Origin of the sequence: Sphingomonas sp. SFZ2018-12 (genome assembly GCF_022496715.1) — a bacterium.
Classification (GTDB): domain Bacteria; phylum Pseudomonadota; class Alphaproteobacteria; order Sphingomonadales; family Sphingomonadaceae; genus Sphingomonas.
This window is the reverse complement of record NZ_WTFM01000002.1, coordinates 675,522-787,313: the sequence shown is the minus strand read 5'-3', so window position 1 is coordinate 787,313 and position 111,792 is coordinate 675,522. Positions and strand designations below refer to the sequence as shown.

General features: G+C 67.4%; 112 protein-coding genes and 1 tRNA gene (1 of these 113 cut by a window edge). 51 read left to right on the top strand and 62 right to left on the bottom strand.

Annotated features, from left to right (window positions below):
- The 4 genes from GO308_RS12820 to GO308_RS12805 all read right to left on the bottom strand — a co-directional run.
- Nucleotides 1–1,819: the 5' portion of a DNA methyltransferase gene (locus tag GO308_RS12820; protein ID WP_240885695.1), read on the bottom strand. 815 nt of this gene lie to the left of the window's left edge; the window shows 1,819 of its 2,634 coding nt (coding positions 1–1,819); it begins with the start codon at nt 1,817–1,819; the stop codon falls past the left edge of the window.
- A gap of 1 nt (nt 1,820) precedes the next feature.
- Entirely contained in the window at nt 1,821–2,612 is a 792-nt protein-coding gene (locus tag GO308_RS12815) for a hypothetical protein (RefSeq protein WP_240885694.1), read from the bottom strand.
- 69 nt (nt 2,613–2,681) lie between these two features.
- The gene (locus tag GO308_RS12810; protein ID WP_240885693.1) at nt 2,682–3,107 is read right to left on the bottom strand and encodes a hypothetical protein; all 426 of its coding nucleotides are present in this window, start codon (nt 3,105–3,107) and stop codon (nt 2,682–2,684) included.
- Between the two features lie 51 nt (nt 3,108–3,158).
- Nucleotides 3,159–3,383, bottom strand: coding sequence for a YdaS family helix-turn-helix protein (locus tag GO308_RS12805; protein ID WP_240885692.1), 225 nt, complete (start codon nt 3,381–3,383; stop codon nt 3,159–3,161).
- Between the two features lie 85 nt (nt 3,384–3,468).
- Here GO308_RS12805 and GO308_RS12800 point away from each other — a divergent pair, with 85 nt between their 5' ends.
- The 13 genes from GO308_RS12800 (at nt 3,469) to GO308_RS12740 (ending at nt 8,922) form a co-directional block, all read left to right on the top strand.
- Complete coding sequence (locus tag GO308_RS12800) at nt 3,469–4,131, top strand: S24 family peptidase (RefSeq protein ID WP_240885691.1); 663 nt, start codon at nt 3,469–3,471, stop codon at nt 4,129–4,131.
- Nucleotides 4,110–4,454, top strand: a complete 345-nt coding sequence (locus GO308_RS12795; protein WP_240885690.1) for a hypothetical protein — start codon at nt 4,110–4,112, stop codon at nt 4,452–4,454. Before GO308_RS12800 ends, GO308_RS12795 begins: the two co-directional genes overlap by 22 nt.
- A 120-nt stretch (nt 4,455–4,574) precedes the next feature.
- Nucleotides 4,575–5,015 carry a hypothetical protein gene (locus GO308_RS12790; protein WP_240885689.1) on the top strand — a complete coding sequence of 147 codons (441 nt, stop codon included), beginning with the start codon at nt 4,575–4,577 and terminating at the stop codon, nt 5,013–5,015.
- A complete protein-coding gene (locus GO308_RS12785; protein WP_240885688.1) occupies nt 5,012–5,215 on the top strand; it encodes a hypothetical protein in 204 nt (67 codons plus the stop codon). The genes GO308_RS12790 and GO308_RS12785 overlap by 4 nt, the downstream gene beginning before the upstream one ends.
- Entirely contained in the window at nt 5,212–5,370 is a 159-nt protein-coding gene (locus tag GO308_RS12780) for a hypothetical protein (protein WP_240885686.1), read from the top strand. Before GO308_RS12785 ends, GO308_RS12780 begins: the two co-directional genes overlap by 4 nt.
- Nucleotides 5,367–5,681 (top strand): hypothetical protein, encoded by a 315-nt coding sequence (locus GO308_RS12775; RefSeq protein WP_240885685.1) that lies wholly within the window; start codon nt 5,367–5,369, stop codon nt 5,679–5,681. Before GO308_RS12780 ends, GO308_RS12775 begins: the two co-directional genes overlap by 4 nt.
- Nucleotides 5,682–5,686: 5 nt before the next feature.
- Entirely contained in the window at nt 5,687–5,944 is a 258-nt protein-coding gene (locus GO308_RS12770; RefSeq protein ID WP_240885683.1) for a hypothetical protein, read from the top strand.
- Nucleotides 5,941–6,171, top strand: coding sequence for an AlpA family transcriptional regulator (locus GO308_RS12765; protein WP_240885682.1), 231 nt, complete (start codon nt 5,941–5,943; stop codon nt 6,169–6,171). Before GO308_RS12770 ends, GO308_RS12765 begins: the two co-directional genes overlap by 4 nt.
- Nucleotides 6,164–6,502 carry a hypothetical protein gene (locus GO308_RS12760; protein WP_240885680.1) on the top strand — a complete coding sequence of 113 codons (339 nt, stop codon included), beginning with the start codon at nt 6,164–6,166 and terminating at the stop codon, nt 6,500–6,502. The genes GO308_RS12765 and GO308_RS12760 overlap by 8 nt, the downstream gene beginning before the upstream one ends.
- Nucleotides 6,503–6,528: 26 nt before the next feature.
- Complete coding sequence (locus tag GO308_RS12755; protein ID WP_240885679.1) at nt 6,529–6,948, top strand: hypothetical protein; 420 nt, start codon at nt 6,529–6,531, stop codon at nt 6,946–6,948.
- Entirely contained in the window at nt 6,945–7,508 is a 564-nt protein-coding gene (locus tag GO308_RS12750) for a J domain-containing protein (protein ID WP_240885678.1), read from the top strand. Before GO308_RS12755 ends, GO308_RS12750 begins: the two co-directional genes overlap by 4 nt.
- Before the next feature lie 134 nt (nt 7,509–7,642).
- The gene (locus GO308_RS12745) at nt 7,643–8,662 is read left to right on the top strand and encodes a phage Gp37/Gp68 family protein (RefSeq protein WP_240885677.1); all 1,020 of its coding nucleotides are present in this window, start codon (nt 7,643–7,645) and stop codon (nt 8,660–8,662) included.
- A complete protein-coding gene (locus GO308_RS12740) occupies nt 8,659–8,922 on the top strand; it encodes a hypothetical protein (RefSeq protein WP_240885676.1) in 264 nt (87 codons plus the stop codon). Before GO308_RS12745 ends, GO308_RS12740 begins: the two co-directional genes overlap by 4 nt.
- 153 nt (nt 8,923–9,075) lie before the next feature.
- Here GO308_RS12740 and GO308_RS12735 read toward each other — a convergent pair whose 3' ends face one another.
- On the bottom strand, nt 9,076–10,383 hold the full coding sequence (locus GO308_RS12735; protein ID WP_240885675.1) for an integrase arm-type DNA-binding domain-containing protein: 1,308 nt from the start codon (nt 10,381–10,383) through the stop codon (nt 9,076–9,078).
- Between the two features lie 146 nt (nt 10,384–10,529).
- Nucleotides 10,530–10,622 (bottom strand) — tRNA-Ser (locus GO308_RS12730).
- Between the two features lie 201 nt (nt 10,623–10,823).
- Here GO308_RS12730 and GO308_RS12725 point away from each other — a divergent pair.
- Nucleotides 10,824–11,579, top strand: coding sequence for a DUF1134 domain-containing protein (locus GO308_RS12725; protein ID WP_066477098.1), 756 nt, complete (start codon nt 10,824–10,826; stop codon nt 11,577–11,579).
- Nucleotides 11,580–11,628: 49 nt separating this feature from the next.
- On the opposite strand, the gene mnmA is transcribed toward GO308_RS12725, so the two are convergent.
- Nucleotides 11,629–12,756, bottom strand: coding sequence for a tRNA 2-thiouridine(34) synthase MnmA (gene mnmA / locus GO308_RS12720; protein ID WP_240885674.1), 1,128 nt, complete (start codon nt 12,754–12,756; stop codon nt 11,629–11,631).
- Nucleotides 12,757–12,925: 169 nt separating this feature from the next.
- Here mnmA and GO308_RS12715 point away from each other — a divergent pair, with 169 nt between their 5' ends.
- From GO308_RS12715 to GO308_RS12705, 3 genes are all read left to right on the top strand, one after another.
- On the top strand, nt 12,926–13,111 hold the full coding sequence (locus GO308_RS12715; protein ID WP_066476942.1) for a hypothetical protein: 186 nt from the start codon (nt 12,926–12,928) through the stop codon (nt 13,109–13,111).
- Nucleotides 13,112–13,216: 105 nt separating this feature from the next.
- On the top strand, nt 13,217–13,516 hold the full coding sequence (locus GO308_RS12710; RefSeq protein WP_066476941.1) for a DUF1153 domain-containing protein: 300 nt from the start codon (nt 13,217–13,219) through the stop codon (nt 13,514–13,516).
- A 141-nt stretch (nt 13,517–13,657) separates the two neighbouring features.
- Nucleotides 13,658–13,909, top strand: a complete 252-nt coding sequence (locus tag GO308_RS12705; RefSeq protein WP_066477096.1) for a GlsB/YeaQ/YmgE family stress response membrane protein — start codon at nt 13,658–13,660, stop codon at nt 13,907–13,909.
- Nucleotides 13,910–13,996: 87 nt separating this feature from the next.
- On the opposite strand, the gene GO308_RS12700 is transcribed toward GO308_RS12705, so the two are convergent.
- On the bottom strand, nt 13,997–15,214 hold the full coding sequence (locus GO308_RS12700) for an argininosuccinate synthase (RefSeq protein ID WP_066476939.1): 1,218 nt from the start codon (nt 15,212–15,214) through the stop codon (nt 13,997–13,999).
- 141 nt (nt 15,215–15,355) lie between these two features.
- Here GO308_RS12700 and GO308_RS12695 point away from each other — a divergent pair, with 141 nt between their 5' ends.
- The gene (locus GO308_RS12695) at nt 15,356–15,793 is read left to right on the top strand and encodes a DUF1801 domain-containing protein (RefSeq protein ID WP_240885673.1); all 438 of its coding nucleotides are present in this window, start codon (nt 15,356–15,358) and stop codon (nt 15,791–15,793) included.
- Here GO308_RS12695 and GO308_RS12690 read toward each other — a convergent pair.
- Both GO308_RS12690 and GO308_RS12685 read right to left on the bottom strand, forming a co-directional pair.
- Nucleotides 15,786–16,901: a glycosidase gene (locus tag GO308_RS12690; protein ID WP_240885672.1), complete on the bottom strand. Its 1,116-nt coding sequence runs from the start codon at nt 16,899–16,901 to the stop codon at nt 15,786–15,788. The two genes, GO308_RS12695 and GO308_RS12690, sit on opposite strands and share 8 nt — an antisense overlap.
- A complete protein-coding gene (locus GO308_RS12685) occupies nt 16,902–17,192 on the bottom strand; it encodes a chorismate mutase (protein ID WP_066476933.1) in 291 nt (96 codons plus the stop codon).
- Between the two features lie 107 nt (nt 17,193–17,299).
- On the opposite strand from GO308_RS12685, the gene GO308_RS12680 reads away from it, so the two are divergent.
- Together GO308_RS12680 and GO308_RS12675 are read left to right on the top strand one after the other, a co-directional pair.
- Nucleotides 17,300–18,313: a polyprenyl synthetase family protein gene (locus tag GO308_RS12680; protein WP_066476930.1), complete on the top strand. Its 1,014-nt coding sequence runs from the start codon at nt 17,300–17,302 to the stop codon at nt 18,311–18,313.
- Between the two features lie 29 nt (nt 18,314–18,342).
- On the top strand, nt 18,343–19,125 hold the full coding sequence (locus GO308_RS12675) for an SDR family oxidoreductase (protein WP_066476927.1): 783 nt from the start codon (nt 18,343–18,345) through the stop codon (nt 19,123–19,125).
- 20 nt (nt 19,126–19,145) lie between these two features.
- Here GO308_RS12675 and GO308_RS12670 read toward each other — a convergent pair whose 3' ends face one another.
- The 5 genes from GO308_RS12670 to GO308_RS12650 all read right to left on the bottom strand — a co-directional run bounded on the left by GO308_RS12670 (nt 19,146) and on the right by GO308_RS12650 (nt 28,325).
- Entirely contained in the window at nt 19,146–22,718 is a 3,573-nt protein-coding gene (locus tag GO308_RS12670; protein ID WP_240885824.1) for an error-prone DNA polymerase, read from the bottom strand.
- Between the two features lie 167 nt (nt 22,719–22,885).
- Complete coding sequence (locus GO308_RS12665; protein ID WP_240885671.1) at nt 22,886–24,793, bottom strand: DNA polymerase Y family protein; 1,908 nt, start codon at nt 24,791–24,793, stop codon at nt 22,886–22,888.
- On the bottom strand, nt 24,708–25,457 hold the full coding sequence (locus GO308_RS12660; protein ID WP_066480840.1) for a protein ImuA: 750 nt from the start codon (nt 25,455–25,457) through the stop codon (nt 24,708–24,710). The genes GO308_RS12665 and GO308_RS12660 overlap by 86 nt, the downstream gene beginning before the upstream one ends.
- A 53-nt stretch (nt 25,458–25,510) precedes the next feature.
- Nucleotides 25,511–26,059 (bottom strand): GNAT family N-acetyltransferase, encoded by a 549-nt coding sequence (locus GO308_RS12655; RefSeq protein ID WP_240885669.1) that lies wholly within the window; start codon nt 26,057–26,059, stop codon nt 25,511–25,513.
- Between the two features lie 19 nt (nt 26,060–26,078).
- Nucleotides 26,079–28,325 carry a TonB-dependent receptor gene (locus GO308_RS12650; RefSeq protein ID WP_240885667.1) on the bottom strand — a complete coding sequence of 749 codons (2,247 nt, stop codon included), beginning with the start codon at nt 28,323–28,325 and terminating at the stop codon, nt 26,079–26,081.
- Nucleotides 28,326–28,694: 369 nt separating this feature from the next.
- Here GO308_RS12650 and GO308_RS12645 point away from each other — a divergent pair, with 369 nt between their 5' ends.
- The 4 genes from GO308_RS12645 to GO308_RS12630 all read left to right on the top strand — a co-directional run bounded on the left by GO308_RS12645 (nt 28,695) and on the right by GO308_RS12630 (nt 33,292).
- Entirely contained in the window at nt 28,695–29,984 is a 1,290-nt protein-coding gene (locus tag GO308_RS12645; protein ID WP_066545545.1) for a 3-methyl-2-oxobutanoate dehydrogenase (2-methylpropanoyl-transferring) subunit alpha, read from the top strand.
- A gap of 153 nt (nt 29,985–30,137) precedes the next feature.
- Nucleotides 30,138–31,142, top strand: a complete 1,005-nt coding sequence (locus GO308_RS12640) for an alpha-ketoacid dehydrogenase subunit beta (protein ID WP_066480868.1) — start codon at nt 30,138–30,140, stop codon at nt 31,140–31,142.
- A gap of 2 nt (nt 31,143–31,144) precedes the next feature.
- The gene (locus GO308_RS12635; RefSeq protein WP_240885664.1) at nt 31,145–32,437 is read left to right on the top strand and encodes a dihydrolipoamide acetyltransferase family protein; all 1,293 of its coding nucleotides are present in this window, start codon (nt 31,145–31,147) and stop codon (nt 32,435–32,437) included.
- A 33-nt stretch (nt 32,438–32,470) separates the two neighbouring features.
- The gene (locus GO308_RS12630) at nt 32,471–33,292 is read left to right on the top strand and encodes a protein phosphatase 2C domain-containing protein (RefSeq protein ID WP_066545549.1); all 822 of its coding nucleotides are present in this window, start codon (nt 32,471–32,473) and stop codon (nt 33,290–33,292) included.
- Nucleotides 33,293–33,305: 13 nt separating this feature from the next.
- Here the strand turns inward: GO308_RS12630 and fghA are convergent, their stop codons facing one another.
- From fghA to GO308_RS18640, 5 genes are all read right to left on the bottom strand, one after another.
- Nucleotides 33,306–34,148: an S-formylglutathione hydrolase gene (fghA, locus tag GO308_RS12625; RefSeq protein WP_240885662.1), complete on the bottom strand. Its 843-nt coding sequence runs from the start codon at nt 34,146–34,148 to the stop codon at nt 33,306–33,308.
- On the bottom strand, nt 34,145–35,008 hold the full coding sequence (purU, locus tag GO308_RS12620; RefSeq protein WP_066480832.1) for a formyltetrahydrofolate deformylase: 864 nt from the start codon (nt 35,006–35,008) through the stop codon (nt 34,145–34,147). Before purU ends, fghA begins: the two co-directional genes overlap by 4 nt.
- Nucleotides 35,005–35,385, bottom strand: a complete 381-nt coding sequence (locus GO308_RS12615) for a VOC family protein (RefSeq protein WP_066480831.1) — start codon at nt 35,383–35,385, stop codon at nt 35,005–35,007. Before GO308_RS12615 ends, purU begins: the two co-directional genes overlap by 4 nt.
- A gap of 55 nt (nt 35,386–35,440) precedes the next feature.
- Nucleotides 35,441–36,553 carry an S-(hydroxymethyl)glutathione dehydrogenase/class III alcohol dehydrogenase gene (locus GO308_RS12610; RefSeq protein WP_066480829.1) on the bottom strand — a complete coding sequence of 371 codons (1,113 nt, stop codon included), beginning with the start codon at nt 36,551–36,553 and terminating at the stop codon, nt 35,441–35,443.
- A gap of 143 nt (nt 36,554–36,696) precedes the next feature.
- Nucleotides 36,697–38,064, bottom strand: a complete 1,368-nt coding sequence (locus tag GO308_RS18640; RefSeq protein ID WP_276616527.1) for a CoA transferase — start codon at nt 38,062–38,064, stop codon at nt 36,697–36,699.
- 76 nt (nt 38,065–38,140) lie between these two features.
- On the opposite strand from GO308_RS18640, the gene GO308_RS12600 reads away from it, so the two are divergent.
- Nucleotides 38,141–39,265, top strand: a complete 1,125-nt coding sequence (locus tag GO308_RS12600) for a citrate synthase (protein ID WP_240885659.1) — start codon at nt 38,141–38,143, stop codon at nt 39,263–39,265.
- A 24-nt stretch (nt 39,266–39,289) separates the two neighbouring features.
- Here the strand turns inward: GO308_RS12600 and GO308_RS12595 are convergent, their stop codons facing one another.
- The 9 genes from GO308_RS12595 to pyrE form a co-directional block, all read right to left on the bottom strand.
- Complete coding sequence (locus tag GO308_RS12595; RefSeq protein WP_240885658.1) at nt 39,290–40,915, bottom strand: alkaline phosphatase D family protein; 1,626 nt, start codon at nt 40,913–40,915, stop codon at nt 39,290–39,292.
- Between the two features lie 26 nt (nt 40,916–40,941).
- Nucleotides 40,942–42,126, bottom strand: a complete 1,185-nt coding sequence (locus GO308_RS12590) for a glycosyltransferase (RefSeq protein WP_066545580.1) — start codon at nt 42,124–42,126, stop codon at nt 40,942–40,944.
- An 11-nt stretch (nt 42,127–42,137) separates the two neighbouring features.
- Nucleotides 42,138–42,677, bottom strand: a complete 540-nt coding sequence (locus GO308_RS12585; protein WP_240885656.1) for a DUF2141 domain-containing protein — start codon at nt 42,675–42,677, stop codon at nt 42,138–42,140.
- Nucleotides 42,677–43,600: a hypothetical protein gene (locus GO308_RS12580; protein WP_240885655.1), complete on the bottom strand. Its 924-nt coding sequence runs from the start codon at nt 43,598–43,600 to the stop codon at nt 42,677–42,679. Before GO308_RS12580 ends, GO308_RS12585 begins: the two co-directional genes overlap by 1 nt.
- Nucleotides 43,601–43,619: 19 nt before the next feature.
- Nucleotides 43,620–44,249, bottom strand: coding sequence for a maleylacetoacetate isomerase (maiA, locus tag GO308_RS12575; protein WP_066480825.1), 630 nt, complete (start codon nt 44,247–44,249; stop codon nt 43,620–43,622).
- Nucleotides 44,250–44,397: 148 nt separating this feature from the next.
- The gene (lepB, locus tag GO308_RS12570) at nt 44,398–45,279 is read right to left on the bottom strand and encodes a signal peptidase I (protein WP_240885654.1); all 882 of its coding nucleotides are present in this window, start codon (nt 45,277–45,279) and stop codon (nt 44,398–44,400) included.
- Nucleotides 45,280–45,696, bottom strand: a complete 417-nt coding sequence (gene acpS / locus GO308_RS12565; RefSeq protein WP_066480823.1) for a holo-ACP synthase — start codon at nt 45,694–45,696, stop codon at nt 45,280–45,282.
- Nucleotides 45,697–45,802: 106 nt separating this feature from the next.
- The gene (locus GO308_RS12560) at nt 45,803–46,534 is read right to left on the bottom strand and encodes a pyridoxine 5'-phosphate synthase (protein WP_066480822.1); all 732 of its coding nucleotides are present in this window, start codon (nt 46,532–46,534) and stop codon (nt 45,803–45,805) included.
- The gene (gene pyrE / locus GO308_RS12555; protein ID WP_066545585.1) at nt 46,531–47,115 is read right to left on the bottom strand and encodes an orotate phosphoribosyltransferase; all 585 of its coding nucleotides are present in this window, start codon (nt 47,113–47,115) and stop codon (nt 46,531–46,533) included. The genes GO308_RS12560 and pyrE overlap by 4 nt, the downstream gene beginning before the upstream one ends.
- Before the next feature lie 198 nt (nt 47,116–47,313).
- On the opposite strand from pyrE, the gene coxB reads away from it, so the two are divergent.
- The 4 genes from coxB to GO308_RS12535 all read left to right on the top strand — a co-directional run bounded on the left by coxB (nt 47,314) and on the right by GO308_RS12535 (nt 52,243).
- Nucleotides 47,314–48,453, top strand: coding sequence for a cytochrome c oxidase subunit II (coxB, locus tag GO308_RS12550; RefSeq protein WP_240885653.1), 1,140 nt, complete (start codon nt 47,314–47,316; stop codon nt 48,451–48,453).
- 2 nt (nt 48,454–48,455) lie between these two features.
- Nucleotides 48,456–50,099 carry a cytochrome c oxidase subunit I gene (gene ctaD / locus GO308_RS12545; RefSeq protein WP_066480820.1) on the top strand — a complete coding sequence of 548 codons (1,644 nt, stop codon included), beginning with the start codon at nt 48,456–48,458 and terminating at the stop codon, nt 50,097–50,099.
- A gap of 189 nt (nt 50,100–50,288) precedes the next feature.
- Nucleotides 50,289–51,314, top strand: a complete 1,026-nt coding sequence (locus GO308_RS12540; protein ID WP_240885652.1) for a hypothetical protein — start codon at nt 50,289–50,291, stop codon at nt 51,312–51,314.
- A gap of 92 nt (nt 51,315–51,406) precedes the next feature.
- Entirely contained in the window at nt 51,407–52,243 is an 837-nt protein-coding gene (locus tag GO308_RS12535) for a TIGR00266 family protein (protein ID WP_066480859.1), read from the top strand.
- Nucleotides 52,244–52,339: 96 nt separating this feature from the next.
- Here the strand turns inward: GO308_RS12535 and GO308_RS12530 are convergent, their stop codons facing one another.
- Both GO308_RS12530 and GO308_RS12525 read right to left on the bottom strand, forming a co-directional pair.
- A complete protein-coding gene (locus tag GO308_RS12530; RefSeq protein ID WP_240885651.1) occupies nt 52,340–53,008 on the bottom strand; it encodes a L,D-transpeptidase family protein in 669 nt (222 codons plus the stop codon).
- Between the two features lie 269 nt (nt 53,009–53,277).
- The gene (locus GO308_RS12525) at nt 53,278–54,033 is read right to left on the bottom strand and encodes a molybdopterin-binding protein (protein WP_066684790.1); all 756 of its coding nucleotides are present in this window, start codon (nt 54,031–54,033) and stop codon (nt 53,278–53,280) included.
- A 65-nt stretch (nt 54,034–54,098) separates the two neighbouring features.
- Between GO308_RS12525 and map the strand changes: the two genes are divergently transcribed.
- The 4 genes from map to GO308_RS12505 are packed head-to-tail and all read left to right on the top strand — an operon-like array spanning nt 54,099 to nt 57,921.
- Entirely contained in the window at nt 54,099–54,926 is an 828-nt protein-coding gene (gene map, locus GO308_RS12520; protein WP_240885650.1) for a type I methionyl aminopeptidase, read from the top strand.
- 24 nt (nt 54,927–54,950) lie between these two features.
- Nucleotides 54,951–56,057, top strand: coding sequence for an 8-amino-7-oxononanoate synthase (locus GO308_RS12515; RefSeq protein ID WP_066549339.1), 1,107 nt, complete (start codon nt 54,951–54,953; stop codon nt 56,055–56,057).
- A complete protein-coding gene (gene bioD / locus GO308_RS12510; protein WP_240885649.1) occupies nt 56,054–56,671 on the top strand; it encodes a dethiobiotin synthase in 618 nt (205 codons plus the stop codon). The genes GO308_RS12515 and bioD overlap by 4 nt, the downstream gene beginning before the upstream one ends.
- Complete coding sequence (locus GO308_RS12505; protein ID WP_240885648.1) at nt 56,668–57,921, top strand: adenosylmethionine--8-amino-7-oxononanoate transaminase; 1,254 nt, start codon at nt 56,668–56,670, stop codon at nt 57,919–57,921. Before bioD ends, GO308_RS12505 begins: the two co-directional genes overlap by 4 nt.
- On the opposite strand, the gene GO308_RS12500 is transcribed toward GO308_RS12505, so the two are convergent.
- Both GO308_RS12500 and GO308_RS12495 read right to left on the bottom strand, forming a co-directional pair.
- A complete protein-coding gene (locus tag GO308_RS12500; protein WP_066480807.1) occupies nt 57,871–59,028 on the bottom strand; it encodes an HD-GYP domain-containing protein in 1,158 nt (385 codons plus the stop codon). The two genes, GO308_RS12505 and GO308_RS12500, sit on opposite strands and share 51 nt — an antisense overlap.
- 56 nt (nt 59,029–59,084) lie before the next feature.
- Complete coding sequence (locus tag GO308_RS12495; protein ID WP_066670059.1) at nt 59,085–60,056, bottom strand: AraC family transcriptional regulator; 972 nt, start codon at nt 60,054–60,056, stop codon at nt 59,085–59,087.
- Between the two features lie 261 nt (nt 60,057–60,317).
- Here GO308_RS12495 and GO308_RS12490 point away from each other — a divergent pair, with 261 nt between their 5' ends.
- Nucleotides 60,318–63,755 (top strand): TonB-dependent receptor, encoded by a 3,438-nt coding sequence (locus tag GO308_RS12490; RefSeq protein ID WP_240885647.1) that lies wholly within the window; start codon nt 60,318–60,320, stop codon nt 63,753–63,755.
- 168 nt (nt 63,756–63,923) lie between these two features.
- Here the strand turns inward: GO308_RS12490 and glmS are convergent, their stop codons facing one another.
- The 8 genes from glmS to GO308_RS12450 all read right to left on the bottom strand — a co-directional run bounded on the left by glmS (nt 63,924) and on the right by GO308_RS12450 (nt 70,520).
- Nucleotides 63,924–65,759, bottom strand: a complete 1,836-nt coding sequence (gene glmS, locus GO308_RS12485) for a glutamine--fructose-6-phosphate transaminase (isomerizing) (protein WP_240885646.1) — start codon at nt 65,757–65,759, stop codon at nt 63,924–63,926.
- A 15-nt stretch (nt 65,760–65,774) separates the two neighbouring features.
- Nucleotides 65,775–66,143: a PIN domain-containing protein gene (locus tag GO308_RS12480; protein ID WP_066480803.1), complete on the bottom strand. Its 369-nt coding sequence runs from the start codon at nt 66,141–66,143 to the stop codon at nt 65,775–65,777.
- A complete protein-coding gene (locus GO308_RS12475; protein WP_240885645.1) occupies nt 66,140–66,514 on the bottom strand; it encodes a ribbon-helix-helix protein, CopG family in 375 nt (124 codons plus the stop codon). Before GO308_RS12475 ends, GO308_RS12480 begins: the two co-directional genes overlap by 4 nt.
- A gap of 31 nt (nt 66,515–66,545) precedes the next feature.
- On the bottom strand, nt 66,546–67,895 hold the full coding sequence (gene glmU / locus GO308_RS12470; RefSeq protein ID WP_066670050.1) for a bifunctional UDP-N-acetylglucosamine diphosphorylase/glucosamine-1-phosphate N-acetyltransferase GlmU: 1,350 nt from the start codon (nt 67,893–67,895) through the stop codon (nt 66,546–66,548).
- Nucleotides 67,896–67,968: 73 nt separating this feature from the next.
- Nucleotides 67,969–68,976, bottom strand: a complete 1,008-nt coding sequence (locus GO308_RS12465) for a nucleotidyltransferase family protein (RefSeq protein ID WP_240885644.1) — start codon at nt 68,974–68,976, stop codon at nt 67,969–67,971.
- Nucleotides 68,973–69,836: an HprK-related kinase A gene (locus GO308_RS12460; RefSeq protein ID WP_240885643.1), complete on the bottom strand. Its 864-nt coding sequence runs from the start codon at nt 69,834–69,836 to the stop codon at nt 68,973–68,975. Before GO308_RS12460 ends, GO308_RS12465 begins: the two co-directional genes overlap by 4 nt.
- Before the next feature lie 10 nt (nt 69,837–69,846).
- Nucleotides 69,847–70,122: an HPr-rel-A system PqqD family peptide chaperone gene (locus GO308_RS12455; protein ID WP_240885642.1), complete on the bottom strand. Its 276-nt coding sequence runs from the start codon at nt 70,120–70,122 to the stop codon at nt 69,847–69,849.
- Between the two features lie 5 nt (nt 70,123–70,127).
- Entirely contained in the window at nt 70,128–70,520 is a 393-nt protein-coding gene (locus GO308_RS12450) for a hypothetical protein (RefSeq protein WP_066480795.1), read from the bottom strand.
- 91 nt (nt 70,521–70,611) lie between these two features.
- On the opposite strand from GO308_RS12450, the gene GO308_RS12445 reads away from it, so the two are divergent.
- From GO308_RS12445 to GO308_RS12400, 10 genes are all read left to right on the top strand, one after another.
- Complete coding sequence (locus GO308_RS12445) at nt 70,612–71,847, top strand: ATP-binding protein (RefSeq protein WP_240885641.1); 1,236 nt, start codon at nt 70,612–70,614, stop codon at nt 71,845–71,847.
- 54 nt (nt 71,848–71,901) lie between these two features.
- Nucleotides 71,902–72,936, top strand: coding sequence for a substrate-binding domain-containing protein (locus GO308_RS12440; RefSeq protein ID WP_066480793.1), 1,035 nt, complete (start codon nt 71,902–71,904; stop codon nt 72,934–72,936).
- Between the two features lie 76 nt (nt 72,937–73,012).
- Nucleotides 73,013–74,389, top strand: coding sequence for a phosphate ABC transporter permease subunit PstC (gene pstC / locus GO308_RS12435; RefSeq protein WP_066480792.1), 1,377 nt, complete (start codon nt 73,013–73,015; stop codon nt 74,387–74,389).
- Nucleotides 74,382–75,680, top strand: a complete 1,299-nt coding sequence (gene pstA, locus GO308_RS12430) for a phosphate ABC transporter permease PstA (protein WP_066480790.1) — start codon at nt 74,382–74,384, stop codon at nt 75,678–75,680. The genes pstC and pstA overlap by 8 nt, the downstream gene beginning before the upstream one ends.
- Entirely contained in the window at nt 75,680–76,486 is an 807-nt protein-coding gene (gene pstB, locus GO308_RS12425; protein WP_066480789.1) for a phosphate ABC transporter ATP-binding protein PstB, read from the top strand. The genes pstA and pstB overlap by 1 nt, the downstream gene beginning before the upstream one ends.
- Nucleotides 76,487–76,502: 16 nt before the next feature.
- The gene (gene phoU / locus GO308_RS12420; RefSeq protein WP_231727524.1) at nt 76,503–77,192 is read left to right on the top strand and encodes a phosphate signaling complex protein PhoU; all 690 of its coding nucleotides are present in this window, start codon (nt 76,503–76,505) and stop codon (nt 77,190–77,192) included.
- A gap of 28 nt (nt 77,193–77,220) precedes the next feature.
- Nucleotides 77,221–77,913, top strand: coding sequence for a phosphate regulon transcriptional regulator PhoB (gene phoB, locus GO308_RS12415; RefSeq protein ID WP_066480785.1), 693 nt, complete (start codon nt 77,221–77,223; stop codon nt 77,911–77,913).
- A gap of 244 nt (nt 77,914–78,157) precedes the next feature.
- On the top strand, nt 78,158–78,559 hold the full coding sequence (locus tag GO308_RS12410) for a hypothetical protein (RefSeq protein WP_066549817.1): 402 nt from the start codon (nt 78,158–78,160) through the stop codon (nt 78,557–78,559).
- Nucleotides 78,560–78,690: 131 nt separating this feature from the next.
- Nucleotides 78,691–79,590, top strand: coding sequence for an SDR family NAD(P)-dependent oxidoreductase (locus tag GO308_RS12405; protein WP_240885640.1), 900 nt, complete (start codon nt 78,691–78,693; stop codon nt 79,588–79,590).
- Between the two features lie 214 nt (nt 79,591–79,804).
- Nucleotides 79,805–80,836 (top strand): hypothetical protein, encoded by a 1,032-nt coding sequence (locus GO308_RS12400; protein ID WP_066549828.1) that lies wholly within the window; start codon nt 79,805–79,807, stop codon nt 80,834–80,836.
- Between the two features lie 48 nt (nt 80,837–80,884).
- Here the strand turns inward: GO308_RS12400 and GO308_RS12395 are convergent, their stop codons facing one another.
- Nucleotides 80,885–81,226 (bottom strand): DUF2794 domain-containing protein, encoded by a 342-nt coding sequence (locus GO308_RS12395; RefSeq protein ID WP_066480777.1) that lies wholly within the window; start codon nt 81,224–81,226, stop codon nt 80,885–80,887.
- Complete coding sequence (epsC, locus tag GO308_RS12390) at nt 81,226–81,912, bottom strand: serine O-acetyltransferase EpsC (RefSeq protein WP_066549831.1); 687 nt, start codon at nt 81,910–81,912, stop codon at nt 81,226–81,228. Before epsC ends, GO308_RS12395 begins: the two co-directional genes overlap by 1 nt.
- Before the next feature lie 159 nt (nt 81,913–82,071).
- Here epsC and GO308_RS12385 point away from each other — a divergent pair, with 159 nt between their 5' ends.
- Complete coding sequence (locus GO308_RS12385; protein ID WP_231726136.1) at nt 82,072–82,824, top strand: sulfite exporter TauE/SafE family protein; 753 nt, start codon at nt 82,072–82,074, stop codon at nt 82,822–82,824.
- 13 nt (nt 82,825–82,837) lie between these two features.
- Here GO308_RS12385 and GO308_RS12380 read toward each other — a convergent pair whose 3' ends face one another.
- Entirely contained in the window at nt 82,838–83,359 is a 522-nt protein-coding gene (locus GO308_RS12380) for a carboxymuconolactone decarboxylase family protein (protein ID WP_066480773.1), read from the bottom strand.
- A 158-nt stretch (nt 83,360–83,517) separates the two neighbouring features.
- Nucleotides 83,518–84,063 (bottom strand): peroxiredoxin, encoded by a 546-nt coding sequence (locus GO308_RS12375; RefSeq protein WP_066480858.1) that lies wholly within the window; start codon nt 84,061–84,063, stop codon nt 83,518–83,520.
- Between the two features lie 156 nt (nt 84,064–84,219).
- Between GO308_RS12375 and GO308_RS12370 the strand changes: the two genes are divergently transcribed.
- Nucleotides 84,220–85,122 carry a hydrogen peroxide-inducible genes activator gene (locus GO308_RS12370; protein ID WP_066480770.1) on the top strand — a complete coding sequence of 301 codons (903 nt, stop codon included), beginning with the start codon at nt 84,220–84,222 and terminating at the stop codon, nt 85,120–85,122.
- A gap of 108 nt (nt 85,123–85,230) precedes the next feature.
- Nucleotides 85,231–85,878 carry a fasciclin domain-containing protein gene (locus GO308_RS12365; protein ID WP_240885639.1) on the top strand — a complete coding sequence of 216 codons (648 nt, stop codon included), beginning with the start codon at nt 85,231–85,233 and terminating at the stop codon, nt 85,876–85,878.
- 48 nt (nt 85,879–85,926) lie between these two features.
- On the opposite strand, the gene GO308_RS12360 is transcribed toward GO308_RS12365, so the two are convergent.
- Genes GO308_RS12360 through pgsA form a run of 3 tightly spaced genes read right to left on the bottom strand, consistent with a single transcriptional unit; the run spans nt 85,927 to nt 87,179 of the window.
- On the bottom strand, nt 85,927–86,370 hold the full coding sequence (locus GO308_RS12360) for a molybdenum cofactor biosynthesis protein MoaE (protein ID WP_240885638.1): 444 nt from the start codon (nt 86,368–86,370) through the stop codon (nt 85,927–85,929).
- A complete protein-coding gene (gene moaD / locus GO308_RS12355) occupies nt 86,367–86,624 on the bottom strand; it encodes a molybdopterin converting factor subunit 1 (protein ID WP_240885637.1) in 258 nt (85 codons plus the stop codon). The genes GO308_RS12360 and moaD overlap by 4 nt, the downstream gene beginning before the upstream one ends.
- Complete coding sequence (gene pgsA / locus GO308_RS12350; protein WP_066549839.1) at nt 86,625–87,179, bottom strand: CDP-diacylglycerol--glycerol-3-phosphate 3-phosphatidyltransferase; 555 nt, start codon at nt 87,177–87,179, stop codon at nt 86,625–86,627. It abuts the gene before it with no gap.
- Between the two features lie 110 nt (nt 87,180–87,289).
- On the opposite strand from pgsA, the gene GO308_RS12345 reads away from it, so the two are divergent.
- Nucleotides 87,290–88,582, top strand: coding sequence for an MFS transporter (locus tag GO308_RS12345; RefSeq protein WP_240885636.1), 1,293 nt, complete (start codon nt 87,290–87,292; stop codon nt 88,580–88,582).
- 15 nt (nt 88,583–88,597) lie between these two features.
- On the opposite strand, the gene GO308_RS12340 is transcribed toward GO308_RS12345, so the two are convergent.
- The gene (locus GO308_RS12340) at nt 88,598–88,780 is read right to left on the bottom strand and encodes a hypothetical protein (RefSeq protein ID WP_066480764.1); all 183 of its coding nucleotides are present in this window, start codon (nt 88,778–88,780) and stop codon (nt 88,598–88,600) included.
- A gap of 144 nt (nt 88,781–88,924) precedes the next feature.
- On the opposite strand from GO308_RS12340, the gene GO308_RS12335 reads away from it, so the two are divergent.
- The gene (locus GO308_RS12335) at nt 88,925–90,439 is read left to right on the top strand and encodes a tryptophan halogenase family protein (RefSeq protein ID WP_240885635.1); all 1,515 of its coding nucleotides are present in this window, start codon (nt 88,925–88,927) and stop codon (nt 90,437–90,439) included.
- A 2-nt stretch (nt 90,440–90,441) separates the two neighbouring features.
- On the top strand, nt 90,442–91,134 hold the full coding sequence (locus GO308_RS12330; protein ID WP_240885634.1) for a DUF6445 family protein: 693 nt from the start codon (nt 90,442–90,444) through the stop codon (nt 91,132–91,134).
- Between the two features lie 3 nt (nt 91,135–91,137).
- Here GO308_RS12330 and GO308_RS12325 read toward each other — a convergent pair whose 3' ends face one another.
- The 9 genes from GO308_RS12325 to GO308_RS12285 all read right to left on the bottom strand — a co-directional run bounded on the left by GO308_RS12325 (nt 91,138) and on the right by GO308_RS12285 (nt 105,550).
- Nucleotides 91,138–93,177: a hypothetical protein gene (locus GO308_RS12325; protein ID WP_240885633.1), complete on the bottom strand. Its 2,040-nt coding sequence runs from the start codon at nt 93,175–93,177 to the stop codon at nt 91,138–91,140.
- A gap of 58 nt (nt 93,178–93,235) precedes the next feature.
- Nucleotides 93,236–95,788, bottom strand: coding sequence for a TonB-dependent receptor (locus GO308_RS12320; RefSeq protein WP_240885632.1), 2,553 nt, complete (start codon nt 95,786–95,788; stop codon nt 93,236–93,238).
- A 146-nt stretch (nt 95,789–95,934) separates the two neighbouring features.
- On the bottom strand, nt 95,935–96,513 hold the full coding sequence (locus GO308_RS12315; RefSeq protein ID WP_240885631.1) for an ABC-type transport auxiliary lipoprotein family protein: 579 nt from the start codon (nt 96,511–96,513) through the stop codon (nt 95,935–95,937).
- Nucleotides 96,510–97,487 (bottom strand): MlaD family protein, encoded by a 978-nt coding sequence (locus tag GO308_RS12310; RefSeq protein WP_066480754.1) that lies wholly within the window; start codon nt 97,485–97,487, stop codon nt 96,510–96,512. The genes GO308_RS12315 and GO308_RS12310 overlap by 4 nt, the downstream gene beginning before the upstream one ends.
- A gap of 7 nt (nt 97,488–97,494) precedes the next feature.
- Nucleotides 97,495–98,292 carry an ABC transporter ATP-binding protein gene (locus GO308_RS12305; RefSeq protein WP_066480753.1) on the bottom strand — a complete coding sequence of 266 codons (798 nt, stop codon included), beginning with the start codon at nt 98,290–98,292 and terminating at the stop codon, nt 97,495–97,497.
- Nucleotides 98,289–99,395, bottom strand: coding sequence for an ABC transporter permease (locus GO308_RS12300; protein WP_066480752.1), 1,107 nt, complete (start codon nt 99,393–99,395; stop codon nt 98,289–98,291). The genes GO308_RS12305 and GO308_RS12300 overlap by 4 nt, the downstream gene beginning before the upstream one ends.
- Before the next feature lie 84 nt (nt 99,396–99,479).
- Nucleotides 99,480–100,691: a DUF445 domain-containing protein gene (locus GO308_RS12295; RefSeq protein WP_066549852.1), complete on the bottom strand. Its 1,212-nt coding sequence runs from the start codon at nt 100,689–100,691 to the stop codon at nt 99,480–99,482.
- 432 nt (nt 100,692–101,123) lie between these two features.
- Nucleotides 101,124–104,336 (bottom strand): efflux RND transporter permease subunit, encoded by a 3,213-nt coding sequence (locus tag GO308_RS12290; protein ID WP_240885630.1) that lies wholly within the window; start codon nt 104,334–104,336, stop codon nt 101,124–101,126.
- Nucleotides 104,333–105,550 (bottom strand): efflux RND transporter periplasmic adaptor subunit, encoded by a 1,218-nt coding sequence (locus GO308_RS12285; RefSeq protein WP_240885629.1) that lies wholly within the window; start codon nt 105,548–105,550, stop codon nt 104,333–104,335. Before GO308_RS12285 ends, GO308_RS12290 begins: the two co-directional genes overlap by 4 nt.
- Nucleotides 105,551–105,781: 231 nt before the next feature.
- Between GO308_RS12285 and GO308_RS12280 the strand changes: the two genes are divergently transcribed.
- On the top strand, nt 105,782–106,048 hold the full coding sequence (locus GO308_RS12280) for a GlsB/YeaQ/YmgE family stress response membrane protein (protein ID WP_240885628.1): 267 nt from the start codon (nt 105,782–105,784) through the stop codon (nt 106,046–106,048).
- A 51-nt stretch (nt 106,049–106,099) separates the two neighbouring features.
- Here GO308_RS12280 and GO308_RS12275 read toward each other — a convergent pair whose 3' ends face one another.
- The 4 genes from GO308_RS12275 to GO308_RS12260 all read right to left on the bottom strand — a co-directional run bounded on the left by GO308_RS12275 (nt 106,100) and on the right by GO308_RS12260 (nt 111,743).
- A complete protein-coding gene (locus tag GO308_RS12275; protein WP_240885627.1) occupies nt 106,100–108,499 on the bottom strand; it encodes a hypothetical protein in 2,400 nt (799 codons plus the stop codon).
- A 537-nt stretch (nt 108,500–109,036) separates the two neighbouring features.
- A complete protein-coding gene (gene ssb, locus GO308_RS12270) occupies nt 109,037–109,588 on the bottom strand; it encodes a single-stranded DNA-binding protein (protein ID WP_240885626.1) in 552 nt (183 codons plus the stop codon).
- Nucleotides 109,589–109,598: 10 nt separating this feature from the next.
- Entirely contained in the window at nt 109,599–111,461 is a 1,863-nt protein-coding gene (locus GO308_RS12265) for a ferrous iron transporter B (protein WP_240885625.1), read from the bottom strand.
- A gap of 9 nt (nt 111,462–111,470) precedes the next feature.
- Nucleotides 111,471–111,743, bottom strand: coding sequence for a FeoA family protein (locus GO308_RS12260; protein ID WP_066480737.1), 273 nt, complete (start codon nt 111,741–111,743; stop codon nt 111,471–111,473).
- Nucleotides 111,744–111,792 lie beyond the last annotated feature (49 nt).

The following is a 111,792-nucleotide window of genomic DNA, read 5'->3' as shown; positions in this document are numbered from 1 at the left end:
CCAGGTAATGGAAGATGCACTTGGCGTGGAACGGGTTGACCGTCGGCACGCCTTCGCCGGTGACCGAGCCGAACAGGATCCTGTCCTTTACGTGCACCGCAGCGATCCGGCCGGGCGCCAGCACCCGAAACAGGTTCGGGGTCAGGTGATCCATCTGCGCGAAGAAATGCGCGTCGTCGTCGGTATGCCCGAAATCGTTATAGCTCGGCGTGTATTCGTAATGGTTGGAAAAGGGGATCGAGGTGACGATCAGGTCAACGCTCGCCTCGTCCATCAACGCCGCCTCGGCGACGCAATCATTGTGGGCGAGAGTCCAGCCGTCACCCTGCACCAGCCGCCGCTCGCACCCGATCGACCGCTTCAGCCCGGCCAGCGCGACTTCGTGCTGCAAGCCATAGCGGCGGATGATGTCCGACATGCGTTCTGCCAGCTCGTCGTGGCGCGCCCACTTGTGCTGCAGGTCACGGACGACCTCGGTCTCGGTTTCGGCATGGATGATGTCGATCTCGACCGGGTGCGGCTGCTGGAACCGCTGGAGGCGGTGGATTGCCTGGATGAAGTCGTTGAACTTGAACCCGATGCCGACGAACACCGCGCGATGGCAATGCCGCTGCAGGTTGGTTCCGGAGCCGAGCATCACCGGCTTGGCGGCGAGCAGCCGCGTCATGCCCTCGGCAAAGCGCGCGATGATGCCTTCGCGCTGATCCAGGTCCTGCGCGCCATAGACGCTCTCGACGCCGGGGAACGTCGCCTCGATCGCGCGGCGCTCATCCTCCAGATCGTGCCAGAGAACGAAATGATCGGCGGGCGCGTCGGCGACAATTTCTGCCGCCTTCTGCACCCGGCCGCACATCGTCTCGCGCTTCTCGCGCGCGGCCTCAGTAATCCCCATCGCCGCATCGCGGATCAGCCTGCCCTGCCCGTTGCTCTCCACGCCAGCCGCGCCGATATCGGCATGGACGGCGTGCCAACGCACCGTGATCGGCGGCAGGTCATAGCCCTCGTCGCTGAACCCCAGGTCGCTCGGGCGCTGCAGGAACACCGCCCAGCTGTTCAGCCAAAGCCAGAACTCCTCTTCCTTGTGCGGATAGAGGGTCAGGTCGTTCGCTTTCTCGCTATTCCGCTGGAAGAACCGCGTCAGCGCCTGCCCGGTATCCATGACGCCCAGGAAGCCGGCATAGTGGATCAGTTCCTTGTAGCGGTTGGGCGACGGCGTGGCGGTGGCGACGAACCGATAGGGCACCGATTCGAACAGCGGCAGGAACGTCTGATAGGTCTTCGATCCATAACTGCGCAGGACGCTGGCTTCGTCCAGGCTGACGACATTGAAGCGGCTCACGTCGATCTTGCCGTCGCGCACGCTTTCGTAATTGGTCAGGTGTAGGCCGGCCACGTCGCCGATCGCGTCGATCTCCGCATCCGACTTGACGAAATGCAGCTTGATCCCCAGCAGGTCGGCATCGCGCATGAACTCGCGGCGCACGCCCAGCGGCGCGACGATCAGGCCCATGTTCGGGCGGAAAAAGTCGGTCGGGCTATCGAGCGTCGCCTCGATCTTGTCGAGCGTGATGTCGACGATCAGCAGCTGCTGGATCGACTTGCCCAGCCCGAACGCCTCGAACAGCGCGCGCCGGCCGCCCTCGACCGCCCACTGGACGATGTGACGCTGATGATCCTTCAACGGCCGGCCGTCGCGCAGGTGCGTCGGTACGTCGTCGAGCGAGCACGGGAAACCCGCGCGCTGCGCGCTCGGGATCTTCGCTTCCAGGAAGGCGCGATAGCTGTCGGCGCCGGCGGCCGTGAAGGGTACGGTCGCCATCTCAATGCCTCAGGAATTCGACGACGCGCTGCATCGACGTGCAGATCGCGCAGGTGGCACAGCAGTCGGTGGCGTCGGTCTGCGCGGGGCAGATCACATGGGCGCTGTCCTCCGGTCCCTCGATCACCAGCGCACCGAACCCGCCCGCGTCCGAGCCGCTGAACCGGATGCGACACCGGTCGGGACGCTCCAGGTTCAGGTCGATGACCGCCAGCCCGATCGCGGTCTCCGGGTCGCGCGCGGTGTAGCCGAACACGCGAAGCGCCGGCAGTTCGGCGAACGCGCGATGCCACAGATCGACATAGGGCTCGGAATAGAAGTCGCCGAGGATGTGGAGCCGCACGACAAAGCCGCGCGGGTGGCGGGCGTTCATGGTGACGAGCTCGTCCCACAGCTTGCGCTCGAACGCCGCACCGGCGATGTGGCGGCGCGCGAACGGCATGTTGTTGCCGTAGCATGACGCCCACTGGTCGCAGCTGCGCGGGCACGTTGCGCGCTCTTCCAGCGTCAGGGTATAGATCGGCATGCCCTTCCACGCGCCGCGCGTGAACCGCTTGCCGATCTTGCGCTGATTGACGCCGCTGATCAGCAGCCGGGGCGACCGGCCGGCGGGAACGACCGTAGACGGGAACAGCGTGCGCCCTTCCGCCACGGCCGGATGCGCGGGATGCAGCACGACACCCCGACCGCGGCCGCTGATTTTCGGAATGCGGTGCTGCGATCCGCCCGACGGGATCGACCGCGGCTTGTAGATGCGCTTCGAACGCACGTTTTCGTCCGCTGAACTCGCCATCGCGAGCCCAGCGCCTTCGCTTCCAACCATGTTACCTCACTTGCCCGGGGCTGCCGGGCGCTCAGTCCCTCAACCCGCTTCGCCGATCTCGGACAGCACAGCCGCCAGATGGCGGGCACGCCGCTTCAATCGCGCATCTTCGATATGATCGATCTTCCCATCGCGGCGTGCCTCGCACACCTCCCCGACCAGGCCCGCCGAATCGGCGGCAATGGCATCCCAGTTCGTTTCGATCGCCTCGAACGGCACCAGCCGGAACCCGCCCGGCTCGCTCATCATGTTGATCGCTTCCGCCGGCAGGAACCGGCGCAGCGCCAGCACCGCGTGGAACGGCATCGCCGCCCCACCCGCCCAGCTTTTCAGCGTGCTCTCCGGGATGCCCGACGCCACCGACAATGCGGCGCGCGTGGTGAACAACCCCGGCCCGACGAACATCGCGAACATCGCCACCTGGCGATCCGCGACATCCTGCGCGATGCGGCTATCAGCGGACATGATGACGCGCTCCCTCGTGCGTATGACGATCGGCATGGATGCGAAACGACCTCATGCTGCTGCCTCGACGCCCGCGGGGTATATGTCCGGCCGGAGCTCGCTGCGCGAAATGCCGGTCGCCGCCTCGACGCGCAGAACATACTCGGCAGGCAGAATGCCCCTGCCCTTGTTCAGCCAACCCCAAACCGTCGGTTGCCGGACGCCGCAGATACGCGCCAATTCCGACTGGTTGCCGTCCAGCGCGGCTAGCGCCCGCTTCAGTGCGTTGTTCTCCATGACCCGATGCATATAGTGCAGGCTATATATGGTCAATAGCCAAACCTGTGTGGCGATTGATAGGCCAGCCTTTAGGTTGCCGGCCATGCATATCGGAGAACGAATCGAGGAGCGGCTCGAAACGCTTGGCATGTCGCAGGCCGAACTGGCGCGTCGGGTCGGCGTGTCGCAGCCGACAATCAACGCGCTGGTGAAGGGCAACAACACGACGTCGAAGCACCTTCATCGCATCGCTGCTGAACTTGAGACGTCGCCAGCCTGGCTCGCGGGCGAAACCGACGACATTGCGCCGATCGCGTTTGCGCCCTCGGCGCTCGCTGCACTGGCCGACAAGCTCGACCTCGAAATGGTCCCGGAGCTGGAGATCGGGTTCAGCATGGGCGCCGGGTCAGTGTTCGAAAGCTACGTTCAGCAGGGCATCGTGCCCTTCTCGCGCAACTGGCTCCGCGGCATGGCGAAAGGGGCGCTGTCCGAGCTGTTTGTCGCACGCGGAGAGGGCGATTCGATGCAGCCCACAATCCTAGATGGCGACCTGGTGCTGATCGACACCGCTCAGCGTGATGTGCGGCAACAGGATCGCATCTGGGCGGTGAGCTACGGCGATCTGGGGATGATCAAGCGCGTGCGTCGCCTCCCGGAGGGCAGCTATCGCTTGATGTCAGACAACCCTGCGGTCTCGGCGATCGATGCCGACGACGACGAAATGCACGTGGTAGGAAGGGTCGTATGGATAGGCCGGCGCATCTGATCGTCCTTGCAGCGGCGGTGCTGTCCGCATGTGGCGAAAACCCGGCGATCAGACAGGCGAAGAAAGCGGTCACCGCCGCGATGCGCGACCCGGAGTCGGCGCGCTTTACGGATGTCCGGATGTGCGGCCGAAGCAATGTCGTCACCGGAAAGGTAAACGGGCGCAACGCGTTCGGCGGCTATACCGGTGCCCAGGATTTCTATTTCGGCGAAGGCGGCGTTGCTTTTCAAGGCTCTCCGGACATGGCCGAAAGTCAGCGATGGATCAGGCTGTCCGCCATGTGCACGTCAGCGGACAACCAGGCAGCTGACAAGGCGCGATAGCCTGAACGATAGCCGACTATAATTTGGACTATTGACAGGCTAAAGGCTTGGCTATAGCTCTCCCTCATCACCTGACCTGCCGGCCAGCCGGCACGCGAGACGGTGCGATGGGAGGCTATCTTGCAACACGACATCATCACCGCTGACCCGGATATCGCCCAGGCGATTGAGGACCTTCGCGCGGTCGGCGCGGCGCTGCGGCGCAATTCCGCGCTGCTGCTGACCCTGCCGGAAGGTTCTGTCGAGCACCGCGCCGAACGCGCGCTGGTCCTGGAACTGCAATCCCGCATCGATTTGCGCGCCGGCCGGCTGGGCATCAGCGGTGCCGCGCTGACCGAATTGATCAATGACGATCTGAACGATCGGGCCCGGCGCGGCCGGGGCAAGCCGTCGCGCCCGACATCGCGCACGCTGATGGACGCCGTCATGAATGCCCAGGCGCGCGAGGCCGACGCGCATCGCGCGCTCAGCGCGGCGCAGATCGAGGTCAAGGCCGCGACTGAGGCACGCCGCGCGGCCGAAGAGGCGTATCGCGTCTATGCGCAGGGGCGGCAGGCATGAGCGCCGCTGATAATCCGCGCGAGGTCGCGCTGCGCCTTGTCGAGGCGAGCGGCGATCTTCTGGAAGCGTGCAAGTGCCTCGACGCTTTCTGGTCGGAGGACGGTTCTACGCCGAACGACCCGCACTGGTCGCCGGAAATGAAAGACGTTTGGCAGAAAATCCGCGCCGCCGTCGCAAAAGCTGAAGGCCGGCAGGCGTGAGCCGCGCCGTCTTCCCCCGCACCCCGCCGAGCACGCTGGAAACGCGCGAGCGCTGGGGGCGCGTGCATGTCGAGGGCGATCAGCGCGCCCCGTTCTTCTACCCGCGCCCGGCCGAGTTTCCGCCCCGCGCGCGCAGCTTCTGGAAATTCCTGTGACCGGCCGCCTGTCCCGCGCCGAGATCGACCAGGCGCTGCGCAGCGGCCCGCGCATCACGCCGTCCCGGCATGATCCCTGGACCGGCCGTCGCCAGCCCGGCGCGCGCTTCACCGATTCCCAGCTGCTCAAGATCACCGATGAAGGGCGCAACCCGCGCACCATCGAGGCGGTCGACATTCCCCTGATGGAGGAGGATCGGCGCGTCGTCGTGGCAACCGCCACCTGCCCTGTCCTGGCGCGCTCGCGCAACGGCCGGCGAATGCTGATCGTCGCGCCGGCCGGCGACAAGATGTGGATCAACGCGCGATGAGGGGCATGCCGATGCTCGCCGGCTGTGCCGTGCTCGGTTGCGCCTGGGCGGCGGGCCAGGGCGATCGTTTCGCCTTCCTTCTCTTCGTGGTGTTTGCCGCGGCGTTCCTGACGCTGTGGCTGCATCGCCGCCGTTCTCCCGGTGGCCTCGACCGCCCGCCAGCGGTGCCGGGCCCGCGCGTTTTGCAAGCACGCGCGGGCGCTCCCTCCAATGCCCCGGCTTACGAGGCCGGCCGGGTGCCCTCTCAGGATCAACGGCCATGAACGCCGCCACCAAGTTCGATCACGTCGCGGATCGCCTGATCAAGATGAGCGAGGTCGAGTTCATCACCGGCCTCAGCCGGCCGACCATCTATCGCCGCATGCGCGACGGCCAGTTCCCGCTCGGCATCAAGCCCGGCGGGGCCGAGACGCGCTGGCTCGAAAGCGAAGTGCGCGACTGGCTCGCGAAGACCCTGACCAAACGCACGATTGGACCAGCCAATGACTGATGTTCAGCAAGGCCCCGCCGCTCTCGCTGCAAAGGTGCATGCCGCCGCAGCGCATGAAGCGGCGAAGCGCGCGGCGTTTGCCGAGGCGCGCAAGCAGCTCGCCGAAGCCGAGGATGCGCACGACGCCGCCCGCGCGCGCTTCGACGAAAGCCTGAAGGCGACCTACGGCATGCCTGACTTCATCCCATCGCCCCGACTTTCGCCGCGGCAGCATCGGCTCGTCGGCGGGATGCCCAGCGAGACGGCGTGGCGGGTGTTCCTCGCGTTGCTGTGGGGCAGCCTGTTGGCTGGCCTGGTCGCGCTCATCGTCGCAGCCGGCCTGATCCTGTGAGGTCCGCCCGCATCGAAGGCGCGGCCGTGCCGCTCGGCAAGCCCGCCAACTGGGATGATGACCAGATGGGCCATTGCGGCACGCTCTGGGTTCGCCCCGATGTCGAATCCGGCGTGCACTTCATGCGCTCCGCCTGGGACGTCGAGGCGCACGACGCCGGCTATCTGCTTGCCGGGGCAAAGGTCGAACTGGGCATCGCCGGCTCGACGCATCCGGTCGTCAACCTGCGCCTCGGACCGCTGCCCGACACGTTCGAACCGCCGCTGACCGTCACGCGCGAGCGCCGCACCGACGGCGAGCCGGTCGTCTGCGTCCGCATGTTCTTCGCTCAGGGCATCATCCTGGCGCGCGCCCGGGCGATGGGCAGCGGGATCGGCTCGGCCGTCGCCGACGCCATCGACGAAATCGAGCGGCTCGGCCGCGAACAGGGGTGGATAACCGAATGAGCATTCCCGAATACCCGCTGCAATGGCCGGACGCCGTGCCGCGCACAGCTCAGCGTGTGCAGTCGCAGTTCAAAACGACGCTGCACCAGGCGCTCGCCAACGTGGACAAAGCCTTGCGCGCGTTCGCGAAGGACAGCGGCAAGCAGGTGACTGGTATCGTGCTGTCCAGCAACGTCGGTGGCCTGTCGCTCAAGACGCCGGTCGATCCAGGCGTCGCGGCATGGTTCACCTGGGACGGCGAACAGCGCTGCATCGCGGTCGATCGCTACCCCAAGCCCGCCGACAATCTCCAGGCGATCTATCACATCATCGAAGCGCGCCGGACGGAGATGCGCCACGGCGGCCTGCACGTGGTGCGCCAGACCTTTAAGGGCTTCACTGCGCTACCCGCGCCGGACGATCCGTGGAAGCTGCTGGGCCTTGCGCCCGGTGCCAGCGCGGACGCGATCGACAAGGCATATCGCGAGCGTGCAAAGTCGGCGCACCCGGATGCTGGCGGCAGTGCTGACGCGATGGCGCGGCTGAGCTGGGCGCGGGATACAGCGAAGGGGGCAAGCTGATGCGCCCAGACCCGCACGAAGGCCCCAAATGGCCGCTCAACGCTCGCGCGGCTTTCATCATCACCGGCGCCGCCATGCTGTGGCTGCTGATCATCGCGGCCGTCTGCTGCTGATCCCGAAAGGAACCTGCCGAAATGTCTGACGGCACCAAGATCGAATGGACCGACGCGACCGTGAATGCGGTCAACGGCTGCAGCGTGCTCTCGCCCGGCTGCACCAATTGCTACGCGATGCGAAGCGGCGGTCGGAACCTGCCGCATCATCCGGCAACGGGGCTGACGCAGCCGAGCAAGGCGGGGCATGTGTGGACCGGCGAGGTGCGGCTGAACGAAACGCAGATGCTGCAGCCCCTGAAATGGCGCAAGCCGCGCCGCATCTTCTGGAACGCGCATGGCGACCTGTTCCACGAGAATGTGCCGGATGAGTGGATCGACCGGGTGTTCGCGGTCTGCGCGCTGACGCCGCACCACACGCACCAGATCCTGACGAAGCGGTCGGACCGGATGCGGCGCTACATCACCGATCGTGCTCGGATGGACTGGCTGAACGCCGAAATCGAGCAGATCGGGCTGGTGGCGAACCTTCCGACCAATTGCGTGTGCCGGTGCGATCGGGATGACGGTGACATCAAATGGCCGCTCGCCAACGTCTGGCTTGGTGTGTCGGTCGAGGACCAGCAGCGGGCGAATGAGCGCATTCCCGACCTGCTGGCGACGCCGGCGGCAGTGCGCTGGATCAGCGCGGAGCCGCTGCTTGGTCCGATCGATCTTGGCGTGTTGCAATCCGGCCTTCCGGTGAACGCCTGGCTTACATGGCTAGACGGTCTCGACTGGGTTGTCGTCGGTGGCGAGAGCGGGCCGGGCGCGCGGCCGATGCTTCCCGACTGGGCGCGTGCCCTGCGCGATCAGTGCGCGGCGGTGGGCGTGCCGTTCTTTTTCAAGCAATGGGGATCGTGCCTCCCCGGCAACATGGACGGCGAGGACGAAAACGGCCGTCCCGCCTATGAAATCGAAGAAGAGCATTGCGAGGTGGACTATGATGACCTGGGCCGGGGCAAACTCATCCAGGCCCACGGCCGCGAGTTCATTTGCTTCGGGCACAAGCATACCGGACGCCGCCTCGATGGCGTCCGGCATGACGGGTATCCGGCGTGACCCTCCTCATCCTCGCCACCGTCAGCTTCGTGCAGGTCTTCGCACTCGGCTTCCAGAGCCGCAACGTCAACCACGGCAACTACGGCTGGGCGGCGGCGACATCATTCTTCATCGGCCTGTCGCAGGCCGCCGTCTGGCGCCGGATCACCGGCCCCGAATCGGGCGCGATCGAGGCTTTTGTCTATGCAGGATCTGGCTCGGTGGCGATCGTCTGTGCCATGGCCGTGCACCAGCGCTTTCTCGGAAAAAAGAACGCCTAATATACCTCAGCTCTGACGTGCTCCAGTTGGACCGCACCCTTTTGGAGGAGTGCAACATGTCCAAGCTGTCCCACCCGCTCTCGCGCCGCACGCGGTTGAAGCGCATCGATCGCGCCCAGTTCTGCGAAATCGCGATCATCGCGTCCGACCTGATCAGTCCCGATACGGCAGCCCCATCAGCTCCGCCGCCCCCGGCCGCCCCACCATTAGCAGGTCCGCCCACTCCTGCGCGATCTGCCGGCGACGCTCCATGAATGCGGCGCGGTTATACGCGCTCTCGACCTTGTCCTTCGGCACGTGCGCCAGCATCAGGTCGATCACCGCCCGGTCGTCCGGCCGGCCGATCTGCTTGGCGCGCTCGTTCATGATCGTGCTGAACGCCGCGCGCCAGCCGTGCGGCACATGCCGGCCGTGATAGCCGGCGCGGTTGAGCAGATAGCCGATCGCGTTCTCGCTCATCGGCTGGTGCCCGTGCCGCATGTTCGGAAACACCAGCGGCAGCCGGCCGGTGACGCTGCGCATCGCCATCAGCAGGTCGACCGCCTGGTGCGAGAGCGGCACCAGGTGATCGCCGCCATCCTCGCCCTTGCGCGCCAGCGTTCCCTTCATCCGCGCCGCCGGGATGCGCCAGATCGGACGGAAGGGCCCGAACCGCTGGCCGGTCCAGTCGACGTCTTCGAATTCGTCCCACCGCGCGCCGCGCAGCTCGCCCGGGCGGACGGCGGTCAGCGCGAGCAGGCGCAGGCCCAGCTTGGTGACGATGTGGGAAGGGGTCGATTCGGCGCGCGCCAGCACCTCGCGTGCGCCCGCCAGGTCGGTGACCGCCGGCTGGCGCTTGGCGGGCGGCTTGTGGCGCAGCGCCTTGCGCAGCGGCGCGGCGGGATCATTCTCGCACAGCCCGGTGGCGACGCCATAGGCGAACACGCCGGACACGCGCTGGCGAATGCGCTTCGCGGTCTCGATCGATCCGCGGTTCTCGATACCTTCGAGCACCTTCAGCACGCGCTGAGCGGAGATACGGGCGATGGGCTCATCGCCGAAGTGCGGGAAGATGTCGCGCTCGAGCGACCGGATGACGTCGTCGGCATGGCGCTCGGCCCATCGATCGACGTTCTTCGCGTACCATTCGCGGGCGACTTGCTCGAATGTGGTGCCTTGCTCGAGCCGATGGCGCTCGGCGGCCTGCCGCTTGGTCTCCGCCGGATCCTGTCCGGCCAGCAACAGCCGCTTCGCCTCGTCGCGCCGCTCGCGCGCCATCGTCAGCGTGACGACCGGATAGGCGCCGAACGCCAGCGTCTTCTGCTTGCCCGCGAACCGGTAGTTCATCCGCCAGAGCTTCGTGCCCTTGCGCGTCACCATCAGGTAGAGCTGCCCGCTGTCGGCCAGCTTATAGTCGCGGTCGAGCGGCTTGGCCGCCTTCACCTTCGCGTCGTTGAGCGCCACCATATCCCCCGATACCATACGCTCCGGCACGATACCATGTCCGATGCCATGCCAGCGGTGAGACAGGGAGAGACGCGCCGAAATCCCCCGTCAGGCAAAATGCCCGGAAAACGAGCGGATGCAATACGGCTGGAGCCGGTAAGAGATGGCTGGATATGGTATTTTGGCGGAGACGGAGGGATTCGAACCCTCGGTAGGAGTAATCCCCCTACGGCGGTTTAGCAAACCGCTGGTTTCAGCCACTCACCCACGTCTCCGAGCGCTGGAGCGCGCGCTATAGCCGGGCGATGGTCGACAGGCAACTGGCGATGGCGGAGATCGCACGTCCCCGGCGGTGAACCCCGATCGGCGGCGTTCGGCGCGAATTCGACTCGGACCACCGCGCGTTCATTGCCGGTCAAGGTGTGGCACCGGTAAGATGAGACGTGGCTTTGCGCTTTCAAGCGGGGATGATCGAGATGCGGACGTCATGGCTGATCTGGATGGGTATCGCCCTGGCGATGGCAACGCCTGCGCATGCGCAGATGCGGACCGTCGACCCAAATGACGTGATCGACGGCGATCTCGACGGATCGCGGGCGCTGCCGCCGCGATCGGCCCCCGCGCCCGCCACGCCCGCACCGGTCGAAAGTCCGCCGCCGGCCGCAGGGACGGGTCTGCCCGCACCCGACACATCAGTATCTGGCGCGGCGCCCGCCGGCTCGACCCTTGCCTCGCCGACCGCGACGGCATCGACCTATCAGCGCGAGGACCTGATCAACGCGGCCGAAGGCGTGTTCGGCAAGGGTGCCGAGGGCCTGGCCGGCATCGTCGAGAACATCCTGCGCGACCAGGGCGAGCCCAATGCCTATATCGCAGGCCGCGAGGTGTCGGGCGCGTTCGTGCTCGGGCTGCGCTACGGATCGGGGCTGATGCAGCACAAGGTCGAGGGCGAGCGCCCGGTCTTCTGGACCGGCCCCTCGGTCGGTTTCGACGTCGGCGGCGACGCGGCAAAGGTCTTCGTGCTCGTCTATAACCTGTATGATTCGCAGGAGCTTTACCGGCGCTATCCTGCCGCCGAGGGGCGGGTCTATTTCGTCGGCGGCTTCGCGGCGACCTATATGCGGCGCGGCGATGTCGTGCTCATCCCGATCCGGCTGGGCGTCGGCTGGCGGCTCGCCGCCAATGTCGGCTATATGAAGTTCAGCGAAAAGAGCCGCCTGCTGCCCTTCTGATCCACGCGCGCAACGCCACGGGCGCGGCCGGGCCGCAGCGGCATCGGGATCAGGCGGCGACCGCCACCGGTTCGGCGCGTTCGGTCGCGGCGATCCAGCCGCCGCCCAGCACCTGGTCGTCCTGATAGAACACCGCCGCTTGGCCGGGGGCGACGCCATATTCGGGGGCATCGAACACCACCCGGTCCGCATCGATCCGGGCGGGCACCGGGCGCGCCATCGATCGCACCTTGACCATGATGTCGGCCTGCACCGCGCGGTCGCCGACGTCGCCGAGCCAGTTGATATCCGTCAGCCGCGCAGCGGCGACCGCGAGCGCGCGTTTGGGGCCGACGACGACTTCGCGCCGCGCGGCATCTACGCGCAGGACGTAGAGCGGTTCGGGCGTCCCGCCGATTTCCAGCCCGCGCCGCTGGCCGACGGTGAAATGGATGATGCCGCGATGCTCGCCGAGCTTGGCCCCGGATTCATCGACGATGTCGCCGCCGGCCTCCGCCTCCGGGCGCAGCTTCTTGACCAGCCGGGCATAGTCGCCGTCGGGCACGAAGCAGATATCCTGACTGTCGGGCTTGGCCGCGACCCCCAGCCCCAGTTCGGCCGCGAGCGCCCGCACGTCGGCCTTGGGCATGCCGCCCAGCGGGAAGCGCAGATAGTCGAGCTGGGCGCGCGTCGTCGCGAACAGGAAATAGCTCTGGTCACGGGCCGGGTCGACCGCGCGGTGCAGCTCAGCGCCACCAGCGCCGACAACGCGCCGGACATAATGGCCGGTCGCCAGGCAATCCGCGCCCAGATCGCGCGCCATACGGAACAGGTCGGTGAACTTGGGCCCCATATTGCATTTGACGCAGGGGATGGGGGTGCGCCCGGCGAGATATTCGTCGGCGAAATCGTCGATCACTGTCTCGCGGAACCGCGATTCGTGGTCGAAGACATAGTGCGGAATGCCCAGCCGGTCGCATACCGCACGCGCGTCACGAATGTCGCGGCCGGCGCAGCAGCTGCCGGCGCGGCCCACCGCCTCGCCGTGATCGTAAAGCTGGAGCGTCACGCCGATCGTCTGCGCACCCGTGCGCGCGGCAAGCGCGGCAACCACCGAACTGTCGACGCCGCCCGACATGGCGACGACGATCCGGCGCGCCGAAGCCGGGCCGCTCAACTGGAAATCATCGATCCACATCCGCGCCAGATAGGCGCTGTCGCCGCCGATGCAAAGCCGGTCGACGGAGCTGCCGCGGGGTCTTTACGGGCGGTTCAGCATTCCCCGGTAAACCCGACCCGATCGAGTCGGAACCGGAAACTGTGCGTTGGATCTAAGTCTTACCCGTTTTGAACGACAGGCGGCGGCCGTGGCATTGCCTACCGAGCTCGCGATTCTGATGGTGGCGGTCGCCAGCCGCCAGGCATCGAGCCCGACCGCGCGCGCGCAGGCGGGGCTCGACCGCAATGGCGGACGTGCCCGCGCGCTGCATCCGCGCACCGGCGCGTTTCATCGCGGCGCGGCGGCAGTCCTAACGATCGGGAAGGAAGTGTAACGGTCCCGTTTACCGCGCCGTTTTAGCGGATGTTCAACCGCTTGGGCGTAGGGTCCGAACCATAGTCGAGCGTGAAAAGGGGCCCCCCGCCCTGATGAGGATGGAATGATCGAGAATCAGAAAATCAGACCGGCAAAGGTGATCGGCCCGCTCGGCGAGCCGCTGACGCTCGACTCGCTCCCGCCGCCGAGCACGACGCGCTGGGTCGTCCGTCGCAAGGCCGAAGTCGTCGCCGCGGTGAACGGCGGCCTGCTGACCGTCGATGAAGTCTGCGCGCGCTACAACCTGTCGGTCGAGGAGTTTGCCGGATGGCAGCGCGCAATCGACCGGGTGGGCATGCCCGGCCTGCGCGTGACGCGCATCCAGCATTATCGCTCGCTCTACGAGCGTCAGCAGAAATTCTGACGCTGCCGCGCCCAATCGGGCGCGGCACATAGATCCCGACTCCGGCGATCCCGATTTTTGCCGGGGGCGGAACAAATGCCCGGTGTCAAGAGTCCTTCCGTCATCTGCCCACACATCAGGGTCAACGGAGGGAACAGCATGATCGGTTTCATTATCTGGCTCATCATCGGCGGCGTTGTCGGCTGGCTCGCCAGCATGGTCATGCGGACCGATGCGCAGCAGGGCATCATTCTGAACATCATCGTCGGCATCGTCGGCGCGTTCATCGGTGGTCTGCTGTTCGGCGGCAGCATCAACCAGGCGATCACGATCCAGACGTTCGTGGTGTCGCTGGTCGGCGCGATCATCCTGCTGGCGATCGTCAATCTGGTCCGTCGCGGCGCGGTGCGCTAACGCCGCCACGTTTCCGGGAAAATCCACCAGAATTGCATCGGGCCGCGGTCGATGACTGCGGCCCGATCCATATCTGCCGACCGTTGCTCAGTCGCCGCGACGGCCCAGCAGGCGCAGGCGGAGCGCGTTCAGCTTGATGAAACCGGCGGCATCGCGCTGGTCATAGGCGCCCTGGTCGTCCTCGAACGTCACGACCTTTTCGCTGTACAGCGTGTGCGGCGACTTGCGCCCGACAACATAGACGCCGCCCTTGTAGAGCTTGAGCCGCACCGTGCCGGTCACATTGTGCTGGCTGTGGTCGATCGCGGCCTGAAGCATTTCGCGCTCGGGCGCGAACCAGAAGCCGTTGTAGATCAGCTCGGCATAACGCGGCGCGAGTTCGTCCTTCAGGTGCGCGGCACCCCGGTCGAGCGTGATTGACTCGATGCCGCGATGCGCGAGCGCGTAGATGGTGCCGCCCGGCGTTTCGTACATGCCGCGCGACTTCATGCCGACAAAGCGGTTCTCGACCAGGTCGAGCCGGCCGATGCCATGCTTTCGTCCCAGGTCGTTGAGCGCGGCGAGCAGGGTCGCGGGCGACATCGCCGCGCCATTCAGCGCCACGCCGTCGCCGCGCTCGAAATCGATGGTGATGTATTCGGGCTGGTCGGGCGCATCCTCGGGATTGACGGTGCGCGAATAGACGTAATCGGGCACTTCCTCCCACGGATCCTCCAGCACCTTGCCCTCGGACGAGGTGTGCAGCAGGTTGGCGTCGGTTGAAAACGGGCTTTCGCCGCGCTTGTCCTTCGGCACCGGAATCTGGTTCTTCTCGGCAAAGTCGATCAGCGCGGTGCGGCTGGTCAGGTCCCATTCGCGCCACGGCGCGATCACCTTGATATCCGGGTTGAGCGCATAGGCGGACAGCTCGAAGCGCACCTGGTCATTGCCCTTGCCGGTGGCGCCGTGCGCGACCGCGTCCGCCCCGACCTCGCGTGCGATCTCGATCAGACGCTTGGAAATCAAGGGCCGCGCGATCGAGGTGCCGAGCAGGTACAGCCCCTCATACAGCGCATTGGCGCGCATCATCGGGAATACGAAATCGCGGACGAACTCCTCGCGCAGGTCGTCGATGAAGATGTGCTCGGGCTTGACCCCCATCAGCTCCGCCTTGGCACGCGCGGGCTCAAGCTCCTCGCCCTGGCCGAGATCGGCGGTGAAGGTCACCACCTCGCAACCATAATTCTGCTGCAGCCATTTCAGGATCACGCTGGTGTCCAGCCCGCCCGAATAGGCCAGGACGACACGGTTGATCTGATCGGCCATGCGCGAAAACTCCGATGAAGATGGGCAATTGGGCGCGCTCTAGGGTTGCGGTCGGCCCCGCGCAAGCACGCGCTCGCACAACCGGAGGCGCGGTGATAGGATCGCGCGTCGGATAGGGTGTGGAACCGGGAGCAATCCAGCATGGCCGAACCGAAGACCAAGCCGACGCCGATGTCGCCCGATGAATTCATCGCCGCGGTCGAAAATCCCCAGCGCCGCGAGGACGCGCGGCTGGTCGCCGATTTGATGGCCAGGCTGTCGGGCGAGCCCGCAGTGATGTGGGGGCCGTCGATCATCGGCTACGGGCGGTATCGCTACCAATATGACAGCGGCCGATCGGGCGAGATGTGCCGCATCGGATTCAGCCCGCGCAAGGCCAATCTGGTGCTCTACCTGATTTCCGGGTTCGCGGCACACGATGCGCTGCTCGCGCGGCTGGGCAAGCACCGGACGGGGGCGTCTTGCCTGTATGTCAACCGGCTCGGCGACATCGACCTCGACATCCTCGAACAGCTCATCCGCGGCGCGCTCGACGAAATGGACAGGCGCTATCCGCGCGAGGCCGCGGCACTCAGCTGAAGCACGACTTGGCGATGCGGGTCAGGCGGCAGGCGAGATCGGCCTCGCCCGATGCCACCAGGAAATGGTCGCCCGCATCGACGATGCCCGTAGTGAACACGACCGGCGAGCGCAGATAGCGTTGGTGCGCAATCCCCGCGGTCAGATCCGGTGCGCTTTCGATCAGCGGCGCGTCGTCCGCCTGATGCAGGATCGCGGCGGGATCGTCGCGGTCGAGCAATGCCCAGAAGGTGCGATAGGTCCCGATATAACTGTCGGGTTGGACCCCGTGATAGAGCACCAGCCACCCCTCCGGCGTCAGGACCGGCTGCGCCCCGCCGCCGATTCGGAAACCGGTCGGCCGGTCGCGTCGCGGGCGGATGCCCGGGCGGTCGAAGGGGCGCCAGTGCAGCGCGTCGGGCGATCCGGCCAGCTGGATCGCGGGGCCGGCGACATGCGCGTCGTCGGGCGGGGTCGCCACCCAGCTGCTCCCCAGCGGCCGGGTCAGCGCGACGAACTGGCCGCCGGGCTTGCCCTCGAACAGCACCATGTCCTTGTTCTGATGATCGAGCACGATGCCGACCGGCTGGAAGGCGCGGCCGTCGACCGACACCCACAGCCCCGTACAATGGCGCTGCGACGAGACGCAGCAGGCCGTCATGTACCAGCGCCCGCCGATCAGGCTGAGCCGTGGGTCCTCGAGCCCATATTGCTGCCATGCGGTTCCCGGCGCGATGATCCGGTCGTAATGGACGTCCACCACCCGCTCGCCGTCGCCCGACAGCTCGACCGGCAACAGCCAGGACAGCGACGTCAGCGCAAAGGGTTTGTTCGGATTGTCGCGGAGGGTGAAGACACGCGGATCGGTGAAGCTGACCTGATCGACTGGCCAGCGGTCGAGCACGTAACCGTCGGGTGTCCACCGGATCGCATGCGCGAAACCCCGATCGAACGGCCGGCGCAGCGCTTCGGCGACGCGCACCATCATCATCAGGTTGCCGTTGGGCAGGCGCGCCAGCCCCGGGTTGAACGCGCCGAGTACGAACGTCTCCGCGTCGATGCCGGCACGCAGCGGCGACCGCGCGAGATCGACATCGTCGGGGGTGAAGACCAGGAAGTCGTCGCGCATTCAGGCGGGGCCCGTGTCGCGCAGCCGCTCGTGGTGGCGAATCACCTCGTCGATGATGAAGCGCAGGAATTTCTCCGAGAATTCCGGATCGAGATCGGCGTCGCGGGCCAGCGCGCGCAGGCGGGCGATCTGCGCGTCCTCGCGCCCCGGATCAGCGGGCGGCAACCCGGTGCGCGCCTTGTAGGCGCCGACCGCCTGCGTCACCTTGAAGCGTTCGGCGAGCAGGAAGACGAGCGCGGCGTCGATATTGTCGATGCTCTGGCGATAGCGCCGCAGCGTGTCGTCGGCCATTTGGAGGCGCTCCTTTCAGGGGACTGCCTCTTTCGCGATTTGGCGGGGTGGGGGCAAGCCCGCTCAGACTTGCGTTCGGCGGGACTTGCCGCCACAGCGGGGACCAGATGAGCGCCACGATCCACCGCCTTTCCGCGCACGGCCAGCCCTCGCTCGACCCGATGGTCGCGCTGGTGGCGACCGATCTCAATCTCGTCAACGCGGTCATCCTCGACCGGATGCAGTCGGATATTCCGCTGATCCCCGAGCTTGCCGGCCACCTGATCGCCGGCGGGGGCAAGCGGATGCGGCCGATGTTGACGCTGGCGAGCGCGCGGCTGCTGGATTATGCCGGGTCGCGCCACCACCGCCTCGCCGCCGCGGTCGAGTTCATCCACACCGCCACGCTGCTGCACGACGATGTCGTCGACAATTCCGACCTGCGGCGCGGGCGGCGCACCGCCAACATCATCTGGGGCAATCCCGCGAGCGTGCTGGTCGGCGATTTCCTGTTCAGCCGCGCGTTCGAGCTGATGGTCGAGGACGGCAGCCTGAAGGTGCTCAAGATCCTGAGCCACGCCAGCGCGGTGATCGCGGAGGGCGAGGTCAATCAGCTGACCGCCGCGCGCAAGGTCGATCTGGGCGAGGACCGCTATCTCGAGATCATCGGTGCCAAGACCGCGGCGCTGTTCGCCGCCGCGTGCCGGATCGCCGCAGTCGTCGCCGAGCGCCCCGAGGCGGAGGAAGCCGCGCTCGACGCCTATGGCCGCAACCTGGGCATCGCGTTCCAGCTCGTCGACGATGCGATCGACTATGTTTCCGACGCCGGCACGATGGGCAAGGATGCCGGCGATGATTTTCGCGAGGGCAAGGTGACGCTGCCCGTCATCCTGGCCTATGCGCGCGGCGACGCCCCGGCGCGCAAGTTCTGGAAGGACGCGATCGAGGGGCGGCGCAACGACGACGCCGATTTCGCCGAAGCGATCCAGCTGGTCCAGGCGAGCCACGCGGTCGACGATACGCTGGCGCGCGCGCGCCACTACGGCCAGCGCGCCATCGACGCGCTCGGCGGCTTTGCCGGCGGCAAGGCCAAGGACGCGATGGTCGAGGCGGTCGAGTTCGCGGTCGCCCGCGCCTATTGAACGTGTCACGTCATGGTGGAGGAACGGCGATGTCCAGCGGAACGGCACTCGTCACCGGCGCTTCGGCCGGACTGGGCGCAGGCTTTGCACGCGCGCTCGCGGATGACGGCCACGACCTGATCCTGACCGCGCGCCGCGCCGACCGGCTCGAGACGCTGGCCGGCGAGTTGCGCGACCGGTTCAAGATAAAGGTGGAGGTGATCGGCGCTGATCTGGGCCAGCCCGGCGCGGCGCGGATGCTGATCGACGAAGTCACGCGACGCGGCCTTTCGGTCGACACGCTCGTCAACAATGCCGGCTTCGGCCAGCTCGGCGCGTTCGTCGACCAGCCGATCAACCGGCTGGACGAAATGCTCGATCTGAATTGCCGCGCGGTGATGGACCTGTGCCGGCTGGTGCTGCCCGGCATGATCGATCGGCGCGCCGGCGGCATCCTCAACATCGCATCGACCGCCGCATTCCAGCCGGGGCCCGGCATGGCGGTCTATTATGCGACCAAGGCGTTCGTGCTCAGCCTGTCGGAAGCGCTGCACGAGGAAGCCAGGCCGCACGGCGTGCGCGTCGCCGCCCTGTGTCCCGGACCCACGATCACCGAGTTTGCCGGTGTCGCGGGGATGCGTGACACCCCGTTGTTTCAGCGGTTCGCGGTACGCCCCGGCCAAGTGGTCGAGGACGGGATGCGCGCGCTCAAGGCCAATGACGCGGTGAAGATTTCGGGCTTCACCAACCGGGTCATGGCCTTTTCCAACCGGCTGACCCCGCGCGGCATGGTCCGCCGGCTGGTCGGATCGCTCCAGTCGACGCGGGAATAGGCGCGCCGCCGATCCGGCGTTCAATGAAAGTCGCGCGATTTCTGGCGCAGCGCATCCTCGGGGTCGCAGCCCTGGCGGAAGGGCGGGTGATAGATGCCGCGCGGTTTCCACCCCGGATCGCCGCGATCCGGGGCGCCGCCATGCGTCGCGCCGTCGCCCGGCCCGGTCAGCCGCGGCAGGTCCGCGTCGCCGATGGTGCGCAGCATCGGCGTGTAATCGACGATGCGATCGGTGATGACGTGGATCACCAGCCCCTCGCGCTGGACGCGCCCGCGCACGCCGATCATCGCCGCCGACATGACGGTGCGCCGCTGCGCCTCGAACCGGTCGGGCCACAGGATCGCGTTGGCGACTCCCGTCTCGTCCTCGATGGTGATGAACAGCACGCCCTTCGCGCTGCCCGGCTTCTGGCGCACCAGGATGATCCCGGCGACCTCGACAAAGCGGCCGTCGCGAACGGTCTTGAGGTCGGCACAGCGCACGATGCCGCGCCGGGCGAAATCGTCGCGCAGGAAGCTCAAGGGGTGCGCGCGCAGCGACAATTGCAGCGCGCGATAATCCTCGACCACTTCGCGCCCCGCGCTCAGCGGGTCGAGCGCGACCGCCGGTTCGGCCAGTTCGGGGGCAAGGCTGCCCGCGCGCGCGTCCGCCGCCGCGAACAGCGGCAGCGGCTGCGCCCCCAGCCCCTTGATCGCCCATAGCGCCTGCCGCCGGTCGAGCCCGAGCGACTGAAAGGCATCGGCGCGCGCCAGTTTCTCCAGCGCGGCGAGCGGCACGCCGGAGCGTCGCCAGACATCCTCGACCGAGGTGAAGGGCGTGTCGCCCCGCGCCGCGACGATCCGCGCGGCATGTTCGTTGGACAGACCATTGACCATGCGCATCCCCAAGCGCAGCGGCAGCAGGATGCGCCCGGTGCCGGGGGGTGTGCCCCGGTTCAGGGGGGATGCAGCTAAGCCCCTCCCCTTTAGGGGGGGTGTTGGGATGGGGGCTATCCGTCGGACGCTGCGCTGGTGAACAGCCCCCACCCCCGACCCCTCCCCTGAAGGGGAGGGGTGAGGAGAAAGCGCCAGATCAAGCCCCTCCCCTTCAGGGGAGGGGTTGGGGTGGGGGGGAGCCACCAGCGCCGCGCCAGGTGGATAGCCCCCACCCCCGGCCCCTCCCCTGAACGTGAGGGGGGATGGCGCGCCCAAATCCCACCCCTCCACCATCACGTCCCAGCGGCTGGCGTTGATGCACAGCGGCCGCACCTCGACGCCGTGTTCGCGCGCGTCGCGGACGATCTGGGCGGGGGCGTAGAAGCCCATCGGCTGGGCGTTGAGCAAAGCGGCGCAGAAGATGTCGGGGTGATGATGCTTCATCCAGCACGACGCATAGGCGATCTTGGCAAAGCTGGCGGCGTGGCTTTCGGGAAAGCCATAGCTGCCGAAGCCCTCGATCTGCTTGACCAGCCGCTCGGCAAAGTCCTGGGCGATGCCGTTCGCGCGCATGCCCGCGATCAGCTTGTCGCGGAACTCGCCGACCCCGCCGGTGAACTTGAACGTCGCCATCGCGCGGCGCAGCCGGTCGGCCTCCGCCGGCGTAAAGCCCGCGCCGACGATCGCGACCTTCATCGCCTGTTCCTGGAACAGCGGCACGCCCAGCGTCTTTTCCAGCACGTCGCGCAGCGCATCATTGGGATAGACGACCGCCTCGCGCCCCTCGCGCCGCTTCAGATAGGGATGAACCATATCGCCCTGGATCGGGCCGGGGCGCACGATCGCGACCTCGATCACCAGGTCATAGAATTCGCGCGGCTTCATGCGCGGCAGCATCGACATCTGCGCGCGGCTTTCGATCTGGAACACGCCCAGCGTGTCGGCGCGCTGGATCATCGCGAAGGTATCCGGGCAATCGGTCTGCATCTCGTCGCTCGCCATGTCGATCGCCACGCCCTTGTGCGCTTCGAGCAGTTCGAACGCGCGGCGCATGCAGCCGAGCATCCCCAGCCCCAGCACATCGACCTTCATGAAACCCAGCGCCTCGATATCCTCCTTTTCCCATTCGATCACCCAGCGGTCGGGCATCGCGGCGGGTTCGACCGGCACCAGATCGTGGAGCGGATCGCGGGTCAGCACGAAGCCGCCGGGGTGCTGCGACAAATGGCGCGGCGTGCCGATCAGCTCGCGCGCCAGCTCCAGCGTCAGCGCGATGCGCGGGTCGGTCGCGTCCAGGTTGAGCGCCTCGACATGCCGCTCCCCCACCCCTTCGGCTGACCAGCCCCAGACCTGGCCCGCCAGCCCCGCGGTCAGGTCCTCGCTCAGCCCCAGCGCCTTGCCGACCTCGCGCACGCTGCCCCGCGCCCGGAAGCGGCTGACGACGGCGGTCAGCGCGGCATGGTCATGGCCATAGCTGTCATAGATCCACTGGATCACCTCCTCGCGCCGCTCATGCTCGAAATCGACGTCGATGTCGGGCGGCTCGTTGCGGCTGGTCGAGATGAAGCGTTCGAACAGCAGCTTGTGCTTGATCGGGTCGATCGACGTGATGCCGAGCACGAAGCAGATCATCGAATTGGCCGCCGATCCGCGCCCCTGGCACAGGATGTTCTGCGCGCGGGCATATTGCACGATCGAATGGACGGTCAGGAAATAGGGGGCATAGCCCATCTGCTCGACCAGCCCGAGTTCGTATTCGAGCAGCGCGCGATAGTCGGCGGGCGGATCGCCGCTAAAGCGCCGGTCGAGCGCCTGGCGCGCCATGTGCGCCAGCGCGTCCTGCGGGCTGCGGCCGCTCATCACGATCTCGTCGGGATATTGATAGCGCAGGTCGCGCGGGCTGAAGGTGCAGCGTTCCAGGATCGCATCGATCGCGCGCAATGCATCGGGGTGATCGGCGAAGCGGCGCGCCATTTCCTGGGGCGGGTGCAGGTGGCGATCGGCATGGCGCTCGCGCCGGAACCCCAGATCGTCGACCGTGCATTTGTTTCGGATGGCGGTGACGACATCCTGCAGCATCCGCCGGTCGGGATGGTGATAGAGCACGTCCCCGGTCGCCAGCGGCACCAGGCCATGCGCACGCGCCGCCCGGTCGAGCGCGTGGAGGCGCAGCGCGTCGTCGGGCCGGCGGTGCCAGGTCAGCGCGACATGGCCGCGCCCGGGAAAGATATCCGCCATCCAGCGCATCGCCAGCGGGTCGCCGCGATCGGCAAGGCCCGGCACCAGCGCCGCGACCAGCCCGTCGGCATGCGCCGCGACATCCTCCCAATGCAGGAAGCACTGCCCCTTTTCGCCGCGTTTGGGGTCGGCGCGCCCCTTGCCCAGCGTCAGCAGCCGGGTGAGCGCGCGCCAGCCGCCGACATCCTGTGGCCACACCAGCAGCGACGCGCCGCACACCAGGTCGAGCCGGCAGCCGGCGACCAGGCGGATCGGCGTGCCCTGCTCGCTCACCTGTTCAGCCGCGATCAGCGCGCGGACGATGCCGCCCACCGAATTGCGATCGGTGACGCCCAGCGCCGGCATCCCCAGCATCGCGGCGGTGGTGAACAATTCCTCCGCCGACGATGCGCCACGCAGGAACGAGAAATGCGTCGTGACCTGAAGCTCGGCATAGGTCATTGGCCGGGCCACAGCGGTTGAAATGGGGCCAACAGTCCAGAAACTGAACTGCTCAAGCCCATCCCCTTCAGGGGAGGGTTGGGGGCCGTCGGGCGCGGCGCTGGTGGACAGCCCCCACCCCCGGCCCCTCCCCTGAAGGGGATGGGTGAAGAGAGGTCAGTGCCCATTCACCCGAACAGGCCATGGAGATACCAGCTCAGGTCGCCGGTGGCGGGGCGTTCGCCGTCGCCGCGGCGGAACAGCCAGAAACGCTGGCCGGCGTCGTCCTCCACCCGGAAATAGTCGCGGGTGGCGTGACGTTCGGCGGAACGTCGCCACCATTCGCCATGAATGCGCTCCGGCCCGTCGGCGCGGATCACGCGGTGGGTGCGCCCGCGCCAGGTGAAGCGCAGCGGCGGACGATCGGGCAATTCGGCAAGCACGTGATCGAGCATTTCGGGCCGGCGCAACAGCCGTACCGGGCGCGGCCAGGCGGGGTGCCAGATCGGCGATTTGCCAGTGCGGTCGAGGCGGCGGACATCGTCGGGGCGCAGCCGCTCCCCGGATTCCGGCGGCGGCGTGAGCGGGCCAACGCGCCCGACAGCGCGTTCGGGCACGTCGCTTTCGACGGGCTCGGCACGCCACAGCCGCGCCATGCCGATGCGGTTGGCGATCGCATCGATCAGCGGGGCGAGATCGGGCGTGGCGTCATGCTCCAACCCGGCGGCGACCGGTTGGGGTGCCAGCGGCTCGCTGCGGCGCAGGTGGAGCGTCATCGCATCGATGCCGTACCCCGGCTCGATCGTCTCGATCCGCCGGGTGAGCAGGCGCAGCAGGTGCGCGGGATCGCGGCTGGCCTGCGCCAGGCCGATACGGATGAGCTGGGGCACATGGTCGACCCGGTCGGCGATCAGCTCGACCGCGCGCGCGCCCTCGCCCGCCGCGGTCAGCGCCGCGACCAGCCGGGTGACGAGCACACCCAGCCAGTGGGCGATCACCTCCGCCGTCAGGATCGGCTCGGCGAAACGCTGTGCGACCGCGATCGCGTCGCGCGCGATCACCGGGACGAGCGGCTCGGGCAGCCTGCCCGTCGCCTGGTCGATCCGGTCGCTCAGGGCGCGACCGAAACGGCGCACGAGCGGTGCGCGCGGCAGGGCGATCAACGCCGCGATGCGGTCGACGCCCAGCCGCCGGAGCAATTCGACCTGGTCGGGCGCGATGCGCAGCGCGGCGGGCGGCAGGGGAGCGAGCGCATCCGCCTGTCCCCCCGGCGGGCACAAGGTCACGGGATCGCAGCCCCAGCGCGCCAGCGCCCAGGCGGCACCGGGCGTGTCGGCGATGGCGACGCGCGCGCTGATCCCCAGCCGGGCGAGCAGCCGCACCAGCCGCCGCGCCATCGCGCCCTCGCCGCCGAACAGATGCGCGACGCCGCTCACGTCGACGAACAGCAGGTCGTCGTCTTCGATCGCCACCACCGGCGACCAGCGCCGCGCGAGCAGCAGCGCCAGCCGGTTCAGGTCGGCGCGATCGCCCGCCGGATCGGCGGGATAGAGCCGCAATTCTGGCGACTGGGCGCGCGCCTGCGTCACCGCCATGCCGGGGGTGATGCCCAGCATGCGCGCGACCGGACAGGCAGCGGCGATGACGATGCGGCTGCCGGTACGGTGAGTGGTCGCGTGGGCGATGGGTAAGACCGGGGATTGCCTGGCCTTGACCTGCCGCCGGGAGGAAAATTCGGGTGTCGCAGGACTGCGCAGCGACACCGGCGAATGGCCGCGCGCTTCATCGCAGGGCATCGACTTGAACGGGTGATCGGCGGCTTCGCTGCGCCGGCCAAGCTCGCGCAGCGGCGGACGCTGATGTGCGGGGAGCCTTTCAATCTGCGCTGCCATCTCGGCGCGGGCCCAGCGCGCGCCGGGGCGCCAGCCGGGCGTGTTAGGCACCGAACATTGCGTCGCGCGCTCGCGATGCGCGATTTCGCCCAGCGGCGCGGGATCAGCGGCGACCGGTTCAGGCGGCGGCGCGGCGATCCGCCCCGCCCGCCGCAGCCGGTCGATCGACCAGTCGGGCAGGTAGAGCGCAGCGACCCGTTTCATCGCATCCCTCCAGCAACCAGTGATGAGGCTCGCCGCCGCGCTGGCGGACAAGGTCGACGTGCCAGCGCGACCGGCCGACGCCGGCGACCGGCAGCGCTGCCGACGGCGCGCACCCGATCCGCCAGCGCGTCACCGCGGCCGACGGAATGGCGAGCGGATCGCCCCCGGCGCGGTCGTGGCGGCGCAGCAGCAGCGCGACGGTGCGGCCGCCTTCGGCCGCGAGCTGCAACCGGCGGGTAGCGGGCATCGCCGCGCGCTTCACCTCGCCGATCACCGCGCCCAGCCCGCGATGGCGCAGCCCCTCCTCCATCAACGCGAGCAGTTCGGCATCGTCGGCCGCCTCGGCATAGATGACGCGGTGCGCGCCCAGCCCGACTTGGCTCAGCCCCGGCGCGAACAGGTCGCGGCGGCGCACCACCCACAGCACCTCGCCCCACGCGCGCGCGGCGATGCCCGCCAGGAACAATGTGGCGGCGGCATCATCGGCCAGCGACGGCCCACCGCCCGCGACTTCGTGCAGCGCATCGAGCCTGAGGCCGCCATCGCCCAGCCGCCGGTCCACCGCCGCGATGCCGAACGGCAGCACGTCACGACGGCGCAGCGACGCGCCTTCGATCGCACGAAGCTGTTCGCGCAGCTCAACCAGGGCAGTGGCATTGGACACGGCACGACTCGACTCGGAGTAATGTTCCTATTTTGTTCCTATCGTGCCGTGAGTCAATCGGGCGCAGTGGAATCCCCCTGCCCCAGTGCACGCTGCAGATAGACGGTGTCGAGCCAGCGGTCGAACTTGCGCCCGACCGATCGCATCCGCCCGGCATGGGTAAAGCCAAGTGCGGCATGAAGCGCGATCGAGGCGGGTTCCGGCCCGCCGACCACCGCTAGCATCTGGCGGAACCCGGCCGCTTCGGCCGCGTCGATCAGCGCGCTCAGCAGCACGCGGCCAATCCCCCGCCCGATCATGTCGGGGGCCAGGTAGATGCTGTCCTCGCAGGCATGGGCATAGGCCGGGCGATCGCGGAACTGCGTGGCATAGGCATAGCCGACCACGCGACCGTCACAGCACGCGACCAGCCACGGCCAGCCGCGCGCCGCGACCATCAGGATCTTTTCACGTGTCGCCACCGCATCGGGGGCGGCGGTATCGAACGTCGCGGTGCCGTGCGCGACGTGGTGCGCATAGATCGCCGCGATCGCCGCGGCATCGCTCTCACCGGCCGCGCGGATGACCAGTGCGGGATCAGGCGGGGCGGCGGACCGGGTCATGCCGCCGCCCCGCGCCCGATCAGTTGATCCGCGTGCGAACCGACAGGCCGATGATGCGCGGTTCGTTGACGAAGGCGGTGTTGTTGTTGAAGTCGATGCCGCCCTTCACATTGTCCTCGTCGGTAATGTTGCGCGCGAACGCCGCGATTTCCAGGCTGCCGTCCTGCTTGGCATAGCCGATGCGCAGGCCGCCTTCGAACTGGGTGTCCGAATTGAACTCGCGCGATTCATAGAGGAAGAAGTTGGTCGGTCCCTGGAACGCCCAGTCGGTGAAAACGAACAATTCCGCATCGCCCTTCACCGGCACGGCATAGCGGGCGGTGAAATCGCCGATCCATTCCGGCGCGTTGGGGAACGGGTTGCCGTCGACCAGCGCGCGCCGCGTGCCCGCGATCGTCACGGTCGGATCGGTGACGGTGCACTGGGCACAGATGCCGACCGCGAGCGTGTCGTCGTTGATCTCGGTGTCGTTATAGCTGAAGCCGGCGGTCAGCGTGAACCGCTCGGTCACGCGGAACTCGCCGTCGAGCTCGAACCCCCAGGCATTGGCCTTGTTGGCGTTGAGCAGCTGGACGAGGTTGCCGCCGCCGCCGACTGCGGTGAACTGCGGGTTGTTGACGCTGTAGGTGAACGCGGCACCGTTCAGGCGCACGCGGCGGTTGAACAGCTCGCTCTTGAAGCCACCTTCCCATGACAGGATCGTCTCCGACGCGGCGACCGACGGCGGTGCGAAGAAGGCGACGTCACGGCCCTGGATCGACGGCGCACGGAAACCGTCGGCCACACGGCCATAGATGCTGAATTCGGGCGTCACTTCATAAAAGGCACTGACGTCCCAGCTCACGCGCTCGTCCGACACCTCGCGGTTGTCGAGCGGCGAACCACCGATCACGTTGAACAGCTTGCGATCGTCGGTGTAGCGCGCGCCGCCCGTCAGCTTCAGCGCTTCCGTCAGCTTGTAGCTCGCCTGACCGAACACCGCCCAGCTTTCGTTGCGGTGGCGCACCAGCGTCGGCGGGGGGAAATCGAAGCCCTGGGTCAGCACGGTGAAATCGCTGTCGAAGAAGAATGCGCCGACCTGCCAGCCCAGCCGGCCGGTGCCGTTGCTGGCGAGGCGGACTTCCTGAGTGCGCTGCTCCAGGTCGATCGAATCCTGGGTGTCCGACGGGAACGGGATGAAGCCCGGCCCCGACACCGGCAGGAACGCCGCGCCGAAACCGCCGTCCACGTCGGCACGGCTGCTGCCTTCGCTCGATTCATAGGCGCTGATCGAGGTGATCGTCGCGAAATCGGCTTCGTAATCGACGCGCAGCGACCCGCCGGTGCCGCGATAGGCCTGGCGATTGCCGCCGCCGGCGTCGAGGAAGACGCGATCGCGGTCGTAATTCTGGTTCAGCTCGTTATTGCCGGGCCCCAGGATGTTGGCGCGAAAGATCGCCGAGCCGCCGAAGGATTCGAGATTGCGATAGTGCAGGTTGCCCAGGATGCTGAGCCGCTCGATCGGGGTGAACAGCAGCTGGCCGCGCACCGCGCGCTCCTCATAGGCGCCATAGACATCGTCCTGGCGCCGGAAGCCGTTGTCGATCCAGTTCTCGCGCCGCTGGATCAGGAACGACACGCGTGCCGCGAGCACGTCCTTGACGATCGGTGCGCCGACGCCACCGTCGAAGTTGAGCGAGCCAAAGGTGCCGAAGGAAAGCGAGCCCTGCGCGCTGAAATCGTTCGACGGCTTGACCGTATCGAACTTGATGATGCCGGCCGGCGTGTTGCGCCCGAACAGCGTGCCCTGCGGACCGCGCAGCACTTCGACACGCTCGATGTCGAACAGCGGAAAGCTCTTGAGCGAGACGTTCTCCAGCACGACTTCGTCGACGATCACCGACACCGGCTGCGACGCGGCGAGATCGAAGTCGGTGTTGCCGAGGCCGCGAATGTAGAAGCGCGGGGCGACGCGGCCGTTGGAGCTTTCGGCATACAGGCCGGGGACCCGAGTCGCGAGCGCGGTGATGTCGTTGCCCGAATCGAAAATGGTCTGCAGCCGCTCCGACGGCAGGATGGCGACCGACAGCGGCACTTCCTGGATGTTCTCCGAACGGCGCTGGGCGGTCACCACGATGTCCGCGAGCTGGCCGTCGTCGACGGTTTCCTGAGCAGGGTCGGCGGAAGTGCTCTGCGCCTGGGCGGTCCCCGCACCCAGTAGCGCCACGATGCCCAATGCCACACCCTGGTGCCAGCGACGCCGCATACGACCGTTCGATTCGTTCATTTCGATCCCCCGATAAGCGCGGCGACCGGCCTCTCCCAAGCCGGAATCCGTCGCTGTCAAACCCGTGAAACATCGCGCGAGCGGGTGCCGCCGTCGCTTGGCCCATCCCATTGTCAAAAAATTGAAGCAAAAACGAGGCGTGATCTTACGGCAACGAGCTTTTCGTCACTACAGCAGCAAGAATGCCACAGCACGCTCTGGCCGTCCGCGCCGCCAGCGTGCAGATTGTCGACGGCGTCCCGATGCGCCCGATGCGGCGGTCGGCTCGACAGCTCGCTTGAAACTTTATAACAGGCTGGCGCAATCAAACGCCACGGCCACGTTCAAGCCGCGGCGACCGTTCGGAGAGTGTATGAGGCTGCAGCACCCATGACGCAGACCCGCGACCGCGCCAACCTGCCGCCGCTCAGCCTGCACGTGCCGGAACCCAAGTTCCGGCCGGGCGATCCGGTCGATTTCAGCGACATCGACGTGCCGGCGGCGGGCGCGACTCGCCGCCCCGACACCGCCGAACCCGCCGACCGTTTCCGCGAGCTCGCTTACGGCCTGGTCCGCGTGCTCGACGATTCGGGCCAGGCGGTCGGCGACTGGAACCCGCGACTCGACGGCGATCAGCTGCGCCGGATGCTCCGGATGATGGCGCTGACCCGCGCCTTCGACGAACGCATGTTCCGCGCCCAGCGCCAGGGCAAGACCAGCTTCTACATGAAGAGCATGGGCGAGGAGGCGGTGTCGGTCGCCGCCGCGCTGGCGCTCGCCCCCGACGACATGTGCTTTCCCAGCTATCGCCAGCAGGGCGTGCTCATCACCCGCGGCTACAGCCTGGTCGAGATGATGAACCAGATCTACTCGAACAAGGGCGACAAGCTGCAGGGCAAGCAGCTGCCGATCATGTATTCGGCGCGGGATTACGGGTTCTTCTCGATCTCCGGCAACCTGGCCACCCAATATCCCCAGGCGGTCGGCTGGGCGATGGCCAGCGCGGCCAAGGGCGACACGCGCATCGCCGCGACCTGGTGCGGCGAGGGGTCGACGGCGGAGGGCGACTTTCATTCCGCCTGCACCTTCGCGGCGGTCTATCGCGCACCGGTGATCCTGAACGTCGTCAACAACCAATGGGCGATCAGCAGCTTTTCGGGCTTTGCGGGTGCGGAAGCGACGACTTTTGCGGCGCGCGCGGTCGGCTACGGGATCGCCGGGCTGCGCGTCGACGGCAATGACGCGCTCGCCGTCTATGCCGCGACCGCCTGGGCGGCCGAGCGCGCGCGAACCAATCAGGGCGCGACGCTGATCGAACACTTCACCTATCGCGCGGAAGGGCATTCGACCTCGGACGATCCCTCGCAATATCGCTCGGCCCAGGAGGCCGCCGAATGGCCGCTGGGCGACCCGGTCACCCGGCTGAAACAGCACCTGATCGCGATCGGCGAATGGGACGAGGACCGCCAGGCGGCGATGGATCTGGAACTGGCCGAACAGGTCAAGACCGCGCAGAAGGAAGCCGAAAAGAACGGCATCCTCGGCCACGGCCTGCACCAGCCGCTCGACACGATGTTCGAAGGCGTGTTCGAGGAGATGCCCTGGCACCTCAAGGAACAGCAGGCACAGATGCTGGCCGAGGAAAGCGCCTCGGGCCGCCCCTGGGCGAACGCGAAATGAGGGGGCGAAATCTTGTACGTCGTCCCGGCGCAGGCCGGGACCGCTCACCGAATGTCGCGCCTTCACCTGCCAGCGGCCCCGGCCTCCGCCGGGGCGACGGAGTTTTAGTCCGTGACTGACCAAGACCTCACCGAAACCCCCGCCACCACGCGGATGAACATGATCCAGGCGATCAACTCCGCCATGGACGTGATGATGGCGCGCGACCCCGACGTCATCGTGATGGGCGAGGATGTCGGCTATTTCGGCGGCGTGTTCCGCGCGACGGCCGGCCTGCAAAAGAAATATGGCAAGACGCGCGTGTTCGACACGCCGATCACCGAGATCGGCATTGTCGGCGTGGCGATCGGCATGGGGGCCTATGGCCTGCGGCCGGTGCCGGAGATTCAGTTCGCCGATTACATCTATCCCGCGCTCGACCAGCTTGTCTCCGAAGCCGCGCGGCTGCGCTATCGTTCGGCGGGCGAGTTCACCGCCCCGATCACGGTGCGGTCGCCGTTTGGCGGTGGCATCTTCGGCGGCCAGACGCACAGCCAGAGCCCCGAAGGCATCTTCACCCATGTCTCGGGCCTGAAGACCGTGATCCCGTCGACCCCCTATGATGCCAAGGGGCTGCTGATCGCCGCGATCGAGGACAACGACCCGGTCATCTTCTTCGAGCCCAAGCGCATCTATAACGGCCCGTTCGACGGCCATTGGGACCGCCCGGCCAAGAACTGGTCGCAGCACCCGGCGGGCGAGGTGCCGACCGGCTATTACCGCGTCGATCTGGGCAAGGCGGCGGTGGCGCGCGCGGGCAGCGACCTCACCATCCTGGCCTATGGCACGATGGTTCATGTCTGTCAGGCGGTGGTCGAGGAAGCCGGCGTCGACGCCGAGATCCTCGACCTGCGCACGCTCGTCCCCCTCGACATCGACGCGATCGAGGCATCGGTTCGGAAAACCGGACGCTGCATGATCGTCCACGAAGCGACCCGCACCGGCGGCTTTGGCGCGGAACTCTCGGCACTGGTCACCGAACGCTGCTTCTATCATCTCGAAGCCCCGGTCGAACGCGTGACCGGCTTCGACACGCCCTATCCCCACAGCCTGGAATGGGCCTATTTCCCCGGCCCCGTCCGCATCGGCCAGGCACTCAAGAAGATCATGAAGGACTGAGGATGGCCCGCTTTTCGTTCCGCCTGCCCGATATCGGCGAAGGGATTTCCGAGGCCGAGATCGTCGCCTGGCATATCAAGATCGGCGACCGGGTCGAGGAGGACCAGCAGCTCGCCGACATGATGACCGACAAGGCGACGGTCGAGATGGAATCGCCCGTCGCCGGCATCGTGGTCGAACTGGCCGGCGAGGTCGGCGACCAGATCCCGATCGGATCGACCCTGGTGGTGATCGAGACGGATGCCGAGGTGGAAGCCGAAGCGACCACCGAAACGCCCTCTCCCCTTGAAGGGAGAGGGCTGGGAGAGGGGACCGCGCAGGTGCCGGAAGCGGCCGAACCCGCAGCCGAACCAAGCCCGCCCCCTGCTTCAGACACCATCGCGCCCGAACAACCTCTCTCCCCGACCCCCTCCCCTGAAGGGGAGAGGGAGAAGCCGATTCTCGCCTCCCCCGCCGTGCGCGAACGCGCGCGGGCGCTGGGCATCGACCTGCACGAGGTGAAGCCGGCGGAGGGCGACCGCATCCGTCACGCCGATCTCGACGCCTATCTGCGTTACGGCGCCGCCCAGGGCTATCATGCCCCCCATGCCAGCCGCGCGCGCGACGACCAGCCGGTCAAGGTCATCGGGATGCGCCGCCGCATCGCCGAGAACATGGCGGCGGCCAAGCGCCACATCCCGCACTTCACCTATGTCGAGGAAATCGACGTCACCGCGCTGGAGGCGCTGCGCGGCGACCTGAACGCCAATCGCGGCGCGCGGCCCAAGCTGACCATGCTGCCGCTGCTGATCGTCGCCATCTGTCGCACCGTCCCCGACTTTCCGATGATCAACGCGCGCTATGACGACGAAGCGGGCGTGGTGACGCGCCATGGCCGCGTCCATCTGGGCATGGCGACCCAGACCGACGCCGGGCTGATGGTGCCGGTGATCCGCGATGCGCAGGACAAGAATGTGTGGCAGCTCGCCGCCGAAATCACGCGGTTGGCCGAGGCTGCACGCACCGGCAAGGCGAAGTCGGAGGAGCTGTCGGGCGGCACGCTGACCGTCACCTCGCTCGGGCCGCTGGGCGGGGTCGCCACTACGCCCGTGATCAACCGGCCCGAAGTGGCGATCATCGGCCCCAACAAGATCGTCGAGCGCCCGGTCTTTGTCGGCGACGACATCGTCCGCGCCAAGCTGATGAACCTGTCGATCAGCTGCGACCACCGCGTCGTCGACGGCTGGGATGCGGCGAGCTTCGTCCAGGCGCTGAAGAAATTGCTGGAAACGCCGGTCCTGCTCTTCGCCGACTGAAAAAGCGTCATCAAGCGGGGTTAGGCGGGCGGGATGCGTTTCGATCTCATTCAGTCCCTCTCCCTTGCCGGCGATGCCGCCACGCCCAACGACGACCGCATGGGCAGCGGCGACCGCCTCGCCTGGGTGATCGACGGCGCGACCGATCTCGGCCCGCCGGGGCTGCTCGGCCCGCGTGGCGGCGCGGCCTGGCTGGCGATCGAGGCGGACGCCGCCTTCGCCGCCGCGGGTGACGCACCGGTCGCCCAGGTTTGCGCGGCGGCATTCGCCCGGATCGCGCAGCGTTATGAAGCGCAGCGCACGCGCATTCCGCTCGGTCGCTGGGAGTTGCCGCGCGCTTCCTTCCTGATTGCGCGGGCGGGCGAGGACACCGTCGATTACGGCTGGCTGGGCGATTGCGTGGGGCTGCTGCGGTCGGGGGGCGAGGTGGTGCGGATCGGCGAGCCGATCGATCGCCGCGACCGCGAAACCGCGCATGCCGCAAGTCTGGCCGAACACGGCCTGGGCGATAAGCCGCGCGCCGGGCCGGTGCTGGACAGCCTGCGCGCCGCGCGCGACCGGTCGGAAAATCACGTGCTCGGGGTGGAGGCGGCGGCGCACGCGGTGCGCACCGGATCGGTCACGGCGGTGGCGGGCGACGACCTGCTGCTGATGACCGATGGCGTCAGCGTGCTGACCGACGCCTATGCCGCGCTCGACGCGGCGGCGATGATGACGCTGCTCGACCAGGGCGGCCTGCTCGCCATTGCCGCACGCCTGCGCACGATCGAGGCGGAGGATGCCGCGTGCACGCGTTATCCGCGCTTCAAACGCTCGGACGACGCAACCGCGATCTGGCTGCGCGTCGCCGACTGAACGCGTCCGGCGATCAGGTCTTCAACCGCGCGGCATGCCAGGCGACGTGATCCGCCATGAAGGTCGAGATGAAATAATAGCTGTGATCATAGCCCGGCTGGAGCCGCAGCGTAAGGTCGATGCCGGCCCGTGCGCATGCCTGTTCGAGCAGTTCGGGCTTCAGCTGTTCACTCAGGAAATCGTCCGCCGCGCCCTGATCGACCAGGATTTCGGGCACGACCGCGCCGTCATCGATCAGCGCGCAGGCGTCATAGGCACGCCACGCCGCCCGGTCTGGGCCGAGATAGCCGCCCAGCGCCTTTTCCCCCCACGGGCAGGCCAGCGGCGAACTGATCGGGGCAAAGGCGGACACGCTGCGGAACCGGGCGGGATCGCGCAGCGCGACCGTGAGCGCGCCGTGCCCGCCCATGCTGTGCCCGGTAATGCCCTGGCGCGTCATGTCGGCCATCGGAAACGCGGCGGCGACCAGCGCGGGCAGCTCGTCCTCGACATAGCTTCGCATCCGGAAATGCGTCGCCCAGGGGGCCTGGGTCGCATCGACGTAGAAGCCCGCGCCCTGGCCGAAATCATAGGCGGGATCGTCGGGCACGCCGTCGCCGCGCGGGCTGGTGTCGGGCGCGATCAGGATGATGCTGTGTTCGGCGCACGCCCGGCGATACTCGCCCTTGTCAGTGACATTGGCGTGGGTGCAGGTCAGGCCGGAGAGATACCACAACACCGGCAGCTGCGCCCCCGCGGCGTGCGGCGGGATATAGATGGAGAACACCATGTCGGTGCCGGTCGCGGTCGACGCATGGCGATGCACCTCCTGCACCCCGCCATGCGCGCGGTTGGCCGAAACCCGCTCGATGCTCATCGAAACACCACCGTCTTGCCGCCGTTCAGGAACACGCGCCGTTCGCCGACCGCGTTGACCGCGCGCGCCAGCACCTGCGCCTCGATATCGCGGCCGATACGGACCAGGTCGTCGACGGTCGCGCGATGATCGACGCGCTCGACCGCCTGTTCGATGATCGGCCCTTCGTCCAGGTCGGCGGTGACGAAATGCGCGGTCGCGCCGATCAGCTTGACGCCGCGCGCATGCGCCCGGTGATAGGGCTTCGCGCCCTTGAAGCCGGGCAGGAAACTATGATGGATGTTGATGCACTGCCCCGCCAGCCGCTGAGCAAAGTCGGCTGACAGCACCTGCATGTAGCGCGCCAGGATCAGCCACGGCGCGCCCGCATCCGTCATCACGCCCTCGATCGCGCGCTCCTGAGCATCGCGATCCTCGCCCACCGGCAGATAGTGAAAGGGGACGCCATGCCATTCGACCAGGTCGCGCAGGCTGTCATGGTTGGACACGATGGCGGCGATGTCGACCGCGAGCGACCGGGTCTGGCGACGGTGGAGCAGGTCGTTCAGGCAATGCGACCCGCGCGACACCGCGATCACCGCGCGCGGGCGATCGTCGGCATCGGCCAGCGCCCAGTCGAGCGCCAGCCGATCCGCCACGGGCGCGAACGCATCGCGAAGTGCGGCGGTGTCGCCGATGAAGCGATCACCGCCGCCAGTGAAAACCACGCGCATGAAGAAGCGCCCCGTGTCCAGATCGGCATATTGCTGGCTGTCGACGATGAACCCGTCACGCTCGGCCAGGAAGCCGGCGACCGCGGCGACGATGCCGACGCGGTCGGTGCAGGCGAGCGTCAGGATCCAGCGTGGGGCCGGCGTCATCCCAGACGGTGCATCGCGCAGATCTTGTTGCCTGCCGGATCGCGCAGATAGGCGAGGTAGAGCTTGCCGAACGCGGCTTCACGCACGCCCGGCGGATCCTCGCACGGCGTGCCACCCGCCGCGACGCCCGCCGCATGCCACGCATCCGCCTGTTCGGGGGAGGCGGCGGCGAAACCGACGGTGCCGCCATTGGCGTGACAGGCGGGTTCGCCGTTCAGCGGCTTGGTCAGCAGGAACAGGCCGCCATTGTGAAGATAGATCACACGGCCGCTCGCGTCGGTCATGCCAGGCTTCGCGCCCAGCGCACCCAGCGTCGCATCGTAAAAGGCCTTGGACGCATCCATGTCATTGGCGCCCAGCATGATGTGACTGAACATTGAACGGCTCCTTGGTGGTTGATCGGTTGAAGGGGTCAGGGTCTCGATAGACGGTTCAATAGACGACGACGCTGCGGATCGATTCGCCCGCATGCATCAGGTCGAAGCCCTTGTTGATGTCGTCCAGGCTCAGCACGTGCGTGATCATCGGGTCGATCTCGATCTTGCCGTTCATGTACCAGTCGACGATCTTCGGCACGTCGGTGCGCCCCTTTGCGCCGCCGAACGCGGTGCCGCGCCAGTTGCGCCCGGTCACGAGCTGGAAGGGGCGCGTCGCGATTTCCTTGCCGGCCTCCGCCACGCCGATGATGATGCTGGTGCCCCAGCCGCGATGACAGCATTCCAGCGCGGTGCGCATGACGTCGGTATTGCCGGTGCAGTCGAAGCTGTAATCGGCCCCGCCGCCGGTCAGTTCGACCACCTTTGCGACGACGTCGTCGCGGCTCATGCCGCGCGTGTTGAGGAAATGGGTCATGCCGAAGCGCCGGCCCCACTCCTCGCGGTCGGGGTTGATGTCGATGCCGATGATCATGCCCGCGCCCGCCAGCCGTGCGCCCTGGATGACATTGAGGCCGATGCCGCCCAGCCCGAACACGACCACCGTCTCGCCGACCTGCACCTTGGCGGTGTTGACCACCGCGCCGACGCCCGTCGTCACGCCGCAACCGATGTAGCAGCTGGTCTGAAACGGCGCGTCGGGGCGGATCTTCGCGACCGCGATTTCGGGCAGCACCGTGAAGTTCGCGAAGGTCGAACAGCCCATGTAATGAAAGATCGGCTCGCCTTTGTACGAAAAGCGCGTGGTGCCGTCGGGCATCAGCCCCTTGCCTTGCGTCGCGCGGATCGCGGTGCACAAATTGGTCTTGCCGGACAGGCACGACTTACACTGGCGGCATTCGGGCGTGTAGAGCGGGATGACGTGGTCGCCCGGCACCACGCTGGTCACGCCGGCGCCGACCTCACGCACCACGCCCGCGCCTTCATGGCCGAGCACGGAGGGAAACAGCCCCTCGCTGTCCAGCCCATCAAGCGTATAGGCGTCGGTGTGGCAGATGCCCGTCGCCATGATTTCGACCAGCACCTCGCCGGCGCGCGGACCGTCGAGGTCGAGCTCGACGATCTCGAGCGGTTGCTTGGGCGCAAAGGCGACGGCGGCGCGCGTTTTCATGCGGAAATTTCCTCGGCGGGTCTCGCTCCTTCTCCCCTAGCCGGGCGCGGCGCGCGCGCAAGTGCCTGGTGTCGAAACGTTGCGCTTTGCGACCGATCCTGTCCGGCCCGGCGGGACCGGTCGCACCGCGACCATCGACGCCTTCATTCGGCGCTATCGGAGCCGAGCCTCACTGCCGGCCGGTCCCAGCGCATCGGATGGCCTGCGATCACGGCCGGTGGCCGCAGCCGCTGCGCCGGCCCCCAGGCGGTCGGTTCGATGTCGGGCGCATAGTCCGCATCGTCGGGCGGCGGCATGTCGCCGGTCGTTGGCTCCCCCGGGTGATCGACGAGCAGCTTTGCAGTGCGTGCGAGCGAAAGGCGCGCGGCCGTCGCGCCCGCACCGGTGGTCCGCGCGATGAGCGCGCGCACCGCCGCGGCCGCCAGCAGATATCCGGTGGCATGGTCGAGCGCCTGAACGGGCAGCGAGACGGGCCGGTCGGCCCCGCGCCAGACCTGGCCGGACGCGGCGATGCCGCAGGAGAACTGGACCAGGCTGTCAAAGCCCCGCCGCCGGGACCACGGGCCGCTGTGCCCATAGGCGTCGAGCGAGATGTCGATCAGACCCGGACGGATGGCCTGACGCTCGGCCGCGCCAAACCCCAGCCGGTCGAGCGCATCGCTGCGATAGCCATGGACCAGGATGTCGGCGCGGCCGAGCAACGCCGCGAGGGATGCCCGACCCGCAGCGGTCCTGAGGTCGAGCCGTGCGCAGCGTTTGCCCAGCGTCACTTCCGGCGCGACCGCGGGTTCGTCCCAATCCGGTGGGTCGATCCGCAGGACATCGGCACCGAACCCGGCAAGGAAGCGGGTGGCGACCGGGCCGGCCAGCACCCGGGTAAGGTCGAGCACCCGCAGCCCGGCAAGCGGACGGCCGGGCGTCGGCCGCCAGGCGCCATCGCCAGGCGCCGCCGGTGTATCCCACAGGATCAGCGGCTCGTGCGCCGCCGCGATGCCCTGGGGATGGTCCGACCATTGCTCGATGGTCCGTAGCCGCGCCGCGCAACCGCCGGCGGCGATGATTGCGGACTCCAGCGCGTCGCCGTGCCATTGCGCCACGCATTCGGCCACGGCCGCGCGATCGGGCGCACAGCCGAGCACCCCGAGCGCCGCGGCCCGATGGTGCGGCGCGTTGGTATGAAGCTTGATCCACCCGTCGCGCACTTGATAGTCGCCGGCGATCGCGTCCCACGGCGTCGGCATTTCCCAGCCCAGTGGCCGGATCGACCAGCCGAACCACAGCGACGCGAGCCGGTGCGAAACGGCTACCGGCGGCGCGACATCATGTACGCCGACCAGCTCGGACACCGACAGGCACGCCGCCGCGATCGATGCCGCCGCCAGCTCCGATACCGCGAAACACGACGGCAGCCGATCTTCATCCGAAAAGGCAACCCGGCCCGACGCCGTGCGCGGCAGGGCCAGCGCATCCAGGATCGCGCCGAGCAACGCGTGCGAAATCGTGTCGGACATCCCATGCTCCCTCATCCGGAGCATGTGGGCTAGCGCCTGATTGCCGCGCCGATCAATCTTGATACATATAATCAAGATGACCGAATGGATCGACCGCGACACCGCGTTGAAGCGCCTGAGGATCAAGGCGCAGACGCTTTATGCCTATGCCAGCCGGGGCCGCATCCGCATGCGGCCAGACCCGGCGGACGCCCGCCGCAGCCTGTACAGCGTCGACGATGTCGCCGAGGCGGGGGTGCGCAAGGCGCGCGGCCGCAAGCCCGCCGCGATCGCGTCGAGTTCGATGGCATGGGGCGAACCGTCGATCCCGACCCGGCTCTCCACGATCCATCGCGGCAAGCTCTACTACCGCGACGTCGATGCGCTGACGCTGGCGTCGACCGCAATGCTGGAGGAGGTCGCCCGGCAACTCTGGGCCGTCGACTGGCAACCGGCTTTCTCTGCCGCCGCCGGGCCTCACGCCGATGCGTTCTCGTTCCTGGCGGCGCGGATATCGACCGGCGCGTCGACCATCGGCCGCAGCGGCGACCACCTTGCCCGCGAAGCCGCGCAGATCATCGGCGGGCTGGCGTCGATCTGCGGTGCGGCGGATGTCCCCGGCCCGCTTCACCACCGGCTGGCGCGCGGCTGGAATGGCGACGACGGGACCGCCGACCGGTTGCGCCGCGCGCTGGTCGCGATGGCGGACCATGATCTCAACGCATCGACCTTTGCCGCCCGGGTCGCCGCGTCGACGGGCGCGTCGCTGCCCGCCTGCCTGCTCGCCGCGCTGTGCACGCTTTCCGGCCCGCGCCATGGCGGCGCAGGTGCGGCGCTGGCCGCGCTGGTGGAGGAGGCGCGCCGATCGGGCGCAGAACATGCCGTCCGGCACTGGCGCGAACGCGACGCGATGCTCCCCGGCTTCGGCCACCCGCTCTATCCCCAGGGCGATCCGCGCGCGGCACTGATGCTGGCGGGGCTCACGCCGCCCGAAGACCTGGCGGAGTTGGCCGCCAACGTGTGCGAGCAGACCGGGGCATTGCCCAATTGCGACTATGCGCTCGCGGCGATCACCCGCGTGCTGCGCCTGCCCGCCGATGCGCCGTTCAAGATCTTTCTGCTGGGCCGCGCCGTCGGCTGGTGCGCGCATGTGATCGAACAGAGTCGCGATGGCACGCTGATCCGGCCGCGCGGCCGCTTCGATGGCGCGTTGCCCGATTGACCGCGCGACAGGCCCCGCGGCGCGTCACGCCATTCTGTGCGCTCCACGCTTCACGGTAGCACGATGGCCCGGCCCGGTGCGCGTCGAGCGTTCGCGGATGGTATCGGCGAACACCCATTCGTTGACCGCCCGATCCGGGGTGAGCGAGAGCGTCATGTAGCCCCGGCGCGACGTATCGCACCATTTGAGTTCGGGGTTGGCGGCGATCATCGCGGCGGCGACCGCCTTGGGATCGGCGGCGAGCGCGCTCTCATAGCCGGGCGAGGTCACGCCCTGGCCGGCGAACTCGACCGCTGCCGGCCGCCCGTCCTGCGCCAGGTCATAGGCCCAGGCGTTGTGGCTGTCGCCGGCGATGACGATCGTGTCGGCGCCCATCGCCTGCACCGATTTGAGGAAGCGCGCCCGCGCCGCCGGGTAACCGCCCCAATTGTCGAGATTGGACGGCAGCCCGACCTTGCCCGCCAGCACCCCGGCGCGCACGAACGCCTTGGCGCGATCGGCGGCATCGGGTGCGAGGAAGTCGAGCGCGTTGGCCGGTGCGCGCGTCTCGCCCATGATCGTGCCGAAGCCGACGACCTGCCAGCGCGTCCCGGCGCGCACCGACGCGCGCATGGCATCCGCCAGCCAGGCTTCCTGCGTCGTCCCCAGCATCGTCGCGGCGGGATCACGCCACGCGCCGTCGCGAAATTCGACGAGCGCACGCGCCGGATCGGCGGACAAGAACAGCGGCGCGAGGCTCGGCGGCGCGCTGCGTGCGCTCAGCCGCGTGTCGGTGCGGTAAAGCATCGCGAGCGCGCCGATCGGATAGGCCTTCCACGGCTCGTCCGACACCGGCATCCATTCGCGATAGGCCTGGATCGCAGCCATCTTGCGTGTCGACCAGTCGCCCTCGTTCTTGTCGTGGTTCTGCGCGCCGCCTTCCCAGCTGTCATTGGCCGATTCGTGATCGTCCCATGACAGGATCATCGGCGCGGCGGCGTGCAGCGCCTGAAGATCGGGATCGGCCCGGTAGCTGGCATAGCGCAACCGGTAATCGGCGAGCGCGAGGATTTCGCCCTGCGGCTGCGGCACCCGGGCGGCGATTGCCTGCTCGGCCGACGGATAGTTTCCGGCCGCATATTCATAGATATAATCGCCCAGATGCACCGTCAGGTCGATGTCGCCGCGCCGGGCGGCATGGGCATAGGCGTTGAAATAGCCGAAGCCGATGTTCGAGCAGGAAAAGACCGCGATGTTGAACCGGTCGACCAGCGCATCGGGCAGCGTGCGCGTGCGCCCCACGGGCGACAGGGTGCCGTCGGGCGCGATGAAGCGGTAATGATAGCGCGTGTCGGGCTTCAACCCGTCGACGGTGAGCTTGACCGTGTGATCGCGCCACGGCCCGGTGATCATTTCGCCACCGCCCGCGACGCGCGCGAAATCGGCGCTTTCGGAAAGTTCGACGCGCAGCTTCGCGGCCGCGCCGTCCGCGGGGACATAGCGCGTCCACAGCAGCACCGACGTCGCGGCGGGCTCGCCGCTGGCGACGTTGTGCGTGAAACCCCGACCCGCGCCGACGCTTTGCGCCCAGGCGAAACCGGGGATGGCAAACGCGCCGAGCCCCAGTGCGCCGGTGGCGACGAACGATCGGCGGTCGATACGGATGGTCATGTGGCGTCTCCCCCTGGTACCCGTCGTCACGCCGCCAGACGCGGGCGGCGGCGCGCGTCGAGCAGCGACTGATAATAATCGATCAGCGCGATCGCATGATCGCGGTCGGTGCGCACCTGGCCTGCGGCATGGCGCGCGGCGGCGCGCAGGATGCGCGGTTCGCGCGTGAACAGGCGGCGGATCGCCGCGGCTGCCGAACGCGCGTCGCGGGCGCGATAGGTCTCGGCGAACAGTGGATCCGCCAGTTCGGCAAAGCCGCCCTCGTCGGGCGCGATCAGCGGCAATCCCGACGCGATCGCCTCCAGCCCGACCAGCCCGAACGGCTCGGCGTCGGAACCGTGGATGAGCGCATCGCAACTCGCCATGATCCGCGCCAGCCGCTGACGGTCATAGACCGGGCGGAACAGCTTGATGTGCGGGCTGCCCGCGACACGGCGCTGCACGACGCGGCTGTCGACGCCCGCGCCGATCTGGATCAGGCCGACCGGCATCTGCGCGCCCGCGCGCTCGACGGCGTCGAAGATCATCGGCCATCGCTTTTCGGGATGATGCCGGCCAATCCCGAGCAGCAGGTGCGCGTCGGGCGGCAGGTCGCACTGGGCCAGCAGCGCCCGGCGCAGGCCCTCGTCGCGGTGTTCGGGCGAGAAGATCCCGCGCTGGATGCCCAGCGGCATCGCGGCGTGAACGGTCAGCCCGCGCCGTGCATGACGCTTGGCCAGCGAGGGGCCATTGGTCACGAAGACATCGAACTTGGCCAGGAAACGCGCCATGTATCGCGTGTACCAGCCGAACGCGCGCTCGATGCGGTCGGGCGCGGCAAAGCGTTCGAACCAGCGCATCGGATAGGCGGCGACATTGTCGTTGTGCGCGAAGAAGACCTTGAGCGCGCCCCCCTGCCAGTTGCCGACGATCCAGCCCGGCCGCCACGGCGAGCTGGTTTCGACCACGTCCGCATCCAGCCGGTCGAGCAGCCGGCGGATCGGGTCGCCATCGACGAAGATGCCGTAATTGGTGTCGAGGATCAGACGCGGGGCCTTCACCCAATGGATGCAGCCCCCGCCCGGCCGCTCCTCCACAGCGTCCGCGCGCCCCGGGGCGATCACGATCAGCTCGTGCCCCAGCTCGGCCATGATCTCCATCTTGCGATCGAGATAGGTGCGCACCCCGCCGCCGGTGGGGGAATAATATTCGTTGACGTCGACGACGCGCACGGGCGTCTCCTTCACTTCCCGCCGCGGATCGGACCGAAGCCGGACAGGCCGCGCAGATACTGGGCGCGGATGTTGGTGGTCGTGACGCCATCGCCGACGTTGATGACAGCTTGATGAAGCTTCGGCCGGGCGCGCCCCAGCTTGACGTTGCTCGGGAACCCCGCGCCGTCCTTCCAGAAATCGAACTTGTTCCTGCCGTCGCGGTCGTGGGTGAACAACAGCGCGTAGCGGCCCGGTGCCGGCGCCTTGATACAGATGGCGACGGGGCCGCTGGGCGGCATCGGCGCCCAGATGCGGCGGAAGAACTTGCCTTCGGCGCGCAGGTCGCGATCGTCCTTCAGGAAATCCTGCTCGTTCGCGGGATAGAGCTCGAGCTTGAGGCGACCGACGCGGTCCTTGAGCCCGGTGACGTTGACGCGGATGGCCGGCCCCGAATCCGCCGCGCAAACCGCGGCGTCCTCCCCCAGGATTGCCTGCGCCGTTGCGGGGGCGCCGGCGGCGGCGGCAGCCGCGAGCGCGAAGCCCCGCGACACTTTCAGGATCGTTGGCATCAGAACCTCGTCTTGATGAGCGAGAACAGGCCGAACAGTGCGATGAGGACGAGATGGCAGAGCAGGTTGAGCGCGGAGGTGAAGGCAACGAGATCGCCCAGCGCCTCGCTCTGGCCGATGAACAGGATGGCGAAGGTCGCGAACACCAGTTCCTTGTTGGGGATGAGCGGCATGCGGAACACCAGCAGCCGCCCCGCGACCAGGAACGACCACATGCCCAGCGACACGTCGGGCATGGCGAAATGCCACGCCAGCGCCAGCGCGGCGGAATCGAGGACGAAGCGCACCGCATGGATGCCGAACACCTGCCAAAGCTGACGACGGCCGAGCGAGAAGACGCGTTTGGAAAAGATCACGAACGGCGCGGACAGGGCAAAGATGATCGCCGCCGACAGCGCGACCATGCGCAGGTCGGACCGGCTGAGCAGGTCGGACGCGATCGGCAGCACCAGCGCGATCATCAGCAGCGTCAGCGAATTGGCCGCGATCCCCGACAGGATCGTCACGTCTTTGACCGCGCCGAATGGCGACGTGACCATCTTCATGCGCTGGCGCGCCCAGACGTAGAAATAGACGTCGCCCGAATAGCCGATGACCACGTCGTTCGCGATCCGCTTGCGCAGCAGCGCGCCCAGCCCGGCGACGGGCAGCTGCCAGAGCCGACGGAAGATCACGAAGTCGCCGACCGGCGACGCAAGGTAGGCGACGGCGAAGGCGAGGTAGAAGAGCGGGCTGTCGGGAACCGTCCGCGACAGGCCCGCCAACCCGGCCTCGAGGAGCTCGCGGGCCAGTCCGACGACCATCAGCACGGACAGCGCCGCGCCCAGCAGCACCGGCCAGCGCCGCTTGATGCGCTCGATCGGCTCCAGCCCGCCCATTGCGGCGAACTCCTCGGACTCGGGCGTGGCGGCAGGCGTAGTCACGGGGTGATCGCGGCTCCGATCAGACGAAATGATCGGGATGCGCCGCGGCGAATGCGGGCAATGCCGTCGCGGCGGCGTCGATCGCCACCAGGCGGGGAAACGCATCGAGCGGCACCGAAAAGCGCCGGGCATTGGCGATCTGGGGCACCAGGAAGACATCGGCGATGTCGGGGGCCTCGCCGCCCAGATACGGCCCGTCGCCCGCCATTTCCTCGATCGCGGCCAGCCCGGTGACGATCCAGTGCGCGTACCAGGCCATGCGGGCGTCACGGTCGGCGTCGAACTGGGTTTCCAGGCGTTTGAGCACGCGAAGGTTGTTGAGCGGATGGATGTCGCACGCGATGGCAAGCGCGAGCGACAGCGCCCGGGCGCGGGCCAGCGGATCGGCCGGGATCAGCCGCGGTTCGGGATAGGTCGCCTCCAGCCAGTCGATGATCGCCAGCGACTGTGTCAGGATGGTGCCGTCGCCGATGTCGAGCGCGGGAACCAGGCCCTGGGGATTGGCGGCGAGAAACGCGGCGCTGCGCTGATCGCCATCGACCAGCGACACCGGATGGCGTTCCCACGGCACGCCCTTCAGATTGAGCGCGATCCGCACGCGATAGGCGGCGGAGGAGCGGGCATAGTCCATCAGTCGAATCGACGGCATCGGTGTTCCTTGGGCCGCGCGGACGGATCGGCCCCGCACGAATGGCCGGCCGCGACGGTGGGTTCGCGACGATGCCTATGACACGGCAATGACAGCACCATGACGTCCGCTCATCGGCCGGCCCGTCCGCACGCGCCGGCGGAAACGCTCAGCGCGCCGCGTCGGGATGGAGCGAATTGCCGGCCCGGCCGGCCCGGAACGCGCCCGGCCAGCTGCGCGGATCGATGGTCATTTCGCCGTTGAGCGAGAAGGTGATGAACTCCGCCCGGCCCCCGATATTCTCCCACGGCACCGGCCCGCCCAGACCGCGATCCTCGATCGAAAAGCGGCTGTCTGCGGAATTGTCGCGATTGTCGCCCATCAGGAAGACATGATCGCGCGGCACCGTGATCGGTCCATAATTGTCGCCCAGGCTGAGACCGATGTCGACGGTGTCGTAGCTGACGCCGTTGGGCAGCGTTTCGCGCACGATCGGGAGCCGGCAATAGGCGCGCCCGTCGGTTCCGGTGAAGCGCGCGCCGGGATATTGCGCGGCGTCGCACTGCGCATTGCGATCGACCGGCAGCACGCGGGGGGCGGCGATGCGGCGCTCGACCGGCACGCCGTTCAGGATGAGGGCGCCGTTGCGCACCTCCAGCCGGTCGCCGGGCAGGCCGATCACGCGCTTGATGTAATCGATCCGCGACCCCGGCGGCGTGACGATGACGACGTCGCCGCGTGCGGGCAGGCGGCCGAACAGCCGCCCGCCGACAAAGGGCAGCAGGTGAAAGGTCGGGGTCACGAACGAGAAGCCGTAGGGGTATTTGGTGACGACCAGCCGGTCGCCCTTCAGCAACGCCGGCACCATCGATTCGGACGGGATATAGAAGGGCTTGGCGATGAAGCTGTGAAAACCGAGCACGGCCAGCACCAGCCACAACAGCCCGCGCGCCTCCGCGCTCCAGTCCACGCCGCGACGCTGGGCCGCGGGCGGCGTATCGGCATCCTCACGCGGCAGGGGAATCGTCGCGGTGGCGTCAGTCGAGGTCATTCACCTATCCTCTGGCGTCACCGGCACCGCTTCGATCACCACGAACGCCTGCGCCCAGGGGTGATCGTCGGTCAGCGACAAATGGATGCGCGCGACGTGACCCGGCGGCGTGATCGCGTCAAGCGCCGCGTGCGCGCCACCGGTCAGCGCCAGCGTCGGTGCGCCGGACCGTGCATTGACCACGCCGATGTCGCGCAGGAACACGCCGCGCCGGAACCCGGTGCCCACCGCCTTGGAGAACGCCTCCTTGGCAGCGAACCGCTTGGCCAGCGTGCCCGCCATCGTGAACGGGCGCCGCGCCGCCTTCGCCCGCTCGACATCGGTGAAGCAGCGATGGAGGAAACGGTCGCCGAAACGGTCGATCGAACTCTGGATGCGGTCGATGTTGCACAGATCGGAACCGATACCGATGATCATGCCGCGCCCCCGAGCGCCGCCGCGGCGCAGGCCGGGGCCTCAAGCCGAACGATCCGCCCCACTGGCCAGCGGCCCCGGCCTGCGCCGGGGCGACGAGGGGTGGCCGTCACCGCGCGCTGTCCATCAGGTCGCGCATCCGCTTCACCACCGGGGCCAGCCCGTCGAAAATCGCCTCGCCGATCAAGAAATGGCCGATGTTCAGCTCGCGCAACTGGGGGATCGCGGCGATCGGCACGACATTGTCGAAGGTCAGGCCGTGGCCGGCATGGACCTCGATCCCGTTCTTGGCAGCCAGCGCGGCGGCGTCGGCGATCCGGCGCAGTTCGTCGGCCTGCGCGTCACCCGCCAGCTCCGCATAGCGGCCGGTGTGCAGTTCGACGACGGGCACGCGCAGGCGCAGCGCCGCGTCGATCTGGCGCGGATCGGGTTCGATGAACAGGCTGACGCGCACGCCCGCATCCCCCAGCGCAGAGCAGAAGGGCGCAAGCTGGTTGTGGAGCCCGGCGGCGTCCAGTCCCCCTTCGGTCGTGCGCTCCTCGCGCTTTTCCGGGACGATGCAGGCGGCATGGGGGCGGTGGCGCAGCGCGATGTCGAGCATCTCCGTCGTCATCGCCATTTCCAGGTTGAGCGGCACCGGCAACCCGTCCGACAGCCGCGCGATGTCGTCGTCGGTGATGTGGCGGCGATCCTCGCGCAGATGCGCGGTGATGCCGTCCGCGCCCGCATCCGCCGCGAGCAACGCCGCGCGCACCGGATCGGGATAGCCCGACCCGCGCGCATTCCGCACGGTGGCGACATGGTCGATATTGACGCCCAGGCGCAGGTGATGGGGGCTCATGCCACCGCCCGGCTGCCGGGCTTGACGGCGGGGATCGCCGCCAGTTCGGGCGGGAGTGCGTCGGGGGCATAGGTCGGCACGTCGAGCCGGATGAGCGGGTAGAACGGGACGCCCAGGTCCGCCGTCCCGTTCGATCGATCGACCAGCGCGGCGGCTGCGACCACCTCGCCCCCCGCCGTTCGGATCGCCGCGATCGCCTCGCGCGAGGACAGCCCGGTGGTGACGACGTCCTCCATCATCAGCACGCGCGTGCCGGGAGCGAGCGCGAAGCCGCGCCGCAGTTCGAACGTGCCGGTCGGCCGTTCGAGGAACATCGCGTCGACGCCGAGCGCCCGACCCATTTCATGGCCCGCGATCACCCCGCCCATCGCGGGCGACACCACCGCCTGGATCGCGCCGCGCACCGCATCGGGCAGCCGCGCGGCGAGCGAGTCGGCCAGCCGCGCGCCGCGCATCGGGTTCATCAGCACGCGCGCGCACTGCAGATACCTGCTGCTGCGCAGACCGGAGGAAAGAATGAAATGCCCCTCGAGCAAGGCGTCGGCGGCGCGGAATTCGGCCAGAACTTCGTCTTCGGTCATGCAGGATTTCCGGGGATCATCGGCGCTCACGTCTACGCCAGCCCCCCGGGCCGGGCAAGCTGGACCAAAAACCGTGCTGCATATGCTTGAGACGCCGGTAAACCCTCGATATAGGCCGCGACGTGAAACAGGACCCGTGCGCAATTACGGGCACGCTTGCGCAACCCGCGCCATGATGAAAACGGACGAAGCAAACCCATGCACCTACCCGGATTGAAGCCGATCCTGATCGCCGCCGCGCTGGCCCTGTCCGGCGCGACCGGCGCTGCGGCGCAACAGGCCGAAGCCCCGCCCGCCGCGGCGGAAGCGGCGCCCGTCGCCCCTGCCCAGGCGACCCCCGTCGTCACCGCCGGCGCTCAGCCGCAGGCCCCGGCCGATACTGCAGCGGCAGCGGCCACGCCGGCCAAACCTGCCGATCCCACGCTCAATCCCGACGGATCGCCGATCCTGCGCGCGACTCCGGGCCAGGGCCAGCCGACCGACGGGCTGGTCGGCCTGCAGACCCAGGTCACGCCGAACGGGCGCGAGGCCTTCGGCTTTCACAACTGGGTGCTGATGCCGATCATCACCGGCATCTCGATCCTGGTGCTCGGGCTCCTGCTCTATGTGATGGTGCGCTATCGCCGCGCCGCCAACCCGACGCCGTCCAAGACGTCGCACAACACAATGATCGAGATCATCTGGACGCTGGTTCCGGTGATCATCCTGGTGGTGATCGCAGTGCCGTCGATCCGGCTGCTCGCCAACCAGTTCAAGCCCGCCCCCGCCAATGCGGTCACGCTTAAGGCGATCGGCAATCAGTGGTACTGGACCTATGAATATCCCGACCATGGCGGCTTTTCGGTCACGTCCAACCTGCTGAAGGAACAGGGCGAGGTCGCGGCCGGCCAGCGGTTCCGCACCGACGCCGACGGGCCCCGCCTGCTGGCGGTCGACAATCGCATCGTCCTGCCGGTCGGCACGCCCATTCGCCTGATCACCACCGCCAACGACGTGATCCACAGCTGGGCGATGCCGGCGTTCTGGATCAAGCTGGACGCCATTCCGGGCCGGCTCAACGAAACCAGCTTCACCATCGAAAAGCCGGGCCTGTATTTCGGCCAGTGTTCGGAACTTTGCGGCGCGCGTCACGCCTATATGCCGATCGCAGTCGAAGCGGTGCCGGCCGCGCAGTTCGCCGCCTGGGTCCGCGCCAAGGGCGGCAAGATGCCGGGCGAGGCCGCGTCAGCCGCCGCCACGACACCGGCCCCCGCGGCGACGCCCGCCGCCACCGAAGACGCGCCGGCCGACAATGCGATCGCTCCCGAAGCGGCGGCGATCGAGAACACGGAAAACTGATCATGACCGACACCGCACTCAACCCCTCCGCATTCCACGCGCATGATGACCACGCGCACCATGATGCGGACCACAAGCCTGGCTTCTTCGCGCGTTGGTTCATGTCGACCAACCACAAGGACATCGGCACGCTCTACCTGATCTTCGCGATCGTCGCCGGCATCATCGGCGGCGCGATTTCGGGAATGATGCGCGCCGAGCTCGCCCAGCCCGGCATCCAGTTCCTGGAAGCCTGGTCGGGGCAGCAGGGCGACGCCGCGCTCCATTTCTGGAACGTGCTGATCACCGCGCACGGGCTGATCATGGTGTTCTTCATGGTGATGCCGGCAATGATCGGCGGTTTCGGCAACTGGTTCGTGCCGATCATGATCGGCGCGCCCGACATGGCGTTCCCGCGCATGAACAACGTGTCGTTCTGGCTGCTCATCCCGTCCTTCGCGCTGCTGCTCGCCTCGCCCTTCTTCGGCGGCGCGGGCACCGGCTGGACGGTCTATCCGACGCTGTCGACCTATGGTCAGCCCGACGCATCGGTCGACATGGCGATCCTGTCGCTCCACCTGGCGGGCGCGAGCTCGATCCTGGGCGCGATCAACTTCATCACGACCATCTTCAACATGCGCGCGCCGGGCATGACGCTGCACAAGATGCCGCTGTTCGTGTGGTCGGTGCTGGTCACCGCCTTCCTGCTGCTGCTCGCGCTGCCCGTGCTGGCGGCCGCGATCACCATGCTGCTGACCGACCGCAACTTCGGCACGACCTTCTTCGATCCGGCCGGCGGCGGCGACCCGGTGCTGTACCAGCACCTGTTCTGGTTCTTCGGCCACCCCGAAGTGTACATCATGATCCTGCCGGGCTTCGGCATCGTCAGCCACATCGTCGCGACGTTCAGCCGCAAGCCGGTGTTCGGCTATCTCGGCATGGCCTATGCCATGGTCGCGATCGGCGTCGTCGGCTTCGTCGTGTGGGCGCACCACATGTTCACGACCGGGCTGAGCGTGAACACGAAGATGTACTTCACCGCCGCGACCATGATCATCGCGGTGCCGACCGGCATCAAGATCTTCAGCTGGATCGCGACGATGTGGGGCGGCTCGCTGAGCTTCAAGACGCCGATGATGTGGGCGATCGGCTTCATCTTCATGTTCACCGTCGGCGGCGTCACCGGCGTCGTGCTCGCCAATGGCGGCGTCGATGACTATATGCATGACACCTATTACGTCGTGGCGCACTTCCACTATGTGCTGTCGCTCGGCGCGGTGTTCGCGCTGTTCGCCGGCTTCTACTACTGGTTCCCAAAAATGTCGGGCCGGATGTACAGCGAGCTGCTGGGCCAGCTGCATTTCTGGGTGTTCTTCGTCGGCGTGAACGTGCTGTTCTTCCCGATGCACTTCCTGGGCACCCAGGGCATGCCGCGCCGCTATCCCGACTATCCCGACGCCTATAGCTATTGGAACGAGATCGCGAGCATCGGCTACGCGATCATGGCGGTCGGCATGGTGTTCTTCTTCTGGAACGTCCTCCAGTCGCTGCTGGCGGGCAAGAAGGCGGAGGGCAATCCGTGGGGTGAAGGCGCGACCACGCTGGAATGGACGCTGCCCAGCCCGCCGCCCTTCCACCAGTTCGAAACGCTGCCCAAGATCGACTGATCGACAGGCACTAACGCCTCGAAAACATGAACGACCCGGGTGATCGCCGTCACCCGGGTCGTTTCACATGCGCGCAACATTCCCGATGTCTAAGGCGCAGGGTTCACGGGTGATTGCCGAAGGGCGTCGCGGCGGCGGACCGTGACCATGCCGGGGGGGGGAAGGCAGGGGCTTCGACAGGGGGTTCCGATGCGATGGACGATGACCGGCGCGGTAATGACGCTGCTGTGGCTGAACGCCTGCTCGGGCGGGGGCGATCCGGGCGGATCGACACCGATCGCCGCAACCCCGACGCCCGGCCCGACACCCTCACCCACTCCGACACCGGCGCCCACCCCGACGCCCGCACCCACGCCGACCCCGACACCCGCGGCCAGCCCAAGCTCGACCTATATCCGCTTTGCCGACATCTATGCGTACCGGCTCGGGTCGGGCGTGACGCTGCCCAGCGCGTGCAGCGCGGTGGCGTTCGACCGGCAGCCGCCATCGGTGCTGCCGACCACTAGCTTCGGTCAGGGCGCGACCTTCCGTTTCGTGGTCACGCCCCAGGTCTGGGCGATCAACGGCGACGGCTTTCAGCTCTCGTTCGACGGCCGCACGGTCGACCCCTTCGCCACCGGTGCCGAAGCGGCCTATATGACCGAGGTAGCGGGTGAGCCGGTGCGCTTCACCATTGTCGTGCCGGACGCCGGGGGCCGGGCGTTCGCCTATAGCCGGCTGGCATCGGTGGCGATCCCGGTCGAGCGGGTGTCCCGCCAGACGCACTGCATCGTCGGCATCTCGACCCTTTCCAGCGACCTCGCCACGGCACCATCGACGCCCTATGGCGATGGCCGCGTCCTGGCGACTGCCTATCTGGCCGATTCGGGTGGCGGGCCGGCCCGCGCATATGGCCTCGGCAACAGCATCGTCGCAATCACCCCCGACCCCGCGGGCCGCCGCATCACGCTTACGCTCCGGTTGGTGGGCACGCCCATGGCCGGGGGGGCCGACATCCCGCTGGGCAGCTTTGCCGCCATTGCGTCGATCGACGCCGCGACGGGCAATTTCACCGCGCCTTTGACCAGCAGCGACCGCGGCGTGACCGGAACGGTCAGCGGCCGGTTCTTCGGGCCCCAGGCGATCGAGGTGGCGGCAGCGTTCGGCGCGACCGTCGCGGCAGACGGCGCACAGCCCGCCTTCACGATCGCTGGCGGCATATTTGCCACACGCTAAGCCGCCACCCGCTGCATCTGCCGGGTCGATATGCTATCAGCCGACGGCCGGTCACGATGACCGCGCCCTTCATGTCCAGGGAGCATGATCAGATGGTCGCCAACAGTCCATGGCAGCATCACCGTCGCGCAGGCGTCGCCGACGACATCGATTTCGAGATCAAGGGCCAGGAGCTTCAATTCGTCGAGATCGAGCTCGACCCCGGCGAAAGCGCGGTGGCGGAAGCCGGCGCGCTCGTCTGGAAGGACGCGGCGATCGGCATGACGACGGTATTCGGCGACGGCAGTGGCGGTGCCGACGGCGGTTTCATGGACAAGCTGCTCGGCGCGGGCAAGCGACTGATCACCGGCGAAAGCCTGTTCACCACGGTGTTCACGCACAATGGCAGCGGCAAGGCGCGCGTTGCCTTTGCCTCCCCCACCCCGGGTGCCATCCTGCCGCTCAACCTTGCGCAGCTGGGCGGGCGGCTGATCTGCCAGAAGGACAGCTTCCTCGCCGCAGCCAAGGGCGTGTCGATCGGTGTCGAGTTCCAGCGCCGGGTGATGACCGGGCTGTTCGGCGGCGAGGGCTTCATCATGCAGAAGCTGGAGGGCGACGGCTGGGTCTTCGTCCAGATGGGCGGCACCGTGGTCGAGCGCGAGCTGGGGCCGGGCCAGGAGCTTCACGTCGATACCGGCTGTCTGGCCGCCTATACGCCCGGCATCGACTTCGATCTGGTGACGGCGGGCGGGGTCAGGAGCGTCCTGTTCGGTGGCGAGGGGCTGTTCTTCGCGCGGTTGCGCGGGCCGGGGCGGGTATGGATCCAGTCGCTGCCCTTCTCGCGCCTCGCCGGACGGATGCTCGCCGCCGCCGGATCGCGGGGGGGACAGAATCGGGGCGAAGGATCGATGCTGGGCGAGCTCGGCGACCTGATCGGCGGCAATCGCTGACGGACGGACGCCACCTCTCCCGTCAACCGAGCGTCATTGCAAGATGCCCGGTGGCCCCCGGCACAGGGCTGGGGTGACGGACAAGTGCGACTCGGCTTACGCGATGATGCTGTCGCCCAGCGTCATCGTCTCGCCATTGGTGACGATCACCCGGTCGCCCAGCTTGACCGTGCCGAACAGCTTGCGCGCGAACGCGGTCGGGACGCCGATGCAGCCATGCGTCGCCGCGCCTTCCTCGACATCGCTGCCGTGGATCGAGATGCCGTCATTGGTCAGCCGCAGCATATAGGGCATCGGCGCGTCATAGAGGTTGGAGACGTGATCGGCGTCCTTCTCGGTAATCGGATAGATGCCGGTCGGCGTCGGCTTTTCATCCGCGCCATAGAGGATCACCGCCGCGCCGATCTCATGCCCGCCCCTGAACACCGACAGCACCTGCGCCTGCAGGTCGACGGTGATGACAATCGGGCCATCGGGGACGCCGGCGTCGTCCCAGACATGATCGCCATGGGTGAAGGGCGACGGCACGTCGAGAATGCGCTTGACGACGAAATCGGGGTTGGCGGCGGGTGCCGTCATCTCGACCGGCGTCGTCGCAGCGATCGGTGAAGGCGTGGGTTCGGGCATGGATTGAAGCGCGGGCGCAGCCACCGGTGCAGCCTCGCGCAATGTGTCTATGCCGCTGTTCATCGCCAGCAGCGTCGCACTCGTCCCGATCGCCAGCATCATGCCGGCGCCCATCGCATAGGTCCCAAAGCGGGTCATCATCAGCTCCTGTTGCGCTGCTTATCGTCGATTGCCGCACGGTGCGCGAGGGGGTGGAATCGCACTGTGCCGGGCTGGGACGTTTACCACGCCAACAGCAGAAGAGCGTGTATCGACCCGCTCATCCTGAGTAGGGACTAAGCTTGGCGAAGCCTGTCCTGAGCGACGCCGCAGGCGACGTCGAAGGGCTCAGCGGCTACGCAGGATGAGCGGTTCGGGGATACGTCCTTGCGCGCAAACTCGCACGCAAGACTCGCTGACGACTGGCCTCAAATCCCCTCCGCCACCACCGGGAAGCCGGCCGCTTCCAGCGCCGCCGTCAGATCGGCGACGCACTGATCGACCACCGCGGCATCCGTTGCGCGGACGACGAAGTTGGCGCCGACGCGGCCTTCGCGGAAGAAGGGGTAGCTGCCGATCGCGACGCCGTCATGGCTGGCCTCTGCCCGACGGAGCAGGTCGGCGACTTCGCTTTCGGCGACCCAGCAGCCGATCGTGCGGCTGATCAGCGGCAGCCCGCCCTCCAGCGTGCCGGTCAGCGCGTCGAGCATTCCCGCCGCGATGTGCGGCACGCCCGCCAGGATCAGGATGTTGCCGATGCGGATGCCCGGCGCGCCCGACATGCGGTTGACGATCAGCTCCGCCCCCGCCGGGGTGCGCGCCATGCGCAGCCGCGCCTCGCTCAGGCCGCCGCGCGTCGCATAATAGGCCGCCAGCGCCGCGTGCGCCTGGGGGTGGATCACCACCTCGACCCCCAAGGCGGCGGCGATCGCGTCGACGGTGATGTCGTCATGGGTCGGCCCGATGCCGCCGGTGGTGAACAGGTAATCGTTGCGCGCGCGCAGCGCGTTGACCGCCTCAACGATCGCATCCTGGCGGTCGCCGACCACGCGCACTTCGGCCAGCCGGATGCCCTGGGCATTCAGCCAGGTCGCGATCTGGGCCACGTTGCGGTCCTGGGTCCGGCCCGACAGGATCTCGTCGCCGATCACGACCAGCGCGGCAGTCCAGATGCGTGTGCTCATGGCCGCGCGGCATAGCGCAAGCCCCGTCGCTGGCAAAGCCGGGCCTGTGCCGCTATATTCGCGCGATGACCGAATATGTGATGGCGGACGCGGCCACGCCGATGGCGCGCGACGGGGCAATCAAGCTGCACGGACCCGACGGGTTCGAAGGGATGCGGCGTGCCGGGCGGCTGGCGGCCGAAATCCTGGATGCACTCGTCCCCCATGTCGTCCCGGGCGTGACCACCGCCGAACTGGACGACATGATCCGCGGCATGATGATCGCCGGCGGCGCGGTGCCGGCGACGCTCGGCTATCGCGGCTATACGCACAGCTGCTGCATCTCGATCAACCATGTCGTCTGCCACGGCATCCCGGGCGACCGAGTCCTCAAGGACGGCGACATCGTCAATATCGACGTGACGCCGCTACTCGACGGCTGGCACGGTGATACCAGCCGCATGTACCTGGTCGGCGACGTGCCGCTGAAGGCGCGCCGGCTGGTCGAGGTGACGCACGAGTGCCTGATGCTCGGCATCGAACAGGCGCGACCGGGCAACCGGATGGGCGACGTCGCCAACGCCATCCAGCGCCATGCCGAACGCCACCGCTTCGGCGTCGTGCGCGACTTCTGCGGGCACGGCTTGGGCCGGCTGTTCCACGACGCGCCCGAAGTCGTCCATGTCGGCCGCCCCGGCACCGGACCCGAGCTCAGGCCCGGCATGTTCTTCACCATCGAACCGATGATCAATATCGGCCGCCCCGATGTGAAGCTGCTCGACGATGGCTGGACGGCGGTGACGCGTGACCGGTCGTTGTCGGCGCAGTTCGAACATTCGATCGGGATTACCGAGGACGGCTGCGAGATCTTCACGCTCAGCCCCAAGGGGCTGCACCGCCCGCCCTACGCCTGACCGCCCGGACGGGGGGACGCGGAAATGTGGGATGCCCATGCCGCGCAACTGCGCGCGCTGGCCGACGCGGATCGGCTGCGGGCGCTCGCGCCGCGTGCCGGCATCGACTTTTCGTCCAACGACTATCTCGGGCTTGCCGGGTCGGACCGGCTGCGCGATGCCGCCCGCGCCGCAATCGACCGGGGTATACCCGTCGGGTCGGGCGGATCGCGGCTGCTGCGCGGCAACCATCCCGAGCATGAGGCGCTGGAAGCGGAGGCGGCAGACTTTTTCGGCAGCGAGACGGCGCTTTTCCTGCCGACCGGCTATGCCGCCAATTCGGCACTGCTCGCGACCCTGCCCCAGACGGGCGACCTGATCGTCCATGACGAACGGGTCCATGCGAGCAGTCATGAAGGGATGCGGCTGACGCGCGCGACGTCGCGAAGCTTTCCGCATAACGACGCGGCCGCCGCCGATGCGGCCATCGCGGCGTGGCGGCGGACGGGCGGCACCGGCACGCCGTGGATCGCGGTCGAAAGCCTCTATTCGATGGACGGCGACCGCGCACCGCTCGACGATCTCGCCGCGGTCGCCGCGCGCCATGACGCGATGCTGGTGGTGGACGAGGCCCATGCCACCGGCGTGTTCGGCACGGACGGTGGCGGGCTGGCGGCGGCGCTCGGCGGTGCGCACAACCTCATCACGCTGCATACCTGCGGCAAGGCGATGGGCGTGGAGGGCGCGCTGGTCGCGTTGCCGCGCACCGCGCGCGACTTCCTGGTCAACCGCGCGCGCGGCTTCATCTTTTCGACCGCGCCGTCGCCGCTCAGCGCCGCGCTGGTGCGGGCCAGCCTGCGTATCCTGGCCGACGCGCCGGAACTGCGCACCGAACTGCACGGGCTGATTGCGGTGGCGGGCGCACAGCTGCCCGGTGCGGGTGCCAGCCAGATCGTGCCGGTCATATTGGGCGAGGACGCACGCGCGATGCGGGTGGCGGCTGGCTTACGCGAACGCGGCTTCGACATTCGCGGCATCCGGCCGCCGACCGTTGCGCCGGGCACGGCGCGGCTGCGCATCTCGATCACCCGCAATGTCGATGCCACGCAGATCGCGACGCTGGGCGACGCCATTCGGGAACTGACGGCATGAGGCTGGTCGTCACCGGCACCGACACCGATGTCGGCAAAACGATGGTCGCGGCGATGCTCGTCCAGGCGCTGGGGGCGCTTTACTGGAAACCGGTGCAGTCGGGACTGGCGGATGGCAGCGATTCCGATCGCGTCGCCGCGCTGACCGGCGTCGCGCACGACCGCATCCTGCCCGAGGCCTATCGCCTGACCGAACCGCTGTCGCCGCACCGCGCCGCCGAACTCGACGGGGTGACGATCGATGCCGCGCGGCTCGTCCCGCCGCCCCACGATCCGCTGGTGATCGAGGGCGCGGGCGGCGCGCTGGTCCCGGTGACGCGCGACCTGCTCTATGCCGACCTGTTCGCGCGCTGGGCTTTGCCGGTCGTCATCGTCGCGCGGACGGCGCTGGGGACGATCAACCACAGCCTGCTGACGATCGAGGCGTTGCGTGCACGCGCCGTGCCGATCCTGGGCATCGCGTTCAACGGCGACGCCAATGCGGACAATGAAGCGACGATCTGCGCGATCGGTGGGGTTCGCCGCCTGGGCCGCCTGCCCCGACTCAACGCGCCGTCGCCGGATGCGCTGGCGCAGGCGTTCGCCACCCATTTCGACGCGGGCGATTTCGCATGACCTCACCCATATGGCACCCGTTCACCCAGCATGGCCTGGGCGAACCGATCCCGCTGGTCAGCCATGCGCAGGGCGCGGCGATCCACACCGTCGATGGCCGCCGGATCATCGACGCGATCTCGAGCTGGTGGGTGACGACCCATGGCCATGGCCACCCGCGCATCATGGCGGCGATCGCCGAGCAGGCGGCGCGGCTGGACCAGATCATTTTTGCCGGCTGGACGCACGAGCCCGCCGAAACGGTCGCGCGCGAACTGGTGGCGATCACCCCCGCGCCGCTGACCCGCGTGTTCTTCTCCGATTCGGGCTCGACCAGCGTCGAGGTGGCGCTGAAGATGGCGCTCGGGCATTTCGCCAATCGGGGCGAGGCGCGCCACCGCATCCTGGTGCTCGAACACAGCTATCATGGCGACACGATCGGCGCGATGTCGGTCGGCGCGCGCGGGGTGTTCAATCGCGCCTATGCGCCGCTGCTGTTCGACGTCGAGACCCTGCCCTTCCCTGCGACCGGGCGGGAACAGGCGACGATCGACGCGCTGGAGGCCGCGTGCCGCGACGATACCCCTGCCGCCCTCATCGTCGAGCCGCTGCTGTCGGGGGCGGGCGGCATGCTGATCTATCCGCCCGCGACGCTGCGCGCGATGCGCGACCTCTGCACCCGCCACGGCGTGCTGTTCATCGCGGACGAGGTGATGACCGGATGGGGCCGCACCGGCACGCTGTTCGCCTGCGACCAGGCGGGCGTGGTCCCCGACCTCATGTGCCTGTCCAAAGGGCTGACCGGCGGTGCGATGCCGCTAGCCGTCACGCTGGCCACCAATGCGATCTTTGACTCGCACTGGTCGGAAGATCGCGCCCGGATGTTCTTTCATTCCTCCAGCTACACCGCCAATCCGATCGCCTGTGCCGCCGCGGCTGCCAATCTGGCGATCTGGCGCGACGAACCGGTGCTGGACCGCGTCGCCGACCTTGAACGGCGGCAGCGCACGCATCTGGCTGCGCTGGCATCGCACCCGGCGGTCCATGGCGCGCGCCAGCTGGGAACGGTGACCGCGCTGGAGCTTGGCGACGGGACGTCGCGCTACCTGTCCGATCTGGCCCCGCGACTGCTGGCGTTCTTTCACGACCGGGACATCCTGCTCCGGCCGCTTGGCAACACGATCTACGTCATGCCGCCCTATTGTATCGACGATGCCGACCTAGGCCTGATCTACGGCGCCATCGCCGAGGCCCTCGACCGGTTCGGCTGACTCCGCATCTTCGCGGACGCCGTGCAGATTGACGTCGGCGAAGGCCAGCAGCTGGCGGCGCAGCGTGCGCCAGTCGGTCAGTCCCCAGCGATCGGCGCGTTCGACCGACAGGATCGGATCGCGGCCGGGATCGACCATCACCCAGTCGATCGGGCGCTTGGCATGGGTCGAGAAAAAGGCGCAGATTGCGGGCCGGAGCGGATCCTCGGTCAGCTCGTCTGCGACGATGCCCAGCCGCCCGCTTTGCAGCATCACCAGCGATCCCGGCGGGAACGCCCCGATCAGCTTGCGGAATTCGGCGAGCACGCGGCGGTCGAAATGGCCTTCGGCGGTGCTCATCCATTCCAGCGCCTCGGCCGGCGACCAGCTGCGCTTGTACGCGCGGGCCGAGGTGACGGCGTCATAGACGTCGCAGATCGCCGCCATGCGCGCGACCAGGCTAATTTCCTTGTCCTTCAGCCCGAACGGATAGCCCGATCCGTCGAGCCGCTCGTGATGATGCAGACAGACGTCGCGCACCACCGCCGGGACTTCGGCCACGTCGTTCAGCAGCTCATGCCCGCGCACCGGATGCTCGCGCACCAGCCGGAATTCATCCACGGTCAGTTCGGCGGGCTTGTCGAGCACCGCGCGCGGGATACGCGCCTTGCCGATATCGTGCAGCAGGCCGGCCAGGCCGACATCCTCCAGCACCAGGCCCGGCTCGTCGAGCCGCCGGGCGAGCGCGACCATCAGGCCACACACCGCCACCGAATGCAGATAGGTGTATTCGTGCTTGGTTTTCAGCCGGCCCATGCCCGGCAGCGCCATCGGGTGGCGCAATACCGACGCGGTGACCGATCGGACCAGCGCCTGCAGCGCGTCGTAATCGATGGGATCGCCGTCCGTCACTGCCCGGAAGGCCCCACGGATCGTTTCCTTGCCCGATTCGATGATCTGCTTGGCGCGCTCGCGCTCGCGGCCGAGCGACGCGGGACGCGCGCGCAGGAACATCGGTGCGGCCGGTGCCGGCGGGCCGGCATCCGTTTCCGTTTCCGGCGGCATGAACATGCGCCAGTCGCTGCGCAGCAGCGTGTCGTTGATAACCTTTGGCTCTACCCCGTCCATGACACCGGCATAACGCGGACATGGTTGCCAAGCCGTTACGAAAATCCGGGGGCGGATCAGCCCGCGGCGATCTCGCCGCGATAGCGCCGCGGGCTTACGCCGATCACGTTGCGGAAGCTGGTCGAGAAATGCGCCGGCGATCCGAACTGGTAACGCCGCGCGATTTCCGCGACCGGCATCGACGTCGCCCGAAGGTCCTCGGCCGCCGCGTCGATGCGCGCCCGGACAAGATAGGTGTAGACGGTCAGTCCGGTGACCCGGCGGAAAGGCCCGGCCAGCAAAGTGCCGTCGCGCCCTGCCGCGGCGTGGATGTCGGCGAGTGTCACCGGCGCGCGAAGATTTGCGTGAATGAACGCGATCGCGCGGGCGACGGCCGGGTCCTCGCTGCGCACCGCGATTGTCGCCATGCGCGTGGACAGGTTCGACCAGCGCAGCAGCGTGCGCAACGCAATCTCGTTGACGACCGCTTCGACCGTGACTGTCGAAAAATGCCCGGGCGCGCGGAAAAACGCCGCGAGCGCGGACTGTACGCGTTGCATGACCGGCCAGGGTGCCGGATCGGCATGACTGGCGAAGTGCACGGCGCGACCATCGGCCACGTCCGCAACGAGCGTCGCCATCCAGTCGGGTTCGATCGCCACCGCGATCGTGCGATGCGTGCCCGACACCGCGTTGCTGGCGGTGGCATGACGGACGAGTTCGCTGCCCGACGGGGCGAAGCTGACCGCGTGACGATCGAACTCGAGCCGGCGAAGCGGGCCGTCATTGACCTTCATCATCGACCAGCCGGGATTGAAGTTGAAATCGATCACATGCGCGCGCGCCTGAAAGGAAAAGTCGAACACCTCGCTTTCCAGCTCGTGCAGCCGGACGCCCGGCGTTTCGATCTGAAGGCCGAAATCGGGCCGGCGCTCGATCCGTCCGTCGACGCGCGGGGCGATATCCTTGCGTCCCGCCCTGCCGACGACGAGCGGCTGGATGACGTGGTGATGCACCGGGGCGGTCGGGGGCGGGATGAGCAGGGGCATGATCTTTGTCCAATCGGCACTCGACCGCCCGGATTTCCGGCGGTGAGCCGACGGCGTTGGCAGCCGTCCGCAACACGACCATGACGGCCGCGCGATAAATTCCCCGACGCTTTCGATTTATTGCGATTGATTTCGGGTGCTGCCCGCCGCGCGCATTCTTGCGAGATATATCGAAAATGGACCTACTCCGTTTTGCGGGGCTGTCATTCCACGCGCCTACCCGCCGCACCTTGTTGCGATGCAAAAAGGGGAGCGCACGCCATGCAACGTCCATTCAATCTTGCCGCACTTGCCGCCTCGATCCGGCTGCTCGGTGGCGCGAGCGCCGCGGCGATTGCCGTTTGCGCGGCAATCCCGGCTGCTTATGCGCAAGTGACCTACGCCGAAATCGGCGGCGAGGTTCGCTTCGACGACGGCGCACCGGCGGCCGGCGCGACGATTGTCGTCGAACATGTCCCGTCGGGATCGCGCGTCACGACACGGGTCAACGCCTCGGGCCAGTTCACCGCCAGCGGCCTACGCATCGGCGGACCCTACACGATCCAGATCAGCGGCGACGGGGTAGTCACCTCCGAGATCAAGGACATCTTCGCGGTTGCGGGCGATCCGGTCACCCTGTCGGCCACCGTGGCCCGGCGCGACGCGGGCGCCGCGGACGAGATCGTCGTGCTGGGCGGATCGCGCAACCGGCTGAGCTTCGGGTCGATCAACACTTATGGCCAGGGCGAGATCAGCGACCAGCCGGTCGTCGAGCGCCGCCTCCAGGAAATCATCCAGCGCGACAGCCGCGCCTTCCTGGACTTCGGTCAGCCGGACGAGGATCAGGGCATTTCGCTGCTCGGTTTCAACACGCGGTTCAACAACCTGATCGTCGACGGCCTGTCGCAAGCCGACAGCTTCGGCGATAATTTCACCGGCCTGTCGACACGGCGATCGCCGATCTCGCTGGACGCCATCGAATCGCTGTCGGTCGAGACGGCGCCGTTCGACGTCCAGAATTCGGGCTTCCAGGGCGGCCAGATCAACATCAACACCAAGTCGGGCAACAACCAGTTCCACGGCTCCGCCCGCTATCTGCAGGGCGGTGGCGGCCTGTCCGCGCGTGAAATCGGCACCGATGCCGCGGGCGCGCCGTTCACGATCGCGCGCGAACCTATCGAGCGCACCTATGGCGCGACGCTGTCCGGACCGATCATCAAGGACAAACTGTTCTTCTTCTTCAGCTATGAAGAATTCAGCGAAAACGACACGCTGGGCGCCTGTCCCTCCGGCATCGCGTGCGAGACCCCCAGCCTGCTCGTCAGCAGCGCAGCCTATGACCGCATCCGTCAAATCGGCATCGACCGCTACGACTATGATTCGGGCGACTTCAACGACATCCTCAACACGCCCAATGGCGAGCGCAAGTTCCTGGCCAAGCTCGACTGGAACATCAGCGACAACCAGCGCGCGCAGCTGACCTATCAGCGCACCGAATCGAACAGCATCGACACGACGCGTGGCCCGGGCCTCAACTCGCCGTCGAGCGCCGCCGCGTTCGACGCCGACACCCCGATCGGCCTTTCCGGTCAGCTCTTCTCGCAATGGTCGGACCGCTTTTCCACCCAGATCCAGGTCGGCTATCTGCGCCAGGTGCGAAAGGCGACGCCCTTGTCGGCGAACGCGAATTTCGGTCAGGTGCTGCTCCAGGACGTCGACTTCACCCGCAATGCCGACGGTTCGCTGGTGCTCGATGCGAACGGCAATCCCATCCCCGACGGCGACCTGTCGATCGGGCCGGACGATTCCGATCAGAACAACGTGCTCGAGGCGGATCGCTGGCAGATCAAGACGCGCGGTGAATATGTCGCCGGCGATCACAAAATCTCGTTCGGATACGAATTCGACCGCCGCGACATCTTTCGTTCGCGTGCCCCGGCGGGCAATGGCGTGTTCACCTTTGCACCGATCACGGTCAACGGCACCGCGCTGACCACGATCCAGGCGTATGAACAGGGCATCGCCACCAGCGTCAGCGCCACCGCGCCGACGACGGGCAATGTCGCCGACGCCGCCGCCGATTTCGCGCTGACCCAGCACTCGGTCTATCTGCAGGACCAGTGGGCGGTCACGCCCCGGCTCGATATGCTGTTCGGCCTGCGTTACGAGCTGTTCACCAGCGGCGACGCGCCGGCGGCCAATCCCTTCTTCCTCGCCCGCTACGGCATCTCGAACCAGGACACGCTCGACGGCGTCGACGTGTTCCTGCCGCGCTTCGGCTTCAACTGGCGGCCGTTCGACAACACCGTGGTGCGCGGCGGCGCGGGCATCTTCGCCGGCGGCACGCCGATCACCTGGTTCACCGAACCCTTCCTGACCAACGGGGTCAGCCTGGCAACGGTCACGCGGAACAACGCACAGCTTGGCGGGCCGGTCGATCCCAATGAATTGCCGGCCGCCATCCTGGCGCAGCTCGCGACGGTGCGCGCGGGGCTGCGCAACGGCACCGACAGCAGCGTTTCGTTCATTTCGGCCGACTTCGACATCCCCAAAAATGCGCGTTTCACGCTCGCGGTCGACCAGCGCGCCAACCTGCCGCTGCTCGGCGACAATTGGCGCTTCACGGCGGAGGCGACCTATTCGGACGTCATCGACGCGCTGCAGTTCCGCGACCTGCGGATCGTGCCGAGCGGCGTCACGCTGCCGACGGGCACGCCGCGCTACGTCACCAACATCGCGTTGGATGCACGGACGCCAAGTTCGTTCACCAATCCGCGGACCGCCCAGATCGTGCCCGTCCAGGACATCGGCATCTTCAACACCAGCGAAGGCCATTCGCTGGCGCTGACGTTCGAGGCCGAAAAGGACTGGAACCTGGGCAAGATCGGCCGCGTCGGCTTCAACACCGGCTATACCTATGTCGAATCGGTCGACGTCTCGCCGAGCAACGACACCGCGACGCTGGCGAGCGTGTACGAAACCGGCGCCTATGACGACGTGAACAATCCCACCGCCGGCAATTCGATTCAGGCGGTGCCGCACAATTTCGTCTTCTCGCTCAACTATTCGAACGAGTTCGCCAAGGATTTCAGGTTCAGGTTCAATATCTTCGGCAACTATCGGACCGGTCGCGCCACCTCGCTCGTCATCGATGCGGACGATCCGCTCAGCGCCGCCGATCTTGGCGGGCTCCAGTCGGCAACCAACCCCGGTGGCATTCCCGCCGCCATCTTCAACCGGCTCCAGTTTCTCCAGCCCGCCTTTTCCGGGCGCGCCAACCAGCGCCTGCTCGCCTATCTGCCGACCGGGGCGGGCGATCCGCTGGTGCGCTATGCGGGGGGCGCCAGCTACGAGCAGATCCTGGCGATCGAGCAGGCACTCGGGCTCGAGCGGTATCGCGGCTCCTTCATCCCGCGGAACATCGTGCGCGCAGGCGACACCTTCCGGCTGGATCTCAATGCCCAGCTCGAAGTCCCATCGCCGCTCCCGGGCAAGCTGATCTTCGATGCCAGCATCCGCAATTTCCTCAACCTGCTCGACCGCGATTATGGCGCAGTGCGGCGCTACAATATCCGCCAGAATTTCTACGATGCGGTGTTCGATCCGGCGACCAACCAGATCGTGATCGACGATATCTCGACGACCGATTTCATCGAAGCGCAGCAATATGCGCCGAGCTCCGCGTGGCGGGCGCAGCTTGGGGTGCGCTATGTCTTCTGACGATCGCGCCGGGCGCTTCGCCGCCGGTCCGCCTTTCGCTTTGCAGCAATCGGCATCCAGTCGGTGATGTCCCGTTTATGAAGCAAGTGCTACAAACCCCCTTGCCGGCTTAACCCACCGGCGATCGGGCCGCCCGGACAAGACCGTGCGGCCCGATTTTGTCGGGGGCTATTCGACCGTCACCGACTTGGCCAGATTGCGCGGCTGATCGACGTCGGTGCCCTTGGCGACCGCGACGTGATAGGCGAGCAGCTGAACCGGCACGGCGTAGACGATCGGCGCGATCAGCGGGTGGACGGCGGGCATCTCGATCGTCGCCATCGCGTCCTCGCCCGCCTGGGCCAGCCCGGCGGCGTCGGAAATCAGCACCACCTTTGCGCCCCGTGCCTGCGCCTCCTGCATGTTGCTGACCGTCTTGTCGAACAGCGGTCCCGATGGCGCGATGACGATCAGCGGCACGGCTTCGTCGATCAACGCGATCGGCCCGTGCTTCATCTCGCCCGAGGCATAGCCCTCAGCATGGATGTAGCTGATCTCCTTGAGCTTGAGCGCGCCCTCCAGCGCCAGCGGATAGTCGGGGCCACGGCCCAGATAGAGCACGTCGCGCGCGATCGCGATCGTCCCCGCCATCGCCTCGATCTCGGCGTCATGCGCCAGCGCCGCGTTGATCGCCGCGGGCACTTCGCGCAGGTGGCGGACGATCTCGCGCTCCTCGGCTTCGTCCAGCCGGCCCTTGGCACGCGCCAGATTGACCGACAACGCCGCCATCACCGCGAGCTGGCACGTGAACGCCTTGGTCGACGCGACGCCGATCTCCGGCCCGGCATGGGTGGGCATCAACAAATCGACCTCGCGCGCCATCGAGCTGGTCGGCACGTTGATGATGCCGGCGGTGGTGACGCCGTTCGCCTTCATGTGGCGCAAAGCCGCCAGCGTGTCGGCGGTCTCGCCCGACTGGCTGACGACGACGCCCAGCGTGTGGGGCAGCAGGACGGGGTCGCGGTATCGGAACTCGCTCGCCACATCGACCTCGACCGGCAGGCGCGCGAACTGCTCGATCCAGTATTTGCCGATCATGCCGACATAGCTGGCGGTGCCGCACGCGACGATGACGACGCGCTCGACCGTCGACAGGTCGAACTCCATGTCGGGCAACGCGACCTGCTCCTCGACCGGGCGCAGATAGCTGCGCAGCGTCTGGGCGACCACCACCGGCTGTTCGTAGATTTCCTTCTGCATGAAGTGGCGGTGATTGCCCTTGTCGATCAGCGCGCCCGTGATGCCCGACAGGGTTACGGGGCGCTCAACCGGCCGGTTGTCGCGATCGAATACCTGCGCGCCGCCGCGCGTCACCACCACCCAGTCGCCTTCGTCCAAATAGGCAATGCGCTGGGTCAGCGGCGCGAGCGCGAGTGCGTCCGATCCCAGAAAGGTCTCACCCCCATTTTCCTCGGCGCCATGCCCGACCACCAGCGGCGACCCCAGCCGCGCGCCGATCAAGAGGTCAGGGTGATCCTTAAACAAAATGGCCAGCGCGAAGGCACCGTGCAGGCGGGGCAGCACCGCCTTGACCGCGTCCTGCGGGCTGGCGCCGCGATCGAGCTCGCGGTCGATCAGGTGCGCGACGACTTCGGTGTCGGTCTGGCTCAGGAAGGTGCGGCCGTCGGCGATCAGCTCGTCGCGCAGCGGCTTGAAATTCTCGATGATGCCGTTGTGGACCAGCGTCACGCGGCCAGCGACATGGGGGTGGGCATTGTCCTCGGTCGGCGCGCCATGCGTCGCCCAGCGCGTGTGCGCGATGCCGACCGTGCCGGGCAGCGGCTCCTCGCGCAGGCGGGTGCCGAGATTGACCAGCTTGCCACTGGCGCGCCGCCGCTCGATCGCGCCGTTGTGCAGCGTCGCGATGCCGGCGGAATCATAGCCGCGATATTCCAGCCGCTTCAGCCCGTCGAACAGGCGATCGGCGACGTCCGCGCCGCTGATGATCCCGACAATGCCGCACATGATTTGGAGCTTTCGTTACAAGGTGTAGGGGACGCGGATGCCCGGCATATTGGCCGGGAAGTCCTTGGTGTTGTTCGTGACCAGAATGCGATGATTGACCTGAGCTGACGCCAGAATGAGCGCATCGGCCAGGCGCAGCCGCGGTCGCTCGCGGCGCAGTGCCGCGGCATGTTCGGCGGTGCGAAGATCGATCTCGTCGATGGAAAAGCCGTTCAGGAAGGTCTGGATGGTGCGCATCGTCGCCCCGCTCTCCTTGGACATCACCTCGATCCAGGCAATCCGGCTGATCCAGGGGCGATCGACGCGCGCAATTTCGGCGTGCGCCACCCGGTCTCCGTGCAAGGCATAGATCAGGATGTTGGCATCAAAGGCATAGCTGCTCACCGGTCTGAGCGCTTCTGCCCGGTCGTCCTGCTCGCTGACATGTCGAGATAGCGCTGACGCTCGCGGTCATCCGTCTCATCGAACAGGTCGGGAAATTCTGCCCGCACCGCCTCGTAATCGTCATCCCACGGCCGCGTCCACGACGCCCGCTCACGGCGCTGCCATTCAACGGCGTCTCCGATGTCGGTCCGGTCTTTCCAAATCCCGATGGCTTGATCCAGCCACGCCTTGTCGTTCGGCGCCTGGTCTTGCGCTTTGTAGGTCGCGACGACATCCCTGAGCAACGACGCGCGCGATATGCCCCGCTCAGCCGCCCGCTGGTCGAGCCAGCGGATATCCTCCTCAGGCAAATCAGCTAGAATGCGGGTCATGTCAGTTTGATATCATGTGACGATATCATCGTCAATCGCGCGCCTGCTTGCGCGCTTTCATCATCGCGCGGAACTTCGCCGCCCAGCCCGGCCGGCTTTCCTGTTTGCCGCGCGCCAGCGCCAGCGCGTCGGCCTCGACATCGCGCGTCACCACGCTGCCCGCGGCGACGATCGCGCCCGCGCCGATGTTGACCGGCGCGACCAGCGCGCTGTTCGATCCGACGAATGCGCCCGCGCCGATTTCGGTGCGATATTTGAAGAAGCCGTCATAATTGCAGGTGATCGTCCCCGCGCCGATATTCGCGCCCGCGCCGATGCTGGCATCGCCCAGATAAGTCAGGTGATTGGCCTTGGCCCCCGCGCCCAGCCGCGCGTTCTTGACCTCGACGAAATTGCCGACGCGCGATCCCGCCTCCAGCACCGCGCCGGGGCGCAGCCGCGCGAACGGGCCGACCGAAACGCCGCCAGCGATCGTCGCGCCTTCGACATGGCTGAAGGCGTGGATGACCACCCCGTCCGCGACCGTCACCCCGGGGCCGAACACCACATTGGGTTCGATCACGACGTCGCGGCCGATCACCGTGTCGTGCGCGAACCACACCGTCTCCGGCGCGATCAGGGTCGCGCCATCGGCCATCGCCCGGACGCGCCGCTGCTGCTGCCACGCCAGTTCGAGCGCGGCGAGGTCGGCGCGGCTGTTGACGCCGGCGACTTCGGCCTCGGCTACCTCGACCATCGCCGAATGGCGGCCATCGGCGGCGGCGATGGTCACGATGTCGGGCAGGTAATATTCGCCCGCCGCATTGTCGTTGCCCACGTGGTCGAGCAGGTCGAACAGATCGCTCGCCCGCGCCGCCATCAGCCCGGAATTGCACAAAGTCACCGCGCGCTCGTCGGCGCTGGCATCCTTGTATTCGACGATCCGGTCGATGCGGCCCTCCGCGTCGGCGATCACCCGGCCATAGGCAGCGGGGTCGGCGGCGCGGAACGCCAGCACCACCACTGCGGGAGCGTCAGGGGCGTGCAGCCGGTCGATCATCGCGCGCATCGTCGCGGTCGCCACCAGCGGCACGTCGCCATAGAGGATCAGCACGTCGCCCGCGAACCCGGCCAGCGCCTCCCGGGCCTGGAGCACGGCATGCCCGGTGCCCAGCTGCTCCGCCTGATGGGCAATCGCGACGCCCAGCGGGGCCACCGCCGCCTCAACCTGGTCGCGCCCGGCGCCGACCACCACGACGGTGCGCGCCGGCGCGAAATCGCGCGTCGCGTCGATCAGGTGGCGCAGCATCGGCTTGCCCGCGATCGGGTGCAGCACCTTGTGCAGGTCCGACTTCATCCGCGTGCCCTTGCCCGCGGCGAGGATGATTGCAGCGGTTTCCATCACGATCCTCTCCACGCTCGTCGCAGGCGCGACTGCCACGAAACGGCCCGGGGTGCCAGTGCCGGGCGCGGGCTCAGCCGACCGGCCGGTGGCCGCCGCGCCACTTGATCCACAAATGCCGCGCCAACATCGCCAGCGGCATCCGCAGCCAGTGCCCGCGCAGATAGAAGCCGAACTCGGTCAGCTTGCGCGTCCGCCGGCCCCAGCCGTCACGCGACAGGATACGACGCAGGAACAAGGCGTCGAGCGCGTCGCGCCGCAGCCATTCCGGCGGCAGCTCCGTGCCGTAGAGCGCATGGGCCAGCCGCAACGACCGGGCGACCGCCGGCCACAGGCCATGATGGCGCGCGCGCGCCTGCAGCCCCTCGACCCCGAACTCCTCGACCAAGCAGTGAATGTCCCACAGGTTGCGCAAACCGCCGGCCAGGTCGCCATCGGCGATCAGGTGCGCGGCCGCGTGCACGATGACGTCATCGGGGGCGAGCATGCGCAGCCCCGGCGCAATCTCCACCGCGCGCGCGATCAGGCCGTCGGCATCGGGCCGCACCCGCGCGGTCAGCGGCAGGATGGTGTGGTGCACGTCGATCATGCGATCGCGATCGCGGTGGATCATCGGGGGCAGCTCGTGCATCCACCGGCGGTAATAGGCGTCGTCATAGGGATCGGGCTTGACCCATTCCCACCCCGCGGCGAGCAATGCTGCCTCCGCCGCGTCCAGCCGGTCGCGCGACACCAGGATGTCGAGATCGCCGATCGAGCGCCCCTGCCCGGCCTTCAGCCCCGCCGCGACGAATGCCGTGCCCTTCAGCAGCAGGACGGAGATTCCGGCCGGTGCCAGCGCGCGCCGCGCCATTTCCGCTTCCCACAGCGCGGCGATGCGCCCCTGTTCGGCGGATGCGCGCGCGTCGGCGAGGACGCGCGCCGCGGCCGGAGGGATTTTCAGCCCGTCGACGCGATGGGCGAGCGTCCCGATAATCTGTTCGGCGCGCGCCGCCGCGATCACCGCGGTCCAGCCCGCCGCGTCCAGCGACAGCGCGGATCCGGGTTCGCGCAGGACGCGGACCACCAGCTGCGCGCTCATGCGACCGCCGCCCAGAGCCGCTCGACCTCGGCCAGCGCAGTGTCGGTATCCGGATAGTCGATGGCATGCGCCGGCACCGATGCGACCAGCCGGGTGAGCGCGTCGAACCCGCGTTCACCCAGCGCGACATAGTTGGTCGACGCCTGCGTCAGCCGCATGAACGTCTCGCTCGCGGGCACCGGGCGCGTCGCGGCGGCGAAGCCGAAGCTCGGAAACAGGATGAGTGCCGGCTGGGCGGGCGCATCCATCGCCGCGATCGCCCGCGCATCGGGCACCAGATGGCGGATGTCGCCCTTTGGCGTCTCCGGCTGGGGCGGACCGAAGCGCGCGTCGGTCAGCGCAGCGGCGACGACATCGACCGCCCGGTTCTTCAGGCTGATCAGCCGGGGAAAGGCGTGCGCCAGGCCCGTGGCGGGATCGACCAGCAGGAATTCATCGCCCATCAGCCGCCACCCGCGCGCCATCAGCAGCGCCGCCAGCGTCGACTTGCCCGCCCCCGACACCCCGGTCAGGATCAGCGCGCGGCCATCGCGTTCGACCGCGGCGGCGTGGAGCAGCAGGTACCGCCGCTGGCCGAGCGCCATCTGCAGGTTCATGCCCATTTCGGCGGCGAGCAGGCCGAGGCGCAGCGGAAGCGGTGCGGCGTCGGGAATGGTGTAGTCGCCCGCGATCATCACGTTCGGGCGAACGATGCGTCGCCACGGGCGCGGCGCGAACAGCCGCACGGTGAAATCGGGAATGCCGTCGATCGGGCGCGGATAGTCGCGATAGAGCGCCCCGAGCTGGGCGATCGGCGCGCGCCAGTCCGATCCGATGCGAAAGCCGACCGGACCGATGCGGAGCTGGACGACGTGCTTCACCGGCCGGCCGTCACGCGCGCGCGACCAGGCCCGCCCGCGCCAGCTCGTCGAGGCGCGCGGACAGAGCCGTGGCGTCCGGGTCCGCCAGGTCGAAATCGGCGACGAGGCGCTCCAGCAGGGTCGCGGCGTCGATCGCGGCATCGCCCATCGCCGCCAGCATCTCGGGCACCGGCGAGGCGACGAGATGCGTCTGGCCCGACGGCCGGTGATAGATGGCGGTCAGCACATCCATCGCCACGATGCGCAGATGTCCGGCAGGCGCGGCGCGATAGACCGGCGGCGCCATCGCGATCAGCCGCGCGGCATCTGCAGCGATGCGAAGCAGGTAAAGCCGCTGGTGCCCTGCTGAAGCCGGCGGATATAGTTGGTATAGGCACGGTTGGTGGCGAAATCGGTATCGGGCAGACGTCCGCCCGCCAGCGCGCGCTTGACGTCCTCGCCCTTGAACGGGCGCGCCGCGGGGGGCACCGACCCCGGCGTGCCGGGCGCGACCAGCGTGCCGTCCGCAGCGATATAGTTGCCCGCCCGGCCCGGATCGGGAACCGGCACTTCGCAGGTCGAAACCGATGCCGCGGTTTGGGCGAGCGCGGGCCGGATCGAGACGATCGCCGACGCGCTGACGGCACCCAGCATCAGCGCGCGGCGGCGCGTGGAGGCGGGTCCGGGGGTGGGATCGTCGGTCATGATGCGCTTGTCATGCCCCGGGGCCGCTTTCGCAATCGTAAATTGCGGCGGTATCAAGTGCATTACGGGCGTTTTCGACTACAAACGGGACATGGGAATCACCTGGACGACCCGCATCGGCCTCGCGCTCGGGCTGATCGCCGCCGCTGCGGTCGGCATCGGCGCGCTCGGCGGCGACATCAACGGCATCGCCGTCGCACTGATCGGCGGCACCGCTGCCGTGCTGCTCGCCGGGCTCGAGGCGCGCGAGCGCACGATCGAACCGGAGCCGGTCGCGCCACCGCCGACCGAAATGCCCTTCGACGAGGCGGTCGAGGCGATCATCGACCCGGTGCTCGTCGTCGTCGACAATCGCGTCCTCCACGCCAATGACGGCGCGCGCACGCTGCTCGGCCGCCACATCATGGGCGAGGACGTCCGCCTGGCGATCCGCCATCCCGCTGCCGCCGAACGCCTGCTGAGCGGCAGCGAGCCGCCGAGCGAGCCGATCCACCTGGTCGGGCTGGGTACGCGGGACCAGCGCTGGGAGATGCGGGTGCGCGTCATCGCCAGCGGCGCCCGCATCGTCCACCTGATCGACCGGACGGGCAGCTACGCGACGGAGAAGATTCGCGTCGATTTCGTCGCCAACGCCAGCCACGAGCTGCGCACCCCGCTCGCCTCGCTGCTCGGCTTCATCGAGACGCTGCAGGACGAGGCCGGCGAGGACGCGGAAACGCGCGCGCGTTTCCTGAAGGTGATGCAGGCGGAGGCGGTGCGGATGCGACGACTGGTCGACGACCTGATGAGCCTGTCGCGGATCGAGGCCGAAAAATATCGCGAGCCCGACCAGCAGGTCGACCTGCGCGCCTTGATCGAGGAAGTGCGCGAGGCGCTGGCTGCGACCAATGACGAACGCGGCGGCGACCTGATCACCGAGCTGCGCGACGCGCCGCCGGTCAAGGGCGATCGCGCGCAGTTGAGCCAGGTGCTCTACAACCTGATCGGCAACGCGATGAAATATGGTCGGCCCGGTACCCCGGTGACGATCGCGCTTCGCCACGACGGGGGACCGATGGTCCGGCTGGCGGTGGCGGACGAGGGCGAGGGGATCGCGCCCGAACACCTGCCGCGCCTGACCGAGCGCTTCTATCGCGTTGATTCGGGGCGTAGCCGTGCGGCCGGCGGCACCGGGCTGGGGCTGTCGATCGTCAAGCATATCGTCGAACGCCATCGCGGGCGCATGGATATCGCGAGCACGCCGGGCGTCGGCACGGTCGTTACGGTGCTGTTGCCATCGTCGCAGCTGTCATCAAGCCGTAACGTCGCTGCAACACAGGCACCATGACGCGATGCTAGCCGCCGGCCGGGGGCCGAACCGGCATCAGCGATGGAGATACTCATGACCAGCCGTCTGGCGATTGTCGCGGCATCCTCCCTTCTGCTCGTTTCCTGCGATCAGGGGGCGGCACGCGACCAGATCAAGGTCGTCGGGTCGTCGACGGTCTATCCCTTCACCACGATCGTCGCCGAGCAGCTCGTCAACAACAATCCCAACTTGAAGGCCCCGGTGATCGAATCGACCGGCACCGGCGCGGGCATCAAACTGTTCTGCGCAGGCGTCGGATCACAGCATCCCGACATTCTCAACGCCTCGCGGCGCCTTTATGCCTCAGAGCTTCAGAACTGCACCGAAAATGGCGTGACCGGCGTGATGGAGGTGCAGGTCGGCACCGACGGCGTGGCGCTCGCCGAATCGCTCCAGGGGCCGAAGCTGTCGCTGACCAAGAAGGACATCTATCTGGCGCTCGCAGCCAACCCGATGGGCCAGCCCAACACGCGGCGCACCTGGCGCGACGTCAATCCCGCGCTGCCGGCGCTGCCGATTCAGGTGTTCGGCCCCCCATCCACCAGCGGCACGCGCGACGCGTTCGTCGAGCTGATCCTGGCACCGGGGTGCGAGGAAGCCTATCCGGAGGCCGCCGCGATCAAGAAGGGGCCGGACCCTGACCGCTATGCCAATGTCTGCACGCGCATCCGCGACGACGCGGCCTATGTCGACAAGGGGGAGAACGACAATCTGATCGTCCAGAACCTGTCGACCAACCCCAACGCGATCGGCATTTTCGGCTTCAGCTATCTGGAGGAAAACGACGACCGGCTGCGCGGCGTGCCGATCGACGGGGTCGAGCCGACCTATCAGACGATCGCGACCAACCGGTATCCGGGCGCGCGTCCGTTGTTCATCTATGTCAAGAAACAGCATATCCGCCCGATCCCGGGCATGCGCGCGTTTCTGGAGGCGTATGCGAACGCGTGGGCGCCGGACGGCCCGCTGGTCAAGCGCGGCATGATCGCGGCGTCGACGAATGTCCGCTTCAACTCGAAGAACATCATCGACAACGAAATCACCCTCAAGCCCGAGGACCTGAACTGATCGTGCCGCCCGCCCGCCTCACCGCGACGGCCGCCGCCGCATCCGGCGTCCGCCCCGACACGAAGACCCGTCGTTCGTGAACATCTTCGTCCTGTTGTTCCTGATTCTGGGCATGGGCCTGATCGGCTGGCTGGTGGCGCGCGCGCGCGCCGCCGGTTTCGATGCCGGTGCCGCGAAACGGTTGCACTCGCTGCCGTCGCAGCATGGCTGGTACATGGCGATGTGGACCGTCCTGCCCGGGCTGATCTTCCTCGCGGTGTGGAACATCCTCTCGCCCGCGCTGGTGCAGAGCGCGGTCATCGCCAGCCCGGCCGCCGCCGGCCTGCCCGCAATCGATTTCGAGCGCGCGGCGGTGATCGCCGAAGCGCGCAACCTGGCCAACGGCACCGCCTATGGCGCCTTCAACCCGCTGGCGGAGACGCTAGCGCCGATCTATGCCGACGCACAGGCACGCTATGGCTGGATCGGCACCGCAGTCGCGCTGCTGCTGACCTTTGCCGGCGGCGCCTTTGCCTATACGCGCGTCCAGCCGCAGTTCCGCGCGCGCACGCGCGTCGAGAACACGGTGATGCTGGCGCTGCTCGTCGCATCGCTGATCGCGATCCTGACGACGGTCGGCATCTTCGTCTCGCTCCTGTTCGAAAGCGCGCGCTTCTTCGCGATCGTGCCGGTCACCGATTTCCTGTTCGGCACGCGCTGGAGCCCGCAGGTGATCAGTGCCACCGATCCGGGCGAGACGCTGGGCGCGGTGCCGCTGTTCTGGGGCACCTTCTTCATCGGCGCGGTCATCGCGATGCTGGTGGCGATCCCGTTCGGGCTGATGAGCGCGATCTATCTCACCCAATATGCCGCGCCGCGCGTGCGCGCGTGGATGAAGCCGATCCTGGAAATCCTCGCCGGCGTGCCGACCGTCGTCTACGGCTATTTCGCGGCACTGACCGTCGCGCCGCTGGTGCGCGACTTCGCGGTCGCGATCGGCTTTACCTATGCCAGTTCGGAAAGCGCGCTCGCCGCCGGGCTGGTCATGGGGGTGATGATCATCCCGTTCGTGTCGTCGATGGCCGACGATTCGATCGCCGCGGTGCCGACCGCGATGCGCGACGGGTCGCTGGCGATGGGCGCGACGACGTCGGAAACGATCAGCCGCGTGCTGTTGCCCGCCGCGCTGCCGGGCGTGGTCGCCGGCATCCTGCTGGCGGTCAGCCGCGCGATCGGCGAGACGATGATCGTCGTGATGGCCGCATCGGGCGCGGCGACGATCACGCTCAATCCGTTCGAAAGCGCAACCACCGTCACCAAGCAGATCGTCGACCTGCTGACCGGCGAGGCCGAGTTCGACAGCCCGAAGACGCTCGCCGCCTTCGCGCTCGGCCTGACGCTGTTCGTCATCACCTTCCTGCTCAACATCGTCGCGCTGCGCGTCGTGAAACGGTATCGCGAGGCTTATGAGTAAGTCGATCGTCGCCCCCGTGCCGACCGGCACCGCCGAACCCGCGATCCGCGCGCCGACCGACTGGACGACGTCGGCGATGCAGCAGCGCATTCGCAGCCGCTATGCCGCAGAGCGCCGCTTCCGCCTGCTCGGGCTGGCGGCGGTGACCCTCTCCGCGGGATTCCTCGCCTTCCTGCTGATCACCATGCTGATGAACGGCATCGGCGGCTTTTCGCGGGTCGAGGTGGCGCTTCCCCTCGACCTCGCCGCCGCCGAGCTGAAGGTCACCGCCGACCGTCTCGATGACAAGGGCGCAGACCTCGCGCTTGCCGGCGCGGGGATCGAGGATGCGACCGCCAACGCCGCGGTCAAGGCGTTCGGTCCGGCGGGGCTCGACATCATCTCGCCCACCGCCTGGCTGGAGGTACGCGAGGCGGTGAAGCGCGATCCGACGCTGCTGTCGCGCAAGGCGGCGGTCGACGTACCCGTCGCCTCACCGATCGCCGAGGCCGCCAGCGGGCAGGGCACGCCGGAGGCCGAGGCGCTCGTCGCGACGCTCGAACAGCGCGGTGTGCTGACCCGGGGGTTCAACTCGACCTTCCTGACCCAGGCCGACTCGACCGACCCGACCGCCGTCGGCATCTGGGGCGCGCTCAAGGGGTCGCTGCTGACCATGATTGTCACGCTGCTGATCGCCTTTCCGATCGGCGTGCTGTCCGCGATCTACCTCGAGGAATACGCGCCCAAGAACCGCTGGACCGACCTGATCGAGGTGTCGATCAACAATCTTGCCGCGGTGCCCTCGATCATCTTCGGCCTGCTCGGCCTGGCGGTGTTCCTCGGCACGCTCCACCTGCCGCGCTCGGCCCCGATCGTCGGCGGGCTGACGCTCGCACTGATGATCATGCCGGTGATCGTCATCGCCGGGCGCAATGCGATCAAGGGCGTGCCGCCGTCGATCCGCGACGCCGCGCTCGGCATCGGCGCCAGCCGCATTCAGGTGGTGTTCCACCATGTCCTGCCGCTCGCGCTGCCCGGCATCCTGACCGGCACGATCATCGGCATGGCGCGCGCGCTGGGCGAAAGCGCGCCGCTGTTGATGATCGGGATGCGCGCCTTCATCTCGCAGCCGCCGGGCGGCTTCACCGATCCCGCGACCGTGCTGCCGGTCCAGATCTTCCTGTGGTCGGACCAGATCAGCCGCGGCTTCGTCGAAAAGACCAGCGCCGCCATCCTGGTGCTGCTGGTCTTCCTGCTCGCGATGAACGCGATCGCCATCTACCTCCGCAACCGATTCGAGACCCGCTGGTAATGAATGAACTCGCCACCCCGCTCGCCGCGCCCGCGCTGCGCAACGCGCCGCACACCAAGATGGCGGCGCGCGACGTCAACGTCCATTACGGGTCGACCCACGCGATCAAGGGCGTGTCGATCGACATCGACATGGAGAATGTGACCGCGTTCATCGGCCCGTCGGGCTGCGGCAAGTCGACCTTTCTGCGCTGCCTCAACCGCATGAACGACACGATCCCGATCGCGCGGGTTGACGGCGAGATCACGCTGGAGGGCGAGAACATCTATTCCCCCGCGATGGACGTGGTGCAACTGCGCGCGCGTGTCGGCATGGTCTTCCAGAAGCCCAACCCGTTCCCGAAGTCGATTTATGAGAACATCGCCTATGGCCCGCGCATCCACGGCCTGGCCCCGGGCAAGGCCGACATGGACCGCATCGTCGAACAGTCGCTGCGTCGCGCGGGGTTGTGGGACGAGGTCAAGGACCGGCTGAACGACAGCGGCACCGCGCTGTCGGGCGGCCAGCAACAGCGGCTGTGCATCGCGCGCGCCATCGCGGTCGATCCCGAAGTCATCCTGATGGACGAGCCCTGTTCGGCGCTCGACCCGATCGCCACCGCCAAGATCGAGGAGCTGATCCACGAGCTGCGCGGCAAGTACGCGATCGTCATCGTGACGCACAACATGCAGCAGGCCGCGCGGGTGTCGCAGCGGACCGCCTTCTTTCACCTCGGCAATCTCGTCGAATACGGCGTGACGTCGGAAATCTTCACCAATCCTCGCGAAGAGCGGACCAAGGATTATATCACTGGCCGTTATGGCTAAGGCGGGGTTGCGTAGCGTGAGCGAGCATACGGTCAAGATTTTCGACGACGAGCTGGGCGAGCTGCGCGGGCTGGTCGCGCAGATGGGCGGGCTGGCCGAAGCCGCGATCGGCGCGGCGATGGAGGCACTGGTCCAGCACGACGCCGCCGCCGCGCAGCGCGTCGTCGACGGCGACAAGCGCATCGACGCGCTCGAGCACGAGATCGAGCGGCTGGTGATCCGTCTGATCGCGCTGCGCGCGCCGATGGCCGACGACCTGCGCGAGATCGTGGCGGCGATGAAGATCGCGGGGGTCATGGAGCGGGTCGGCGACCATGCCAAGAACATCGCCAAGCGCGTGACCGCGATGGAGGATAACCGCCATATCGAGCCGCTGTCGGTGCTGCCGGCGATGGCGATCCTGGCGAGCGAGATGCTGCACGACGTGCTCGACGCCTTTGCCGCGCGCGATGCGCAAGCCGCGATGGATGTCTGCGAGCGCGACCGCGCGGTCGACGATTTCTACAACAGCATCTTCCGCGCGCTCGTCACCTTCATGATGGAAAATCCAAAGAGCATCAGCCAGGCCGCGCACCTGCTGTTCATCGCCAAGAATCTGGAACGCATCGGCGATCAGGCGACCAACGTTGCCGAGATGGTCTATTATGCGGCGACCGGCGATCACATGGCCGAACGCGAGCGCATCGAGACGGTCGCCGATCAGTGAGCACGACCGAAGGACAAGGGTGGAACATATGGCGCGGGTGAAGATGCTGCTGGTCGAGGACGACGCGGCGCTGGCCGAGCTGCTGATCTGGCATTTCAAGCGGGAAGATTTCGAGGTCAAGCAGACCCCCGACGGCGAGGAAGCGCTGCTGCTCGCCAAGGAAGCGACGCCCGATATCGTCCTGCTCGACTGGATGGTCGAGGGGCTTTCGGGGATCGAGGTCTGCCGCCGGCTGCGCCGGATGCCGGAGACCGCCAATGTCCCGATCATCATGCTGACCGCGCGCGGCGAAGAGGAGGACCGGGTCCGTGGCCTCGAAACCGGCGCGGACGATTACGTCACCAAGCCGTTTTCGCCGCGCGAGCTGGTCGCGCGCGTCGGCGCGGTGCTGCGCCGCGTCCGTCCCGCGCTGGCGGGCGAGCAGCTGACCTATGCCGATATCGAGATGGACACGGTCGGCCATAAGGTCCGGCGCGGCGGCGAAGTCGTGCCGCTCGGCCCCACCGAATTCCGGTTGCTCAAGCATTTCCTCGAGCATCCCGGCTGGGTGTTCAGCCGCGAGCGCCTGCTCGACGCGGTCTGGGGGCATGACAGCGACATCGAAAGCCGCACCGTCGACGTGCATATCCGCCGACTGCGCAAGGCGATCAACCGCGGCAACCGGCCTGACATCATCCGCACCGTCCGCTCCGCTGGCTACGCGCTCGATTCGGGCGCCTGAGCGCCAGCAGGTGCCGCTGGGTCGGGCGTCGGAAGCACCAAACCCGCTCATCCTGAGTAGGGGCTGAGCTTGGCGAAGCCTGTCCTGAGCGCCTGTCTTGGCAGGCAGTCGAAGGGCTCAGCGGCTACCCAGGATGAGCGGGTCAATGGAGTGCGATCAGACCATGAGGGATAAAATTCCCGCGCGGATCGTTCCTCCTTTCGCGTGCGCTCGATTGCGCGCCTGTATGCGTAGGAGGAACACCATGAAACTCATCGCCCTTGCCGCGGCGCTTGCGGTCAGTGCGCCCGCGTTGGCGCAGACCATGCCGCAGACCCCCACCCAGCAGCCGACGACACCGACTGCCCCCGCTCCAGACGCGGGGATGACCGCGCCCGCGCAGCAGCCGATGGCCCAGCAGCCGATGAGCGGCCCGACCGCATCAACATCGCCGATGACGCCCGCACCCGCCGCCGATGCGGCCGATCCGGCAGGCGGCTATATGCCGTCCGGCCCGGCGCTGCAGGGCACGCCCCAACCGGGCGCGAAGGTGATCGTGCAGCAGTCGGTCAGCCCCGACCAGGCGTTCCCCGCGCCCGCCCCGATGGAGAAATATCCGCTGTGCAAGCGCGGCCAGTACGACAATTGCCGCCAGCGCGGCGGCTGATTGCCGGCCCCGGATGCGTGGTTCGGATGCACGGCCCGGATGCCGGGCCGTGCATCCCGTAACGGATTTGACGAACCGCCTGGCTCACGTCACCACTCGCGCCAACTGAATTGCGCGAGAGGACGACGCCCATGACCATCCGTTTCGACAACCAGGTTGCCATCGTCACCGGGGCGGGCGGCGGCCTGGGGCGCGCCTATGCGCTCGAACTGGCGCGGCGCGGCGCGAAGGTGGTCGTCAACGATCTCGGCGTGGCGCGTGACGGCACCGGGCAAAGCGACGCCGCGCTAAAGGTGGTCGACGAAGTCGTCGCGCTGGGCGGCGAAGCAATCGCGAACGGGGGCAGCGTCACCGACTATGACCAGATGGCCGCGATGGTCGCCGAAACCTGCGACCGCTGGGGTGGCGTCCACATCCTGATCAACAATGCCGGCGTCTTGCGCGACAAGAGCTTCGCCAAGATGGAGCCCGCCGATTTCCGCTTCGTCGTCGACGTGCACCTGAACGGTTCGGCGCATTGCACCAAGGCGGTGTGGGAAACGATGCGCGCGCAGAATTACGGCCGCATCCTGATGACCGCGTCGTCGACCGGCCTGTTCGGCAATTTCGGCCAGGCCAATTACGGCGCCGCCAAGCTCGGCCTCGCCGGCCTGACCAAGACGCTTTATCTCGAAGGGGCGAAGAACAACATCCGCGTCAACACGATCGCGCCCGTCGCGGGCACGCGCATGACCGAGGACATCTTCCCCGAAGCGGCATTCGACGCGTTCAACCCCGACGCCGTCGTTCCCGCCGCGCTCTATCTGGTCAGCCAAGATGCGCCAACCAACGCGATCGTCGGCGCCGGCGCTGGCGTGTTCCAGGCGAGCTATGTCACGCTCACCCGCGGCATCAGGCTGGCGGGCGAAGATCTGACCCCCGAGGGCGTCGCCGCGCATTGGGCTGCGATAACCGACCGCACGGGCGAGATCGTGCCCCAGTCGGGCAGCGAGCAGGCGCAGTCGATCTTCGCGCGGCTGGCGGGCAATTGAGGGTCCGGCCAGGAAAAAAAGCCCGGCCACCTTCTCCTCGTCACCCCGGCCTTGTGCCGGGGGGCGACAGAAGAACTTGGCTGAAGTTCGTGAAAGCCTCCATTTTCCGCTTAGACTCAGCATATGCGACCAAAACCTTCGCTCGCACGAGCTGTATTGCTTGATTAAGACACCTCTGGCATGATCGCTTCCGCACACGAAGGAGGAAGAGGCCATGTACAGCGAGTCCGATCTGGACAATGCCGTGGAGGCGGGGGTGGTCCCGCGCGAAATGGCGACCGCGTTTCGCAACCATGTCGCGTCGCTGCGGTTGGCGCCGACCGTCGATGAAGAACATTTCCGGCTGCTGACCGGTTTCAACGATATCTTCGTCGCCATCGCCCTCGTGCTGGTCCTGTTCGCGATCGGCCAGGTCGGTCAGTCGATCACGCCGGCGCTCGGCGGGGTCGGCGTGGCGGGCGCGGCGTGGTTCCTTGCCGAATATTTCACGCGCAAGCGGCGCATGGCGCTGCCCAGCATCCTGCTGCTGCTCGCCTTTGCCGGCGGGGTCGGCGGTGCGCTGGTCGGCGCGCTGGCCACGCTCAACCCCGACCTGCCCGACCGCCTCGACGCGGCGATCGGGGCAGGCATCGCGCTGATCACGGCTGGCGCGACCTACATCCACTGGCGGCGCTTCATGGTGCCGATCACGGTCGCCGCCGGTGCGGTCGCGCTGGCCGCCACCGCGATCGGGCTGGTGTTCTCGGCATTTCCGGACATGGGCGCGCGCGCCTGGCCGCTCGTCCTGATCGGCGGCCTTGCGATCTTCGCGCTGGCGATGCGCTGGGACATGAGCGACCGCGAACGCCGCACCCGCCGTTCCGATGTCGCGTTCTGGCTGCATCTCGCCGCCGCGCCGATGATCGCGCATCCGATCTTCCAGATGCTGGGCGTGTTCGACGGCGATGTCGGCGTGCCCGTCGCCATGATCGTGTTCGCGCTCTACATCCTGTTCGCGATCGTCGCGCTCGCCGTCGACCGCCGCGCGCTGCTCGTCTCGTCGCTCGCCTATGTGCTGTATGCGCTCTACGCGTTGTTCCGCAGCGCGGGCGCGGTCGAGTTGGGTACCGCGTTCACCGGGCTGGTGATCGGGTCGGCGCTGCTCACCCTGTCCGCATTCTGGCAGCCGATGCGGCGGCTGGTGGTCGCCCGGCTGGGCAGCCTGAGCCACACCCTGCCACCCACCCAGATGCCGGCGCGCGCCTGAACGCGCGATCATCGGGTGCTGCTCGCGGGCTGATCGGCGACGTGCCGGTCAGCCCGCGACCAGTTTGACCAGTCGCCGCTCGATCGGTGCCAGCACCGGGCCCAGTTCGTGCCCGCGCTTCAGCACCGCGCCACCTTCGGCGATCAGCGCCCATTGTCCCTGGCGCTGGCGCAGCGCCGGACGCTTCTCGATCCGGAATTCAGGGCGTTCGGCGGCGCGGCGAAAGGCGGCGAACATGGCCACCTCCGCATCGAGCCGCATCGCATAGTCGCGCCAATGGCCGGCCGCGACCATCCGACCATAGAGATCGAGGATGCGGGCAAGCTCGGCGCGTTCGAACCCGACCTGCCCGGGCACCCGCGCGGCGGGAAACGGCGTGACGATTCCCATCAGCCGTGGTCGCGCCGCTCCGCCTGGCCGCGTTCGGCCATCGCTTCGTCCAGCCGCTTGCGCAGCGTCTCGATCTCGCAGCGCAACAGTTCCAGCTTTTGCGTCTGGGGATCGTACATTTCGCTGCACGGCGTGCCGTACGGCATGAAGTCGCGCTGATAGGTCGCCGCTTCGACCAGGGTCGGCTTGGCCGGAATGCCGACCATCGTCGCGCCTTCGGGCACGTCCTTGGTCACGACCGCATTGGCCCCGATCCGCGCGCGCGCGCCGACCGTGATCGGCCCCAGGACCTGTGCGCCCGCCCCGATGATCGCGCCGTCGAGGATGGTCGGATGGCGCTTGCCGCCCTCGCCGGCGACCGGGTTGGCACCGCCCAGGGTGACGTTCTGGTACATGGTGACGTCGTCGCCGATCTCGGCGGTTTCGCCGATCACGCTGAACCCGTGGTCGATGAAGAAATTGCGGCCGATCGTCGCACCGGGATGGATATCGATCGCGGTCAGAAAGCGGGAAAAATGATTGACCACCCGCGCCAGGAAAAACAGCCGGGCGCGATACAGGCGGTGCGCGACGCGGTGCAGCGCCATCGCCCACACGCCCGGATACAGCAGGATTTCGGCCCGGGATCGCGGCGCCGGATCGCGGGCCTTGATCGATTCCAGATACTCGCTCAACCGCCGCAACATGGCGCGTCCCCCTGTTCGATCCGCTAATTTAGGCGCGCAGTCGCCCGATTTCCAGACACATGGCGGCATGGCTTGCACGCACTAAACTCGATCTATGTTGTCGGGTATGGCAGTTTCGGGAAGAAGCGCACGGTTGGTGCCGGAAGGATGGCGGTGTTGATGGGATTTGACATTGCCGGCCTCCTTCCCTTCATCGCGGTCGGCTTTGCCGCGCAGATGGTCGACGGCGCGCTGGGCATGGCGTTCGGCGCGATTTCGACGACGCTGATGGTCAGCCTGCTCGGGGTGCCGCCGTCGCGCGCCTCTTCGGCCGTCCATCTGGTCGAAATGTTCACGACCGCTGCGTCGGGTATCAGCCACATCGTCCAGCGCAACGTCGACTGGCGCCTGTTTGCCCGGCTGGTCATTCCGGGCGTGGTGGGCGGGGTGATCGGCGCCTATGTGCTGGTCAAGGTCGGCTCGGGGGCGCGGCCGTTCGTCATGGCCTATCTTGCCGGGATCGGCCTCTACCTGATCTTCCGTGCCTTTGGCGCGCCGCCCCGGCCACGCCAGCCGCGCGTCATCGCGCCGCTCGGGCTGGTCGGCGGCTTTCTGGACGCGGCGGGCGGCGGCGGATGGGGGCCGGTGGTCACGTCCAACCTGCTGGTTCAGGGCGCGAGCCCGCGCATGACGATCGGCACCGTCAACACGGCGGAGTTCGTGCTCACGACCGCGATCTCGATTACCTTCCTGATCACGCTGGGGATCGAGGCGTTCACCCAGGCGACGATCGGCGTGATGATCGGCGGGATCGCGGCGGCGCCGCTGGGGGCGATGCTGGTCAAGCGCGTCCGCCCGCGCTTCCTGCTCGGGCTGGTCGGCGTCGTCCTGACCGCCACCAGTGCGCTCAGCCTCTACGCCGCCCTCGCCTGACCGATTCCGACGTTCAGACCGCGACGGCGTGAACCGTCGCGACCGCCTTCATGACGGAGGCGATGCGCACCGCATTCTGGATCGTCTCTGCGGTCGTGCCGGCGCGCTTCAGCACCTGCTCGTGCGCGTCGATGCACTTGCCGCAGCCGTTCATGGCACTGACCGCCAGGCTGAACAGCTCGAAATCGACCTTGTCGATCCCCGGCGCGCCGATGACGTTCATGCGCAGCCGCGCGGGCAGGTTGGCATATTCCTGGTTCCCGGCGAGGTGAGTGAACCGGTAATAGACGTTGTTCATCGCCATCACCGCCGCCGCGGCCCGCGCGGCATTGGCCGCCTCGGGGGTCAGCTTGCCGGCCGCCTCGGCCTCGGTCGCGTCGACCAGCGGCTTGTGTCCGCTGCCATGGGCGCAAGCCAGCAACAGGCCGTATTTCTTCTGATCGTCGAGCGTCGCCTCGTTCAGCAGCGATCCGACATTCAGGCGGATGTCCTTGGCGAAATCGGGCAGCGTCGCGGCAAAATCCTTGAGCGACATCGGTCAGTCTCCGGTCAAATGACTCCCGCGCCCGGCAACGTCGGTGCCGGGACGGGAAGCGGTAAGGGACGATAGCTGGAAAGGGTAAAGCAGGGCGCGACCCGGCGGGAGGGAGGAGGAGCCGGCCGGATCGCGCCCTTTGGCAGGGGTAGGAACGCTTACGCCGCGGGGCGCAGCAGTTCCTCACCCTTGTTCCAGTTGCACGGACACAGTTCGTCGGTCTGCAGCGCGTCGAGCACGCGCAGCGTTTCCTGCGGGTTGCGCCCGACGTTCAGGCCATTGACCGTCACGTGCTGGATAATGTTGTCCGGATCGATGATGAAGGTCGCGCGGAACGCGACATGCTCGTCCTTGTCGACGATGCCGAGCGCATCGGCAAGGACACGGCCATTATCGGCGATCCACGGGAAATCGGCCTTGGCCAGATCCTCGTCCGAACGACGCCACGCAAAGTGGACATGCGCGGTGTCGGTCGACGCGCCGATCAGCACGGCGTCACGATCCTCGAAATCAGCCTTGAGGCCGGCATAGCCGACGATCTCGGTCGGGCATACGAACGTGAAGTCCTTCGGCCAGTAGAACAGCACCTTCCACTTGCCCGGAAAGGCGGTGGTGAGATCGATCGTCTCGCCCGCGGGCAGCGCGTCGGTGCCCTGTTGGACCGGCAAGATGAACTGCGGGAGCTTGTCGCCAACGGTCAACATCGAAAAATCCTCCAATATAGTGATCCAGCGCGAATGACCGGCATCGCTTCGCTGCGTCGCCGCATTCATGCTGCATTGCGATATAGGTCACTTGGCTCAGTGTTCAAATCGTTTATTTTCTGGAGATTGATTGACGCAGGCGATAAATAGGTCGGCATGAGCACCTCCTATCTGCCGACGTTGAAACAGCTCCAATATCTGGTCGCATTGCGCGACGCGGGGCATTTCGGCCGCGCCGCCGAAACCTGCTTCGTCACGCAGTCGACGCTGTCGGCCGGCATTCGGGAGCTGGAGACGCTGATCGGCATAGTGCTGGTCGAGCGCACGCGCCGGGTCGTGCGGTTCACCCCGCTGGGCGACGCGATCGTCGACAAGGCGCGCAAGGTGCTGCGCGAGGCGGAAGAGCTGAGCGACATGGCGCGCGCGGCCGGCAAGCCATTGTCGGGCGACATGCGCATGAGCGTCATTCCTACGATCGCGCCGTTCATGCTGCCGCGCATCCTGCCGCGGCTGCGCGCCGACTATCCCGACCTCAAGCTGTTCCTGCGCGAGGAGCCGAGTGCGGCGGCGTGCGAGGGGCTGGCGCATGGCCGTACCGACTGCGTCCTGCTGGCGCTGCCCTATGTCTGCGGCGATGTCGAGGTCGCGCCGCTGTTCGACGACCATCTCTATGTCGCCTTTCCCGGCGGCGAACCGACGACGCCCACCGGGCCGGTGGTCGCGGAGGATATCGACGAGACCCGCCTCCTGCTGCTGGAGGACGGCCATTGCCTGAAAGATCATGCGCTGGCCGCGTGCAACCATCCCGAACTGCGCGGTCAGGCGACGATGCTCGGGACCTCGTTGCACACCATCGTCCAGATGGTCGACAATGGCCTGGGCGTCACGATGCTGCCCAAGATGGCGGTCGATGCCGGCATCCTGGCGCACACCCGCGTCGTTGCCCGGCCGCTCCATTCGGAGCGCGCGACCCGCAGCATCGCGCTGATCTGGCGCAGGGCGAGCCCGCGCGAGCGCGACTTTCGCCTGCTTGCCGGCGTGCTCGCCGCGCTGCGCTGAAACAAAAACCGGGTCGGGCGACGAAACCAACCCGCCTTTCGCCCGTATTTTCAAAGCGCGTCAAACGCGGTTCCCTTTTCAATCACCGAAACGTCCGGAGTATCGCCCATGAAACCCCTTTCAGCCTTTCTGACCCTGACCCTCGGCGGTGCAGCGCTGGTGTCGCTGCCCGCATCGGCACAGACGGGCACCACCCCCGCCACGACGCCCGCAGCCACCGCGCCAGCCACGGCGAACCCGACGGTCGGCGGTGCGGAAATGGTGCCGACCAAGACCATCGTCGAAAATGCCGCGGCTGCGAACAATCTGAAGACCCTGGTCACCGCGGTGAAGGCGGCTGGCCTTGATGCGACGCTGTCGGGTCCGGGTCCCTTTACCGTGTTCGCGCCGACCGACAGCGCCTTTGCGCGTCTCGCGCCCGGCACCGTCGACACGCTGCTGAAGCCGGAGAACAAGCCCCTGCTCACCAAGGTACTGACCTATCACGTCATCGCGGGCGCGCTGGATGCGCAGACGCTGGCGAAACAGCTGACCGAAGCTGGCGGCACGCTGACGCTGACCACGGTTGCCGGCGATCCGATCACGGCGAAGCTCGAGAACAACGCGGTCGTGCTCAACGACGTCAACGGCAACAAGAGCTATGTCACGCAGTATGACGTGAAGCAGGCCAATGGCATCGTCCATGTCGTGAACGGCGTGCTGATCCCGCGCCAGGATGCGCCGGCGACCGCGCCTGCCGAAACCCCGGCCGAGTAATCGGTCGTCCGCGCCGCCCCGGCCCCAGTGGCCGGGCGGCGCGGCTCGTTACGCCGTTCGCCAGCGATCCGCAGCTTCCGCGTCGGCAACGCGCGCGGTCACCCAGTCGGCACGCTCCCCGCGCTGTTCGCGCTTCCAGAAGGGCGCGTCGGTCTTGAGCCGGTCGATCAGCATTGCGCACGCGGCCAGCGCGTCGCGGCGATGGGCGGCGGCACAGGCAACCAGCACGATCCGGTCGCCGGGAACCATCGTCCCCACCCGGTGCGTCACGCTGACCGCGGTGAGGCCGAAGCGCGCCGCCGCTTCCTCCGCGATCGCCGCCAGCACTTGCTCGGTCATGCCGGGATAATGTTCGAGCGTCAGCGCGGTCACGCCGTCGTCGGGGCGGACGATACCGGTAAAGCTTGCCACCGCACCGGCCCCGTTGCCCTCGACCTCCGCCAGCGTGGCGGCGACGTCGATCGCCGTCGTCATGACCGCGATCCGGATCATCCGCCGGTCACCGGGGGAAAGATCGCAACCTCGCGCGCGCCGCCGAGCGGCGTATCGAGCGCGGCGAATTTCTGGTCGATCGCGACGCGCAGCCGGTCGCGGTCGGCGAACGCCGCGGCATGCGCTTCGGACTGTTTCGCCAGCCAGTCGATCAGCTGCGCGGCGGTGGCAACCGCTTCAGGCGGCGTCACCTGCTCCTCGCCCGTGCCGACACGTTCGCGCACCCACGCGAAATAGAGGAGCCTGAGCGCCATTCAGCTGTCCATGTGCTTCAGGCCGACGCGCAGATAGTCCCAGCCCGTCACCAGCGTCAGCAGCGCCGCCAGCCACAGCGTGACGATGCCGACCGTCAGCACCCAGGCGAGGTGCGGGACCGCCCCCGCCAGCACCAGCGCCCCGAGCGCGATCAGCTGCAGCGTCGTTTTCCATTTGGCCAGCCGCGATACCGGCACCGACACGCTGAGCTGCGCCAGAAATTCGCGCAGGCCCGACACCATGATCTCGCGCAGCAGGATGATCAGCGCGGCGATGACGTGCACCCCCTGGATCCACGCGGTCGCGACCAGCATTAGCACGACCGCGGCGACCATGATCTTGTCGGCGATCGGATCGAGAAACACGCCCAGCTTCGACACCGTCCCCTGCGCGCGGGCGAGATAGCCGTCGAAATAATCGGTGATGCCCATCAGGCAGTAGAGCGCGAACGCCGCCGCATAGCCGCTCGTCCAGTCCGGCCACCACAGGCACCAGACCAGCAACGGCACGGCGAAGATGCGCGAGAGCGTCAGGATGTTGGGCAATGTCAGCATGTCGCCGCCTGTCCTAGTCGAAATCCCGCCAGCTGCCAGCCCATTGCGGCCTTTCCCCGCCCTCGGCTATGGCAAGGGCCGTTCCGGTATATCAGCAGGTCGCACCAGACATGAACAACGCGCTCGGATTGCTCAAGGAGCGCCGTTTCCTGCCGCTTTTCATCACCCAGTTCCTCGGCGCCTTCAACGACAACCTGTTCAAGACCGCGATGGTCCTGTTCGCGACCTATCACATCTTCAACGATCCGGCGGTCGAATCCAATTTCAACGCGCTGGCGACGGGACTTGCGCTGCTGCCCTTTTTCGCGCTGTCGGCACTGTCGGGGCAGCTGGCCGATACGATGGACAAGGCGCGGATCATCCGGCTGGTGAAGACCGCGGAAATCGTGATCATGCTGTTCGGCGCGGCGGGCCTGATGCTGGCGCAGATGGGCCAGGTCACCGCGGGCCTCGTCATCATGCTGAGCGCGGTGCTGATGCTCGGCGTGCACTCGACATTCTTCGGCCCGATCAAATACGCGATCCTGCCCCAGCATCTGAAGGAGGACGAGGTGCTCGGCGGCACCGGCATGGTCGAGGCCGCGACCTATCTGTCGATCCTGATGGGGACGGTGATTGCGGGCTGGATCGCGGTCGAATGGGCGGCGGCGCTGGTGATCGTGGTGGCGCTGATCGGCTGGTGGGCGGGCCGGTTCGTGCCGCCCGCACCGCGCATGGGCCCGCCGCTCGCGCTCAACTACAATCCCTTCACCGCATCCTGGCGGCTGGTCTCCGCGACGATGCACATCCCGCGGCTTTTCCTCGCGATCTGCGCGATCAGCTTTTTCTGGGCGATCGGCGCGGTGCTGATCGTGATCTTCCCGCCGCTGGTCAAGAACGTGCTGACTGCCGACGAACGCGTCGCCAGCCTGACCATCGCCATCTTCTCGATCGGGGTGGCGGTCGGATCGGTGATCATCAACGCCATGCTCCGCGGTCGCATCTCCGCCAGATATTCGCCGGCATCGGTGCTGGTGATGGCCGTGTTCATCGTTGCCTTCTCGATCGAATCGCGGATGTGGACCGCCGCCCCAGCGGGCACGCTCTATGGCATCGACGCCTTCATCCTTCAGCCCCAGGCGATGCTGGTGCTCGGCACGCTGGCGGCGATCGCGATCTTTGGCGGCATGTTCGTGGTGCCGCTCTATGCGTTCCTGACCACGACCGTGACCAAGGATCAGACCGCGCGCACCGTCGCCGCGAACAACGTCGTCAATTCAGGCGCGATGGTCGTGGGGGCGGCAACGGTCATCACCGCGACCACCGTGCTGAACGTCACGCCGGAGGACATGCTGCTGATCGTCGCAGGCATGTGCCTGATTTCAGCGTGGATCGCCCAGAAACTGCACCGCGTGTGCGACTGAACCCCGCGCTGCGGGTCAGGCGATCATCGAATAGAAACAGATGAAAAAGGCGGTGAAGCTCATCACGAACAGCTTCAGGTCCTGATCATCGGCGTTCGACGCACGCACCCGCGGGCGAACGAGCTTAAGCCGTGCGCGCAGCGGGTGGCGGGGCGCCGGGGCGAATGCGGTTTGCCCGCGTTGGATCAGGTGCGACATGGTACGAAGTTAACGCTTTGTTTACGATTTCGCGCCTGAAAAAATCATGGTTAACGCCCGTCTCGAAACGGGACGCAGCCAGCGCGGGCACCGTGTCCGAGCCGGCCCATTCCTATCGGCGGAGCGTCTTGCTAGACCGTCGGCATGACCAATGATCGGATCGAGCGGATTGTCATCCTGGGCGGCGGGACCGCCGGGTGGATGACCGCGGCGGCGCTCGGCCGCACCCTGGGCGCGACGGCCAGGGTGACGCTGCTCGAGTCGGAGGATATCGGCAGCGTCGGCGTCGGCGAGGCGACGATCCCGCCCATCCACTGGTTCAACGAGCTGGTCGGGATCGACGAAGCCACTTTCGTTGCGGAAACCAAGGCGAGCTTCAAGCTCGGCATCGAATTCGTCGACTGGACGCGGCCCGATCACCGCTACTTCCACCCCTTCGGCCAATATGGCGTGAACCTGCCCGGCGTCGCCTTTCACCATCGCTGGCTCAAGGCGCGGCGCGAGGGACTCGATATGCCGCTCGATGCGTTGTCGCTGCCCACCCAGCTGGCGTACGACAACCGCTTCGCCAAACCCGCGTCGGATCCGCGCTCGATCCTGTCGACGCTGGGCTATGCCTATCATTTCGACGCCGCGCTCTACGCCCGCTATTTGCGCGGCCTTGCGGAGGCGCGCGGGGTCACGCGCGTCGAGGGCAAGCTTGCCCATGTCGAGCGCAATGGCGAAAGCGGCTTCGTCACCGCGCTCGTCACCGAACGCGGCGAGCGGCTGGACGGCGACCTGTTCATCGACTGCTCGGGCTTTCGTGCGCTGCTGATCGAGGGTGAGCTGGAGGCGGGCTATGACGACTGGTCGCACTGGCTGCCCTGCGACCGCGCAGTCGCCATGCCATGCGCACGCGTGGCGGAGACGACGCCCTATACCCGGTCGACCGCGCGTGCCGCGGGCTGGCAGTGGCGCATCCCCCTCCAGCATCGCACCGGCAACGGCTATGTCTATTCCAGCCAGTTCGTCAGCGACGACGAAGCCGCCGCCACGCTTGCCGCGAATCTCGATGGCGAGGCGCTGGGCGATCCCCGCTTCCTGCGCTTCACGGCCGGGCGGCGGCGGCGTGCCTGGATCGGCAATGTCGTCGCGATCGGGCTCGCGGCCGGCTTCCTCGAGCCGCTGGAATCGACCAGCATCCACCTGATCCAGTCGGGGATCGTCAAGCTGCTCGCGCTGCTGCCCGACAAATCGTGCGATCCCGCGCTCGCCGATCGGTTCAACGCGGTGTTCAGCCGCGACATGGACAATATCAAGGACTTCCTGATCCTCCATTACCACGCGACCACCGATAAGCCCGAGCCGCTGTGGGAGTACTGCCGTCACATGGCGCTGCCCGACGGGTTGATCGAGCGCGAGCATCATTTCCGCACCACCGGGCGGATCATGGTTGAAACCGATGAACTGTTCCGCGAAGCGAGCTGGCTCGCGGTTTTCCACGGCCAGGGCATCGTGCCCCGCGGCTACAACCCGATCGCGGACACGTTCGATTCCGATACCAACCGCCGCCAGGTTGAACAGGTCGCCGGGGCGATCGCGCGCGCGGTGCCGGCGCTGCCGCGCCACGATGCCGCCATCGCCAAGTTGATCGGCGCGACGCGCGCGGTCGCCTGACCATGGCGGCATCCGCGGTGCCCGCGCCGACGATCGTCGGTCGACGGATCGGCAACGAACATGAGCCGATCGTGATCGTCGACGATTTCGCGCCCGACCCGGCGGCGCTGCGCGACTTTGCCGCCGAGCGCACGTTCGGCATCCCGGTGACCGCCTATCCCGGCATTCGCGCGCCCGCGCCGCCGACCTATCTCGACGCCGCGCGGCCGATCCTGGCGACGATCTTCGGGCAGGCGTTCGGGCTCACCGGCGCGGCGCGCGTGATCGACCTCTGCTTCGCGATCGTGACGACGCCGCGCGAGCGCCTGACCCTCGAACAGCGCATCCCGCACATCGACGGTGCCGAGCCGGGGCGCGTGGCGATGGTGCATTTCCTGAGCAAAGCGGATCACGGCGGCACCGCGTTTTTCCGGCATCGTTCGACCGGGTTCGAAACGATCGGGCCCGACCGTACCGCAGCATATTATGCGACGCTCGACCGCGAGGTCCGCCGCGACGGCCCGCCGCCCGCCGATTACATCCGGGGGTCCACCGCGCAATTCGAATGCCTGTGCGAAGTCGTGGCAAAACCCAACCGCGCGGTATTTTACCGCAGCGCACTGCTGCACAGCGGGGTAATTCCGCCGGACCTGCCGCTCAGCCCCGACCCGCGCGTCGGCCGGCTGACGATCACCGGCTTCTTCGCGGCGCGCTGAGCGTCAGTTCGCGGGCGGCTGGACCGCCAGATATACCGTGCTCCACAACTGCGCGGCGTTGGATTCGTCGACATCCTGCTTGCCCGCGCCGAACGCCACGACCTGATAGCGGCCATCGGCGAATGCCCAGGACCAGAGCTCCGAATTCTGGACCTCGCGCCCGACCTTGATCACGCGCCACAGCTCGGCCTGCGCCGTGCGCAGCCGCGCCCGCGTCGGCGGCGGCAAGTCGTCGCGCGCCAGCTGGCGTTCGAGACCGGCGGCGAGCAGCGCCTGCTGCCATGACCACACGACCGCGCCATGATATTTGGCGGGGGTGAAGTCCGCCTGGAGTTTGGGGCTGGCCAGCGCGGCATTGGCGACGACCAGTCCGATATCGGTCATCAATCCGGCCGGGAAAGGGCGCATGATCGACTGGACCATGACATCCAGGTCGGCGGGCGCGGGCCGTGTGAACAGCAGCGCGAAGCCCTCGTCCGAATGCAGGATCGGCACCGGCTTGCCCAGCGCATCGAGCGCGATTGCATGATAGACGAGCGGCGTGCGGCCCAGCGTCGCCAGCGCGGGTTCGGCCGGAATGCCCAGCGTCGCGGCATAGCCTTTGATTGCACTGCGCGCGCGATCGGCCGGCATCGTCACCCGGAAACGCGACGGCGCCTGGTCGCGCCATACCCGCGCCATCCGGGCCGCATCGGCCAAAGCCTTGCGGTCATCGGGGGTCAGGTAGGGGTCGAGCAGCCCACTGGCAGCCAGCCGCGCGGCGGCATCGAGCGCGGCAGGAACGAACACGGCGTTGACGTCATAGGCGTAACGCCCGCCGCCCAGCCCTTCGTTGCTGTCGCGCCATTGCCCGGCCTGACGCCCGGGCTTGAGCGCGATCAGCTTGGCGGTGGTCGGCGACGCGGCAAATGGGCCGGCCGATTTCAGGACGAAGCGAAGGTTGCGCACCAGCAGCGCACCGGCCGGGTCGCGCGCGCCCGGCTGCGCCTCGCTCACCACTGCGCGGGCGAGATAGGCGCGCGCCGCCGCCGCGTCGCCGCGCTCGAGCAGATAGCTCGCCGCCACCGGCGCCAGCATGTAATCGTCGTCGACCATGGCGTAGTCGAGCGTCGCCGCGTCGCTCGCCTCGCCCTTCGCGCCGCGCTCCAGCAGGGCAAACTCGCTCAGCGCTTCTTCGTGCGCCACCTCGCCATCGCGATCGAGCCGCGCGAGCACCGCGTTCAGCCCCGCTTCGATGGCGCCGGGCTGCAATGCGGGCATCAGCAGCCGCACCGACATCAGCGTATCGCGTCCGAAATAGGTGTTGAAGCGCCACGAACCCGCCAGGAACTTCTCGCGATAGCTGAGGAAGCGCAGCGCGTTGCGCGCGGCCGGGTCGGCGGCGGCGCGATCGTTCAGCAGCTCGGCTTCGCTGAGGCCGGTCAGCGCCGGGTCGCCGGTCGCCGCGATGATCTCCAGCCGGATCCGCCCCCCCGCGCCCGCCTCGATGCCGCCCGCGTTCACCCGCCCCTCGACCACGCGCAGCTCGAGCCGATAGCCCGGCGCGCCGTCGACGCGGTCACGCGCATAGACGATGCGATTGCCGTCGATCTGCGCCTTCACCGCCACTTCGGGCGGAAAGCGGCCGATCGCCTGATAGTCGCGCAGGAAGCGGACGTTGGACAGCACCGCTTGCTTGAGCGCGAGCCTCGGCGCGGTCAGCGACGCCACCGCCCGCACGCCGTTCAGCCGCCGGCCGTGCGCGTCGCGCACGTCGACGGGCTGCGGTGCGGACTCCAGCGCCCATTGCGCCGGTGCGGCCAGCGTGTCGAACCACAGCCCGACGCCGCTGTTTCCCGCCGGGAAGGCGACCAGGATGCGCGGGTCATTGCCCGAACGCAGCAACAGGTGCGCCGCCACCGCGCCGTCGCGAACGAACGCATTGATATTCTGTCCCTCGACAAGCTGATAGCCGAGTTTGGGTTCGGGCCTCGCCTGGCCGATTGCCGGCCCGGCGGCCATGCACAGGGCGATCGCCGCGGCCATGGGTTTCAGGTGCCGCATCTTCGTCTCTCCATCCGCTGCCACGTTCCGGTCGGGGGCGCTCGCGCGCCCCCGGGGATCAGAACCGCATCGTCAGCGTGCCGCCATAGGTCGGCCCGACAATGCCGCGCGCATAGAAGAAGCCCGAGTCGGCGTTCTGGGTCTGGCCCTGGCGCGGATTTCCTTCGGTCAGGCCGATTTCGTCGAAGATATTGTCGGCATTGAGCGCGAGCTGCAACCGGTCGGTCAGGTTGAGCGTCAAGCCGACGCCGGTCACGCCATAGCCTGGCAACGCGACGCCGTTGCCCGAATCGGCAAAGATGCGCCCGATATATTTGTAGCGCACGAACGCCTCACCCACCCCGTTGGGAAGCTTTACGGTGGGTGTGATCGTCCAGAGCTGCGACGGGGTCCGTTCGGGGCGATTGCCGTCGAATGTCGGCTGCGCCACCCCGTTCAGGCTGAGATTGTCGAGCGTCGGATCCTGAAAAACCCCGATGAAGTTGACCGACAACCAGTCGGTCGGCCGCACCATCGCATCGATCTCGACCCCCTGGGTGCTCAGGTCGGCGAGGAACGCAGTCTGGCGCGTCGGATCGAGCGGATCGATGAAGTTGTAGAACTGGTCGTTGAAATTGGTCTGGAACAGCGTGACCGACCCGCTGAACAGCCGGCCATATTCGACGCGCGCGCCGATTTCATACAGCTCGACCCGGGTGATCGGATCGACATTGTTGGTCTGGAACCCGTCGGCATAACGCGCATAGACCGCCAGATTGTCGGTCAGCAGGTAATTGGCACCCACCGTCCACGCGATCGCGTCCTTGCTGTCGGTGCGCGTGGTGAACGTGCCGTTGAAGGTCGAGCCGACGTCGCGCACGACTCCCCCCAGACCGGCGGGCACCGGCTGATTTACTGCCGCCGCATTGCCATCGTCGAAGCGCGAGTCGAGGAATTCCCAGCGGATACCGCCGTCGATGCGCAGCCGGTCGCCGATCTGGATTTCGTCGTTGAGGTAGAGCGAAACCGATTCGTCGGTGCGCTCGCGGATGCCCGCGCCCCAGTTGCCATAGGACACGAGGCCGTTGTCGGTCAGCGACCCGATCACGTTGTTGTTCGCATCCAGCGCGACGACGTCATAGAGATTGCTGTTGTTGCGCACGTCGTTGAGCGCGGTCGCGGTCGCCGACTGGTTCTGGAACCGGCGGACATCGTAGTAGAGCACGCCGAAGGTCAGCGAGTTCTTGATCGCGCCGCTTTCGAACGCCCAGCGACCGCCGGCATTGAGGCCGAAATCATGCCCTTCCTGGAAATCGTGGTTGAGCGTGGTCTGCTGAAGGAAGCCGTTGCCGTTGAGCGCGTTGAGTTCGGCAACCTGATTGGAACCGAGCACGACGCCGCTGGTCCGGCTGCGGATGCCGAAGCGCGTCGCGGTCGGGAACGCGGCCTGGCCGAGCGTCAGCAGGCCGTTGATCGGCGAGCCCGCGCCAGGCGTCAGATATTCGACCGCGCTGGCAAGGCCGGCATTGCCGGTGCCCGATCCGGGGAACAGGCCGTTGAAGTCGAACGACAGGTCGAGATAGCGCGCGCGGCCGAAAATCTCGAAACTGTCGCTAAGCGGCTTTTCGAAATCGATGCGGACCTGCGCGGTCTTGATCTGCACGCCGTCGGTGAAATTGAACTCGCGGAAGCCGTCGGGGTCGACAAAGGTCGACACCGGGGCCTGGATCCGTGCAAACGAGCTGCCGCCGATATGGTCGAACTGCGGGTCGAGCCCGGCGACCGCGCCGACTTCGCCGTCGTTCAGCGCATAGGGCTGGCCGGCGTAGAACACGGTCTTGAGGTCGCCGCCCTTGGCGCTGAGCCGCACGAAACCGCCATCGTCAAACCGATATTCGAGCGCACCCTTCAGCCGCCAGCCCTCATAATTGAACGGATTGCGGCGCACGCCGGGACTGGTCTGGAGATAGCCCCCGACGCTGAACGCCAGCTTGTCGGCCAGCAGCGGCGCGGAGTAATAGAAATCGCCGCGCAGCAGCCCGTAATTGTACGCCGTCGCCCGTGCGATCCCCTCGGGCTCGTCAAAGGCCAGGCGACGCGACACGAAGTTGATCGTCGCGCCCGCGCCGTTGACGGTCAGCACGCCCGACGAGCCGCCCTTCACTGCTTCGAGCCGGTCGATCGTCAAGTCCTGGGAGAAGAAGAAGTCAGCGCCGCCGCCATTATAGATGATCGGCAACCCGTCCTCTTCGAGCTGGACGAAACGCTGGCCGCCGCCCTGAAGGCCGCGGACCGAATAGTTGTTCGACACTTCGCCGCCCGTCCCCTCGACGAAGACGCCGGGCACCAGTTCGAGCAGGTCGGCGGTCGATCGCGGCGCACGGCGGTCGATCGCCTCGCGATCGGCCAGCGTGATGTCGGCCGAGGCGGTGATCAGGGGACGGTTGCGGGTCGTCGTGCCGGTGACGATGATGTCTTCGCCGCCCTGCGCATCGGCCTGGGATGCGTCTTCGGTCGCGGTCGATTCGGCTTCGGATGACGGCGGACCGACCTGAGCGAAAGCGGGGGCGACGGAAAGGGTCGAGCCGACCAGCAAAAGCGCGCGAAAGCTGAGACCAAGGGTCGTACGCATATACTCACTCCCGGATACACAGCGGTCTTGATGAACCGCTCTTGTCATGAGGCGTGCTAGTTAACGCCAATCAACGGGACATGCAAACGATTGCACGGCCACCCGCGTTCAAAGCGTGTGGGCACGATGCCGCACACCCGACGTGGCTAGCGGGAAAGCCAGGTCGCGACGTCGCTCGCCACCCGGTTCGCCGCAGTATTGAGCGCGGTGCCGACGGCGTCGGCCTCGACCGCGGTCACCGGCTCGCGCGCCTCGAAGCGGCGCTTTTCCACGCCGGCGACCCCTTCGCGGATCACCGCCGCGTCATAGACGACCACCGCCTCCTGCGTGTCGGCATCGATGGTGAAGCTGCGCAGCTCGCCCGACAGCATCGCGCCCGGATCGACCTGGAACTGGCGCGCGCCCAGCACGACGAGCGGCGTCTGCGCCGTAATGGTATCGGCGAGCAGCCGCGCGAACATCCGCGCCGGCGGCTCGACCCACTGCGCGTCCTTGACATAGGTGACGCGGGTCCCCGCCGACCGCACCGGCACGCGCGTCACCGCCAGCTCCTGGGGCACCACCGGCACGGTGAGCGTCACGGTACGCGCGTCGGCGGACTTCTGCTCACGCCCGACCGGGACGGCGGCGGCGGGCGTCAGCGTCATCAGCGCCGGCGGCGGCTCCGCGCCGAAGCGAACGCACGCGGCGAGCGGGATCAGGGCGATGAGGACCAGTTTCTTCATTGCGCGCCTTGCTTCCTTGGCTTGTAGTCGGGCAGCTCGGGCTGGCCCAGGATCGAGCCCGCGCCCTCGCGATCGATCTTTTCGGCGACCGAGGTCAAAGCCGCCGACATCTGGCGCAGATCCTGGACCAGCTGGCCGACCTCTGGGATCGTCTTCTTGGAAAAGGCCTGGAGCCCTGGCCGCGCGTCGTTGATCGCGGCGTCGAGCGAGTCCATGCTCTTCTGGGCCGACAACACCGTGCGATTAAGGTTGGCCACGACCGGCTTCACATCATTGCTGAGCAAGCCATTGGTCGTGCCGGCAAGCTTGCCGATCTCGTCCGCCGCCATTCCCGCCTTTTGCAGCGCGACCCGCGTCTCGGCCAGCGTCGCGGCGATTTCGGGTCCGCGGTCGGCCAGCGCATCGGTCAGCCGGTCGGTGTTGGCCAGGATGTTGCCGATCGACTTCTGGTTGCGGTCGGACAGCAATTCGGAAAGCCGCTCGGTCAACGTGCTCAGCCGTTCGAGCAGCTGCGGCGCGGAGCTGAGCAGGGCGCCCAGCCCGCCGCGCTTCGTCGGAATGACCGGAACGCCGAGCGGACAGGCGCTTTCGGGCTTGATCTCCGGGCAGCGCAGCGGCGGCGCGCCCTTGATCGCCCCGTCGAGCTGGATGGTGCTGACCCCGGTAAAGCTGCCCTGGACGCTGGCGGTCGTTCCTTCCAGCACCGGCACGTCTTCGTTCACGCTGATCCGCACGCGGACCAGCTGGGGATCGGGCTTGTAGAGCGCGATTTCCTCGACCTGTCCCGACGGCACGCCCGAATAGGCGACCACCGACCCCTTGTTCACCCCGTCGACCGCCTGGTTGAAGAAGATGTCGTATTCGCGATTGCTGGCGGCGTTCAGCCGCGCGATCCACACGGTGAACAGCGCCAGCACGGCAAGCAGGATCAGCACGACGCTGCCGACCAGAATATGGTTCGATCGGGTTTCCATCAGCCCCTCATGCCTTGGCCGCCAGCGCGGCCGCTTCGTTGGTGGCGACCGCCGCGCGTCCGCGCGGGCCGTTGAAATATTCCTGGATCCACGGATGGTCCAGCGCCAGCAGTTCGTCGATCGTGCCGACCGCGATCACGCGCTTGTCGGCCAGCACCGCGACGCGGTCGCATATCGCGTAGAGCGTGTCGAGGTCGTGGGTGATCAGGAAGACGGTCAGACCCAGCGTCTTCTGGAGCGACAGCGTGAGCTCGTCGAACGCGGCCGCCCCGATCGGGTCGAGCCCCGCGGTCGGTTCGTCCAGGAACAGGAGCTCCGGGTCGAGCGCCAGCGCGCGCGCCAGGCCGGCGCGCTTCTTCATGCCACCCGAAAGCTCCGACGGGTATTTGGGTCCCGCGTCGGCGGGCAAACCGGTCATCACCACCTTGTACCCGGCGATCTCGTCGAGCAGTGCCTGATTGAGCTTGGGGTAGAATTCGCGCAACGGCACCTGGACATTCTCGGCGACGGTCAATGTCGAGAACAGGGCGCCGCCCTGGAACAGCACGCCCCAGCGTTTGCGGATCTCGATCGCCTCGGTTTCCTCGCGGCCGATCGTCTCCTCCCCGAACACGCGGATCACGCCCTCGACCGGGGTCTGCAGCCCGATGATCGACCGCATCAGCACCGACTTGCCGGTCCCCGATCCGCCGACCACGCCCAGAATCTCGCCGCGACGCACGTCGAGGTCGAGGTTCTCGTGCACCGTCTGCTCGCCAAAGGCGTTGCTGAGGCCGCGCACACAGATGACCGATTCGCCGCTCATATCCAGCCGATCTCGGTGAAGAAGACCGCGAAGAATGCATCGAGCACGATCACCAGGAAGATGGCCTGGACCACCGCCGACGTGGTGCGCAGGCCGACCTGCTCGGCGTCGGATTCGACCAGCATCCCCTGAAAGCAGCCGGCAATCGCGATGATCGCGCCGAACACCGGCGCCTTGACCAGCCCGACATACAGGTCGGTGATCGGCACCACCTCGCGCAGCCGCTGGATGAAGATGACCGGCGGGATGTCGAGCGAGATCCAGCACAGCAGGCCACCGCCGATGATCGCGATCACCGAGGCATAAAAGCCGAGCAACGGCATCATCAGCACCGCGGCCAGCGTGCGCGGCACGACCAGCGCCTCCATCGGCGACACGCCGATCGTGCGCATCGCGTCGATTTCCTCGGTCAGCTTCATCGTGCCGATCTGCGCCGCGAATGCCGAGCCCGATCGCCCCGCGACCATGATCGCGGTCATCAGCACGCCGAGTTCCCTGAGCGTGATCCGTCCGACCAGGTTGATGGTGAACGCCTCCGCGCCGAATTGGCGCAGCTGGACGGCGCCCTGCTGCGCGATGACGATGCCGATCAGGAAGCTCATCAGTCCGATGATGCCGAGCGCGGAGACGCCCACCACCTCGAACCGGTGCACCGTGGCGTTGAAGCGGAAACGGCTGGGGTGGCGGACCACATTGGCAAAGGCGATGGCGGTCGCGCCCAAAAAGCCGAGCAGCCCGACCAGGGTGGTCAGCGCGCCCATCACCGCCGCACCCAGTTCGTCGAGCACGCGCAGCACCGGCGGCAGCTGGTCGGGCTTCATCGCGACCTTGTGATCGGCGGCGGCGACCTGCTCGAGCAGGTGCGCGCCATCGGGACCGAGCCCGACGACCTCGGCCGACTGGTCGCGTGCGAAGCGGTGGACGATCCACGCTCCGACCGTATCGATCCGGTCGATCCCGGTCATGTCGATGCGGGCGACCTTGTCGGGCAGCGCGGCGAGCCGTTCGGGCAGGTCGCCGATGCTCGCCAGCGACAGGTCACCCGAAAAACGGATGCTGCCGGCTTCATCCGACGGATCGAGAACGAAATCGGCGGGCTTCATTGCCGCCTTCCATCGTTTATTTCCGGCGTCGCGGCAAGGTATTGCGCGGCCCGGGGCGCAATCATCGGCAATGCGGCGCGTCGATCACAGCCACAGGTCGGCGGCATGGATGACGATCCCGACGCATCCCCCGACCAGCGTACCGTTGACCCGGATGTATTGAAGGTCGCGCCCGACCGCATGCTCCAGCCGGGTGGTGATCGTGCGTGCGTCCCAGCCGCGCACCGTGTCCGACACCAGCCGCACGATGCCGTCGCCATAGTCCGCCGCCGCGCCGACCATCGCGCGGCGGACGAGCCGGTTGACCATGCGGGCAAGCGCGCGATCGGACTGGAGCGTTTCACCGAGCTGGCGCATCGCGCCGCCCAGCTGCCCCGCGGCCAGCGCATCGGGATCGCGCGCGACGCGCAGCAGCGCGGCACGCATCGTTTCCCACACGCCCTGCCACCAGCGGCCGAGCGCGGGATTGTCAAGCAGCTCCGCCTTGAGGCGTGCCACCTTTGCCTGCATCTCGGCGTCGAACTGGAGGTCGGAGGCGAGTTTTTCCAGCCCCTCCTCCGCCTTGGCGCGAAGGGGGTGGCCGGGATCGTCGGCCATGTCGTGGACCAGGCGCTCCAGCCCCGCGATGATCTTGTTGGCCAGCGTCTCGTCCAGCCCCGTCCAGCGCAGGATCGATCCGGCGCGTTCGTGCACCATCGCGCGGATCACGTCATCATTGGCCTCCAGCACCCGCGCCGCCCAGCGGATGACGCCGTCCAGCAGCGGCTGATGACGACCGTCGCGAATCGCCGCGTCGAGCAGCTGGCCGAGCAAAGGCGCGATGTCGAGCTGGCGCAACTGGCCGGAAAGTGCCCCGCGCACCATGTGGCCCAGCCGCTCCTGATCGAGCGACTGGAGCAGGTCGACCGCAAGGCGCGCCGCCCCGCGCCGCAGTCGCCCGCCAAGCGTACGACCATCGCGATCGGTCAGCCAGCGCCCGACCGCGCCCGCCGCGTCGACGTCGCGCATCCGCCGCGCGACCACGCCGGGGATCAGGAAGTTATCCTTCAGGAATGCCGCAAGCGTGTCGCCGATGCGGTCCTTGTTGCGCGGCACGATCGCGGTGTGCGGAATCGGCAGGCCGAGCGGGCGGCGGAACAGCGCGGTGACCGCGAACCAGTCGGCCAGCCCGCCGACCATCGCCGCTTCGGCAAAGGCCTGGATGTAACCCCAGGCGGGGTGCGCGTCCTGGAATGCGCGCGCGACGAAGAAGGTCGCCGCCATCGCGACCAGCAGGCCGGTCGCGATCAAGCGCATCCGCACAAGGGCGGGTGGCGGACGTTGGTCACCTAAATCTAGCACGCGCACAGCAGATAAAACCCGACAGCCAAATCATGTGAACAAAATAAGTTCACCTGGCGGTTCTGCGCTACGCGAATGCGTGGCCCCATGCGACAAAAAACAAGCGGGGTTCCGGACCGACTTGTCCGTAACCCCGCGGGTTTTTCGTTACCACTGGTCGCCGGATATCAATTGTCCGTGTACGAACACCCGATGTCCTGAACAAGCGTGTCCCAGATCCACTCTGCAGCCGAGCATCGTTGTGCTTTTTGCTCCAGCAACATTCCCGTACCAACCGAAGATGCAGCGAAGATCGAAATCAAGAGTAGAGCAGTTCTCACGTCATGTCTCCTTCGGTCCAGAAACTAACGGGAACATGCGTAACCTGTATTCTAGCGCGAGGCAACGTTATTCGGCCGGCTGCCCATCTTCGGCACCCGGGCGATAGCCGATCCGGCCCCCGCCCGGCTCGTGCTCGATCGTCGGCGGCACGAGCGAGCCGTCGTCGCCCGGGCGATAGCTGAGCAGGCGGCGCGACAGACGCGGCCCGATCCAGCGTTCGACCGCGATCGCCAGGCTGAACGACGCGGGCACGATCACCAGCGTCAGCAGCGTCGACAAGATGAGGCCGCCGATCACGGTCACGCCCATCGGCGCGCGCCAGGACGAATCGCCCGACAGCGAAAGCGCGGTCGGCACCATACCGGCGACCATCGCCACGGTCGTCATCACGATCGGCTGTGCGCGCTTGTGACCCGAGTCGATGATCGCGGTCACCTTGTCGACGCCCTTGTTCAATTCCTCGAGCGCAAAGTCGATCAGCAGGATCGAGTTCTTCGCGACGATGCCGAGCAGCATCAGCAGCCCGATATAGACCGGTAGCGAAATCGCATGCCCGCTGACCCACAGCGCCAGGAGACCCCCCAGCGGCGCGAGCAGCAGGGATCCCATATTCACGAACGGCGGCATCACGCGCTTGTAGAGCAGTACGAGCACCGCGAAGACCAGGAACAGACCCGAAAAGACCGCGATGATGAAATTCTGGATCAGCTCGGCAAACCATTTCGACTGACCTTGCTGCAGCTCGGTGACGCCGAGCGGCAGGTTCTTGAAGACCGGCAGCTCATGGATCGCCTTTTGCGCGTCGCCGCTGATCACGCCGGGGGCAAGGTCGACCCCGACCAGCAGCTTGCGCTGGCGGTTGGTGCGCTCGATGCGCGTGGGCCCGGCGCCGAAGCCGATATCGGCCACCACCGACAACGGCACCGACCCGCCATTTTGCGTCTGCACCGGCAGATTCTGGATGGTCGACAGGCGCTGGCGCGAGTCCTCGCTGAGCGCGACGCGGATCGGAATCTGGCGATCGCTGAGGCTGAAACGCGCGCTGTTCTGGTCGATGTCGCCCAGTGTGGCGATGCGGATCGCGCTCGACAGCGCCTGGGTCGTGACACCCATGTTGGCGGCCAGGTCCATGCGCGGGGTGATGACGATTTCCGGCCGTTGCAAGTCGCCCGACACCCGCGGCGCAACCAGCATGGGCAGGGTCAACATCTCTTCGACCAGCTTGTTGGCGGTCTGGTTGAGGAGGACGGGGTCCTCGCCGCCGAGCGTGATGGTGATATCGCGACCGCTGCTGCCCCATCCGAACTGCGACCGGAACGACACGCGCGCATCGGCGATCTTGTTCAGCTCGGGTGCCAGCGCGCGTTCGAATTCGACGCTCGTCACGTCGCGGTCCTTCGACAGCATCGCGGTCACGCGACCGTTGCCGACAAAGGTGCGCGCGTAGGTGGCGGTGACGATGTCCTGCTTTTCCAGCAGCGCTTCGACCCGCCGCACCACCGCATCGGTCTGGGCCAGCGTGGTGCCGGGCACCATCTCGACCGTGACCGTCGCGTTGTCGCGATCCTCCGGCGGCTGGAAAGTGCTCGGCAGCACCACGAACATGACCGCGGTCAAGCCCAGCGCAAGCGCGCCGATCCCCATGATCCAGACGCGATGATCGAGCGCGATCGACGCAAGCCTGCGCAGCCACCCGCCGCGCGCCGCGAACGCCGTCGCGCGGCTGTGGTCGAGCGACCAGCGCAGCAGGCCGACATAGCGGTCCATGATCGGTCCTTCGCCATGGGTGGCGTGGCCCTTCGACTTGAGGAAATAGGCCGCGATCATCGGCGTCAGCAGCCGCGCGACGGCCAGGCTCATCAGCACCGCCGCGACGACGGTGAGGCCGAAATTCTTGAAATACTGGCCCGAAATGCCCGGCATCAATGCGACCGGCAGAAAGACCGCGACGATCGCCATCGTCGTCGCCAGCACCGCCAGGCCGATCTCGTCCGCCGCGTCGATCGACGCCTGATAGGCGGATTTGCCCATCCGCATGTGGCGCACGATGTTCTCGATCTCGACGATCGCATCGTCGACCAGAACGCCCGCGACCAGGCTCAGCGCCAGCAGCGTCATCTGGTTGAGCGAAAAGCCCAGCAGGTCCATGAACCAGAAGGAGGGGATGGCCGAAAGAGGGATGGCGAGCGCCGAGATCACCGTCGCGCGCCAGTCGCGCAGAAACAGGAACACGACGACCACCGCCAGCAGCGCGCCTTCGATCATCGCATCGATCGCGCTGTGATACTGGGCCTCGGCATATTCGACATTGTTGAACAGCACCTCGAAGCGGACCTTCGGGTTGCGTTCCTGCAGCGCCTTCAGCTTGGCTTCGGCTTCGTGGAAGACGGTGACGTCCGACGCGCCCTTTGACCGGCGGATGTCGAACGCCAGCACCGGTTGCCCATTATAGCGCCCGGCCGAACGCAGCTCGGCAAACGCGTCGCGCACGTCGGCGATGTCGGCGAGCCGGACGGTCCGGCCGCCGCCGATCGCGATCTGTGTCTGGCTGAGTTCATAGGCGGTTGCGGCATTGCCGAGCACGCGCACCGATTGTTCGGAGCCCGCGATTTCGGCACGACCGCCGGCCGCGTTCAAGTTGATCTGGCGCAGCTGCTGATTGACCTGGGTCGCGGTCAGCCCCAGCGACTGGAGCTTGGTGGGGTCGAGGAGCACGCGAATCTCGCGATTGACGCCGCCGATGCGGTCGACCGCCGACAGACCGGGGACTGCCAGCAATTCCTTTGCCACCGCATTGTCGACATACCAGCTCAGCTCCTCCAGCGTCATGTCGGTGGCGATGGCGGTGAAGCTGGCGATGTCGTTGTCGGTCGTGTTGGCGCGATAGACCTGCGGCTCGAGGATGCCGTCGGGCAGGTCGCCGCGAATCTGGTTGATCGCTTCGCGCACGTCCTGGACCGCGCGGTCGATCGGCGTGCCGATGTTGAGCTGGACGACGGTCTGCGACTGGCCCTCGGTGACGGTCGAATTGATCTCGTCGATGCCCTGCAGGCTGCGCACCGCCGCCTCGACACGCTGGGTGACCTGGCTCTCGAGCTCGGTCGGCGCGGCGCCCGGCTGATTGATCACCACGATGGCGATCGGAAAATCGAGATCGGGATCCTGATTCACGTCCATGCGCATGAAGCTGACGATCCCGGCGATCGTCAGCGCCACGAACAGGACGATGGGCGGAACCGGGTTACGGATCGACCAGGCCGAGATGTTCCTGAAATTCATCGTCCCGCCTCAGCCTCCGGCTTCACCGCCACGGGTTTCACTTTCTGACCGGGGGTCAGGAACGCACCCGCGCTCAGCACCACCCGCTCGGTTCCATCAAGGCCCGATGCGATCGACACGCCGTTGTCGGACACCTCGCCGACCGTCACCGCGCGCCGCACCGCTTCATCCTTGCGATCGAGCAGATACACGAAATTGCCCTTGTCGTCGCTCAGTACCGCCGATTCGGGCAGCAAAGGCGCGCTGGTCGAACCCACCACGATCCGCGCGGTGGCAAAGCCGCCGGGGCGCAGCGCGCGATCGTAAGGCACGGTGACGCGCGCAATGCCCTGGCGCGTCTGCGGATCGATGATGGGCGAAACCTGCCACACCCGCCCGGCAAAGCTCTGGGTGCTGCCGGCGGGCGTGACCTCTGCGCTGCTGCCGACGCGCACGCGCGCGAGATCGGCCTGGCTCAGCTGGACCTGCATCTCGATCTCGCCGTCCTTGGCGATGCGGAACAGCACACCGCTGCCGCGCGAGACGATCTGGCCCGGCTCGACCGAACGCGACAGGACGAGCCCGCGGGCGGGCGCGCGGATGTCGAGTTGGACGTTGCGCGCACGCGTTTCCGCCAGCTGCGCCTGCGCCACGCGCACCCGGGCGCGCGCAGCGTCGCGGGTCGCCGTCCGCCGGTCGATGTCGGCGCGTGAGATGAAGCCGCGATCGACCAGCTGCTGGGCGCGGCGCAGTTCCGCCTCGGCCAGTTCCAGATCGGCCTGGGTCACCCGGACCTGCGCCTCGAGCGCGTCGGCGGACTGCGTCTGGACCGAACGGTCGACGGTCGCCAGCACTTGTCCCGCACCGACCCACTGCCCCGCCTCGACCAGCACGGCGCGGACCAGACCGCCCTCGCCCGCTTCGCCGACGGGCAACTCGCGCCGCGCCGCCAGCGATCCGGTGCCGGACACGACCCGCTCGACTGCGCCGCGGCCGGGCACGACATAGCTGATCGTCGGAATCTGCGCGTCCGCCGCGCCCGCGCCGTCCTTGCCGGCGGCGCCCTTGCCGTCTTCGCCCTTGCCGCCCAGCACGAACCATGCGCCGAGCGCCGCCGCCAGCACGACGACGCCGATGATGATCCAGCGCAGGCGGCGACTGCGACGCGGCGGCAGCTCGCCGTCAAATTCCAGATGCGGCGCCCCGCCGGCCGTCGCGCGTGATTCGTAATTCATCTGCGGCACTTTCCGTCGCGGCACCGTCACGGCCCGTCGTCATTATCCCGCGCTGTGTTATAGAAATAAGTCACTGGGCTCAAGACTGGATGTCGCTTTGCATGCCGATATGTTGATTTTGCGTCACTTTGCAGCGACACTTCGGGGGTAGCCGCAAAGAGCCCCTGCCGCGGCGCGGGCGGGAAGGGGTCAGGGCCGGCTATGGGGAAAAGCGACTGGGAGGGGGGGATCATGATGGCGGAGCCGGGATTTCTGGGTTGGCTGCTGATCGGCCTGATCGCCGGCGGGCTGGGCAAGCTGATCATGCCGGGCAAGGACCCGGGCGGCGTGATCGTCACGATCATCGTCGGCATCGTCGGCGCGCTGCTGGCGGGCTTTCTGGCGCGAACCGCGGGCATCGCGATCCGGGGACAAATCGCCACCTATCTGGCGGCGACGGTCGGTGCGATCGCGCTGCTGGCGCTTTATCGGCTGATCATCACGCGCCGGACGCGATGAAAAATCGCCCGGCGGCACAAAGGCCACCGGGCGGTTCGAAGTTGCGGGGGATCAGATGATCTCTTCGCCGTCGATCATGAACGGCTTGCCGGGAAATCGGACGGTCGATCCCCACAGAACGTCAACAGGTCCGGTCGGGCTGCGGAACGGGTAGATTTCCGGTGTCCCCCCGCCGCGCTCCCGTCGCGGTTCGACGCCATAGGTGATGATCGACTTCCCGCTATAATCGAGGATTGAGATGAAGTGCGCGAAAGTCGCTAATCCCGGACCGCGGCCGCCATAGCCGGCGAGGTTGATCGAGAGGGAGCCACCGACGGGATCCACCAAACGGCTGTCGGTGAACGAATACTGGACATCACCGGTCGGCCACGCGAACGTCACGCGGCGATCGCCACGGCTGATCAGCCACAGATCGTCTGATGCGGTTGCGGTCGAATTTACATAGGCAAAGCGGGGGTTACGTCCGGCCTGGAACTGGCCAAGCGGCTGTGCCGGCACCGTTCGGCCCACGGGCGAACCGAACAGGTTCAGACCCTGGACGTTGAAAATGCGCACCGTTCCATCCATCGATGCGATAAAGGCGCGGCTGCGCGCGATATAGCGTTCGGGCTCGACCCCGGACCAGTCGGCCTTGGGACTGCGCTGGAAATATTCGAAATAATAGTTGCTGCGGTCACCGAAAGTGCCGTTGGCTTGAACTCCCGCGCTGACCGACGTCGGCTGCTGCACATCCAATGTCGTGACGACAACCGGACGCTGCGAGGCCGCGACTGCAAAGGTGAACGGCCACTTGTTGGGATCGGTCGTGCTTTGATCGACCGTCTGGTCGAAGTTCGCCTGCGTCGTCAGGTACATTTGCCGATAATATTGGTAGAGCGGCGTCATATCGACGAAGGAGACCTTGTTCTCCGCCCGCGAGGCGACAACAGCGTAGCCCGACGACGGCAGCTGGCTCCATTGCTGGTTTTCGATGCCGAGTTCTTGATTGCCACCCACCGAGTAGATCGGCTCGATGCTGCTCCAGAGCTTGCGCGCCGACGGCAGCGACAGGTCGCCGCGCGCCGGTTCGGCATTGTCGCCATACCCCCGCGGATTGCCAAGCACGAGGTTGTTGGAAACGTCGACGCTGGTCGGTGCCGCAAAGGGCAGATCGGTAAAGCCGAGCAGTTTCATGCCGCGATTGGTCCAGGCACCAGGCGTGCCCCAGTACCAGCGCGTATAGGGCGTCTGCCATGGCGCGCCGTTCGCCATCTGTCGCGGCTTCAGTGCGATGAAGGCGAGCTTGCCCGATACCGTGTTGGTATCCCACACGCTGACGACCAGGAACTCGTTATAGGGCGTCACCGCCATCGCCGTCGGGACCATCCCTGCGGGCAGGCGTATGGCTGTGTCGTCGAAAAATTCCGGATCGCTGTTGCCGACAACCACCGGCGCGATCGTGCCGTCCTTGAACGCAGCAAAGCTGACCTGGCTGGCATTCGCACGACCGCGTGCGATCGCGACGGGCACAAGTGGCAGATCGGGGCGCCGCTCGGCGACAAGGTTGCGGATCTGGGGTTGGGCAGGCGTTGCGATGTTGCCACGGTTCCACCAGTCGGGGTTCCACGCCGCGATCATCCGCATGCACAGCCCGCCAGTATCGAAATAGGCGCCGTCGGCGGTGCGAACATTGCTGATGCCATAGCGATAATTGGGATCGCTCGGCGCTTCCGGCACAAAGGCGAGTTGACCGCCGATCAGCCAGCCGCCGCCCTTCAATCCGCGCGCCAGTTCTTCCTGATCGCTGCCCGGTTGACGCTCGGGCGGCAAACATTTTTCCGGCTCGCCGGGATTGTTGGTGGGTTGTGAGCCAAAAGGCCACAGGCCTTGCCCGGTCTGGTCCGGTCCCCACAGCGTCGGCGCGGGCGCTTCGCCGCTATGGTCGAAATCGGCATATTTCGGCCCAAGGCGATAGTCGATGATCGCGTCCGTGTTGATGTTGCTGGCGACGTAGCGATATTCCGCCGCGTTGATGCTGCCGTCGGCGTTCAGGATGCGCTCGCGCCAGCCGGTGGTCGCGGTGCTCGCCTTCTGTACGAATACCTTGACGCTGTCACTGCCGATCTTGCGCCCGCGCGCGTCGAAGGATTGCAGCTCGAACTTGTAGGTGCCCTCGCTGGCAAAGACGATCCGGGTCGTCGCCGAATTGGGCGAGATTACCGTCGAGCGCTCTGCACCGGCGCGGGTCACCCACCGCGCGCTGACCCCATTGATCGTGCCGATCAGCGTGACTTCGTTGGTCGGCAGCATGATCGTCTGGTCCGGCCCGGCATCGACCGGCTTGGGCGCGGTGCTCACATTGGAGATGACGACGGTACCGACGGCGGCGAATGCGATCGGCGCGGTTGCAAGCGCGACCGCCGACCAGAACGACCGCCGCGTACCGCGGTAGCGCTTTGTGATGGATATCATACGCCCTGTTTCCTTTCTTGCGAGCTGCCGGGCGCAGTTCAACGGCTCGGGCGCACGACGCGCGGGCGCCGCTTCAAGGCGCTATGCCTTGCCGTATCCGTGATAGAGTCCCGATCAGCGCAACAAATTTGAAGAAACCGGCGCGACCTGAAAACCCAGAATTGTAGTATTCACTACGTTAATTCGGGTTTTGAGCAAATAAAGAAAAGTTGCGCGATCTGTTTCATTTTTGCGTTTTCGGCGTTTGATTTATTGCGCTTTTGGCTGCCGAACGACCAAACGTGACTGCAAAAACCAACAAGCTGTCCAAAAAATGAACAGGTCGTTCGCTTCCGTAGGGTCGTGCCCGGCTCAGCTTGCAATTTCGATGCGTCACCCGCAATTTTTGACCCGCGACGACCGGTTCCACCGTTACCCTGCGTTCCGGGGGCGTGGCAGGCCAAGGGCTTCTGAAATCTACGGTTCCGCAACGCCTCAGCCAGCGCGTGAGCGGAAGCCGCACGCGAACGAAGTATCCTGCGATGGTCGAACCGTCATTCAGAACGGGACGTCGTCGTCCAGGTCGTCGGGAAAGCCGCCGCCCGCCGGGGCACCGCCAAAGCCGCTGCCGCTGCCGCCGCGCGCACCGCCGCCGCCCCGCGCGGACGACTGACCGGCGAATTCGTCGCCGCCGCCCCAGTCATCGCCGCCGCGCGCGCCGCCGCCAAAGCCGCCGCCACCGCCCCCGCCGGAGCCCGGCGCGCCGTCGAGCATGGTCAGCGTACCCGTATAGGGGCGCAGCACGATTTCGGTCGTGTAGCGGTCCTGGCCCTGCTGGTCCTGCCATTTGCGGGTTTCGAGCTGGCCCTCGATATAGACCTTGCTGCCCTTGCGCAGATAGCGTTCGGCGACGCCGGCCAGATTCTCGTTGAAGATGGCGACCGAATGCCATTCGGTACGCTCCTTGCGCTCGCCGGTGTTGCGGTCCTTCCAGCTTTCCGACGTGGCGATGCGCAGGTTCACGACCTTGCCGCCATTCTGGAACGACTTGCTTTCGGGATCGCGGCCGAGATTGCCGACCAGGATCACCTTGTTGACGCTGCCGGCCATCTGTCCCTCCTTAAAGTCCGAGCATGTTGGCGATCCAGTAGGTCGCCCCTGCTGCCGCATAGGCAAGCGCGAACAGATAGCCAAGCATGAACGCCGGCCAGCGCCACCCATTGGTCTCGCGCCGCGCCACCGCGATGGTCGAGATGCATTGCGGCGCGAAGACGAACCAAGCGAGAAAGGCGAGCGCGGTCGGCAGGCTCCAGCGCCGCGCCAGATTCTCGCGGATCGTCGCCTGCCCGGCCTCGCCCTCCGCATCGTCGACGGCATAGACGGTGCCGATCGCCGCCACCGCGACTTCGCGCGCCGCCATCGCGGGCAGCAGCGCGAGCGCGATGTCGCGGTTGAACCCGATCGGGGCGACGACCACCTCGATCGCCGAGCCGATCCGCCCGGCGAGCGAATATTCCACCTGCGCGCGACCGGCGGGGGCCTGCGGGAAGCTGAGCAGCGCCCACAGCACGATCGTCGTCGCCGCGATGATCGTGCCCGCGCGCTTCAGGAAAATGCTGGCGCGCTGCCACAATCCGAGCGCCAGATCGCGTAGCCGCGGCCATTGATATTTGGGCAGCTCCATCATGAATCCCGATGACGCGCCCTTCGCCACCGTCCGGCGCAGCAGCAAGGCGGCGACCAAGGCACCCACGATCCCGGCGATATAGAGCGCGAACAGCACCAGTCCCTGCAGCCCGATGCCCGGCCCCACCGCCCGATCGGGAATGAACGCGCCGATGATGATCGTATAGACGGGCAGCCGCGCCGAACAGGTCATCAGCGGCGCGATCAGGATCGTCGCCAGCCGCTCCTTTTCGTCATTGATCGTGCGCGTGGCCATGATGCCCGGCACCGCGCAGGCGAAGGAGGACAGCAGCGGGATGAACGCGCGCCCCGACAGCCCGACGCCCGCCATCAGCCGGTCCATCAGGAACGCGGCGCGCACCATGTATCCCGACGCCTCCAGCATCAGAATGAAGGCGAAGAGGATCAGGATCTGGGGCAGGAAGACGACGACCGCGCCGACTCCGGCCAGCACGCCGTCGACGATCGCGGATCGCAGCAGCCCCGCGGGCAGCGCGCCCGCCACGACTTCGGACAGGATCGCCAGTCCCCCCTCGATCCAGCCGATCGGGGCCTCTGACCAGGCGAACACCGCCTGGAACATCACGAACATGATGACGACCAGCAGCACCGGGCCGCTGACCGGATGGAGCACGATGCGGTCGAGCCGCTGGGTCCAGCGCCGCACCGGCGTTTCGGAGACGATCGCGGCGCGCGCGATGGCGCGGGCGCGGGACTGATAGCTGCGGATGTCGAGCGCGGGGCTGCCCTCGTCCAGGTCGACGCGCGTCCGGACCGGCCCGGCGCGCACGCGTTCGGCCAGCGCATCGCGCAGCGCATCCAGCCCGCGCTTGCGCACCGCCACCGTCGCCACCACCGGCACGTCGAGCTCGCGCGCGATGATGTCGGGATCGAGCACCAGCCCGTCGCGCTTGGCCAGGTCGACCATGTTGAGCGCGACGACGACCGGCAGGCCAAGTTCCTTTAGCTGGAGCGCGAAGCGCAGATGATTGTCGAGATTGGCCGCATCCAGCACGACCAGCAGCGCGTCGGGCAGCCGCTCGCCCGGCTGGCGCCCGAGCAGCACGTCGCGCGTCACGCGCTCGTCCAGGCTGGCGGGATCGAGGCTATAGGTTCCGGGCAGGTCGATCAGCTCGGCCGGCCGGCCGTCGCCCAGCGACATGCGGCCCGAATGACGCTCGACGGTCACGCCGGGATAGTTGCCGACCTTTTGCCGAGCGCCGGTCAGGGCATTGAACAGCGCGCTCTTGCCCGAATTGGGATTGCCGACCAGCGCGATCAGAGGGGCGGGGTTCATCGGCGGGGTTCAGGCGGCGACGGGCGCGACGCGGATCGCCGCCGCGACGTGGCGGCGCAGCGCGACATCCATGCGTCCGACGCGAACGGCAAGCGGCCCGCCCAGCCAGCCTGCGCGCTGGATGAGGGTTACCCCCACACCGTCGTCAAAGCCGAATTCGCGCAGCCGCTTCGCCTCCGGTGGCGACAGCGCCGTCCAGTCGATCGCGACGATCGTCACGGCGGCGTCGCGCGCGATGCTGGCGAGCGGGACCGACGCGGTGACGGGAGCTGCGATATTCATGCTGCGAGTGATTATCAATTAGACGATGACGACGCCAGCCCAATCGCAC

Bases quoted from the DNA above. Each gene is read 5' to 3' on its own strand.
- GO308_RS12815 (WP_240885694.1), bottom strand. From the start codon at position 2,612: ATGGCGAGTTCAGCGGACGAAAACGTGCGTTCGAAGCGCATCTACAAG.
- GO308_RS12810 (WP_240885693.1), bottom strand. From the start codon at position 3,107: ATGTCCGCTGATAGCCGCATCGCGCAGGATGTCGCGGATCGCCAGGTG.
- GO308_RS12805 (WP_240885692.1), bottom strand. From the start codon at position 3,383: ATGGAGAACAACGCACTGAAGCGGGCGCTAGCCGCGCTGGACGGCAAC.
- GO308_RS12800 (WP_240885691.1), top strand. From the start codon at position 3,469: ATGCATATCGGAGAACGAATCGAGGAGCGGCTCGAAACGCTTGGCATG.
- GO308_RS12795 (WP_240885690.1), top strand. From the start codon at position 4,110: ATGGATAGGCCGGCGCATCTGATCGTCCTTGCAGCGGCGGTGCTGTCC.
- GO308_RS12785 (WP_240885688.1), top strand. From the start codon at position 5,012: ATGAGCGCCGCTGATAATCCGCGCGAGGTCGCGCTGCGCCTTGTCGAG.
- GO308_RS12770 (WP_240885683.1), top strand. From the start codon at position 5,687: ATGCCGATGCTCGCCGGCTGTGCCGTGCTCGGTTGCGCCTGGGCGGCG.
- GO308_RS12765 (WP_240885682.1), top strand. From the start codon at position 5,941: ATGAACGCCGCCACCAAGTTCGATCACGTCGCGGATCGCCTGATCAAG.
- GO308_RS12760 (WP_240885680.1), top strand. From the start codon at position 6,164: ATGACTGATGTTCAGCAAGGCCCCGCCGCTCTCGCTGCAAAGGTGCAT.
- GO308_RS12750 (WP_240885678.1), top strand. From the start codon at position 6,945: ATGAGCATTCCCGAATACCCGCTGCAATGGCCGGACGCCGTGCCGCGC.
- GO308_RS12745 (WP_240885677.1), top strand. From the start codon at position 7,643: ATGTCTGACGGCACCAAGATCGAATGGACCGACGCGACCGTGAATGCG.
- GO308_RS12735 (WP_240885675.1), bottom strand. From the start codon at position 10,383: ATGGTATCGGGGGATATGGTGGCGCTCAACGACGCGAAGGTGAAGGCG.
- GO308_RS12725 (WP_066477098.1), top strand. From the start codon at position 10,824: ATGCGGACGTCATGGCTGATCTGGATGGGTATCGCCCTGGCGATGGCA.
- mnmA (WP_240885674.1), bottom strand. From the start codon at position 12,756: ATGTGGATCGATGATTTCCAGTTGAGCGGCCCGGCTTCGGCGCGCCGG.
- GO308_RS12710 (WP_066476941.1), top strand. From the start codon at position 13,217: ATGATCGAGAATCAGAAAATCAGACCGGCAAAGGTGATCGGCCCGCTC.
- GO308_RS12700 (WP_066476939.1), bottom strand. From the start codon at position 15,214: ATGGCCGATCAGATCAACCGTGTCGTCCTGGCCTATTCGGGCGGGCTG.
- GO308_RS12695 (WP_240885673.1), top strand. From the start codon at position 15,356: ATGGCCGAACCGAAGACCAAGCCGACGCCGATGTCGCCCGATGAATTC.
- GO308_RS12690 (WP_240885672.1), bottom strand. From the start codon at position 16,901: ATGCGCGACGACTTCCTGGTCTTCACCCCCGACGATGTCGATCTCGCG.
- GO308_RS12685 (WP_066476933.1), bottom strand. From the start codon at position 17,192: ATGGCCGACGACACGCTGCGGCGCTATCGCCAGAGCATCGACAATATC.
- GO308_RS12680 (WP_066476930.1), top strand. From the start codon at position 17,300: ATGAGCGCCACGATCCACCGCCTTTCCGCGCACGGCCAGCCCTCGCTC.
- GO308_RS12675 (WP_066476927.1), top strand. From the start codon at position 18,343: ATGTCCAGCGGAACGGCACTCGTCACCGGCGCTTCGGCCGGACTGGGC.
- GO308_RS12670 (WP_240885824.1), bottom strand. From the start codon at position 22,718: ATGACCTATGCCGAGCTTCAGGTCACGACGCATTTCTCGTTCCTGCGT.
- GO308_RS12665 (WP_240885671.1), bottom strand. From the start codon at position 24,793: ATGAAACGGGTCGCTGCGCTCTACCTGCCCGACTGGTCGATCGACCGG.
- GO308_RS12655 (WP_240885669.1), bottom strand. From the start codon at position 26,059: ATGACCCGGTCCGCCGCCCCGCCTGATCCCGCACTGGTCATCCGCGCG.
- GO308_RS12650 (WP_240885667.1), bottom strand. From the start codon at position 28,325: ATGAACGAATCGAACGGTCGTATGCGGCGTCGCTGGCACCAGGGTGTG.
- GO308_RS12645 (WP_066545545.1), top strand. From the start codon at position 28,695: ATGACGCAGACCCGCGACCGCGCCAACCTGCCGCCGCTCAGCCTGCAC.
- GO308_RS12640 (WP_066480868.1), top strand. From the start codon at position 30,138: ATGAACATGATCCAGGCGATCAACTCCGCCATGGACGTGATGATGGCG.
- GO308_RS12635 (WP_240885664.1), top strand. From the start codon at position 31,145: ATGGCCCGCTTTTCGTTCCGCCTGCCCGATATCGGCGAAGGGATTTCC.
- GO308_RS12630 (WP_066545549.1), top strand. From the start codon at position 32,471: ATGCGTTTCGATCTCATTCAGTCCCTCTCCCTTGCCGGCGATGCCGCC.
- fghA (WP_240885662.1), bottom strand. From the start codon at position 34,148: ATGAGCATCGAGCGGGTTTCGGCCAACCGCGCGCATGGCGGGGTGCAG.
- purU (WP_066480832.1), bottom strand. From the start codon at position 35,008: ATGACGCCGGCCCCACGCTGGATCCTGACGCTCGCCTGCACCGACCGC.
- GO308_RS12615 (WP_066480831.1), bottom strand. From the start codon at position 35,385: ATGTTCAGTCACATCATGCTGGGCGCCAATGACATGGATGCGTCCAAG.
- GO308_RS12610 (WP_066480829.1), bottom strand. From the start codon at position 36,553: ATGAAAACGCGCGCCGCCGTCGCCTTTGCGCCCAAGCAACCGCTCGAG.
- GO308_RS18640 (WP_276616527.1), bottom strand. From the start codon at position 38,064: ATGTCCGACACGATTTCGCACGCGTTGCTCGGCGCGATCCTGGATGCG.
- GO308_RS12600 (WP_240885659.1), top strand. From the start codon at position 38,141: ATGACCGAATGGATCGACCGCGACACCGCGTTGAAGCGCCTGAGGATC.
- GO308_RS12595 (WP_240885658.1), bottom strand. From the start codon at position 40,915: ATGACCATCCGTATCGACCGCCGATCGTTCGTCGCCACCGGCGCACTG.
- GO308_RS12585 (WP_240885656.1), bottom strand. From the start codon at position 42,677: ATGCCAACGATCCTGAAAGTGTCGCGGGGCTTCGCGCTCGCGGCTGCC.
- maiA (WP_066480825.1), bottom strand. From the start codon at position 44,249: ATGCCGTCGATTCGACTGATGGACTATGCCCGCTCCTCCGCCGCCTAT.
- lepB (WP_240885654.1), bottom strand. From the start codon at position 45,279: ATGACCTCGACTGACGCCACCGCGACGATTCCCCTGCCGCGTGAGGAT.
- acpS (WP_066480823.1), bottom strand. From the start codon at position 45,696: ATGATCATCGGTATCGGTTCCGATCTGTGCAACATCGACCGCATCCAG.
- GO308_RS12560 (WP_066480822.1), bottom strand. From the start codon at position 46,534: ATGAGCCCCCATCACCTGCGCCTGGGCGTCAATATCGACCATGTCGCC.
- pyrE (WP_066545585.1), bottom strand. From the start codon at position 47,115: ATGACCGAAGACGAAGTTCTGGCCGAATTCCGCGCCGCCGACGCCTTG.
- coxB (WP_240885653.1), top strand. From the start codon at position 47,314: ATGCACCTACCCGGATTGAAGCCGATCCTGATCGCCGCCGCGCTGGCC.
- ctaD (WP_066480820.1), top strand. From the start codon at position 48,456: ATGACCGACACCGCACTCAACCCCTCCGCATTCCACGCGCATGATGAC.
- GO308_RS12540 (WP_240885652.1), top strand. From the start codon at position 50,289: ATGCGATGGACGATGACCGGCGCGGTAATGACGCTGCTGTGGCTGAAC.
- GO308_RS12535 (WP_066480859.1), top strand. From the start codon at position 51,407: ATGGTCGCCAACAGTCCATGGCAGCATCACCGTCGCGCAGGCGTCGCC.
- GO308_RS12530 (WP_240885651.1), bottom strand. From the start codon at position 53,008: ATGACCCGCTTTGGGACCTATGCGATGGGCGCCGGCATGATGCTGGCG.
- GO308_RS12525 (WP_066684790.1), bottom strand. From the start codon at position 54,033: ATGAGCACACGCATCTGGACTGCCGCGCTGGTCGTGATCGGCGACGAG.
- map (WP_240885650.1), top strand. From the start codon at position 54,099: ATGACCGAATATGTGATGGCGGACGCGGCCACGCCGATGGCGCGCGAC.
- GO308_RS12515 (WP_066549339.1), top strand. From the start codon at position 54,951: ATGTGGGATGCCCATGCCGCGCAACTGCGCGCGCTGGCCGACGCGGAT.
- bioD (WP_240885649.1), top strand. From the start codon at position 56,054: ATGAGGCTGGTCGTCACCGGCACCGACACCGATGTCGGCAAAACGATG.
- GO308_RS12505 (WP_240885648.1), top strand. From the start codon at position 56,668: ATGACCTCACCCATATGGCACCCGTTCACCCAGCATGGCCTGGGCGAA.
- GO308_RS12500 (WP_066480807.1), bottom strand. From the start codon at position 59,028: ATGGACGGGGTAGAGCCAAAGGTTATCAACGACACGCTGCTGCGCAGC.
- GO308_RS12495 (WP_066670059.1), bottom strand. From the start codon at position 60,056: ATGCCCCTGCTCATCCCGCCCCCGACCGCCCCGGTGCATCACCACGTC.
- GO308_RS12490 (WP_240885647.1), top strand. From the start codon at position 60,318: ATGCAACGTCCATTCAATCTTGCCGCACTTGCCGCCTCGATCCGGCTG.
- glmS (WP_240885646.1), bottom strand. From the start codon at position 65,759: ATGTGCGGCATTGTCGGGATCATCAGCGGCGCGGACGTCGCCGATCGC.
- GO308_RS12475 (WP_240885645.1), bottom strand. From the start codon at position 66,514: ATGACCCGCATTCTAGCTGATTTGCCTGAGGAGGATATCCGCTGGCTC.
- glmU (WP_066670050.1), bottom strand. From the start codon at position 67,895: ATGGAAACCGCTGCAATCATCCTCGCCGCGGGCAAGGGCACGCGGATG.
- GO308_RS12465 (WP_240885644.1), bottom strand. From the start codon at position 68,976: ATGAGCGCGCAGCTGGTGGTCCGCGTCCTGCGCGAACCCGGATCCGCG.
- GO308_RS12455 (WP_240885642.1), bottom strand. From the start codon at position 70,122: ATGGCGCCGCCGGTCTATCGCGCCGCGCCTGCCGGACATCTGCGCATC.
- GO308_RS12450 (WP_066480795.1), bottom strand. From the start codon at position 70,520: ATGACCGACGATCCCACCCCCGGACCCGCCTCCACGCGCCGCCGCGCG.
- GO308_RS12445 (WP_240885641.1), top strand. From the start codon at position 70,612: ATGGGAATCACCTGGACGACCCGCATCGGCCTCGCGCTCGGGCTGATC.
- GO308_RS12440 (WP_066480793.1), top strand. From the start codon at position 71,902: ATGACCAGCCGTCTGGCGATTGTCGCGGCATCCTCCCTTCTGCTCGTT.
- pstA (WP_066480790.1), top strand. From the start codon at position 74,382: ATGAGTAAGTCGATCGTCGCCCCCGTGCCGACCGGCACCGCCGAACCC.
- pstB (WP_066480789.1), top strand. From the start codon at position 75,680: ATGAATGAACTCGCCACCCCGCTCGCCGCGCCCGCGCTGCGCAACGCG.
- phoB (WP_066480785.1), top strand. From the start codon at position 77,221: ATGGCGCGGGTGAAGATGCTGCTGGTCGAGGACGACGCGGCGCTGGCC.
- GO308_RS12410 (WP_066549817.1), top strand. From the start codon at position 78,158: ATGAAACTCATCGCCCTTGCCGCGGCGCTTGCGGTCAGTGCGCCCGCG.
- GO308_RS12405 (WP_240885640.1), top strand. From the start codon at position 78,691: ATGACCATCCGTTTCGACAACCAGGTTGCCATCGTCACCGGGGCGGGC.
- GO308_RS12400 (WP_066549828.1), top strand. From the start codon at position 79,805: ATGTACAGCGAGTCCGATCTGGACAATGCCGTGGAGGCGGGGGTGGTC.
- GO308_RS12395 (WP_066480777.1), bottom strand. From the start codon at position 81,226: ATGGGAATCGTCACGCCGTTTCCCGCCGCGCGGGTGCCCGGGCAGGTC.
- epsC (WP_066549831.1), bottom strand. From the start codon at position 81,912: ATGTTGCGGCGGTTGAGCGAGTATCTGGAATCGATCAAGGCCCGCGAT.
- GO308_RS12385 (WP_231726136.1), top strand. From the start codon at position 82,072: ATGGGATTTGACATTGCCGGCCTCCTTCCCTTCATCGCGGTCGGCTTT.
- GO308_RS12380 (WP_066480773.1), bottom strand. From the start codon at position 83,359: ATGTCGCTCAAGGATTTTGCCGCGACGCTGCCCGATTTCGCCAAGGAC.
- GO308_RS12375 (WP_066480858.1), bottom strand. From the start codon at position 84,063: ATGTTGACCGTTGGCGACAAGCTCCCGCAGTTCATCTTGCCGGTCCAA.
- GO308_RS12370 (WP_066480770.1), top strand. From the start codon at position 84,220: ATGAGCACCTCCTATCTGCCGACGTTGAAACAGCTCCAATATCTGGTC.
- GO308_RS12365 (WP_240885639.1), top strand. From the start codon at position 85,231: ATGAAACCCCTTTCAGCCTTTCTGACCCTGACCCTCGGCGGTGCAGCG.
- GO308_RS12360 (WP_240885638.1), bottom strand. From the start codon at position 86,370: ATGATCCGGATCGCGGTCATGACGACGGCGATCGACGTCGCCGCCACG.
- moaD (WP_240885637.1), bottom strand. From the start codon at position 86,624: ATGGCGCTCAGGCTCCTCTATTTCGCGTGGGTGCGCGAACGTGTCGGC.
- pgsA (WP_066549839.1), bottom strand. From the start codon at position 87,179: ATGCTGACATTGCCCAACATCCTGACGCTCTCGCGCATCTTCGCCGTG.
- GO308_RS12345 (WP_240885636.1), top strand. From the start codon at position 87,290: ATGAACAACGCGCTCGGATTGCTCAAGGAGCGCCGTTTCCTGCCGCTT.
- GO308_RS12340 (WP_066480764.1), bottom strand. From the start codon at position 88,780: ATGTCGCACCTGATCCAACGCGGGCAAACCGCATTCGCCCCGGCGCCC.
- GO308_RS12335 (WP_240885635.1), top strand. From the start codon at position 88,925: ATGACCAATGATCGGATCGAGCGGATTGTCATCCTGGGCGGCGGGACC.
- GO308_RS12330 (WP_240885634.1), top strand. From the start codon at position 90,442: ATGGCGGCATCCGCGGTGCCCGCGCCGACGATCGTCGGTCGACGGATC.
- GO308_RS12325 (WP_240885633.1), bottom strand. From the start codon at position 93,177: ATGCGGCACCTGAAACCCATGGCCGCGGCGATCGCCCTGTGCATGGCC.
- GO308_RS12320 (WP_240885632.1), bottom strand. From the start codon at position 95,788: ATGCGTACGACCCTTGGTCTCAGCTTTCGCGCGCTTTTGCTGGTCGGC.
- GO308_RS12315 (WP_240885631.1), bottom strand. From the start codon at position 96,513: ATGAAGAAACTGGTCCTCATCGCCCTGATCCCGCTCGCCGCGTGCGTT.
- GO308_RS12310 (WP_066480754.1), bottom strand. From the start codon at position 97,487: ATGGAAACCCGATCGAACCATATTCTGGTCGGCAGCGTCGTGCTGATC.
- GO308_RS12305 (WP_066480753.1), bottom strand. From the start codon at position 98,292: ATGAGCGGCGAATCGGTCATCTGTGTGCGCGGCCTCAGCAACGCCTTT.
- GO308_RS12300 (WP_066480752.1), bottom strand. From the start codon at position 99,395: ATGAAGCCCGCCGATTTCGTTCTCGATCCGTCGGATGAAGCCGGCAGC.
- GO308_RS12295 (WP_066549852.1), bottom strand. From the start codon at position 100,691: ATGCGCTTGATCGCGACCGGCCTGCTGGTCGCGATGGCGGCGACCTTC.
- GO308_RS12290 (WP_240885630.1), bottom strand. From the start codon at position 104,336: ATGAATTTCAGGAACATCTCGGCCTGGTCGATCCGTAACCCGGTTCCG.
- GO308_RS12285 (WP_240885629.1), bottom strand. From the start codon at position 105,550: ATGAATTACGAATCACGCGCGACGGCCGGCGGGGCGCCGCATCTGGAA.
- GO308_RS12280 (WP_240885628.1), top strand. From the start codon at position 105,782: ATGATGGCGGAGCCGGGATTTCTGGGTTGGCTGCTGATCGGCCTGATC.
- GO308_RS12275 (WP_240885627.1), bottom strand. From the start codon at position 108,499: ATGATATCCATCACAAAGCGCTACCGCGGTACGCGGCGGTCGTTCTGG.
- ssb (WP_240885626.1), bottom strand. From the start codon at position 109,588: ATGGCCGGCAGCGTCAACAAGGTGATCCTGGTCGGCAATCTCGGCCGC.
- GO308_RS12265 (WP_240885625.1), bottom strand. From the start codon at position 111,461: ATGAACCCCGCCCCTCTGATCGCGCTGGTCGGCAATCCCAATTCGGGC.
- GO308_RS12260 (WP_066480737.1), bottom strand. From the start codon at position 111,743: ATGAATATCGCAGCTCCCGTCACCGCGTCGGTCCCGCTCGCCAGCATC.